We start from the raw sequence: 115343 nt of genomic DNA, 5'->3' as shown, positions 1-115343 counted from the left end.
ACACGGATAGGGCTATTACGTTTGATAACGCCTTCAGTCACCATACAACCAGCAACTGCACCTAGTTTAGGTGATTTAAATACTTCACGAACCTGAGCAAGACCAATGATCTCTTGCTTAAACTCTGGTGCTAGCATGCCGCTCATGGCCGCTTTTACTTCATCAATCAATTGATAAATGATTGAGTAGTAACGTAGGTCTAAGTTTTCAGATTCGATAGTACGACGAGCTGATGCATCAGCACGAACGTTAAAGCCAAGTACGATAGCGTTAGAAGCTGCTGCAAGTACTGCGTCAGTTTCTGTGATACCACCCACACCAGAACCCACGATGTTCACTTTCACTTCATCAGTTGAAAGGTTACGCAGTGAATCAGCAATGGCTTCAACCGAACCTTGAACGTCTGCTTTTAGTACCACGTTCAGTTCAGCCACTTCGCCCGCTGTCATGTTAGAGAACATGTTTTCAAGCTTAGATTTCTGCTGACGTGCAAGCTTCACATCACGGAATTTACCTTGACGATAATTTGCCACTTCACGTGCTTTACGCTCATCACGAACTACTGTTGCTTCATCACCGGCAGCTGGAACACCAGACAAACCTAGAATTTCAACAGGAATTGATGGGCCCGCTTCCGTAACTTCGTTACCAGTTTCGTCGCGCATCGCACGAACACGGCCATATTCTTGACCACACAGTACGATGTCGCCTTTGCGTAGTGTTCCTGATTGAACAAGAACGGTTGCTACAGGGCCACGGCCTTTATCAAGACGAGATTCAACCACCACACCAGACGCCATACCATCTTTAACAGCATGAAGCTCAAGAACTTCCGCTTGAAGTAGGATAGCTTCTAGTAGGCCATCAATATTAGTTCCCTGTTTCGCAGAGATGTGAACAAACATGTTCTCACCGCCCCACTCTTCAGGAATAATGTTGTGTTGAGCAAGCTCATTTTTCACGCCATCTGGGTTCGCGCCATCTTTATCGATTTTGTTCACTGCAACGATAAGTGGCACATTCGCCGCTTTCGCATGTTGAATCGCTTCAACCGTTTGTGGCATCACGCCATCATCTGCTGCAACAACCAATACAACGATATCTGTCGCTTGAGCACCACGAGCACGCATTGAAGTAAACGCAGCGTGTCCAGGAGTATCAAGGAAGGTGATCATACCGTTTGGTGTTTCAACGTGGTAAGCACCAATGTGCTGAGTAATACCACCGGCCTCGCCTGATGCAACGTGTGTGCGACGGATGTAATCAAGTGTTGATGTCTTACCGTGGTCAACGTGACCCATGATGGTCACAACTGGCGCACGAGGTACTGCTTCAAACTTGTTATCACGGTCAGAAAGGATCGCTTCTTCCAGTTCATTCTCTTTGCGGATGAGAACTTTATGACCCATTTCTTCAGCGACTAATTGCGCGGTTTCTTGGTCGATCACTTGGTTGATGGTTGCCATTGCGCCCATCTTCATCATCACTTTGATAACTTCAGTTGCTTTCACTGACATTTTGTTTGCCAGTTCCGAAAGAACAATCGTTTCACCGATCACAACATCTTGCTTAGCGACAACCGCTGTTTTATCAAAACCATGTTGCATCGATGCAGGTTTAGCCATACGACCTTTACGAGCTTTGCCTCGGCGCGTACCGCGCTCTTGCTTATCATCCTGAGATGAGATTTTGCTCTTATTAGCTTTCGTAGATTTACGGCTAGCACCTTCTTCACGGCGATCTGCTTCATCTTCGGCTTCACGTGCATACGTTGAAGTCGTAACATGGTAATCTGTATTTTCTTCCATACTACCCTTTTTCTCTTCTTCAGCAGACCAACGCTCTTTATTCTTCTCAGCCAATTCACGTGCTATTTCTAGCTGGCGCTGACTTTCCTCTTCAGCTTTACGTAATGCTTCGGCTTCTTGACGACGTTTAAGCTCTTCGGCTTCTTTTCGCGCTGCTTCTTGCTTCATTTTATTTTCAGCAGAAAGTTCTGGTTTCACTGCAGAACGTTTTGCTTTCTCATCCGCGTTAGCTGTTGCATTCGTTTGTGCTTCAACCTTCGCTTTCTCTTGTGCCTCACGCTTCGCTTTTTCTTCGGCTTCACGCTTTGCTTTTTCTTCGGCTTCGCGCTCTGCTTTTGCTTGTGCTTCACGCGCTGCTAATTCTTGTGCTTCACGTTGCGCGGCTTCTTCCGCTTCACGTGTTGCTTCATCGTCTACTGCACTGCGCTTAACGTAGGTACGTTTTTTACGCACTTCAACTTGAACATTCTTACTTTTGCCGCCGCCGGCATTGACGCTCAATGTGCTGCGTGTTTTTCGCTGCAACGTCAAACGAGTCGGCTCTGAGTCACCAGTGGTATCACCGTGCTCTTTTCTAAGATGTGACAGTAGCTTATGCTTTTCATCATCAGAAACGTTATCAGAACTCGTTTTGTTCATGCCTGCATCAGCAAGTTGTTCTAACAAGCGGTCAACTGGCGTACCAATTTCTTCACTCAGTGCTTTAACTGTAAGTTGTGTCATGCCGCTCTCTCCCCTTGCTGAGAATTATTCTTCTTCGCTAAACCAACAAATATTGCGCGCTGCCATGATCAATTGACCTGCACGCTCTTCTGTTAGACCTTCAATATTTTCGAGGTCATCAATACCTTGGTCAGCAAGATCTTCTAATGTGACTATGCCTTTCGCTGCGAGTTTAAAGGCCATTTCACGCTCTAAACCTTCTAGTGCGAGCAGATCTTCTGCTGGCTCTAGCCCTTCAAAAGACTCTTCTTGTGCTAGCGCAATCGTGGTCAACGCATTCTTCGCGCGAGTACGCAATGCTTCGATGATATCTTCATCTAGGCCGTCAACTTCAAGTAGCTCAGCAACTGGCACATAAGCCACTTCTTCAAGCGTTGAGAAGCCTTCTTCAACCAATAACTCAGCGAAGTCTTGCTCGATATCGAGGTACTTCATAAAGTTTTCAATAGAAGCCATCGATTCTTCTTGATGTTTTTTCTGTAGATCAGCAACCGTCATAACATTCAATTCCCAACCAGTCAGTTGAGAAGCGAGACGTACGTTTTGACCATTACGACCGATTGCTTGCGCTAGGTTATCCGCTTCAACAGCAATATCAATTGAGTGCGTATCTTCATCCATGATGATCGATGCAACATCTGCTGGTGCCATTGCATTGATAACAAATTGAGCTGGGTTATCATCCCAAAGAACGATATCAATGCGCTCACCGCCGAGCTCACTCGATACGGCTTGAACACGTGCTCCACGCATACCGACACACGCGCCCACAGGGTCAATGCGTTTGTCATTGGTTTTGACTGCAATTTTCGCACGCGAACCCGGATCACGAGCCGCGGCTTTCAATTCAATCAGCTCTTCACCGATTTCTGGCACTTCTACACGGAATAGCTCAGCGAGCATTTCTGGTTTTGAACGAGTAATGAAGAGTTGGAATCCGCGCGCTTCAGGGCGTACAGCATATAGCAGACCACGAACTCGGTCACCTGGACGAAAGTTTTCACGCGGTAGCTGGTCATCACGTAAAATAACCGCTTCAGCGTTATTACCTAAATCCAAAATAACCGAATCACGGTTTACTTTCTTAACAACGCCAGTAACCAACTCACCTTCGTTATCAATAAACTGTTCGACGATTTGCGCACGTTCAGCTTCACGCACTTTTTGTACGATAACTTGTTTTGCTGTTTGTGTTGTAATACGGTCAAAGGTCACTGATTCAATTTGATCTTCAATATATTGACCAAGTTCAGCTGTTTCGTCGTCGTATTTAGCTGCATCGTATGAAATTTCTTTTGTTGGATGTTCAACATTTTCAACGATTAACCAACGGCGAAAAGTTTCAAACTCACCCGTTTTACGGTCGATAGCAACACGTACATCGACTTCAATTTCATGTTTCTTCTTTGTTGATGTGGCAAGCGCAGTTTCAAGCGCCTCAAAAATACGCTCACGAGGTACGGCCTTCTCGTTCGAAACCGCCTCAACTACCGCTAAAATTTCTTTACTCATTTAATCTAGCCTCTTAAGCTCTTTTCTCTAGGAGAACTAAAATTTAGGGATCAGGTTAGCTTTAGAAATATTGCTTAGCGCAAATAGTTCTTCTTTCCCATCAACGCTAATTGCAACGGTTTCGCCATCAATAGAATGGATAATTCCTTTCCATTTGCGGCGGTTGCCGACACCCATTTTCAAAACGATGCTGACTTCGTGACCAATAAACTGTTCATAATGCGCTGCTTTAAAAAGTGGTCTCTCTAAACCTGGTGAAGAAACTTCTAGGTTGTAAGCCACAGAAATTGGATCTTCAACATCGAGCACAGCACTCACTTGATGGCTCACTTCTGCGCAATCATCAACGTTAATACCGTTTTCATGATCAATATAGATGCGTAATGTTGAGTGCTCTCCGGCACGAATAAATTCTAATCCAACTAACTCATAACCTGATGCCGCTACTGGAGCGTCAAGCATTTCAGTAAGTTGTCTTTCTAAACCAGTCATTTAAACCACTCCAGAAACAAAAAAAGGGCACAGAGCCCAATTTAAATTCCAAGCAACTATCTGAAAATCTCATACTTGAGAAACTCAGATAACAAAAAACCCCGATTAGTCGGGGTTTTTTGTTGCTGGACCCTGATGATTGAGAATCTAAATTCTCAATTGCAGTGAGGTTGACACTGCACAAACTTGCATCCAAAACCCAAAAAGAATTGGTTGCGGGGGCCGGATTTGAACCGACGACCTTCGGGTTATGAGCCCGACGAGCTACCAAGCTGCTCCACCCCGCGTCCGACTTGCGAGCATTATACGCTCTATCAAGTGATTTACAAGTTTGTAAATAATGGTGCCGAGAGAGGGACTCGAACCCTCACACCTAAGGCGCTAGCACCTCATGCTAGTGTGTCTACCAATTTCACCATCTCGGCAATTATTTGTACTTATCTAAGATAAGTTATTGCGGGATTTCGTCACCAGATTTTACTGGAACGTCACTCGCTGTATCCGTAGTTTGCTCAATCACTTGACCTTTAGTTGGGTCAATCCATTGTGATTCAGTTTTATGCGTAGACAAATTGCCCAATGCCAAACTAAGAATGAAGAATACGGTTGCAAAAATTGCAGTCATTCGGGTTAGGAAATTTCCTGAGCCACTAGCACCAAACACAGTGTTTGACGCGCCAGCACCGAAAGAGGCTCCCATATCTGCGCCTTTACCTTGTTGAATTAACACTAGGCCAATGATACCAAGCGCTGCCAACAGGTAAATCACAAGTAGAACTGTAAACATTACTTCCACCTATGTTCCAAATAGTTGAGCCAGCGCCGTTCTTATCAACTGACTTGAACAAGGCTAGCGACCTCCTCAACGAAGGCGGACGCAATACTAACGAATGCATCCCATGCTGACAAGGAGTATTTTATAAAAAAATGGAGTTTATGCTTCAAGCGGTTAAAAAAAGGGCAACAACACCCTATGTGTATAGCTAACCATAAGATTTCAAGCCGAATTACGGTCATGAAATCCTAGGTTAACTCATATTATTTGCCTGGTTAGCAATTATCTTTAACCGCTTGAGCTATCTTTAATGCTGAATTTTTTACTAGCTCAGCATCTTCCCCTTCCACCATCACGCGCAATAAAGGTTCAGTACCTGATTTACGCAAGAGCACTCGACCTTGGCTACCAAGTTCCGCTTCTACGGCAGCTACAGCTGCTTTTACCGCTTCGGCTTCTAATGGGTTGGAATCACCACTAAAACGTACGTTTTCTAAAACCTGCGGGTAAAGCGTCATGCCTTTAGCCAGTTCATTGAGCGACATTTCACTGCCCACAACGGAAGCAAGAACTTGCAACGCCGCAACAATCGCATCACCCGTAGTCACTTTGTCTAGCAGTATGATGTGCCCTGAATTTTCTGCGCCAATTTTCCAACCTTTTGCCAGCAATTTTTCCATCACATAACGGTCACCAACCGCCGCTCGCACAAAAGGGATACCTAACTGCTTTAAGCCGTTTTCCATACCAAGGTTTGTCATTAGTGTTCCAACAACACCACCTTTTAATTCTCCACGTCTCAGGGCATCACGGGCGATGATATAGGCAATTTGATCTCCATCTACTTTATTGCCAAGCTCATCAACCATAATTAAGCGATCGCCATCACCATCAAATGCCAGTCCTAAATCTGCTTTTTCTGCCACAACGCGCTGTTGCAACGCACGGACATCCGTTGCTCCAACTTCGTCATTAATATTCAGACCATCTGGCTCAACCCCCATTGCTATCACTTCAGCGCCAAGTTCCTTAAAGACATTAGGCGCGATGTGATAGGTGGCACCATGAGCACAGTCAACGACGATTTTCAGCTTTGATAAATTCCATTGCGATGGAAAGGTACTTTTACAAAACTCGATATACCGCCCTGCAGCGTCGACCATACGTGAAGCCTTACCAAGTTCGGCAGACTCGACACACTCAATCGGTTTATCCAATTCAGCTTCGATCTCCAATTCAATTTCATCAGGTAATTTAGTCCCTTCGGATGAGAAGAATTTGATGCCGTTATCGTAATAAGGGTTATGCGACGCTGAGATAACGATCCCCGCTTCTGCACGAAAGGTTTGAGTCAGGTAAGCAACAGCTGGTGTCGGCATAGGTCCGGTAAAAATCGCCTTTAATCCTGCAGCGGCTAAGCCCGCTTCTAGAGCCGACTCAAGCATATAACCTGAAATACGCGTATCTTTACCAATAATGACTTTTTTCGTGCCTTGTTTTGCCAATACACGTCCAGCCGCCCAGCCAAGTTTTAATACGAAATCGGGAGTGATAGGATACTGTCCAACTTTACCGCGGACACCATCTGTACCAAAGTAACGTCTTTTGTCAGACATGATTTTTCCTTAATTATTATTGTTAACTATTTTGAATAATGGTTTGTACTATTTTCATTGCTTCAATGGTTTCGTTCACATCATGGACACGAATAATCTGTGCACCTTTCATTGCAGCTACAGCCGCGCAGGTAACGCTCGCCACCATACATTCAGCTGGTTTTTTATTGAGTAGTTTAAAAATCATTGACTTACGGGACATCCCAGCCAATATCGGCAAACCTAGCTGATGAAATGCGTCTAGATGTGCAAGCAGATAATAATTATGCTCAATGGTTTTGCCAAATCCAAAACCGGGGTCGAGGATAATATTTGCACGCGCGATCCCCGCGCGCTCGCACGCTGCGACTCGATCTTCTAGAAAGAGCTTAACATCCGCTAACACATCTTGATAATGTGGGCTGGTTTGCATCGTTCGTGGCTGGCCTTGCATATGCATGATACAGACAGGCACTTGTGCTTTAGCCGCAACCTCTAATGCCCCCGGCTCTTGCAGTGCACGAACATCATTAATCAAGTCAGCACCAGCCTCAACCGCCTGACGCATCACTTCAGCTTTACTAGTGTCAATTGAAATCCAGACGTCATATTTTGCACGAATAGCTTTAATAATAGGAATAACACGAGATAATTCGTCATCGAGAGTCACTTCTGGAGCTCCCGGCCGAGTTGACTCCCCTCCAATATCAATAATGCTGACACCTGCGGCAATCATTTTATCGGCATGCTCTAGTGCCAAATCTAGCGAGTTAAATTTTCCACCATCGGAAAATGAATCCGGTGTCATGTTCAAGATACCCATGACATGAGGACGATCGAGGATAAGTGTCTTTGTTGGGGTTTGAATCTTCATTTTGCTCTAAAACACAAAAACCCCGAGAAAGCTCGGGGTTTAATTTGAATATTAACGATTACTCAGCATCTTTCTTTTCTGAGGACTCAGTGGCTACTTCGTCTTCTACTGCTGGCTCTACTTTTGGCTCTTGAGCTTTTTCCGCTTCCGCTTTTTCTGCTTGAGCTTTGGCTTGATCAGCCCAACCTGCAGGTTCGCGAATCTCGGTTTTACGCTCCATTAAGTCATCAATTTGGCCTGCATCAATCGTTTCGTATTTCATCAACGCATCTTTCATTGCATGCATAATATCCATATTTTCTTCAAGGATTTTACGCGCACGATCATAGTTGCGGTCAATAATTTTACGAACTTCGTCATCAATCAACTTAGCAGTATCTTCAGACACATGCTTAGTTTGAGTCACGCTGCGCCCTAAGAAGACTTCACCTTCATCTTCTGCATACAACAATGGGCCAAGTTTTTCCGAAAAGCCCCATTGCGTAACCATTTTACGAGCAATGGCTGTCGCGCGTTCGATATCGTTTGATGCACCAGTTGAAACGTTTTCTGGGCCGTAAATTAACTCTTCCGCTAAACGACCGCCATACAAGCTTGAAATCATAGACTCAAGATGCAGCTTCGACATGCTAACTCTGTCTTGTTCAGGCAAGTACATCGTTACACCTAAAGCTCGACCACGTGGAATAATCGATACTTTATAAACAGGGTCATGTTCAGGCACCAAACGACCAACAATGGCGTGTCCTGCTTCATGATAAGCTGTTGATGCTTTAGTTTCTTCAGACATCACCATCGAACGACGTTCAGCACCCATCATGATTTTGTCTTTTGCTAACTCAAACTCAACCATTGAAACATTGCGTTTGTTACCGCGAGCAGAGAATAACGCGGCCTCGTTCACTAAGTTCGCCAAATCGGCACCAGAGAAACCCGGTGTTCCGCGAGCAATCAATGAAGGTTCAACATCACCAGCTAAAGGTACTTTACGCATATGAACTTTCAAGATCTGTTCACGACCGCGAACATCAGGTAAACCGACCACCACTTGACGGTCAAAACGCCCCGGACGCAGCAATGCTGGGTCTAAAACGTCTGGACGGTTAGTTGCCGCAATGACGATAACGCCTTCATTGCCTTCAAAACCATCCATTTCAACCAACATTTGGTTTAAAGTCTGCTCACGCTCATCGTGACCGCCGCCGACACCAGCACCACGTTGACGACCTACCGCATCAATCTCATCAATAAAGATGATACAAGGTGAAGCCTTTTTCGCTTGCTCGAACATGTCACGTACACGAGATGCACCGACACCGACAAACATTTCAACGAAATCAGAACCAGATATAGTGAAGAACGGTACTTTCGCCTCACCAGCAATTGCTTTTGCCAGTAATGTTTTACCTGTACCAGGAGGACCAACCATCAAAACACCCGTTGGAATTTTCCCACCCAGTTTTTGGAAGCGACTCGGATCACGCAAGTAATCCACAAGCTCTTTCACATCTTCTTTCGCTTCGTCACAACCAGCCACATCACCGAACGTGGTTTTGATTTGCTCTTCACTCATCATTCGAGCTTTGCTCTTACCAAATGACATGGCACCTTTGCCACCGCCACCTTGCATTTGACGCATGAAGAATATCCAAACACCGATCAGTAGGATCATGGGGAACCAAGAGATAAAAATGGTCCCGAGCAAACTTTGCTCTTCTGGTGGTGTACCTTGTACTTTAACGTTTTGATTAATCAAATCATCAAGCAGTTTTTGATCGTACACGGGCATGTAAGTTACATAGCGAGTACCACCGCCTCTACGAGTAAAGGAAATTTCACTATTGTTAAATTGAGCTTCTTGAATCTGGCCTTGGCCAACTTCCTGTACGAACGTGGTGTAATCCACTGCTTTGCCGTTACTATCACCAGGGCCAAAGCTCTGGAATACCGACATTAAAACGACAGCTATAACTAGCCACAGAATTAAATTTTTTGCCATATCACTCAAGGTGTAAGCCTCGCGATAACTAATTGTAATTAAAGGTAGGGTACTACAGTTTGTAACCTGTAGCCATATGTTAACTTATGCCTTGTACAGCAAAAACGTTAACCTTTGTAACCAGTGGCTACAACAAAGACTTCTCTTGAGCGAGCTCGCGAAGAGTCTGGTTTTCTTATTTTCACGACTTTAAACAGGTTTCGAACTTCTTTGACATAATCATCAAAGCCTTCTCCCTGAAAAACCTTGACCACAAAACTACCATTTGGAGTAAGAACTTGTCGACACATATCTAGAGCTAGTTCAACCAAATACATTGCCCTTGGCTGATCAACCGAATTATTTCCGGCGATGTTAGGTGCCATGTCTGACATCACTACATCAACCATATCAGGCTGTATACGATCTAATAGTGCTTCCAGCACGGCCTCTTCACGAAAATCGCCTTGTAAGAAAGCAACGCCAACAATAGGATCCATCGGCAAAATATCACACGCGATCACTCGGCCTTTATCACCGACGATACCCGCTGAATATTGAGACCACCCGCCGGGAGCCGCCCCTAAATCCACAACAGTCATTCCTGGCCTAAGCAGTTTATCTTTATTTTGAATCTCTTCTATTTTGAAAATAGCACGCGAACGATAACCTCTCTTTTTGGCTTCATTCACGTATTTATCATCAAAATGTTCTTTCAACCAGCGACTAGAGCTGGCCGAATGCTTCTGTTTACTCATTCGATTCCTAACTGAAATGTTTCCATCCAAGAAAGTATGGTAGAAAATATAGTCTTCAGGGATAGATGGCGTTAAAATAGCTTTTTTCAACCCTTATATTAAATAAAATTGGCCGCATAATGAACCTAAGCACCAAACAAAAGCAGCACCTTAAAGGCCTAGCACACAGTTTGAAACCTGTTGTACTGATGGGCGCGAATGGACTCACTGAGGCTGTTCTAGCGGAAATCGAGATTGCCCTCAACCACCACGAACTGATCAAAGTGAAAGTAGCATCCGAAGATCGCGAAACTAAACAGTTGATTATCGATGCTATCGTGCGTGAGACTGGCGCAGAAAAAGTACAAACCATTGGTAAGATTCTCGTACTATTTCGTCAAACCGAGCAACGTAAAATCGAGATCCCTCGTAAGTAATCAGTCGCGTTATCGACGCTCTGACTCTGATGGATACAGACAAAAAAAGGTCGCACACTGCGACCTTTTTGATTGTTGTTGAAATGAATTAGAGGTATTCAACTTTATCGATTTCGAAATCTTTATCACCACCAGGAGTGGCGATAATCACCTCATCACCTTCCATTTTACCGATCAAACCGCGGGCAATCGGTGAGCTGACAGAAATGCGCCCAGATTTAATCTCAGCTTCATCTTCACCCACAATCTGGTAGCGTTTCACTTCATCAGTATCACTGTCAATCAATGTCACTGTTGAACCAAAAATCACTTTGCCTGTATTTTCCATTTTAGTGATATCGATCACCTGAGCAACAGATAGCTTATATTCAATATCACGAATTTGAGCCTCACAAATACCTTGCTCTTCTCGAGCAGCGTGATATTCCGCATTTTCTTTTAGGTCGCCAAGTTCACGTGCGGTTGCAATAGCTTGGGTAATTTGTGGACGTAATTTTAGCAGCCTATCTAACTCTTCGCGCAGCAATTGTTCACCACGAACTGTCATTGGAACTTTTTCCATTTTATACCTCTAATGCCAAAATTCGTATTTGGGCAAAACAAAACTACCCAACACAACAAAGGTTAGGTAGTACATGGATTAACATAGTTGCTAATCAGTGTAATCAAACTTCGTGACTAAATCATCTTAAATCACACGTGACCCCTGTCAGGTTTCTGTGAATGAGTTTGGGGGAAAGTGATAAAAAACAGACACAAAGCTCATTTTCACGAATGTTTTTGCACAAAAAACCGACCCACTTCACTAAAAAAAAATAAAAAACAAACTATTCAGACCAGTTGATAAAAACCAATAAACCAAATAAAAAACAAAGACTTGATATTTATTTACACAAAATAAAACGGTGTTCATAAACCTGTTTTATATCATTTTACTAACTAATTTCGGAACTTAAGAGTAAAAAGTAGAACACGAAATGCTAGTAACGTTTGGTTGTACGTTAGTGAAGGTTTACAAAACCCAACCTATGCAACTCAATGTTCAAAAGCACTCGAAGGACGATATAGACGTCGCAAATAAAAATATTTATGGACAGTAAATTAGGACTAATAAGATGAACAAAACTCTGATTGCTTTAGCAGTATCAGCTGCTGCAGTAGTAACTGGTGTAAATGCTGGTGAGCTATACAACCAAGACGGTACATCTCTAGAAATGGGCGGCCGCGCAGAAGCACGTCTTTCTCTTAAAGATGGCAAAGCGGAAGATAAAACTCGCGTACGTCTAAACTTCCTAGGTAAAGTAGCGATCAACGATAGCCTATACGGTGTTGGTTTCTACGAAGGTGAATTTACTACTGCTGACGACGGTAAAGCGGACCAAAAAGGTGATTTAGAAAACCGTTATACTTATGCTGGTATCGGCGGTAACTTCGGTGAAGTAACTTACGGTAAAAATGACGGCGCGCTAGGTGTTATCACTGACTTTACTGATATCATGTCTTACCACGGCAACTCAGCAGCGTATAAAATCGCTGTAGCAGACCGCGTAGACAACATGGTTGCTTATAAAGGTCAATTTTCTGATCTAGGCGTTAAAGCAAGCTACCGTTTTGCTGACCGTCAAGAAAGCACGTCTGCAATCACAGACAACAATGCAGATGGCTACTCTCTATCAGCTATCTACGCAATCGGCGACACTGGCGTTCAGCTAGGTGCGGGTTACGCAGATCAAGATACAGCAGCGAATGCGTCTTCTGATCAATATATGCTAGCAGCGTCTTACGCTATCTCTGATTTCTACTTCGCTGGTACTTTTGTTGATGGTCAAGACAAAGCAGCAAATAGCAAAACAGATAAAACTGGTTATGAGCTAGCAGCAAAATACACTATGGGTCAAGCTGTATTCACTTCTACTTACAACTACCTAGAATCTAAAAATTCTGGCAATAAAGCAGATGAAGCTGATAACTTTGCAGTTGATGCAACTTACTTCTTCAAACCTAACTTCCGTTCGTACATCTCTTACAACTTCAACCTACTTGATTCAGACAAAGTAGGTAAAGCTAAATCTGAAGACGAACTAGCACTAGGTCTACGTTACGACTTCTAATTCTTGGCTTAATGTCATAGATTTAAAACGCCTGCTTGCTAGCAGGCGTTTTTTTATCTCGCTATACTGTATGCACACTCCGCCCTGAAATGCCGTGTTATGCTCTTATTAAACCGCAGTGCTTTTTTATTCATCCTCTCGTTCTTCTTTCCTTTATCGACTTTGGCGTATACGCCTTTGCAAACACTGCCACAAGGTACTCGGGTGGGTTTATTCGTTCACTCTTTAGCCACTGAACAGGTTTTTCAAGATACTAATAACATACAAACGCTTTTCCCTCCTGCCAGCACTTTAAAAATGCTCACCGCGCTTGCCGCCACGCTAGAGCTTAGCGAACAATTTCGCTTCACGACTCAGCTAACTCAACATGGCGATGACATTGTTATTCACTTCTCTGGCGACCCTACGTTAACCAGCCAAGATATGAAGCAGCTACTCAGCGAGCTAAAAAAACAGGGCATCTCACAAATAAAAGGCAACCTTTGGTTAGATAATTCAGCCTTTTCAGGTTACGACCGCGCGGTTGGATCACCTTGGGATATTCTGGGGGTATGCTATAGCGCCCCATCAAGTGCAATCACTCTGGATGGTAATTGTGTGCAAGCCTCTATTTATACGCAACCAAACGGGAAAACTCGGGTTTATGTGCCTGAGCACTATCCCATTCACGTGACCAGCTACGCAAGAAGTGTTACTAAGACTGAACAAGAGAGCGCTCGCTGTGATTTAGAACTGCGTACTTCAGAGCAGAACCATTACCAGCTCGACGGCTGTTTGGCCGAGCGAACACAACCTCTGCCACTAAAGTTTGCCGTGCAAGACCCAAACTTATACGCCACACGTATGATTTATAAGCAACTCAAACAAGTGGGCATTGAATTACTAGGCGAGGTTAAGCTGGGTGTAAAGCAAGATGAACTGAGCATAGAAAAGGATTCATTGATAGCAACACATCAATCTATGCCACTGTACCCGTTGTTAGAAATGATGCTTAAAGAGTCTGACAATTTGATTGCTGACAGTTTAACCAAAACACTTGGCCAGCATTTTTTTATTCAACCAGGCAGTTTTAGTAATGGCACCGAGGCGATCAAGCAGATCCTTTTTTCTCGAACAGGCATCAACTTGGCACAAGCTCAGTTGGCTGATGGTTCGGGTTTATCACGTAACAACCGCCTGTCAGTACAAAATATGGTGGATGTGCTGAATTACATTTGGATTAATAATCAAACCCTTAAGCTTATTGACATCATGCCTAAAGCAGGTGAATCCGGTACCTTACAGTACCGACGTAGTATGCGTGGCCAAGCTGTACAAGGGCAGCTGATTGCCAAAAGTGGTTCGCTTTATGGAACGCATAACATGGCGGGCTTCGGTTTAGATAAACAAGGAAAACCGAGTACATTATTTGTTCAATTCATCACTGATTATTATCCGCAAGATCAAGGCGATAACACTAGTGTTACCGCCCCAATTGCTCAATTTGAGACGCTCTTCTTTGAAGATGTCGTTAAGTTCAGTCAGCTCAGTCCTAATGAATAGTTCACCACGTTAAAGTAGATCCACATACCCGAAATATCGACGATAGAAGCCAGTACAGGGCTAACTAATACCGCAGGATCTAAGTTAAAAACGCGCGCAGCAATGGGTAATAAGCCGCCAATTGTCGTTGAAATGGTGACTTGGATAAAGAGCGCAACCGCAATTGCAAACGCAATGTTTTCTAGTGGAAAGCCTCCGGTTGAGTTGGCATCACTAAACAACATAATGCGAGCCACCATCACCGCAGAGATAGCCAACGCAAGGCAAACCGCAACACGGCACTCCTTCCACAATACACGCAACCATTGACGTTTGCGTAACTCACCAACCGCTAACGCGCGCACGACTAACGTCGCAGCTTGCGAGCCAGTATTCCCACCTGCAGCGGCAATAACAGGCATATACACAGCTAAGAGCACAAGCTGGCTCAATGTATCTTCATACTGGGTAATAATCAGCCCGGATACGATACCAAGTAGTGCCAATACAATAATCCAGCCAATGCGCTGCTTCACATGTTCAATCACGCTAGTGGTTAAATAGCTTTGTGCCGTTTCAACTTCTGAGTAAATAAACCCCAATTGGTTAGCGTAATGGCGAGCGCGAATGTCATAGCCCCCTTTATCTAATTCACTGAGTAGTTGCTGAACATAACCAATAGTACAGTGACGTAAAATCGCCACTGCCTCTTCGATAGGCATCACTGCCAATAAATGTACCTGTTTTTGCTGTTCGTACTGCAAAAATGCATTACGAGCCGCACCAATCTCTTCCAAAGAAAAGTTAGGTGAATTTTCAATATAAATGTTGCTCATTACCGTCATGGCGAATCTCCCGATTGGCAAAGGTAACGACCATCGAAATGATACCCAAATGCAATATATTCATGAGCAATGACGTCATTGTTCATCAATGTAATTCATAGATAGGTTTTCATCTCAAACTAGAGAGCAGGAGAAAAATCGAGAGGTGTAAATCAGAAAAGATAAGCCCTACCACTGAAGGTAGGAGCGAAGATCGCCAATACCGAAAGCGGTTATTTTTCTCCCTTCATACTAGGGGGATGGTCGGTATTGTTCATAAAAATCTCCGAAAGTACTGCTCAATTAGCAGTGCGCAAATTGTACCAAAGCCTTTGGCGAAATACACTCTGATCTTTGCATCCAATGCGTTTCAATTTCAACCATACTCAATCACAAAAAACCACCATTCAGATTGGAGATTTAATGACTAATTAATATGCCAAGATCAGGTCCAGCAAAAAAGCGCCCTTAGGCGCTTTGATGAATAGACGGTTCACTTTACTGTGATTTTTACTTTACAGTAACTCGTGCGAACTTACGCTTGCCGACTTGGTAAACATAAGTCCCCGCGGCTGGTACATTTTTGCTGTCGTCGATTTTTTCGCCATCTTGTTTGGCACCGCCTTGCTTGATCATTCGCATCGCATCAGACGTTGAAGCCACTAAACCCGCCTCTTTGAGCAGGTTAGTGATAGCAATACCCGCTGCAAATTCAAATTCTGGCATCTCTTCTGGCATCGCACCTTTTTGGAAGCGGTTGATAAACTCTTGCTCAGCCGCATCTGCCTCTTCTTTAGAGTGAAAACGTGCAATGATCTCTTTCGCCAGCAAGATTTTGAGGTCGCGTGGGTTCGTGCCATTTTCAACATCAGCTTTGAACTGTGCGACTTCTTCCAATGGACGGAAAGAAAGCAGCTCGTAGTAGCTCCACATTAATGTGTCAGAGATCGACATGATTTTGCCAAACATTTCACTTGGCGATTCACTGACACCAATGTAGTTGTGCGCTGATTTGGACATTTTTTTCTCGCCATCCAAACCAACAAGCAGTGGCATCATCAAGACAACTTGTGGTTTTTGACCATGTGCTTTTTGCAGTTCACGGCCCATCAATAGGTTGAATTTTTGGTCAGTACCGCCAAGCTCAACATCTGTCTCCATTGCGACTGAATCATAACCCTGTAGGAGTGGATACATGAATTCATGAATGGCAATAGGCTGGCCATTAGCGTAGCGCTTTTTGAAATCATCGCGCTCTAGCATGCGTGCCACTGTTTGGTTCGATGCAAGACGGATCATGCCTTCCGCGCCCAATAGAGACAACCATTCAGAGTTAAACTGAATTTTCGTTTTAGCCGGATCGAGGATCTTAAACACTTGTGTCTTATAGGTTTCAGCATTACGCAAAACATCGTCACGAGTGAGCGGTGGACGCGTAGTATTTTTACCGCTTGGGTCACCAACCATACCCGTGAAATCACCAATCAAAAAGGTGACTTCATGGCCCAAATCTTGAAATGCACGTAATTTATTGAGGATCACCGTATGTCCAAGATGGATATCTGGAGCCGTTGGATCAGCACCTAATTTAATGCGCAGTGGACGGTTTTCTTTCAGTTTCGCGATCAATTCATCTTCTGGGATTAGCTCTTCAACGCCGCGTTTAATTTCAGCTAAAGCCGCTTCAATACTCGCCATTCTTGTTCACTCCTACAGATTTGGCAAAATTTAATAGTTGAACATCTTACTTGAATAGCGATGCTTTTTGAAACCAGTTAGACTAACGAACTGGCTAATTTCTTTATAATTTACTAAACGAACCTAAATATGCTTTCAATTTTCGCTCGTCTCCCTTGGGTGCATCGAATCCTCATCGCCTTTTTAAGCGCACTCATGGTTTTCGCGCTGCTATTTCTGCCAAACCCTGAAGATCTCGCTCAGGATCCGAATCGTCTAGAAATTGGTCGCCATTATCCATTAACCATTAACGCAGAAGCACTCTCTCCGGGAATATCTATCTCGCCTTCCACCATGCTGCGTTGGGAAACTTATCAAGTTAAATCGGGTGAAAGTGCCGCCGTATTATTTCAGCGAATTGGGCTTTCGGCTCGCTTACTCTATCAACTCACGGCAACAAATCGTGATATTGACAGCCAGCTTTCACGACTTAAGCCAGGAGATGAGCTGCAATTTGGCTTTGATGAAAATAATGAACTTGTTCAACTCAATCGCATTATTAGCGCCTTTGAAACCTTTCGTATCACTAAGTCGGGCGATGGCTTTACTTCTGAGTTTGATAAAAAAGAGCTGATGTTCCAGTACAACTATGCCGAAGCGATCATTACTTCAAATTTTTGGAATGCGGGGATAAGCGCGGGTTTAACGGCAAACCAAATCATGGAGTTAGCGGGTATATTTGGTTGGGATGTGGATTTTGCGTTAGATATTCGTGAAGGTGACCAATTTAAGCTGCTATTCCAAGAAAAGGTGGTGGAAGGTGAGGTAATTGGCCGCGGAAATATTATTGCCGCCGCCTTTACCAACCAAGGTACGACGTTCACAGCAATATTGGACGATGCAACAGGCAATTACTATGACGAAAATGGCCGGGCCATGAAAAAGGCCTTTTTACGCTCACCGATCGATTTTCGTCGCGTGACATCGAATTTCAATCCTGTGCGTCGCCACCCCGTCACAGGAAAAGTCACCGCACACAGAGGAACCGATTATGCCGCGCCAGTTGGTACCCCAATTTGGGCCGCCGGCGATGGTGTGGTTGAGAAATCAAGTTACAACCAATTTAATGGTAATTATGTGTTTATTCGTCACAGCAACACCTACATTACCAAATACCTACACTTACAACGACGTATGGTCAAAACTGGTCAACGAGTCAAGCAAGGACAAACGATTGGTACTTTAGGAGGGACTGGAAGAGTCACCGGCCCTCATCTCCACTATGAATTTTTGGTCAACGGTGTACACAAAAACCCTAGAACGGTCTCTTTACCGCAATCTAAATCCTTAACGGGCCAAGCAAAAACCACCTTTATCGCCAATGCTCAAATTAGGCTTGGGAAGCTAGAACGCTATAGCCAATTACTCTATGCCAATAAATAATAAAAAAGGCCCACCAATAATGTGGGCCTCATAGTGTAATGATTGAGCAGATTACTCTTCAAGAGTAGGTGGTGGTTCCTTACGCCCCAACATCAACAAGCAAGGCGTCAGTACTAACGTTAAGACAGTGGCAAAAGCAAGGCCTCCCGCAACGGCCGTGGCGAGTTGTGACCACCATTGCGTGCTGGGAGCGCCAAACTCAATTTTCTGGTTAATCAAGTCGATGTTCATCTCCAGTACCATTGGCAATAACCCTAAAATAGTCGTCACTGTGGTCAATAAAACGGGCCTTAAACGCTGAACACCAGTGCGTAAAATGGCCTCTTGTTTTGACAAGCCTCTGCGTATCAGTTGGTTATAAGTATCTATCAATACGATATTGTTATTCACCACGATGCCGGCCAAGGCGATGACCCCAATACCTGACATAATAATGCCGAAAGGTTTTTGGAAAATCAGCAGACCTGCAAATACTCCGACCGTTGAAAACAGTACTGCACTTAAAATGAGGAATGCTTGGTAAAAACTATTAAATTGCGTAACCAGAATTAACCCCATAACCACCAGCGCGATCAAAAAGGCATTTTTTAGAAATTCTGAGGAATGTTCCTGCTCTTCATTTTGCCCTCGTAATTTAAACTCCACCCCATTAGGTAAATTCAGTTCCGACAATGCTTGAGTAACTTTCGGCAATTCAAGGGCCAGATTATACCCTTCCTTTAGATCCGCCATAATATCGATAACCCGTCGACCATCAATCCGTTTGATCGTATCTTGTTTGTGATCCGGTTTTATCTGCGCAAAATTGGTTATCGGCACCAGACCTGCGGGTGTGTTGACCCGCAACTGATCAAATCGACCAATATCTCGTTTATCCTCTGGGTACCGCACCAGAATATCGACCTCTTCGTTTGCATCATCAGGCAAGTAGTCACCAATTTTTAGTCCATTAGTCACAAATTGCACTGTGTTACCCACCAATGTCGCATCGGCTGAAAATCGAGAAGCATCATCACGTCGAATATCAATTCGCCAGTCAATCCCTTCTTTATTTGAGGTATCACTGATATTAGTCAACGCGGGATTGTTATCAGCCCACTTTCTGACCATTTTAGCGGCCTCATTAAGATTTTCAGGAGTACGCGCCGACATTTCAATCACCAGATCATGCTCAACTGGTGGCCCTGCATCTGGAAATTTATACTCGATTTCCACCCCTGAAAACTGATCTGTAGTGCTTTTAAGCTCTTCAATAATCGCTTTGACGGTGCGGCGATATTGCCAATCAACAGGGGTAATTTGAATCTGGCCAATTTCATCCTCTCCCCCCGTTCGAGTATAGACGCTCTCAAATTCCTCATGACCAAGCATCACCTGCTCAATTTCTCGCATTAAGGTGTCTTTTTCTTGGATGGACAGATCGCCATAAGAGCGAACTTTAACGGTGAAATAAGGCGGATCCACCTCTGGGAAGAATTCGGCACCGAGCCCTGCTTTGGCATAAGCAAAGCCAATCACAATCGCGAGCACTATCGCACTAAACAATATTTTAAGTGGGTGACGAATCGCAATGGCCAACGTGTGATAATAGAGCTTAGTGATGCCCGTCGCTTGAGCAAAATCACCTTCATGTAAAGCAATCATCCGCGCTTGACTGGCAGCCGAAGCATGTTGCGGTCGGCCAATTAAGCCTCCCAGCACAGGTACGAAAAGCAGTGCCATAATCAGTGAAGCAGCCAGTGTAGCGATAAGCGTGAGAGGCAAGTATTTCATAAACTCGCCCGTGATATCCGGCCAAAAAAGCAGAGGAGCAAAAGCGGCTAAAGTGGTAGCAGTTGATGCGGTAATCGGCCATGCCATCCGTTTTGCGGCATCTCGATACGCTTCTTTACGCGGCACACCTTCTTGCATGCGCCGATCAGCAAACTCAGTTACCACTATGGCTCCATCAACCAGCATGCCAACCGCCATAATTAATGCAAATAACACGACAATATTGACGGTTAGTCCAAACACCGACAAGACTAGTAATCCGGTCAAAAATGAGCCTGGTATTGATATACCAACCAGCAGCGCCGTCCTCATTCCCAAAATAGCGATAATCACGATCACGACTAAAATAATGGCCGACAGAATATTGTTTTGTAGATCGTTGAGCATGATTTCAACGTCTTTCGACTCATCCCACGTGTATTTCACCAACAAATTACTTGGCCAATCTTCCCGTTTTTGCGCCTCTCTCATTACCGTTTTTACTAGCTCAACGGTTTCGATGATATTTTCACCAGCACGCTTTTTAACGTCCAACACCACCGCCGATTTGCCATCTAAACGAGCAAAGCTTTCGGGGTCCCGAAATGCTCGTCTGACGGTCGCGATATCGCCAAAGGTGATTACTTGCTTACCATCAACCTTCACCGGAAGCTCTAACACATCTTTCAAGGATTCAAAAACTGAAGGAACCTTTACGGAAAAACGTCCGTAGCCCGTATCGACGAAACCCGCCGCAACGACTTTATTATTCAGTGCGATTAAGTTATAGATATCGCCTTGATCGAGTCCGTAACTTTCCATCAATAGGGGATCGACAATGATCTCAACAATATCTTCGCGATCGCCAGCGATATCAACTTCTAATACTTGTCGGTAGCTTTCTAATTTGTCTCTCAACTGCCTTGCAATTTGTACGATGGCTCGCTCTGGTAAAGTGCCATAAAGCACCACTGATAATACCGGTTGCTCTGATGCCAATGTCACTTCATTCACAGTCGGCTCATCGCTGTCTGCGGGTAGCTTCGGCTCGGCCAAATTGACCGCATCTCTCACATCCGCCATCGCTTTATCAAGGTTAATGCCAACGTTAAATTCCAAAACTACAGAAGCATGCCCTTCGGAAGCATTCGACGTCATCTCTTTTACGCCTTCAATAGAGCGCATTTCTTGCTCTAGGGGCCGCACGATAAGGCGCTCAGCATCACTCGGTGATATGCCTTGATGACTTACGGAGACATAAATAATAGGAATAGTAATGTCAGGGCTCGATTCTTTAGGGATCGAAAAATAGGTCGCCACGCCAGCGATCAAGATAAAAATCAGCAGCGATAACATAGTGCGCGAGCGAGAGAGCGCCGCATCAATAATAGAAAACATGGCGCCCCCTACTGCGCTGAGTGGTTAGGTTTCTTGACCGCAATCACTTGATCACCATCTCGAACAAAACCTTGCCCAACGGTGATAATATCCACCGTATCCCCTAGCCCAGTTAGCCACACACCATCTTGCTCCGCTTTTACCAATTGAATGGGGATGAAGCGAACACGATCTTGCTGCAGTGTTTTAACACCTAAATTTCCTTGATCATCAAGCGCAAGCATGGCAGGCGTGATTTTCACCGCCAGTTGTGTTTCTAAACTCATCTCCACTTCAGCGCTCACACCCGCGGGGATCGTTTGATTGGGATTGTCTAATTCCACTTCGATAGCAAACGTGTTGGTGGTAGGTGATGAGACGCGAGAAATATAACGAACCTTGCCATCGATAATAGAACCATCGATAAAACGTACACGAGCGGTTTGGTTTTGTTTGATTTTTTGGATGTGTCGTTCGCTGACATCAGCTTCTATCACTAATTTACTGAGATCAATAAAGGTGACCATCGGGTCACCCACTCCGACAAAATCGCCTTTTTCTATCAATATGTCTTGAACAATGCCATCGAAGGGAGCCACAACTGACGTATTACGTAAAGCCAATTGGGCACGACTTTGCACAGCGCTGGCTTCCGCTAAAGCGGCTTGCGCCGAAGCAAAGGCCACTTCGCCTTGCAAACCTCGATTTTTTAACGACTCAGCGGCACTGAATTCTTTTTGTTTGAGTTTGAACAAGGCTTGCGCACTCTCTAATTGAGCCGCTAGATCAGCTTGATCGATTAAGACGATCTGTTGTCCTTTATTGACAGGCTGTCCTTTTGCTATCAATATCTGAGTAATTTTCCCTGCGATTTCAGCACCAATTTTTGCTTGACGATTAGGTGCGGTCCGACCGTAAAGATCGATATGCTTATCGGTCAATTCAGCCTCAAAAGATTGATAAATAACTTTCGCAAAAGGAATGGTGTCATTGGCAGTTTGCCGGGGCTCTTCCGCTTTCAATGCCCCAAAACCTAACCAAAAACAGAGAAGTAAAATAAAAATCGTCGAGAGTAGCCAAGGTCGTTGCGAAAAAAAGCGGCCAATAGATGAACGGCTGATTTTGGTATCAGGCATAAATAATCCTTTATTATGTTCTTGCCTTCTTAAGGTTAAGGCAAAGCCCTACATAACATCCAAATACGTAGGGCTATTAAGCTTAATTAGCTACAGTAGATTAATTGTGCATCGAACCTTTTTTAGTTAAACACTAAATGATGCACCACAACCGCATGTTGTTGTTGCATTAGGATTATTGACAAAGAAACGAGAGCCTTCTAGGCCTTCTGTGTAATCGACAATGCCACCTATCAAATATTGTAAGCTCATCGGGTCAACCACTAATGTCACGCCACTATTAACGATTGTGGTATCGCCATCGTTTACATTTTCATCAAAGGTAAACCCATATTGAAAACCGCTACAACCACCACCAGTAATATAAACGCGCAGTTTTAGCGCTGGATTCTCTTCTTCAGCAATCAACATTTTTACGCGTTGTGCTGCAGTATCAGAAAATGACAATGGTACATTTACTTCACTCACGATGGCCTCTCTCACTCGTGTTAATACCTGTCAGACTTATTATGCTTAACTTATGCCTGTAAAGGTGATTCTTTTTTAATAATGCAATGATTATCTAATACCTGACCTATTCGTTCAAGTATTCACCGTCACTTAAGCTAAAACTCCAACTATCGAGGCATTATGCACTGAAAAAACACTCACTGTCGCGTGAGTTGTACACTATACGGCGCTTATTTGGCTGTGAATGAGCTCAGAAAATGAGTGAAAAAAAGTGTCTTTGGTGAGTTTGGGTATACAATGCGACACCAACTGGTCCGAACAAGCAGAAGAGGATAAATCCATGACCAAATCAGCAGAGCTTTATCAAAAGGCACAACGTGCAATCCCCGGTGGAGTTAACTCTCCTGTACGTGCTTTTAACGGAGTTGGTGGCTCGCCGATTTTTATCGACCGCGCAGACGGCCCGTTGATTTTTGATGCTGATGGCAAAGCTTATATTGATTATGTCGGCTCTTGGGGGCCAATGATACTAGGCCACAATCACGCGGTCATTCGTGAAGCCGTGATAGGCGCAGCGCAGCGCGGTCTCAGTTTTGGTGCGCCGACCGAGATGGAAATCGATATGGCAGAATTAGTTTCTGAGCTGGTTCCATCGATGGAACAGTTGCGTATGGTCAGTTCCGGTACCGAAGCGACGATGAGCGCCATTCGTTTAGCTCGTGGATTCACTGGGCGCGATAAAATTTTAAAATTTGAAGGCTGCTATCACGGTCATGCGGACAGTTTGCTAGTAAAAGCAGGCTCTGGCGCCTTAACATTAGGCCAGCCAAGCTCTCCTGGTGTGCCTGCTGATTTTGCTAAACATACACTGACCGCCACTTTTAATGATTTAGAATCTGTACGTGAATTGTTCGCGGCCAATAAAGACCAAATAGCCTGCATTATCGTCGAACCAGTCGCGGGCAACATGAACTGCATTCCACCAGTAGAAGGGTTCCATGAAGGCTTACGTGAGATTTGTGACCAAGAAGGCGCTCTGCTGATCTTTGATGAAGTAATGACAGGTTTTCGTGTTGCACTAGGTGGTGCACAGGCTTACTACAACATCAAACCAGACTTAACAACGCTAGGGAAAGTGATTGGCGGTGGTATGCCTGTTGGCGCTTTTGGTGGACGCCGTGATGTGATGCAATACATCGCTCCAACGGGCCCGGTGTACCAAGCTGGTACGCTATCAGGTAACCCTGTGGCTATGGCTGCGGGTTATGCCTGCTTGACGCTTCTAAAAGAAGAAGGCAATGAAAAACGTCTCGCGGCCAAAACAAAGCAATTGGCTGATGGATTCAAAGAACTCGCAGACAAACACGGTATTCCTTTGCTGGTCAGCCAAGTTGGTGGCATGTTCGGCTTCTTTTTTACCGATCAAGAACGCGTCACCTGTTATGAAGAAGTCGCAAAATGTGATGTTGAACGTTTCAAGCGCTTCTTCCATTTGATGCTCGATCATGGTGTCTATTTAGCGCCTTCAGCTTTTGAAGCAAGTTTTACTTCTTTGGCGCACGGCTCCAAAGAAATTGAAGCGACATTAGAAGCGGCCGATCGCTGTTTTGCGATGATGGCAGCTCAAGCGGAATAAGCACCATTAGGCAGACTCATCATAGTATAAAGGGCTGTAGGTCAGCCCTTTATTTATTTCAGACTCAATAAGCAAGCTATCATTGCCAGTAATAAATCACTAAAACGACCAACGCCATCATGCTGATGGCAAACCACGGTAGCTTCAACTTTTTTTTATGCTGGTTTTGACACCCTTTTTCATTATCACAACATCCCATCTCATCAGTTCCTCATTGATAACACGCTGATTTGCAGTCATTATAACCCTATTACTTTACAAGGTTGGATTAACAACGTGTCAGAAAAAGTGAAAATCACCTCTAGCCACTGGGTGCTCATTGCGGCACTTGTCGCTGCGGCTATTGCTTGTTATCTGTTGATTGCACCTTATATCAACTCGATTGTCATGGCTTTCATCATCTCGTTATTGATGTTTCCCATTCATGAGTGGCTCGAACGAAAAATCCCCAAATACAAAAATACCGCCTCGTTTCTCTCGTGTATTATTTTGACGTTTATTATTGTGATTCCACTGCTGTTTGTCTTTGCTGCTATTGTGCAGCAAGGGTCGGTATTTTCTCAGAACATGTACCAATGGGTCACTCATGGTGGCATTCAAACCGCCTTTGCTCATCCTTGGATTGTCAAAGGACTCGCCATTGCGAATCAATATTTGCCCTTTGATGAAATTCAGCCACAACAAATCGCACAAAAAGTGGGGCAATTTGCCAGTTCATTTGGCACCAACTTGGTCAGTATTAGCGCAAAAGTGCTGGGTGATGCGACCAGTTTTTTGATGGATTTCTTCTTAATGCTGTTCGTGTTGTTTTTCCTACTCCGTGATCACGATAAGCTCATCAGCGCTCTTAGGCACATCTTGCCATTGTCGCGTAGTCAAGAAGACAGGTTGCTCTGCGAAATTGAGCAAGTCTCCAAATCGGCTGTCATGGGGTCATTTTTAACCGCAATAGCGCAAGGCTTTGCGGGTGGGTTTGGTATGTGGCTCGCCGGTTTCCCTGGGTTATTTTGGGGCACCATGATGGGGTTTGCTTCGTTTATTCCGGTTGTTGGTACTGCTCTGATATGGATTCCAGCCACTGTTTATCTCTTTCTAACCGGAGATAGCACATGGGGCATATTCTTGGCCCTATGGAGTATCATTATTGTAGGCTCAATTGATAATTTATTGCGGCCCTTTTTAATGCAAGGGAGCGCGGGTATGAACACCTTAATGATCTTCTTCTCTCTGCTCGGTGGTATTCAGCTGTTTGGCCTGATTGGGTTAATTTACGGCCCACTCATTTTTGCCATCACTATGGTGCTGTTTAATATTTATGAGGAAGAGTTTAAAGGTTTTCTCAATCAACAAGATAATAGCTAACTTTTGACTTACTAACGATCAAGCTAGAAGCAAGGGGCAGACTGTGCGAGAATCTGCCCCTCTTTTTTTAGCGCAGAGCCCACTATGTCCAGTTACACCGCACCAAGTCAAATTGCCCAACGTCAGCTTGCTTATTTCGAAGGAAAGCATCTTTTAGTGGCTGGGGAAGCGGAGGATTTATTTCCTGTAGAGTTAGCCAATCATTGTCGCTCTGTTTCGGTGTTCACCACTCATTATGGTTACTACCGCCAACTCGAATCCTATCCGCAAATTACATGTCATTTTGGCGCTCAATTTGAGCAAAAAACCGATGCTGACATGATTCTGCTTTACTGGCCCAAAGCGAAGCAGGAAGCTGAATATCTGCTTGCAATGCTGTTGGCCAAACTGGGCAAAGAGACTGAGATTGTGGTGGTAGGTGAAAACCGCTCGGGCATAAAAAGCATTGAAAAAATGTTTGCAGCTTATGGGCTGGTTAAAAAGTATGATTCAGCTCGACGCTGTTCGTTCTATTGGGGGCAATGCACTCAGCAGCCACCGAGCTTCCAAATTGCAGACTGGTTCAAAACTTATCAGGTGCAGTATCAGCAACACTCACTGATTGTAAAAAGTTTACCTGGCGTATTTAGTCATGGTGAGTTTGACCTCGGCAGCCAACTGTTACTTGATACACTACCTAAACTGAGGGGTAAAGTTCTCGACTTTGGTTGTGGTGCTGGTGTCCTGGGTACAGTAATGGCTACATTAAACCCAGATATCGAGATTGAACTGTGCGATATCAGCGCGCTTGCGATTGAATCAACCAAAGCAACCTTGATAGCGAATAACATATCAGGGAATGTATTTGCCTCTGATGTCTACTCAGATACCGCTAAAGATTACCAATTTATAGTCTCAAACCCCCCTTTCCACTCCGGATTAGAGACCAGCTATAGTGCGACAGAAGCCTTACTGGCGAACGCACCAAGCCATCAAACCGCGAAAGGCGAACTTTTTATTGTGGCCAACAGTTTTCTTAAATATACCCCGCTGATTGAACAGGCTTATGGTCATTGCGAGGTGTTAAATAAAACTAACAAATTCATCATTTACCACGCAAAAAAAACATTACAAAAGTCGCAACAATAAGTGTAATCCACTCTCAATTGGTCACTAAACTGAATGATTTTTACCAATTTTGTGTTAGTGACCACGCTTTCCACAGGACTTACTTGTCAAAGTAAAAAAACTCGTTAATTTCGTCACTTTAGGTTTTCTTTGTTTTTTCATTCACTTTAACGGCTACCTCATGCCGTTAAAATCTCACGGAAAGTAATGCCTTTTTCTATGTTTAGGTTCTCTCGTAAGCAAAAATTTAAGCGCCTGCAAAATACTCTTATGCTGGCCTTTCTCGTTTTGAGCATCACGCCTTTAACTGTGACTGCCATTTTTTTTCTGCAATCACACACTAAAGATCTTCAAGAACAAAGCACGTCTCACTTATTGTCAGTCAGAGACACCAAGCAACAGCAAGTTCTCGATTACCTCGCGGCCAAAGAATCAGAAGTGATGGGGTTTGTTCGTTCAGAGTTAGCTTATGCCAGTGGAGGGCGCTTTTACGGCTTAGTCAATGCGTTCCAAAGACTTGGTCTGGATATTGATCAAGCTCGTGAGCATGCCCAGCAGCGTTATATTCCTGGCTCTGGTGATCAGATAAAAACGTCAATATTGCCACAATCGAGTAGCTATGTAGGCAGTGAGCGGTATCGCCTACTGCATAAACGCTATCATTGGGCGTATTTAGAACTGCTTAAACGTTCTGATTTTGACGATATTTTACTGGTGGATCTCGGCGGTGATGTTGTTTATTCCGTTTATAAGCACGGCAACTATGGAACGAATTTACTGACTGGAAAATACAAAGATAGCAATCTGGGTAAAACATTCCGCCAGTTAGAGCAGCAAGTTAGCGAACAACGAAAAACCAATGAAGAATATACACCAGTCATTATTTCTGACTTTTCACCACAAGAAGGGCAATCAGTTGCTTGGCTTGGCGCGCCGATTATTCAGCAGGGCTACCTGCACAGCTACGCCATGTTCCGCCTACCAAACAATGGCATCACAAAACTCGTTGCTGACACCAATGCGACATCGCAAATAAGAACTTTACTCGTCGGGCAAGATCATCATTCTCGAATACTCTCTTACACGCAGCAAGAAATCGAGACTAGTCAAAAAGTGATCAATCTTGCGCTTTCTGGATTGAGTGCCGTTGGTACTTACACTAATACATTGAATGAGAAAACCATTGCCGCCTATGCACCTGTTGCAAACAAAAATATCAATTGGGCTTTGGTGGTAGAGATACCAGAAAAAGAGGCTTATGCGCGAGTTCATCAGCTTGAGAAATTATTTATTTTCGCCATGCTAACCGCGATTATTTTAGTCGTCATCGCTTCACATTATCTCTCTAACTTTATTACCTCTCCCCTACTGAAGCTCACTTGGGCGGCAGAAAAAGTCTCAGCTGGGGATTTAGATGAAAATGTTATCAATACCGATCGTAAAGATGAGATTGGTCGACTCGCAGTGAGTTTTGAGCGTATGCAGCGTTCAATCCGAGAAAAAATGCAGCTGATTAAGGCGCAAAATAAAGAGCTCGAAAGCAACATTCAATTAATCCGCAAACAGAACGATGAGTTGCATCTCGCTAACAAACTAAAAGATGAATTCCTAGCCACAACGTCACATGAATTAAGAACACCGCTGCACGGTATGGTCGGTATTGCAGAAGCACTGATCTCTGGGTCAAGTGGAACTATCACCGCCGATCATCGTTATCAATTGGGCATAATCATCAGCAGTGGACAACGGCTGACAAACTTGGTCGATGACTTACTCGATTACCATAAGATGCGCTATGGCAGCTTGGATATCAAACAGTGTGCTGTTGATCTATCCGGCGCAACACGCTTAGTGCTAGAGCTGTCTAACCATCTACTCAACAAAAAGCCCATTCGCGTAATAAACCAAATCCCTGACGAATGCATTTGGGTCTCTGCCGATCCACAACGATTAGAGCAAGTGCTTTATAACCTTGTAGGAAACGCCATTAAATATACGACTGAAGGGAAAATTGTCATTTCAGCCAATGTGGTTGATGACAAGATTCGTGTCCAAGTTGTCGATACGGGACAAGGCATTCCAGCAGAGCAACTTGAACACATCTTTGAACCACTGATTCAAGCAGGGCAAGATGCCAGTCGTTATCGACAAGGCGCTGGTTTAGGTCTTTCGATCAGCCGTCAATTGATCGAATTGATGCAAGGAACGCTTTATGTCAGTAGCCAACCTATGGTCGGTACAACATTCAGCTTTACCTTGCCATTAGCATCAAAAGCGGAAATTGAGTCGACAAGCTATATGGAAACCGGCCATTTCCAATCTCCGACCATTTCAGACATTGAGCTGCCTGAAATGCATTCACTGCCTGAAAATAAAGAAGGCCCAGTGCTACTGATAGCAGATGATGAACCCGTCAATCTGCGTGTCCTAGACAGCTTCCTACGTTTAGAAGGCTATCAAGTCCGCACCGCTAAAGATGGCAATGAAGTCATTAGCGCGGTCGAAAAAGAAAAACCGGAACTTCTACTGCTCGACATTATGATGCCAGGATTAAGCGGCTACCAAGTCTGTGAAAAGTTAAGAGAAACATACGATCATGCCGAACTACCTATCATTATGTTGACCGCATTAAATCAAACTGACGATAGAGTTCGTGGTTTTGCAGCGGGAGCGAACGATTACTTATCGAAGCCGTTTAATAAGCAAGAGCTCGCTGCACGTATTACGGCGCATTTAACGGCCAGCAAAGCTGAACAAAGACGTATTGAGAACAACCAACTGCAACAAGAGCTGAAGCATAGAGCCATGGTAGAAGCCAGTTTATTGGAAACCCAAGGCCGCCTACTAGAGCAACTTGAATCTGCTCCTGAGGCGATTATTTGCATTCGAGACGATCATAAAATCCGCTTTGCAAATGAAGCAGCTGCTCGGTTATTTAAGCGTAGCCAAGAACAACTAAAGCGCTCAAATGCGGAAGAACTCATCGCTCCCAAATACTTAGTCGTCGAGCAAGAGCATTACTGCGGCAATATCGATATCTATGTCGAAGATACACGTCAGCATATGTCTGCTGATGTGTTACGACTACCGGATGGCTCTGGGTTGCAGGCTATGTACATCTTTAACGTGGGTGGAAACATCAATGCAGCGCGCATCAATAACCTTGAAACCGCTATTGAAGCGCTATCCAGTTACGCATTTGAAGGCGATAAAGAAAAACTGCAACAGCTCAAAGAACTCGGTGGCGAGTTCACTCGTATCGCCGACAAAGTATCGGGAGAGAGTCAATCTAAGCAAGATTTAATGCGCGAAGTACTGGTTGAAGCAATGACCAGTGCTTTAGATTACTGGGAACGGGTCAGTAACCAAAGCAAGTTTACCTTTGCAGAGCAGAGTGGGCTATGGCGAGTGTATCTCGATAGAAGCACATTACAGACTCGGACACTAGACAAGTACTTACGTATCGAGACACTGCCTAAAACACCTCGCTGGCGTACCGTTCTTAATTCGTTAGATTACATTCTTGATCATTGTCAGGAGCACGGCCCTGAACGCTCTCACATCGAAGCGCAGCGCGATAAATTGCAAAAGCTACTGACCTCATCACTCTAAGTACATCAACACCATTAAGCCTGCACTCTGCAGGCTTTTTTATCACTATATTTCCATGACCATCAACGGAACAACCACCCCATTGATGCATCCAGAGTGATGACTAGTTAAATTTAATCAATGTTAACCTCAAGCATCCATTACTCTGCTGCGCCTTATTCACTGCGTATTACAAACCTTACTTCTCAATAGAAAAAAAGAGGCAAAATGATGATAAAAATTGGAAGTAAAAACTGATTTCTAGGCAATTTCACCAGCAGATTTTCAATTGTAGATGAATAAAGATCCAGATTGCGAACCGAATCACAACAATTCGGCAGAATTAATTTAAGTAAAAAAATTAACGATAAAACTATAAGTGAGCAAGATCTCATGATACAAAAAAAACAAAAAAACATTAAAAATAAAGGCACAAAAAGATAGCGAGCGCTTACAACCATAAGTTAATCGAATTGAGTATGAGAGGCAGATCACTGACCTAAATGAGAGTAAAAATCAAACCAAAGATGGTAAATTGACGTTTATAACGGTCACTTTCTACAAATTGACGTTTTTAACGGGAATTCAAATTGATAATTTTCTCTCCAAGGTGTCTTCTTACTCCTGCCAAAGGTCTACAGGCCACTCATGTTGACCAACTCCTCCGGTTTGTTAACACGCAATGAGGTAGGCCTTGGAGAGTGTTTATCAATTGATGACATTCATATCCATTAGTGAAATGAAAGCAAATAGTAAGGAACAGCTATGCTTGCCAATATTAAAAAAACAGCGCTAGCCGCTGCAGTAATCGCCGCCGCAGCGAGCCTTTCAGCTCCAGCAGCCGCACGCAGTGAGCTAACGATCGTACCTGATTTCTACCCTACAATGGTACGTAACTTTAACCCGTATCTAGCAACAAACCTACGTACGACCACTGATTTCATCTATGAACCACTGGTCATCTTCAACGAAATGCATGGTAATACACCCGTTATGCGTTTGGCTGAAGGCTTTAAAATGTCTGATGACCTAATGAGTGTTACTTTTGATATCCGTAAAGGTGTTAAATGGTCAGATGGTCAAGCATTTACAGCGGATGATGTCGTGTTCTCTTATGGCTTATTGAAAAATAAACCTGAACTCGACCAACGCGGTATCAACAAGTGGGTAACGAGCGTAGAAAAACTGAACGACTACCAAATCCGTTTCCGTTTAAGTGAAGCTAACTCAAACGTACCTTATGAAATCTCGTTAGTTCCTATCGTTGCTGAACATGTATGGAAAGATGTGAAAGATCCAGCGACTTTCACCAACGAAAACCCTGTAGGTACTGGTCCGTTTACTGAAATCGACACCTTCACTCCACAGCTATACATCCAATGTCGTAACCCGAATTACTGGGATGCTGCAAACCTTGAGGTTGACTGTTTGCGTGTACCTCAAATTGCAAACAATGACCAATTGCTAGGTAAAATTGTTAACTCTGAACTCGATTGGACCTCTTCATTCGTTCCAGATATTGACCGTACTTATGCCGCTGCAAGCCCTAGCCACCACTACTGGTATCCGCCATCAGGCACACAAGCATTTATGGTTAACTTCAAAAACCCAGATGCAGTAAAAAATGAAGCGCTAAGCAACGTTGATTTCCGTCGCGCATTCTCTATGGCTCTTGACCGTCAAACTATTATCGATATCGCTTTCTATGGCGGCGGTACCGTTAATGACTTCGCTTCAGGCTTAGGTTATGCATTCCAAGCTTGGTCTGATGAAAACATCCACAATAAGTACAAAGGCTACAACACGTACAACGTTGAAGGCGCGAAAAAACTGCTTGCTAAAGCGGGCTTCAAAGACGTGAACAAAGACGGTTTTGTTGATACTCCATCAGGTAAATCTTTTGAGCTACTTGTTCAATCACCAAATGGCTGGACTGACTTCAACAACACAGTACAACTTGCCGTTGAACAGCTTGCCGAAGTAGGCATCAAAGCACGTGCTCGTACTCCAGAGTTTGCGGTTTATAACCAAGCAATGCTTGAAGGTACTTATGACGTCGCTTACACCAACTACTTCCATGGTGCGGATCCACATCTATACTGGAACAGTGCATACAACTCTGCACTACAGAAAGGTGAAGGTATGCCTCGTTTTGCTATGCATTTCTACAAAAACGACAAGCTAGATACTTTGCTAGACAGCTTCTACAAAACAGCGGATAAAAATGAGCAGCTAGAAATCGCTCACGGAATTCAGAAAATCATTGCTGAAAACCAAGTGACCATCCCTGTAATGTCAGGTGCTTACATGTACCAATACAACACAGCACGCTTTAGCGGCTGGTGGAACGAAGAAAATCCTAAGGGTCGTCCAAACATTTGGGCTGGTATCCCTGAGCGTCTATTACACGTACTGGACCTAAAACCAGTTAAGTAAGTAGAAGTTCATTCCTTGCGGCGTACTTCGTGCGCCGCTAAATAAAATCCCCTAAATACCTAGCAAATGTATAACGCTCGTCGTTAGGGGATTTTTCGCTCTAAATTTCGCTAGGAGCGACCTGAAACCAGGTACAGGATAAAACTGGGTGAGTAAGGTGTGAGTTATGGGTTATTTTTTAAGACGTTTGTCATTTTATTTTATCGCGTTGCTGGTTGCAGCAACATTGAACTTCATTATTCCGCGAGCCATGCCTGGAGACCCAGTGACCATGATGTTCGCAAACGCAACAACGCAAGTAACGCCAGAACGAATCGAAGCGATGAAACAGCTTCTCGGTTTCGTTGATGGTCCGTTACCCGTACAGTATTTGACCTATTTAAAAAGCATTCTAAGTTGGGAATTAGGCACGTCGATTAAGTTCTATCCGTTAAGTGTCAATGAATTACTGGGTAGTGCATTTGGTTGGTCGTTATTTCTAGCGGGTACTGCGGTTGTGATCTCGTTCTCAATCGGTTCTCTACTGGGCATTTTTGCCGCATGGAAACGAGGCAGTCGTTACGATACGTTTATTACCCCAGGGATGTTGGTTATACAAGCCGTTCCGCAAGTGGTTATTGCGATGATCGCTATGTTTACTTTTGCTATCGGCTTGCAATGGTTCCCTACGGGTTATGCCTACACTGCTGGTACGATGCCAGATTGGACAAATTGGACATTCATTAAAGATGTGGCTTACCACGCTTTCTTGCCTCTTGTCTGTGCGTCTCTAGTACAAATCGGTGGGTTTCTCGTCAACATGCGTAACAACATGATTAACCTGCTCGCTGAAGACTACATCACGATGGCGAAAGGGAAAGGGCTCAGCGAAAACCGTGTGGTTTTCCAGTACGCCGCTCGTAATGCTTTATTGCCAAGTGTCACCGCTCTATCAATGTCTTTGGGTATGGCTATCGGTGGTCAGCTCATCATTGAAATTATCTTTAACTATCCTGGCCTTGGTACCGTTTTATTTAATGCGATCAACGCTCGTGATTACCAAGTTCTGCAAGGGCAGCTACTGATTATGACGCTCTTTATGCTGTTCTTTAACCTGTTGGCGGACATGCTTTATGTCGTACTAGACCCTCGCCTACGCAAGGGAGGTAAATAATCATGAAAGATCTCATTAAACTCATTCGCGGCAATACCGTTGCCATGGTCGGTGTCATTATTTTGGGCCTATTTTTATTCATCGCCCTTGCTGCGCCACTGATCACCAAACATGCGCCAGATAAACGTACCGGAAATCCACACGAATACCCATCGTTCGTCGTCAAAGCCGCTAAAGCAGATCCGAATGGCTGGATTGCTGAAAACTTGGCGACTGACCGCCGCACCTTACTACTCTCAAAAGGTGAAGACCATGTGCTAGGCACCTCTCGTATGGGACGCGATGTTTGGTCACAAGTGGTGTATGGCGCACGAGTCTCACTCGCCGTGGGTTTTGGCGCAGGAATGACCGTCTGTTTTCTTGCGACTGTGATTGGTGTTTCTGCGGGTTACTTTGGCGGTAAGGTCGATGACATTCTAACCGCCGCTATGAATATCATGCTGGTGATACCGCAATATCCTCTTTTATTCGTGGTCGCGGCATTTATTGGAGAGGCCGGCCCATTAACCATTGCACTCATCATTGGCTGCACCTCCTGGGCTTGGGGCGCTAGGGTCGTACGCTCACAAACCCTCGCACTGCGTGAGAAAGAATTTGTCAGAGCGGCGGAAGTCTTGGGTGAATCATCATGGCGCATCATTTTCGTTGAGATTCTACCTAACCTCATCTCCATCGTTGGCGCTAGCTTCATCGGTTCAGTGATGTACGCCATCATGATGGAAGCGACCATCTCCTTCCTTGGTCTTGGCGATCCAAACACCATCAGTTGGGGCATCATGTTGTACAACGTTCAAACGTCCTCTTCTATGCTGATTGGCGCTTGGTGGGAACTGCTTGCTCCTTGTATTGCTTTGACTCTGCTCGTTACTGGTTTGGCTTTACTGAACTTTGCGGTCGATGAAATTGCCAACCCACAACTGCGTTCACACAAAGGAATGAAGCGTTGGAAAAAACTCGCAGAGCAAGACAAGAAAGAGCGTCAGCCTGACCTGCCACCACAAAATGCACTTTGGAGCGGAGATAAATAATCATGACAAACCCACTTATTTCAATCCGTAACCTATGCGTTGACTACATCACCGACGCCGGTGATGTTCGAGCATGCAGCAACGTCAGTTTTGACATTGCACCTGGCGAAGTATTTGGCCTTGCTGGTGAATCTGGCTGTGGTAAATCAACTATCGCATTTTCACTGATGCGTCTGCATAAGCCGCCCGCGTTTATTACTGGCGGAGAAGTGATTTTTAATGGTGAAAATATCATTAAATACAGCGATGAACGCATGCAATCCTTTCGCTGGAGCCAAATGTCGATGGTGTTTCAAAGTGCGATGAACGCTTTGAACCCAGTATTGACGATGGAAGAACAATTTTGTGACGTGATCATGCGCCATACCAACATGACTCGTGAACAAGCTAAACGCCGTGCTGAAGGTTTGTTAGAAATTGTCGATATTCACCCAAGTCGCTTAAACGATTACCCACACCAATTCTCTGGGGGTATGCGTCAGCGCTTGGTGATTGCAATTGCTCTCGCGCTCAATCCTAAAATGATCATTATGGATGAGCCCACTACGGCACTTGATGTGGTTGTCCAGCGTGAAATATTGCAAAAAATCTATGCGCTGAAAGAAGAGTTTGGCTTCTCTATCTTGTTCATCACCCATGATTTGTCGTTGATGGTCGAGTTCTCCGATCGAATTGGCATCATGTATTCCGGTGAATTAATTGAAGTGGCTCCTTCTAAACAGATTCTGGAAAGCCCTTTCCACCCTTACACAAAAGGGCTGGGTAGTTCTTTCCCTCCACTGACAGGCCCTAAAACGAAGTTAACTGGAATACCAGGTAACCCGTTGAACTTATTGGATATACCTCAAGGTTGTCGTTTCCAAGCTCGTTGCGATCGCGTACATGAAGCTTGCACCAAAATTCCAACGAGTTTGCGCCAAATAGAGCTTGGACGCTTCTCCAGTTGCCACCTTTACGGTGACCCAATTGCTCAAGTGAAACTGTAGAGCACAAGCTGTATTACAAAAATTTCTGGAGACAATTATGAGCAAAAATTTCGGTGAATTACTGGTTGAGGGGAAAAATCTAGTTAAAGATTTTCCAATCAACAGTAACACCCTAAAACAACCTATGATGCGAGCGATCAACGACGTATCGTTCAAAATGTTCAAAAGCCGCGGCTTGGCTGTCGTGGGTGAATCAGGCTCTGGCAAATCAACAACCGCTAAAATGATTGCCAAAATGTACGCCCCAACATCCGGTGTAATTGAATACAAAGGACGCGATATTTTAGACATCACTTCACGCAGTGACCTGATGCACTATCGCGAAGGCGTCCAGATGGTATGGCAAGATCCGTTTGGCTCACTCAACCCAACTCATACCATTTTTCATCATATTGCTCGTCCACTGCTTATCCATAAAAAAGTGACGTCAGGTAATAAGAGAGAGTTAGAAGAACGCGTTCACGATTTACTGGAACAAGTCGGCCTTATTCCACCAAAAGAAACAGCCGCGAAATATCCGCACCAGTTGTCTGGTGGACAGCGCCAACGTGTCAACTTAGCGCGTAATATCGCGGTTGGTGCCGAAGTTGTACTGGCTGATGAACCAACCTCCATGTTGGATGTGTCGATTCGTGCGGGTGTTCTCAACCTGATGGAAGAGATGAAGTTTGAAAAGCAGATGTCGCTGCTTTATATCACGCACGACATCGCCACCGCACGCTACATCGCCGAAGACTTAGCCGTCATGTACGTCGGACATATGGTGGAATGGGGCGATACCGAAGAGATCATTCACGATCCTCAGCACCCATATACTCAACTATTGGTTTCCGCTGTGCCCGATCCTAGCAAATCGATACACGAGAAGCTCAAAGGGAACAAAGGCGAAATTCCACTTTGGACTCCGGTATCAACAGGCTGTCCTTTTGCTGGTCGATGCATGCAGGCGAGTGACAAATGTCGTGAACAACTTCCAGCGGTGACTCAGTTGTCTGATAACCACTTTGTTCGTTGTTACTTATTTGAATAATCACTAACGCACACCCTAAGCGATTGAAGCCGCTGACATAACCTCATCGGTTTCAATACGTTAGGTAAAAATATAAAACAAAGTCAGCACACGCCCCCCGACGGGTTGAGTGCTGGCAAGAAATCAAAGATCTGGCTTGGAGATGTTTAATGCTGCTACTGATTAACCATATTGGTTATGAGCCACAAGGGCCAAAACAGGCGATATTAATGAGTAACACACTCCGTGTTTCTTCCGATATCGCCCTGCTTGTTTGTGCAAACAGCCATCAAACGGTGTCGACTTTCGTTGTTGAACCACAAGCTAAAGTCGCACATTGGCATTTAGGTAGCTTTTACACGATCGACTTTTCTCAATACACCACTTCAGGACAGTATTACCTGCGTTTTGAAAATACCCACTCCCCTATTTTTGAAATTGGTGAAGGGATACTGATGAAAAAAACGTTTTCTGATGTATTGCACTACTTCAAATCACAACGTTGTGGTGGCATTTTCGACCAGCAAGATAAGCTCGTACCACTGCTTGGTACATCAACCACTGCCGATGTACACGGTGGCTGGTTCGACGCTTCCGGTGACGTCAGTAAGTATCTGAGTCACCTTTCTTACGCCAATTATTTAAACCCTCAACAAACCCCAATGGTGGTTTGGAATATGCTAAAGGGATTGGCACAACTAGAACACCACTCGAGTTTTGCTGCATTTTCTCGCACTCGCCTTAAGGAAGAGGCGTTATTTGGTGCTGATTTTCTGATCCGCATGCAAAACTCCGAGGGGTTCTTTTATACAACGGTCTTTGACAAATGGAGCAAGGACATTAAGCAGCGAGAGATCTGCGCCTATACCACTCAATCAGGCCACAAGTCTGACGATTATCAAGCCGGATTTCGTCAAGGGGGAGGCATTGCGATTGCCGCTCTTGCGGTGGCAGCACGTTTAGATGTTCACGGTGATTTCACCTCAGAACACTATTTAACAGCGGCAGAGCATGGTTACTGGCATTTAAAAGAAAATAACACGCGCTATCTCGACGATGGCCAAGAGAACATCATTGATGCCTATTGCGCTCTGCTTGCATCGGTTGAGCTCTACCGCTCAACTCATCAAGCAAATTATCTACTTGAGTGTCGTCTTTGGGCACAAAGGTTATGCGCTTATCAACACAGCGACACTAACATCGCTCATTATTGGGCAGCCAATAGTGATGCCACTCGTCCTTATTATCACGCCGCCGAAGCTGGGCTACCAGTGATTGCACTGTGCGAATATCTCGAGATTGAAACAGAAGAACACCGCAAACAATCGGTCGTTCAAGTGATTGAGAATGCTTGCCGCTTTGAGCTCACCATCACTCATCAAGTCAGTAACCCATTTGGCTACCCACGCCAATATGTAAAACCTGTGAATGGCGACAAACGCTGCGCATTTTTTGTCGCTCACGACAATGAATCCGGCTACTGGTGGCAAGGCGAAAATGCGCGTTTAGGATCGCTCGCGTGTATGGCTTATCGCGCCCAAGCCTTCGTCAACGCAGATCTGCATGCCCCTTTAACCCGCTTTGCACAAAATGCATTGAACTGGATTATCGGATTAAATCCATACGATATGTGCATGCTCGATGGGCACGGTCGCAACAATCCAGACTACCTACCCCATTTAGGCTTTTTTAACGCCAAAGGGGGAGTGTGTAATGGCATTACAGGCGGTTTTGAAGATGAAGAAGATATCGCTTTTAACCCAGCGAAACAGAAGGATGACATGATGCAAAACTGGCGTTGGGCTGAGCAATGGATTCCTCATGGTGCTTGGTATCTGCTGGCCATCACAACCCAGTTTTGCCACTTCTCAACACCAGACTTAGAGAGGCAATCATGACTTTTTATTATGTCGGTATTGATGGAGGCGGCACATCATGTCGCGCACGCATCCGCAACGAGCAAGGCGCGCTGTTAGGTGAAGCGAAAAGCGGTAGCGCCAATATTTTATTGGGTGTGGAACTTGCCATGCAGGCAATCATTGATGCAATTACTCAAGCGGCGCACCAAAGCGGGCTGACGAAAGAGAATTTTGCTCAGATGCACGTGGGTCTTGCTCTGGCTGGTGCAGAACAAAAATCCGCATGGCATGCGTTTATGTCTCAGACACATCCTTTTGCTTCACTAACGCTCAACACAGATGCTTACGGTGCCTGTATTGGTGCTCATAATGGCGACGATGGCGCAATTATGATCGCGGGAACGGGCTCTTGTGGCCTATTTTTACACGCAGGGCAGCAGCATGTGGTCGGTGGACGTGAGTTTCCCATATCCGATCAAGGCAGCGGTGCCATCATGGGGTTACGCCTAATCCAGCGCGTGTTGCTCATTGCAGATGGTATCGGCGAGCCTTCATTATTAAGCGCTCATGTGATGCAACATTTTAACCACGATGTTGATCAGATTGTCGAATGGTCAAAAACCGCACTCCCACGCGACTATGGCCAGTTCTCTCCCGTTATTTTTTCTCTAGCGCAACAAGGTGATGCGCTGGCGATCGAGCTTCTCAAACAAACTGCGGCAGACATCGAAATGTTTCTTGTCGCTCTTCATAACAAAGGAGCCAAGCGGATCTGCCTCATGGGTAGCATTGCAGAGCGTATCTTGTATTGGCTTTCTCCACCAGTACAACAGTGGATTGTTCAACCTCAATTCGACGCTATCGAAGGCGCGATTATGTTTGCCGGCAAAGCCGAGCATAATTTGTATTAAGGAATCACTATGAGCTATCGAATTGACTTTGCGGTACTCTCAGAACAGAAGCAATTTTGCCGTTTTGGTTTAACGTTCCATAACTTAAGCGATCAAGACCTAAAAGACTGGTCGTTACATTTTGTGATTGATCGCTTCATTCAGCCAGACAGCATCACCCATGGCAACGTAGTGCAAATAGGCAGTTTCTGCTCATTAACGCCAGATATGACCGTGCTTGCTGCAAACTCACATTTTTACTGTGAATTTAGCATCAAAACCGCCCCTTTCCATTTTTACACTGATGGCGTAAAGCACGCTTTTGTTCAATGCAATGGTGAGCAACCGATCGAACGTCATGATGTGATCGTAACTCCGATTGCTCTCGCCTCGCCTTATCGTGAGCGCAGTGAAATACCCACAACAGAAGCCGCGAGCCTCAGCCTCATTCCATTACCAAACAAGATTGAATCCGGCACAGGGCATTGCACCTTAACGACTTCGAGCCAGATTACCTTGCAATCCACATGCGCTGAGCAAGCTGCGACTTGGTTACAACAGGAACTCAACCGTATATTTGATTTTCAGCCCAAACCCATTGGCAGCGCTGATATTATCTACCGCACTAACCCGACCTTTGACGAGGGCGCGTATCAACTCAACGTCGATCGTACCGGCATTCGCTTAGAGGCGAGTGGCCATCAAGGCTTTATGTATGCTAGCGCGACCCTGTTGCAGTTGATTCAAGTTCAAGATCAATCGTGGTTAGTCCCCTGCGTCAAAATCAGTGATGCGCCACGCTTTAAGTACCGAGGCATGATGCTCGATTGTGCGCGCCATTTTCATGGAATCGAGACAGTTAAGTGGCTTATTAACCAATTAGCGCATTACAAATTCAATACGTTCCATTGGCATTTGACCGATGACGAAGGATGGCGTATCGAAATTAAAGCACTGCCACAACTCACCGACATCGGTGCATGGCGAGGGGTTGATGAAGTGCTCGAACCTCAATACAGCTTGTTAACGCAGCGCCACGGTGGTTTCTATACACAACAAGAGATCAAAGAGGTTATCGCATACGCTCAAGAGCGTGGTATCACAGTGATCCCTGAAATTGATGTTCCCGGACATTGCCGCGCCGCGATCAAATCTCTGCCTCATTTGCTGGCCGATAAAGAGGATCAATCACACTATCGCAGCATTCAATATTATAACGATAACGTCCTCTCCCCCGCCCTTGAAGGAACGTATGAGTTCTTAGATATCGTCTTGCAAGAAGTCTCTGAGCTATTTCCATCCCCCTTTATCCATATTGGTGCTGACGAAGTGCCCGATGGGGTCTGGATTAACAGCCCTAAATGTCAACAACTGATGGCTGATAATGGCTATACCGAGGCCAAAGAATTACAAGGACACTTATTGCGTTATGCCGAACAAAAACTGCGTACGCTTGGCAAACGCATGGTCGGCTGGGAAGAAGCACATCATGGCAATAAGGTCAGTAAAGATACCGTTATCTACTCTTGGCTTTCTGAAGCGGCGGCATTGAACTGTGCCAAACAGGGGTTTGATGTGATTTTACAACCCGGTCAGTACACGTATCTGGATATTGCTCAAGATTATGCGCCAGAAGAACCGGGCGTTGACTGGGCAGGTGTTACCCCATTAGAAAAAGCCTATCGCTATGAACCTTTAGCCGAAGTGCCCGAAAACGATCCACTCCGTAAGCGAATTCTCGGTATTCAGTGCGCTTTATGGTGTGAATTAATCAATAACCCACAGCGTATGGAATACATGATTTACCCACGCTTAACTGCACTCGCCGAAGCAGGATGGACTCATAAAGTGCATCGTGATTGGCAAGATTATCTGTCACGGCTCAAAGGACATCTGCCGATGTTGGACAAGCAAGGCATCCGTTACCGAGCACCATGGAAATAAACACAACACTTGGAGTCGGCATTACCTCTCCTTGGTTTTCTCTAGCATAATTTTTGGCTGCAAAAGACGCAGTTTGTTTAAAAGGAAATGACAATGAAATACGGCTATTTCGATAACGACAATCGTGAATATGTCATCACACGCCCTGACGTTCCAGCGCCTTGGACCAACTACTTAGGGACAGAAAAATTCTGCACCGTGATCTCTCATAACGCGGGCGGTTACTCTTTTTACAATTCACCAGAATATAACCGTGTTACCAAATTTCGTCCGAACGCTTCTTTTGATCGCCCGGGGCACTATGTTTACTTACGTGACGATGCAACTGGCGACTATTGGTCTATTTCTTGGCAACCCGTAGCAAAAAGCTTAGAAGAAGCGAAGTATGAAGTCCGCCACGGCCTCTCTTACTCCAAATTCAAATGTGAATACAGCGGCATTACTGCCACTAAAACTCTCTTTGTACCGAAAGGCGAAGATGCTGAAATTTGGGATGTCGTCATTAAAAACGATTCCACAGAGACTCGCACTATCAGCGCTTTTTCGTTTGTTGAATTCTCTTTTAGTCACATTCAATCCGATAACCAAAACCATCAGATGTCGCTTTACTCTGCAGGTACCGCTTATCACGCGGGTGTGATTGAGTACGATCTTTACTACAACACCAATGATTTCGAAGGCTTTTACTACTTAGCCTCGACGTTTGATCCAGATTCTTATGATGGACAACGCGATACCTTCCTCGGCTTGTATCGTGACGAAGCCAATCCAATTGCAGTAGAACGTGGTCACTGCTCGAACAGCGCGCAAACCTGCTACAACCATTGCGGTTCGCTGCACAAACAATTTGTGATCCAACCGGGTGAAGAAGTTCGCTTTGCTTATATTTTGGGAATTGGTAAAGGCAATGGCGCGCGTTTGCGTGCTAAGTACCAAGACTTGGCTAATGTCGATGCCGCTTTTGCTGGGATCAAAGCGCATTGGGATGAACGTTGTGCGAAATTCCAAGTAAAATCACCGAATGAAGGCCTTGATACCATGATCAACACTTGGACGCTTTATCAAGCGGAAACGTGTGTGGTGTGGTCTCGCTTTGCCTCTTTCATTGAAGTGGGCGGTCGTACTGGCCTTGGTTACCGTGATACGGCGCAAGATGCCATTTCAGTACCGCACGCAAACCCGAAGATGACCCGTAAACGCTTGGTTGATCTGCTTCGTGGTCAAGTCAAAGCGGGCTATGGCCTACACCTATTTGATCCTGACTGGTTTGATCCAGAAAAAGTGGATGTCAAACCATCAAAATCGCCAACCATTGTACCAACACCAAGTGATGAAGATAAGATCCACGGCATTGAAGATACGTGTTCTGACGATCATCTCTGGCTCGTTCCAACCATCTGTAAATACGTGATGGAAACGGGTGAAACATCCTTCTTTGATGAAGTGATCCCTTACGCCGATGGTGGCAATGCAACGGTTTACGAACACATGAAGGCGGCGCTTAACTTCTCGGCAGAATACGTGGGGCAAACAGGTATCTGCAAAGGCTTACGCGCTGACTGGAACGACTGCTTGAACTTAGGTGGTGGCGAATCATCTATGGTTTCTTTCCTTCACTTTTGGGCGCTGCAAGAGTTTATCGACCTTGCAAAATACCGTGACAATGCAGAGGATGTTGCGAAATATACCGAAATGGCGGCGAACGTACGTGAAGCTTGTGAAACTCACCTTTGGGATGAAGAAGGTGGCTGGTATATCCGTGGCCTGACGAAAAATGGCGACAAGATAGGAACCGCTCAGCAAACTGAAGGTCGAGTTCACCTTGAATCAAACACACTCGCCGTCTTATCGGGCGCAGTGTCGCAAGAGCGTGGTGAAAAAGCGATGGATGCCGTTGATGAGAATCTATTCTCCGAATACGGTCTACATCTGAACGCACCTTCCTTCTCAACCCCTAATGATGACATCGGTTTCGTTACTCGTGTTTATCAAGGTGTTAAAGAAAATGGCGCTATTTTCTCACATCCAAACCCTTGGGCATGGGTTGCAGAAACGAAGCTTGGCCGTGGTGATCGAGCCATGAAGTTCTACGACGCATTAAACCCTTATAACCAAAACGACATCATTGAAAAGCGCGTTGCCGAACCTTACTCATACGTGCAGTTCATTATGGGACGAGATCACCAAGATCACGGCCGTGCAAACCATCCATGGTTAACAGGTACGTCTGGTTGGGCCTACTTTGCCGTCACCAACTTCATTTTGGGTGTTCGTGTCGGTTTTGATGGCCTAGTCGTTGACCCATGCATTCCTACCAATTGGCCTGGTTTTGAAGTCACTCGCCAATGGCGCGGCGCGACTTACAACATCACAGTGCAAAACCCGAACTCCGTCAGTAAAGGGGTGAAAACAATCACAGTGAATGGCGAAGCAGTAGAAGGCGTGATTCCTGTCATGGCACAAGGCAGTGTCAACGATGTAGTGGTTATTCTCGGTTAACACGATTTGAGCCTCAGCGCGAAGGAGCTGAGGCTCAACATTCGTCCCACAAGGATTTTATTATGATCAAATTTGGTACAGGTGGCTGGCGCGCCTTTATTGGTGAAGAGTTTACCAAAGACAACGTCTGTCTAGTGGCTCAATCACTTGCCAACATCATTAACCACGAAAATGTGGCTAACAACGGGTTCGTTATCGGCTACGACCGCCGCTTTCTTTCTGACAAAGCCGCACGTTGGTTCGCGCAAGTCTTAGCAGCGAATGGCGTGGTGGTAAGTTTTATCGATAAGTTTGTTCCTACCCCTATTGTGATGTTCAAGGCCAAAGAGATGAATTGCGCCTATTCGGCGTGTATTACGGCATCCCACAACCCTGCGGACTACAACGGCATCAAAGTGTTCATTGAAGGTGGACGAGACGCTGATGAGGTGATCACGCAAAAAATTGAACAACAAATCGCGTCACTGACGCTTGCCGATGTAAAACACGTCGAATTTGAACAAGCGCTGCAAGATAAATCGATTGTCATCATCAACCCAATGAATGAATTTGTCGATTCAATCATCAACTTTATCGATATTGAAGCGATCAAAAAAGCCAACCTACGTGTGTTGATTGACCCTATGTTTGGCGTCGCGAAAAATGCATTGCAGACGGTTCTGATCAATGGCCGCTGCGATGTGGATGTGATCAATGATGGCAAAAACCCCGATTTTGGCGGTTTAATGCCTTCCCCTAATGCAGCGACTCTTTATCGTCTCAAACATTTAGTGGCCGCAGAAGGTTACGATATTGGGATAGGTACCGACGGTGATGCAGACCGACTTGGTATTATTGATGAGAAAGGCAACTTCATCCATCCTAATGAAGTACTGATCCTGCTTTACTACTACCTGCTTGAATATAAGGGCTGGAAAGGATCCGTGGTGCGTAACATCGCCACCACCCACCTACTGGATAAAATTGCCGCTGACCACGATGAGAAAAGTTTTGAAGTCCCCGTTGGCTTTAAGCACATCAGCTCACAAATGGAAGCGGATGATTCACTAATTGGTGGTGAGAGCTCCGGCGGTTTAACCATTCGTGGACACATCAAAGGTAAAGATGGGGTTTTTGCATCGAGTTTGTTGGTTGAAATGATCAGCGTGACAGGTAAAAAACTCTCCGAATTACTGGGGGAAATTTACGCGAAATACGGTTACGCCTACACCGCAGAAGGTGACTGCAAATTTAAGGCCGCACAAAAAGAGTCGTTGTATAACAAAATCTACGTTGAGAAACAGTTGCCTCAATTTGAGTATGAGATTGAGAAAGTCAGTTACGAAGACGGAGCCAAAGTCTACTTTAAAAACGGCGGCTGGGTTATTGCTCGTTTCTCTGGCACTGAACCATTGCTACGCATTTTTGCTGAAATGGCGGATAAAGACACTGCAGAACGTGTTCTTCAACAGGTGAAAGATTTTCTATCGTTATAGCTTTTACCCACTTCGACTCAAATTTGAGTCGCTATACCCGCACAGTATGAAGAGGTTGTAGGTATATCGATGAAGAACACTTGCCCGGCGTCATGCCGGGCTTTTTTTAAAAAGCCAACACACCTTGCGTATCAATGCTGACTGCAACATTTTGCCCAACGCTCAACGGCTGTGAAGAACTCGCCAGCAACTTACTGCCATACGCATCAATCACATAACGGCAGTGATCGCCCATGAATTGCTGCTCTAACACGCGGACTTTGCTCTCTTGCTGCGCACTAATTTGAATGTGTTGTGGCCGCAGTAGTAATTCGCATTTGGCTTCAAGCTCAATGGGTTGCTGAGCTTTGGCCTCAACCACACCTAAATCGGTCTCAAATTGCCATTCTGAAATTCGTTTGGCGCTTAAATAACTTCCACCACCTAAGAAATCGGCCACAAATTTACTCGACGGTTGGTAGTACAGCTCTGATGCGGTGCCATATTGCTCAATCACACCGTGGTTCATTACCGCCATTTTATCAGCAAAAGCAAAAGCTTCTTCGCGGCTATGGGTCACAAAAATAGCCGTCACACCCTGCTTTTTAAAAATGTTGCGAATTTCACCGATCAACTCATGGCGAACTTGGGTATCGATGTTGGAAAACGGCTCATCAAGCAGCAGTAGATCCGGTTTATACGCTAAGGAGCGAGCAATCGCCACTCGCTGCTGCTGCCCACCCGATAGTTGATGAGGATAACGATTTCCCAGCCCCACCAAATGCACTAATGACAACATCTCTTCGACTTTCGCTTTACACTCGGTTTGAGAGAGTTGACGCAATCCAAACGCGATATTTTCCGCAACAGTTAAGTGAGGAAATAGCGCATAATCTTGGAAAATCATCCCTATGTTTCGCGCTTCCGGTGGCAACCAATGTTGACCATCATCAATCGTTACACAATTAAGGCTCATCACCCCAGAGCTAAGCGGCAGCAAACCCGCAATAGCTTTCAATAAGGTCGTTTTCCCACAACCACTTGCTCCTAATAAACAGACGATTTCTCCCTGTTTGACTTCCAGCGACAGTGATTGTAAAACCGTTTGGTTTTCATATTTGCAAGTCAAATCATGGATAGACAGCGCACAACTCATCAGTGATTTTGCTCCAGTGAACGGTTAACAACGATAAGCGGAATTAAACCAACCGCAACCAAGAGTATCGCAGGCAAAGCAGCCACTTCTAATTGTTCATCCGATGCGTAGTTATAAACATAGGTCGCCAAGGTTTCGAAATTGAACGGACGCAATAATAAAGCGGCATTCAGCTCTTTCATTGACTCAATAAACACCAACAACCCAGCGATCAGCGTACCACGGCGGATCAATGGCAGATGAACTCGCCACAACATAGCGTTCGATCGATAACCCATAGTTCGAGCCGCCATATCCAAAGAAGGTGAGACTTTATTAAGACTACTTTCTATGCTACCAATCGCCACGGCAGAAAAACGCACCACTAAAGCAAAAATAATAGCAAACATCGAACCAGAAAAGATAAGACCCGGTCGCCCCCATTGCATCGCTTTAGCAACATCATTGACCCAATGATCCATAAACAGTACCGGAACCATCACACCAATCGCTAGCACGGTTCCGGGAACCGCATAACCCATAGAAGACAAGCGCATAAACGCTAAAGTCACCCCGTTGGCGTTCAACCGATGGCAAAAATTCACGACCAAAGCAATCAACACCGCCACCAGCGCTGTCGTCAACGAAACCGTTAAGCTATTGATCGCAAAGTCTTGGAACTCCGAAGTCCAACTTTTCGCAAAATAGTGATAAGCGAATGAGACCAACTGCAATAAAGGCAGAAGAAACGCGAGCGCAACTAGCCCCCAACACCAACACAAAGCGGCCCATTTTTTCCACCCTTGCAACTGATAGCGAAAATCTTCATGGCTGTTAAATTGGCTTTGAAATAATTTCTGTTTACGACGGCTATAGCGCTCTGCGCTCAGCAGTAATAATACAATCACCAACATGATGGCGGATATTTTCGCTGCCGCATTCAAATTAGAATAACCGAGCCAAGTGTCATACACCGCAGTCGTTAGGGTATTAACGGCAAAGTAACTCACCGTACCAAAATCACCCACCGTTTCCATCGCCACTAAGGAGAGGCCAACCGCCATCGCGGGCCGTGCAAGCGGTAGTGAAATCAGACGAAAACTCTGCCACGGAGAGCATTTTAATAGACGAGCGGATTGCAATAAGGAGACGTTTTGTTCCATGAATGCTGCACGGCACAGTAGGTAAACATATGGATAAAGCACCAGCGCAAGCACAATGCTTGCCCCGCCCAAACTGCGAATGTCGGGAAACCAGTAATCACCTGCGCCCCAGCCAGTAAGATCTCTAAGTAACACTTGCACTGGGCCTGCGTAGTCAAACCAACCGGTAAAGATGTAACCGATAATATAGCCGGGCATCGCAAGTGGTAACACCAAAGCCCATTGTAAAATGCGTTCGGTAGGCAGCTTACACATCGCCATTAACCAAGCAGTGGGAATGCCAAATAGCAAAGAAAGCCCCATCACACTGAACGTTAATACGACGGTATTAAAGGTATAGGTGGGCATCACTGTTGACATGAGATGAGAAAAAACCTCATCACTTTGTCCCGCAGCGGTAATAAAGATGGCTAAGATCGGCAAAACCAGTAGCACAGTGACACTGGCACTACTGGTTTTCCATAATGTATTTTTTTCTTTCATTGCCTAATTACAATAAGGCTTACTGACACATAAATGCGTTTGCAAATACATCTCATGCCCCTTCAATAGAATAGGGGCACTGTTATACCCCTAGAACCGATTAAAGGTCAAATTTCACTTCATCAAGCAGCTTAATTGCCGCGGCATGATTGTCGGCAATTTTTTCGAGCGGCAGTGGATCCGCTTTAAAATCACCCCATGAAGCGACTAGTGCAGAACGCTCAACACCTGCTTTTACTGGGTATTCAAAGTTGACGTCAGCGTACATGTGCTGTGCTTTATCGCTGGTCAAAAACTCCATCAGCTTAACTGCGTTTTCTTTGTTAGGCGCGTACTTCGCCATCGCCATACCACTCACGTTAACATGCGTGCCTTGCGCATTCTGACCTGGGAAGTTGATGTAGACGGCTTCAGCCCATGATTTTTGCTTCTCATCAGCTAACATTTTCCCTAAATAATAGCTATTACCCAATGAGACATCACACAAACCTTCTTTAATCGCTTTAACTTGGTCACGATCATTACCTTGAGGCTTACGTGCTAAATTTGCTTTGACACCTTCAAGCCAAACTTTAGTGCTCGCTTCGCCTTGCTCTGCAATCATGGATGCAACCAGCGCCACGTTGTAAGGGTGCTTACCACTACGAGTACAGATTTTGCCTTTAAATTCAGGCTTCGCGAGGTCAGCGTAGTTGAAGTCATCACCCAGCTTGCCTACGCGATCGCGTGATGAGTAGACGCTACGGGTACGTATTGTTAGTGCAAACCACTCATCTGCGCTATCGCGATATTGGGCAGGAATGTTAGTTTCAATGGTTTTGTTATCCACCGCTTGGACTAAACCTTTTTCAGATAACTCAAAAAGACGGCTAAATTCTGAGGTTAAAATCACGTCAGCAGGGCTGTACTCACCCTCTTGTACCAATTTCTCAGCAATCCCTTCTTTCGCAAACTTCACATTCACTTTAATGCCCGTTTGTTGAGTGAACTCTTTAAACATCGGCTCAATCAAAAATGGTTGGCGGTATGAGTAAACGTTGACCTCATCTGCCGCCATCGCGCTCGGAGCAATAACACTACATGCTATAGCAGAAAGAGTAAGCAGTTTCTTCATTTCTAGTTCCCTTTAAAATTGGTAATGATAATGTTTATCAGTTTCGTTATTATATTGATGATGGATTGAAAAACAATTCAATCAATAAAAAAACCTGCCTTAATCGGCAGGTTTTTAGGTAGGTTATCTGTAAGGAAATATTACTTTATTGTGACAAATTCTGGGTAGGCCCCCACCCCACAGTCGTGCATATCCATCCCTTCTAACTCTTCTTCTTCCGAAACTCGAATGCCTATCGTTGCCTTAAGGATGCCCCAAACCACAAGACTTGCACCAAATACCCAAGCGAAAATCACTGCGGCTCCAAGTAGTTGAGCGCCAAAAGTCGCATCAGTATTGCTGATTGGCACAACCATTAAACCGAACAAACCACATACGCCATGTACTGAAATTGCGCCGACAGGATCGTCAATTTTCACTTTATCAAGGGCAATAATGCTAAACACCACCAACACACCCGCTACGGCACCAATTGCTACCGCATACAGTGGTGATGGAGAGAGAGGATCAGCAGTAATCGCGACTAACCCGGCCAACGCACCGTTGAGTACCATGGTTAGATCCGCTTTACCCCAAGTGGTTTTACACACTAATAGAGCCGCGATAGAACCCGCTGCTGCAGCGGCATTGGTGTTGAGGAAGATCTGACCCACCGCTGTCGCGTTTTCAAAATCAGACAGCATTAATTGTGAACCACCGTTAAAACCAAACCAGCCAAACCACAGGATAAATGTACCCAAAGTCGCAAGTGGCATGTTGGAGCCCGGAATAGGGTAAATTTCACCATTTTTACCGTATTTACCTTTACGTGCTCCCAACAAGATGACCCCAGCTAGCGCCGCCGATGCACCCGCTAAGTGAACAATACCAGAGCCTGCAAAATCACTGAAACCGGCAGCAGAAAGAAAGCCACCGCCCCAAGTCCAATAGCCTTCCATTGGGTAAATGAATGCGGTCAAAACGACGGAAAAAATAAGGAACGACCACAATTTCATTCGCTCAGCGACAGCGCCAGAAACCACCGACATCGCGGTTGCCACAAACACCACTTGGAAGAAAAAGTCTGATTCAAGGGAGTGATCCGCGCCTTCTGCTTGGCTACCTATCAAGGAGCCGAATGAAGGCAGCCAGCCTGCTTCTGCGTTATCAACATACATAATGTTGTAACCAACCACTAAATACGTGGTACAGGCAATCGCGTACAAACAAAAGTTTTTGGTTAAAATTTCAGTGGTGTTTTTAGAACGGACTAAACCCGCTTCTAACATGGCAAAGCCAGCTGCCATCCACATGACCAACGCACCCGAAATTAAGAAAAAAAACGTATCGAGTGCGTAACGTAGCTCTGTTACCGTTGCTGCTAATTCCATAATGGTTATCTCCAATCCTTTGAATCTTTACAGTGCTTCACTGTCCATTTCGCCAGTGCGAATACGCACAGCTTGGCTGAGGTCATACACAAAAATTTTTCCGTCACCAATTTTTCCGGTGTGCGCCGCTTTGATAATCGCTTCTATCACGCGATCGACATTTTCAGCTTGTGTCGCTATTTCTAATTTCACTTTAGGCAGAAAATCGACTTGATATTCCGCGCCTCGGTAGAGCTCGGTGTGCCCTTTTTGGCGACCAAAGCCTTTCACTTCGGAAACCGTCATCCCTTCGATGCCGACATCGGCCAAAGCTTCACGCACATCGTCTAACTTAAATGGTTTAATTATCGCGTTGATCAGTTTCATTGCATCCTCTCACAAGCAGTAGTCCGTTTACGATCAATACAATCCAAGCTGCGTGCCAACTTTTTAAATCAATGATTTTAAAATATTTTTAACCATTTCCTATGCCAAAAAGAAAAGGGTTGCACAAATGAGGTGCAACCCTTTCCCAAAAATAAAGCGAAGTGGTTAATCTTCACCAGTTTTGTGCAGCGCTAAGTGAAGTCCGCAGGTGAGTAACGTACAAATTCGCACCACTGCTTGATCATCAAAGCAAAATCATCAATGCCGCAGCTTGCGGTGCTTTCACAATCGTAAAAATCAAACTCACTGTCACTATCAAGCGCTTCACCATGCGTCAAAACATTGGCCTGAACCGTGACCTCATCGGCAAGAATCATCACGCTGATTTCCTGCCCCTCAAGCGTCTGCTCTTGATTAAATGCACGTTTCGATGCTGCCATTAGCGCAATAACTTGATCTATTTTGGGAAGATCGTTGCTGATCTCCTCTTGTAGCCAACGGCCAATAATTTCGTGCCCCATCGAAAAAGAGCAGTAATAGCTGCCATCTAGGGTATTTTTTTTAAATTCGTAGTCCATCGGGTTCTCGATATTGGTGCTTGGGGATACGGATAACTTTGTTATTATCGGTGATTATGGCTAACGAAACCACTTGAGATTATGCAGATCACAGAAACCACCGCACGCCAGATTGTAGAAAGAGCGATGAAGATCATCACTTATTCAGTCAACGTAATGGATGAAAAGGGACGCATTATTGGCTCAGGTGATCCCACTCGTTTGCACCAGAAACACGAAGGGGCGATTTTAGCCATCAATGAAAATCGAGTGGTTGAAATTGATCATGCCACCGCCAGTTACCTAAAAGGCGTTAAACCCGGCATCAATTTCCCCATCATTTATCAACAACGAGTGATCGGCGTGGTTGGAATTTCCGGTAACCCAACGGAGGTTCACCGTTATGGCGAGCTGGTCAAAATGACGGCGGAGCTTATCGTTGAACAAGCCGCACTGATGGCACAAGTACAGTGGAATAAGCGCCACCGTGAAGAGCTGCTATTACAACTAATTCAAGGTGCCACTCTCAACGAAACACAACTCAATTCAATCGCCGAGCGATTAGGGCTCGATCTTTCCCAGCCGCGTATCGCTGCCGTGGTCAAATTGATCCCAGATAACGACACTGCCTTATCGCTAGAACACTTACAGCAGTTAGTGCATCTGCTGGAATACCCTGAACGGGATAATTTGGTGGGGATCATTTCAGTTTCTCACAACGAAGTGGTGGTTTTAAAACCCATCTCACTCACCGAAAAAGGTTGGTCACAAGAGGCCGAAACTAAACGAGTCAATCAACTGTTGAAGCGAGTGAAAAAAGAGGGCAAATTCACCATCAAAATTGCACTAGGTGATTATTTTCCAACGCTCTCTGGGTTGGCTCAATCTTATCAAACCGCCAAGTTGACGATGCAAGCCTCCCATCATAAACAGGGAGACGTCTTCTTTTATCAAGATGATAAGTTACCTGTACTGCTCAATAGCGTACAGCATGAGCCATGGAGCCGCGAGCAGTTACGCCAACCCTATACCCTGCTGGAACGGTATGATACTAAGGGAATATTAATTAAAACCCTCCGCCATTATTTTGAGCAAAACTGCGATGTTCATCAAACTTGCCAAACACTGCATATTCACCGTAATACCTTGCGCTATAGGCTTGAAAAAATTGAGCAAGTAACTGCTTTAAAATTCAATCAGTTAAATGACATTACTCACCTTTATTTGGCTTTATCTTGCTTCAAATAAAAACATAAAATTGTGCATTTGCACAATTAATCAGTCGTATCAAAGCCAGTAATCTGTGCAATAGACTGAAGACTCTTTTATTTTTGCTCCCTATATTGCAGCCAATCACTGATAAAAAATATGGATATAGAAGATGATTGAAGTTTCAACTCTCGGAGCTCTGGCCGCATTAGTCGTGGCTATCACGCTCATTCTAAAAAAAGTACCACCCGCCTATGGCATGATCATCGGCGCGTTGGTCGGTGGCGTGATCGGCGGTGTATCGCTGACCGACACCGTTGCTCTGATGATTGGTGGCGCACAAGGCATTGTGACCGCAGTGCTACGCATTCTTGCAGCAGGTATTTTGGCTGGTGTATTGATTGAATCAGGCGCTGCCACTTCCATTGCAGAAACCATAGTGAAAAAGGTTGGAGAAACTCGCGCTTTATTTGCCTTGGCCTTAGCAACCTTAATTTTGACTGCGGTCGGCGTGTTTGTCGACGTGGCAGTAATCACCGTATCTCCTATCGCGCTGGCGATCGCTCGTCGTGCCGATCTCTCCAAGGCGGCCATTCTGCTAGCGATGATTGGCGGCGGTAAAGCGGGTAACGTAATGTCACCTAACCCTAATGCGATTGCCGCAGCCGACGCGTTTAACGTGCCACTTACTTCTGTAATGGCGGCGGGTATTATTCCTGGGATCTGCGGGCTTATTGTGGCTTACTTGATTGCCAAACGTTTAGTCAATAAAGGAAGTAAAGTCTCTACCAGTGAAGTCGTTGCGGTGGATCATTCTAGGCTACCCCGCTTTAGCTCAGCGATCATCGCACCATTAGTGGCGATTGTGTTACTCGCACTACGCCCTATCGCTGGCATCAATGTGGATCCTTTAATTGCACTCCCATTAGGCGGATTAGTCGGTGCGGTCGTGATGGGACGATTTGCAGACACTAACCACTTCGCGGTTTCAGGTTTAACACGCATGGCTCCGGTTGCGGTTATGCTGCTTGGTACTGGTACTTTAGCCGGCATCATCGCCAATTCAGGTCTTAAAGGCGGTTTAATCGAAGTACTGACCGCTTCTGGCTTGCCTTCTTACCTGCTTGCACCGATCTCAGGTGCAATGATGTCACTGGCAACCGCTTCAACCACCGCAGGTACAGCCGTTGCCTCCAGCGTCTTTAGCTCCACTATACTCGAACTAGGCGTACCCGCACTGGCAGGGGCTGCCATGATCCATTCAGGTGCGACCGTACTTGATCATATGCCACACGGTAGTTTCTTCCACGCCACGGGCGGAGCGGTACATATGGACATTCGTGAGCGTCTCACCTTAATTCCTTATGAATCGGCAGTAGGTTTAGTGATTGCCTTCATTTCTGTGATGATTTTTGGCGTATTTGGTCTGTTTGTTTAACGCAGTTAAGGTGTTAAAAAATGAAAATTGTTATTGCTCCAGATTCTTATAAAGAGAGCCTAACGGCAATGGAAGTCGCCACCGCGATAGAGAATGGATTCAAACAAGTGTTGCCCGATGCGCACTACATTAAGTTACCGATGGCTGATGGCGGCGAAGGGACGGTCCAATCACTGGTTGATGCCACTAATGGATCGATTGTTACCACAACCGTAACGGCGCCGCTAGGTGAACAAGTCGAGGCTTTTTATGGCTTAATGGGTGATGGTAAAACAGCGATCATTGAGATGGCGGCCGCATCGGGCTTACACCTGGTGCCGCCAGAGCAACGCAACCCAATGAACACCACCAGCTACGGTACTGGTGAGCTGATTAAAACCGTGCTTGATCAAGGTGTTGAACACATCATCATCGGCATTGGTGGTAGCGCAACCAACGATGGTGGCCTCGGCATGGCGCAAGCCCTCGGCATCCAACTGCTTGATTCAGATGGCAATCCATTAGGCTTTGGGGGCGGTGAATTGTCAAAACTGGCCTCGATTGATCTCACACTACTGGACCCACGTTTAGCCCACATCAAACTGGAGGTCGCCTGCGATGTCGATAATCCACTGTGCGGCGTACAAGGCGCTTCGCACGTCTTTGGCCCACAAAAAGGAGCAACACCCGAGATGGTCGCGCAACTTGATGCCAACCTTGCGCATTATGCAAACATCATCAAAACGCAATTAGGTCGTGATGTTAAAGAGATGCCGGGTGCTGGCGCGGCAGGCGGTTTAGGTGCGGCGCTGGTTGGTCTACTAGGAGCGAGCCTTCGTCCGGGCATTGAAATTGTGATGGATGCCGTGAACCTTAGCGATGTAGTAAAGGATGCCGATTTAGTCATCACTGGGGAAGGACGCATTGATAGCCAAACCATTCACGGTAAAACGCCAATCGGTGTTGCGCGCACTGCCAAACTTTTTTCCGTGCCAGTGATCGGCATTGCAGGCTGCTTATCAGCAGACTGCGCCGTTGTTCACCCACATGGCATTGATGCGGTATTCAGTGTCGTTCCACGCTCGGTCGACTTGCCTACAGCCCTTGCCGAAGCGGTGCAAAATGTAGAAATGACCGCGCGTAATGTCGCGTGTGTTTTTAGCTTGTCTTACAGGCAATAACTATTTCGCTGAATACCATATGACGTTCACACTCATGTTAACTCCATTGACAGAACAACGTTATAAATTATGGGTCAAGTCATTGCTGGCGGATGCAGCCACCGATCGAACTTAATCTAATGCTATTTCAGCATTGAGTGAGAAGCTAGAATGGTAAAAAGCCACCGAATCGGTGGCTTTTTTGTTAGGAGGTTAGCTTGGATAGCTCTTACACCGCTTGCTGGACAATCACACTGTCCGCTTTTTTAGTGTATTGCGCCATACGATGGAAGTTGAGGTAGCGATAGGTGTCAGCTGCAGTTGCGTTGATCTGCTTCGCGTACTCTAGATACTCTTCCAGTGTCGGAATGCGGCCTAAAATGGCACCCACGGCCGACAGCTCTGCCGAAGCAAGGTAAACATTCGCGCCGGTCCCTAAACGGTTCGGGAAGTTACGGGTCGAAGTCGACATAACGGTCGCTTTATCGGCAACACGCGCTTGGTTACCCATACATAACGAACAGCCTGGAGTTTCAATACGTACCCCAGCGCGACCAAAGATGCCGTAATAGCCCTCTTCGATAAGCTGATCTTTGTCCATCTTAGTCGGTGGCGCAACCCACAAACGCGTATCTAACTGACCATTGAACTTCTCAAGCAATTTACCTGCCGCGCGGAAGTGACCAATGTTGGTCATACAAGAACCGATGAAGACTTCATCAATAGGCGTACCTTGTACATCAGAAAGTAAGCGCGCATCGTCTGGGTCATTTGGCGCACATAAAATCGGCTCTTTAATCTCAGCAAGATCAATCTCAATCACATGTGCGTATTCTGCATCACTATCCGCTTGCATCAACTCAGGATTGGCTAGCCACGCTTCCATCGCCGTAATACGACGCTCAATAGTACGGCGGTCACCATAACCTTCGGCGATCATCCACTTCAACATAGTGATGTTAGAGTTGAGGTACTCTTCAATTGAGGCTTGTGACAATTTAACCGTACAACCCGCCGCACTGCGTTCTGCCGAGGCATCAGAAAGTTCAAACGCTTGCTCAACCGTTAAGTGCTCAACCCCTTCGATTTCTAGCACACGGCCAGAGAATTCGTTAATTTTCCCCGCTTTCGCCACTGTAAGCAGGCCTTGCTTAATCCCGTAATAAGGAATCGCGTGCACTAGATCGCGCAGCGTGATGCCCGGCTGCATTTCACCTTTGAAACGCACCAAGACAGATTCTGGCATATCCAGTGGCATCACACCCGTTGCGGCCGCAAAAGCAACCAAGCCAGAACCGGCTGGGAATGAAATGCCAAGCGGGAAGCGTGTATGCGAGTCACCACCAGTACCGACGGTATCAGGTAACAACATACGGTTTAGCCATGAGTGAATAACGCCATCACCCGGACGCAGTGAAACACCGCCACGGTTCATAATGAAATCAGGCAAGGTATGGTGGGTATTCACATCAACCGGCTTTGGATAAGCCGAGGTATGACAGAAAGATTGCATGACTAAGTCAGCAGAAAAACCAAGACACGCCAAATCTTTCAATTCATCACGTGTCATCGGGCCAGTGGTATCTTGCGATCCAACCGTGGTCATTTTAGGTTCGCAGTAAGTCCCCGGACGAACACCCGTCACGCCGCATGCTTTACCGACCATTTTCTGAGCCAGTGTATAACCTTTGCCTGTATCAGCCACTGCAACTGGGCGACGAAATACTGTTGACGCTTCTAAGCCTAGTGCTTCGCGTGCTTTATCCGTTAAACCACGACCAACGATCAGTGGAATACGGCCGCCAGCGCGCACTTCATCAATCAATACGTCGGTTTTAAGCTTGAACGTGGCAAGCACTTCGCCAGTGTCGTGGTTACACACTTTGCCTTCAAATGGGTAAACATCAATCACATCACCCATGTTGAGTTTGGTAACGTCAACTTCAATCGGTAACGCGCCGGCATCTTCCATGGTGTTGAAGAAGATAGGTGCAATTTTACCGCCGAGCACGTAACCACCCGCGCGTTTATTGGGCACAAATGGGATGTCGTCACCCATAAACCACAAAACAGAGTTAGTCGCGGATTTACGAGACGAGCCTGTACCGACCACATCACCCACATAGACTAGCTGATGGCCTTTCTCTTTTAGAGCTTCGATTTGAGTGATAGGGCCAATGCTGCCTGCTTTATCGGGTTGAATGCCTTCACGTTCATTTTTCAACATAGCCAGTGCATGCACTGGAATATCTGGGCGTGACCATGCATCTGGCGCTGGTGACAAATCATCAGTGTTGGTTTCGCCAGTAACTTTAAATACGGTTAGCGTGATCTTCTCTTGAAGCGCCGGTTTTGAAAGGAACCATTCCGCGTCTGCCCATGATTGCAGCACTTTTTGTGCATGTGCATTACCCGCTTTTGCTTTCTCTTCTACGTCATAGAACGCATCAAACATCAGTAGAGTACGCGATAGTGCATCAGCCGCAATAGGTGCCAGCTCAGCATCATCAAGCAATGAGACTAGCGGCTCGATGTTATAACCGCCTTGCATAGTTCCGAGTAGTTGCGCAGCTTTTGCGCGGCTCACTAACGGTGAAGAGACCTCACCTTTAGTTATGGCGGTTAAAAAGCCCGCTTTAACATAAGCGGCCTCATCCACACCGGGAGGAATTCGATTTTCAAGGAGATCAAGCATGAACGCTTCTTCACCTTGAGGGGGATTTTTCAACAGTTCAACAAGTCCTGCGACTTGTTCAGCATTTAGGGGTCTAGGAACAACTCCTTCGGCAGCACGCTCTGCGACGTGTTTACGGTAGGCTTCAAGCACGACTTTTTCCTCTCATTGCGGTTTACCCCATTATTATTGACATGATGGGCAAACATCCTTGGAAACTTGGCTCTCCATTGCCAGATATTTTTATGTAATCAGCGGCAGAGAGGCCAAACTGTGGGACGAAGAATAGCAAATTTAACTTTAAATTAAAATCTTATCATTTTGACCAACATAGCAACTTAAGACTAAAGTTCTATGATTTTTGAGTCACTTACCGCCCACTTTTCAGCTCAATTCTCGCTAAAAGGTAGTGCCAATACTCAAGTATATCGAATCAAAATTATCTTCGGTTCGACCATAAGCAAACATAATCGGTCCAATCGGTGAATCAACACCGGCAAACACCGATCCCGCACCGTATAATGGGGCGGTATCAAAGCTTAGATCAGGATCAGACCATACACCGCCGTATTCTATTGATGCACCGACATAAAATGGGGAACTGAACAGGCCAAAGTCATTATCAAACCAGCGATAACGATACACCAAACTGGTGAACGCTTTATTCTGTCCAATCAAGCTGTTACGAGGAATACCAGATAAATTTAAGAAACCACCAATCGATTTAGGGTTTATCGGCTCACTAGAATTTTTACTTTGTACCACACCGTAATCAAGATTACCGACCAAAGTATGGCGACCAAAGCTGTAAGCGGCGATCAGTTCACCGGAAAATTCATACACGGTATCGTTTGATTCAAGATCGGAAGAGACGCCAGAAACTTTATCGTGCGATGCAAGATACTCAAGATCAAGATAAACGCCCTGAGTAGGCAAGCTGAAGTCATCTAAGGTATCAATGCGGTAGTTAGCAAACACACCAGCACGGGTGTAATCCATATTTCCCATGGATGGCCAATTTGACACTTCAGCCTCCCCATCGGTATAGCGGATCCCTAACTTAAACTCTCGCCATAATTTATCTTGATAACCAAGCGACAATTCTCCAATCCATTCTAAATAGCTGATCGGCAAATAGTCTTTACTGGCTTCTAGACTGGTGTCATCAAACCCTTGCATTGGCTTATTACGTTTATCATTGCTAAACGAAATCAAAGCTGAGGTAAACGCTTTTTGCCCTGAGAACAGAGGAGAAAAAAGCTCCGCTTCGATGATCTTATCGGTGCCCATTTCTAAATTGAAACGTAATTCAGAACCAAACGAATTTAAGTTAGTGAAATTGGAAGAGATACCCAGCGCATACTGACTATCCGTATGAAAATCATCTTCTAAGAAAAAGCGAAAATTGAGGTAATTTGGCCCCCAAGATTTCTCTTTTACATCGATGACCAGTTGGTTCTTTCCTTCAAATTCTCGGTATTCATAGGTCACTAACTCAAAGCGATCCAATGCATAGAGATTTTCGACCGTCGCTTCAATCTGCTCGGTTGATAGCGGTTGTCCTGTCTTTAAATGTAAACGGTTTTTTAACAATTGATCGCTGTAATGACTGCGGTTGTTGAGTACGATTTCATCAACCTGCACATCATCGCCATAAATTAAAGCCCTGCGGCGAGCTTGTTTTGCTTCCACATAGCGTTGATAACTAGCACTCGATAATGACAACGAAGTCAATACCGATTGGTTCGCCATTGCAATCTCATACCCTTTTTCATAAGCGGTAGGCATTTTATCAAATTCAGTGGTTTCCATACTGCCGACATCAGGGCGTAAAAAGACATCTTGCTCATTCAATAAACGTGCTTGTTTTTGAGTGCTTCTTTGTACGAGATAGTTGGAAAGCTGATCGGCTACCGTCAAAAAGGTGGTGAAAGCTTCTTGGTTTTTGTAATCGGTACTGATATCTATCGCGATAACAATATCAGCCCCTAAGGCACGTGCAACATCAACAGGCATGTTATTGGTCACACCGCCATCGACTAACCAACGACCATTAACTTCGTAAGGTGGCAGTGCTCCGGGTACTGACATACTCGCCATCATCGCATCCACTAAATAGCCACGATCCAACACTACTTCCTCAAGAGCAATGATATCAGTGGCTACCGCGCGATAAGGGATAGGCAGTTGATCAAAGGACTGAAATTCAGAGAGATTGCCCGACGTTTCTCGCAAAATACGCAACATATTCTGCCCTTGCACCACACCGCGTGGTGCACGGATCTCCCCCCAACGCAGTCCAAGGTCGGTGGTCAGTTGATAGCGGTCTTCGTACTCTTTATCCCGAACACGACGTTGGCTGCGGTTAACCCGGTCACGATAACCTTCATTCCAATCCACGCTGTAAATTAAACTTTCAATTTCATCGGCGCTCATGCCACTGGCATATAAACCGCCGACATAAGCGCCCATACTGGTACCAGTAATGAAATCAACGGGGATGCGCATCTCTTCCAGCGCTTTGAGAACGCCAATGTGCGCTGCACCTTTTGCTCCGCCACCAGCAAGTACCACAGCAATCTTGGGGCGCTCAGTACTGTTCAACATAGATTCTTTAGTTGGTGGCTCATCGGCCACCGCGAAAGTCGCAGGAAACATGAATACCAAGAACAATAAGTTACTTAAAAACTGTTTCACGACTCTTCCTTAAATCCCTTTGAGATCGATTTAATATAAACTCCCCCAGCTACCACTGAAAGAGATTTTTTAACCATTGTCCTGGTTGTTTATCACAGCTCTGTTTCAATGCGCCGTTTTTATCCCACATGGGCAGTTTAAATTCGTTGTGACAATCTTGGACTAATTCACCCTCGGCACTGGTTTTAAAGCCAATCGTAGTAATGCCTTGCGGCCAAGGAAGAAGTAATTTTTCCGGGATACGATGTTGTAAATATTCCGCATACACCCGTAATGCACCACTCGAACCCGTAAGTTTGATCGGCTGATTATCATCGCGGCCAAGCCAAACCGTGGTGACTTCACGGCCATCCACCCCGACAAACCAACTGTCGCGGCTATCGTTAGTGGTACCAGTTTTCCCCGCCAATGCCGCCCAAGCGAACTGATTATTGAGATAGCGCCCGGTCCCTTCAAGTACTCCTCGCTTCATCGCATAAGTTGTAAGCCACGCCGCTTGCTGCTCAACAGCTTGGGATACTTTGGGAATTGATTGATAGAGCACATTGCCCTCTAAATCCAATACCGAGCGCAGCGCCGATAAGGGCGCTTTTTTACCCGAGTTGGTTAAAGTTTGGTACATCTGCGCCACTTGATAAGGCGTCAGAGAGAACGCACCAAGAAACATCGATGGTACAGGACGGATCTCCTCTTTGTTGACACCGAGCCGCACCAAAGTGTCAGAAACTTGTTCAATCCCAAGCTGCATGCCCAATTGTACCGTAGGCACATTCAGTGATTTGGCCAACGCGAGATACAGCGGCACTTCACCACGGAACTGACGATCAAAATTGCGCGGTGACCACACTTCACCTTTGTTCCCTTTGAGTGTGATGGGTTTGTCGATCAGCGTGCTGGCTAAGTTGTATTTATCTGGCTGTGCAAGTGCGGTGAGATAGACCGCTGGTTTGACTAACGAGCCGATAGGACGGCTTGCATTTAAAGCGCGGTTAAAGCCGTCATAACCGGTCTGTTTACCGCCAACCATGGCACGTATCTCACCACTGGTTCGATCAACAGCGATCGCTGCGGCTTCTAAGTTTTTCCCCGCCGTTTTGGAAAGCACTGGAATTTGTCGATCAATCGCCAGCTCCAATTTGGCTTGCGAAACAGGATCGAGCGAGGTAAAAACGCGCAAGCCAGTATCCGCTTTGAAGGCGTCGCCCACTTTCTCTTTCAGTTCAATTTTTAACTGCTGAAAATACGCTGGCTGCCGGCTGGCAATGTGAGGATGCTTTTGCACATCTAACGGTCGACTGGCCGCTTGTTCAAACTGTTTAGCCGTCAAAATATCTTGCTGCATCATCAGCTTTAAAACCAAGTCGCGACGCTCTTTAGCACGTTCAGGGTAACGCGCAGGGTTATAATAAGAAGGCCCTTTAACCATGCCTACTAACAACGCTAATTGATCAATGCGCAATTCTTGCAATGGTTGACCGAAATAAAGCCGTGAGGCGAGGCCGAAACCGTGAATCGCCTCACCGCCACTTTGCCCCAAATAAACCTCATTTAGATAGGCTTCTAAAATGCGATCTTTACTGTAGCGATAGTCAATAATGAGCGCCATATAAGCTTCACGCACTTTACGCCATAAGGTTCGATCGCTGGATAAGAAAATATTTTTTGCCAGCTGTTGAGTTAACGTGCTGCCGCCTTGCACGGTGCGCCCAGCCTTAATGTTGGCTACTAAAGCACGGGCAATCGCAAATGGAGAGATGCCATCATGTTGATAAAAATAGCGATCCTCGGTCGCAAGCAACGCATCCACCATCACTTCAGGAAACTGATCACGACGTAAAAATAGCCGCTGCTCATCGTTGCCTTTTTCAAGCATGCCGAGCATTTTGGGCTCAATACGCAAGTAACCTAAATCCCCTTTTTGTTCAAGAGATTGGATACGAACTAAACCGCTGTCATTAAAATGGAGCATCACATGGCGGTCAGGCTCAGGGCCATCGGCAAACTCAAAAGGGCGGCGGATGATCTCAATTTTGCTTGATGATGAAGAGTACTCGCCAGCATAGCGTGGTTGGTTCACTTTGCGATAGTTGAGTACATCAAGCTCATTGCGCAGCTCTTGCAGCGGGATGTCATCACCGGGTGCTAAATTCAAAATGCGCGCATACACGACGGTCGGTAAATCAAAAAGCTGGCCTTCGAAGCGTTGTTTGACCACGCTATTTAGGTAAATACCAACAAACAACAGCACCGCGGCCAGTGCAAGGCTCAGTTTCCAGCCAATACCCCACACAATTTTCCACCATGCTTTGCGTGGCGGTGAAGGCTTCTTGGCCGGACGACGTGAAGTTTTTTTTACGCTATTTTTTTGAGTGCCCGTAGGCTTTTTCTGGGTTGTCATTGTGCTAATTGCCGCTTAGTTTTCGTCGTCGCTATGTGGTTGGCAGGATCATCAGGCCAAACGTGTTTTGGGTAACGCCCTTTCATCTCTTTTTGTACTTCTTTATAAGCACCCTGCCAGAAACCGGCGAGATCTTGAGTTACTTGCAAAGGCCGCTGCGCAGGTGAGAGCAGTTCCATCACCACTTTTTTTCGCCCTTGAGCGATGGTGGGGGAATCTTGCTCGCCAAACATCTCCTGCATACGAACCGACAACATCGGCTCCGCGCCCAGTTGATAGCGAATGGCGGCTCGATTGCCTGTGGGTAGCGGGTGGTGAGTTGGAAGCCAGCGATCAATCTCTTGGTTTAATGGCCAACCTAAATAGGCATTGAGCGCATCAAAAAGCGGTACTTTCGCTAACGCTTTGACCGATTTTACTCCGACTAAATAGGGGGCTAACCAAATTTCAAGATCATCAAGCAGCGCTTGTTCCTCGACAGCAGGCCACGCCGCTTCCGGTAGCCATTGCGCAGCGCAACGTATGCGCGTTAATAAAGCGCTCGCCGCTTCGCTCCACTGTAATACCGATAGCCCCTTGCGACGAACATAATTGAGCAAAGCTTGCGTCATTTTTTCATGAGCAGGCTCTGGCAATGCTTCACGCTCAACGACCAATTTACCGCACAGGGTTAGCCTTTCCGCGCAAAGTTTCCCTGCTTTCTCATCCCAATCGACTCGTTCTTGTGTACTAAATAGCTCTGGAAAATGGGCTTGCAGTGCATCAATGTCCAACTCTGTCGCAACAAAGATTTGACTCGCTTGTGAGCCGCTGCGCATTAAATCCACCACCACTAAATAGTGTGCGCCCGCGAGGCGTTCATCGTCACGCATTTGCGCACCGTGACCATTCGCCAGTAAAAACTGCCCCCGTTGCGACTCGCTGCGACGCTGGGCAATGCGATCGGGAAAAGCCAAACTCAGCACTAACGCCAACAATGATTCATCCACTTGTGTTAGCTGAAATTGGCCACCGAGTGCGCGCGCAAGCGTCGTGGCACGCTGATGTAGGTTTTGTGTTTTAGGGTGAGTAGCTTGCTGCCAACGCATTAAGCTATGTTGTAAATCCAGCACATTACGCTCAGGCTCTTCCAATAAAGCGGTCACAGCGAGCGCCGTATTTAGCATTGAATCACTCGTTTGATGGGCTTTGAGCAGCATACTCACCAGCCTTGGTTCCACACCGAGTGACTGCGCTTTTTTACCCAATGCGCTGAGCTGCTGTTTGCTGTCCATCAAACCAAGCGTATGCAATAGACTCCAAGCTTGCTGCATCGCTGCTGCTGGTGGAGTATCCAACCAAGGCAAATCATTGACCGACACCACACCCCACTGCGCAAGCTCCATCGCTAAAGGCGCTAAGTCACTGTGCAATATTTCCGCGCTCGGCACTTGGGGTTGCTGCTTATATTGTGCTTCGCTGTAAAGGCGCAAACAGATGCCAGATTCTAGGCGTCCGGCGCGCCCCGTGCGTTGCTGCGCCGATGACTGGGCAATTTTCACTTGCTCTAAACGAGTGATGCCCGTTTTAAGATCAAACTTCGCTATCCGCTCTAGTCCTGCATCCACCACTAAGCGTATCCCCTCAATGGTCAGCGATGTTTCGGCAATATTAGTCGCTAGCACAATTTTCCGTTTGCCTGCTACTGCAGGCGCAATCGCTTTTTGCTGCGCTTGTAGACTCAACTGCCCGTATAAAGGACAAATATCAAACTCATCGGCTAAGTGTGCGAGCTGCTGTTCAAGCTGTTTAATGGCTGAAACGCCAGGTAAAAATGCCAGCAGAGAGCCACTTTCAGCTCGCATCAAGCCTTCAATCTGTTTGCTCATCGTCGGCACAAGATAATCATTGGCTCGCAGCGGTGCATAGCGCACTTCAACCGGATAAGCGCGACCTTCAGATTGCACATAAAGTGCTTGGGGTAATAATGACTGCAATGCCAGTTGATCTAAGGTTGCCGACATTACGACGATTTTAAGATCTTCTCGCAGCGCTGATTGCACTTCCAAACTCAATGCGAGAGCCGTATCCGCGTGAATACTCCGCTCGTGATACTCATCGAAGATCAAGAGATCGATGCCGCTTAGCTCAGGATCGGTTTGGATCATACGTGTCATGATCCCTTCTGTCACAATTTCAAGCTGCATCGCTGCGCTGACTTTACTCTCACCACGCATACGATAGCCGACAGTTTGCCCAACACTCTCACCTAATTGCTGTGATAAATAGCAAGCAATACTGCGCGCCGCTAAACGACGCGGTTCAAGCATGATGATCTTACCCGTGAATAATTGCGCTTTTAATAGCTGTAACGGGAAATGGGTCGACTTACCCGCACCGGGAGCGGCTTTGACAATCATCTGTGGGTGAGCTTGTACTCCCGCCAGCAGCTCGGGCATCACAGCTTGAATGGGCAATTGTGACAATGTGCAATCCTTATGGTTAAATGGCGGCAACATTGTACATAAAAACAGTAGATAAATGCAGTTCAATCCTCCACTTCGATCCGCGACCTTACTCAAACGCTACAAGCGTTTTTTGGCCGATATTGAGTTTGCCGATGGTCAGCAAGAGACTATTCACTGCGCCAATACTGGCGCGATGACGGGCTGCGCCGAGGCGGGTAATCGTGTCTGGTTCTCCACCTCAGACAACCCTAAACGTAAATACCCACACAGTTGGGAGCTGACTGAAACCCAGCAAAGCCACTGCATTTGCGTCAACACGGCTCGGGCGAATACGCTGGCAGTAGAAGCGATTCAAAACGGCATCATCAAAGAGCTGCAAGGATATGAGCAATTACAAACTGAAGTGCGCTACGGCCAAGAAAATAGCCGAATTGATATCTTGCTCAAATCACCCTCTAAACCGACGTGCTATATAGAAGTGAAAAGCGTCACCTTATTGGATGAGCGTTACTCTCCACACGACGATGTCGCCTGCAATTCAGGACAAGGTTATTTCCCCGATGCCGTTACAACGCGTGGACAAAAGCATTTGCGTGAATTAACGGAAATGGCAAAAAGTGGAAGCAGAGCAGTACTTTTGTTTGCTGTTTTGCATTCAGGGATTGAAAAAGTCTCGCCTGCACTCCATATAGACGCAAACTATTCACTATTATTGAAACAAGCGCAAAAAGAAGGGGTGGAAGTACTGTGCTACAAGGCTGTACTTTCAAGGAATGAAATCAAGCTCGTTAACACTGTAGAATTCGCCCATTAGTGACAAAAAATTGATGGCGCCTTCACATTGACAATAAGTTTACGATTGAGTGTTTGCCTCCTATAGATCTTTTTGCTATAGATACCCGCCTAAAATTAGCTGCTCGCGCAGTTGACTAGGTGTTAGTAGGAGATGCTGCATGCCGGAATTAAAGAAAAAAGCGATAGGCATCCTAGCCATTGCAGGTGTTGAGCCGTATCAGGAAAAGCCAGGTGAAGAGTATATGTCACCTGAGCAAATAGCTCACTTTACAAAAATTTTAAGTGCTTGGCGCAACCAACTTCGTGAAGAAGTTGAGCGTACCGTTCACCATATGCAAGATGAAGCCGCAAACTTTCCCGATCCCGTTGATCGCGCTTCTCAAGAAGAAGAATTCAGCTTGGAATTGCGTAACCGTGACCGTGAACGTCGCTTGATCAAGAAAATTGAAAAAACATTAAGCAAAATTGAAGAAGATGATTTTGGTTTTTGTGAATCTTGTGGCGTGGAAATCGGCGTTCGTCGCTTAGAAGCTCGACCAACAGCGGACCTTTGCATTGACTGCAAAACGCTAGCCGAACTTAAAGAAAAACAGATGCAAGGTTAATCTTACCTTTTGTTTGTGTTAAAAAAGGGAGCTAAAGCTCCCTTTTTGTTTTCACTCGATACCCAAATAACTTGTAACTTGGATGAATCGCAATGCACTATATTGGCCGATTTGCCCCATCACCTTCAGGCCCACTTCATTTTGGTTCTTTGATCGCTGCACTTGGCAGCTACTTTCAAGCAAAATCACAGCAAGGTAAGTGGTTGGTTCGCATCGAAGATTTAGATCCGCCAAGGGAAATGCCAGGAGCCTCCACCCTGATACTTCAAGCCATCGAAGCCTATGGTTTGCATTGGGATGGTGAGGTGGTTTATCAAAGCCAGCGCCACACTTTATACCAAGATCAAATTGAGGCCTGGCTTGAATCAGGACAAGCCTATTATTGTGATTGCACGCGTAAACAAATTAAACAGATGGGTGGCTTTTATTCCGGTACATGCCGCTATAAAAAACCAACATTAACCGAAGATTGCGCAGTTAGGTTGCGTGTTGATACACCGGTAGAGTCATTTTTCGACCAAAAACATGGCGAAATTCACATTCCTAAAGCATTAGCACAGGAAGACTTCATCATTAAGCGACGTGACGGTTTATTTGCTTATAATCTTGCCGTAGTGCTCGATGATATCGATCAAGGAGTGACGGAAGTGGTGCGGGGAGCCGATTTAATTGAACCAACAGGACGACAAATCAGCTTGTATCATTGCTTACATAAAACTCCGGTAAGCTACCTTCACCTGCCGCTCGCGATGGATGGTAATGGCAATAAATTATCCAAACAGAATCATGCCACAGCCATTGATATTCAAAATCCTAAACCTACCTTGCTTAAGGCAATGCGCTTTTTAGGGTTTGAGATAAAACAAGAGATTAGCGACGCTTCCATCGATGAAATTATCTTTTGGGGCAGTCAGAATTGGCACGTTGAACAACTCCCTCGGGAGACCGAGATCACACCGTGATTCTCAAAAGGCTATCCTTACGCTATGATTAGCCGCAAAATCGTCCCGAACGGGCACTTTAAATAACAAAAGCAAGGTTGGCAAAAACCAATTATTGCCAGATGCACATGAATAAAAACGACTATACACCACGCGAAAATCGCGTTTACCAAGACTTAGCTCTAAATATTATCACTCGTGATGAACACAATATTTCGCGCAAGCAAATCAGCGATAATGCGCTCAAGGTGCTATACCGACTTCATGGCGCAGGTTTTGACGCCTATTTAGTCGGTGGTGGAGTACGCGACCTACTATTAGGTGAGACACCAAAAGATTTTGATATCGCCACTAATGCAACACCAGAGCAAATACGCCAACAGTTTCGCAATTGCCGCTTGATCGGCCGTCGCTTTCGCTTAGCGCACATCATGTTTGGCCGCGACGTGGTGGAAGTGGCGACTTTCCGTGGACACCATCAAGAGCCGAGCCAAAACGTCTCAGCACAATCTGAAGCGGGTATGCTGCTACGTGATAACGTCTACGGCACCATTGATGAAGATGCTGAACGCCGGGACTTCACGATTAACGCCATGTATTACAACATCGGTGATTACAGCATTCATGATTATGCTGGCGGCATGGAAGACTTAGAAGATAAGCTCATCCGCTTAATTGGCGATCCTGAAACGCGCTACCGTGAAGACCCAGTGCGCATGTTGCGTGCAATTCGTTTTGCGGCCAAGCTCGATTTCGATATCGAAGAAGAGACAGCCGACCCAATCGAACATCTTGCTCCTTTACTGCAAGATATTCCTGCGGCACGTTTGTATGAAGAATCGCTAAAGATGCTGCAAACCGGCCACGGTTTAGAAACCTACCACTTAATGCGTGAGTACAACCTGTTCCAGCAGTTGTTCCCTGTGATAGCTCAAGAGTTCACTCCAGACTACGACTCGCACACAGAACAGATGTTGGATCTGGTCTTAGATTCAACCGACCTGCGTATTGAAGAAGGTAAACGCATCAACCCAGCCTTCATGTTTGCTGCCATGTTCTGGTACCCGACAGTGAAACTGGCTGATGCGTTAATGCAGCAGCGTAATTTCGCCTATTACGACGCCGTCATGGAAGCGAGTAACCTCATCCTTGACCAAGTGGTGAAAACCCTTGCCATACCTCGTCGTCATACCGCGACAATTCGCGAAATTTGGCAATTGCAGTTGCGCTTACCACGTCGCAATGGGAAACGCGCCTTCCGCCTTATGGAGCTCAACAAATTCCGAGCGGGTTTTGATTTTCTACAAATGCGTGGCGAGATCGAAGGCGGAGAGACGAAGAAACTGGCTGACTGGTGGACAACGTTTGAAAGCGCCGGGCGAGATATGCGCCAAGCGATGGCAAATGATTTGGAAAGTGGCGCAAGTAACAAACCCAATGTACGCCGCCGCAGAAGCCCACGTAATAAAAAGAGCCGCCCAGAATCATGATTCTCGTTTATATTGCTGTTGGCAGTAATTTAGGCGACCCAATCGCGCAAGCTAAGCAGGCCATTGAAGCCTTGAAATGTTTACCACACTCTCGATTTTTAAGCGCCTCATCCTTGTACAGTAGTACACCGATGGGGCCACAAAACCAGCCCGATTACATCAATGCGGTGGTTGCGATAGAAACCGATTTAACGCCACTTGAACTGCTCGATTGTACCCAAAGCATCGAGTTAGAACAGGGGCGTGTTCGCAAAGAAGAACGTTGGGGGCCAAGAACACTCGATCTGGATATTCTTCTTTACGGCAATGAGGTGATCGATTCAGAGCGATTGACCATTCCTCACTACGGAATGAAAGTACGTGAATTCGTGCTCTATCCGCTCGCCGAAATTGCACCAAGTTTACAACTCCCTGATGGGACTGAGCTTAATCAACTGTTACCGCTCGTCGAACGTAACGGGCTCGGTATTTGGCACTCGCCAGCGCCTCGTAAGGACATTTAATGAAAAAAATCACCATAAACGATCTGATCCAATGGAAACAACAAGGTCGTAAATTTGCAACCGTCACCGCGTATGACGCAAGCTTTGCTCAGCTTTTTGAAAGCCAAGAGATGCCTGTATTATTAGTGGGCGATTCTCTAGGCATGGTGCTACAAGGTCACACAGATACCCTACCCGTCACCGTCGAAGAGATTGCCTACCACACACGCAGCGTGCGTGCTGGTAGCCCTAACTGTTTATTGATGGCTGATATGCCTTTTATGAGCTATGCCACACCACAACAAGCCTGTGAAAGCGCCGCTAAATTGATGCAAGCGGGTGCAAATATGGTCAAAATCGAAGGTGGTGATTGGCTGGTCGAGACGGTGAAAATGCTGACTGAACGCGCGGTTCCGGTTTGCGCACACCTTGGTTTAACACCACAATCGGTCAATATTTTTGGTGGCTATAAAGTACAAGGCCGCGACCAAGAAAAAGCAGACCGAATGGTCAAAGACGCGTTGGCGCTCCAAGAAGCGGGCGCACAAATTGTGTTATTAGAGTGCGTACCGGCCAGCCTAGCAGCGCGAATTACCGAAGTGCTTGATGTGCCAGTGATTGGCATTGGCGCAGGTAACGTGACCGATGGACAAATTCTAGTAATGCACGATATGTTCGGAATTTCGGCGAATTACATGCCAAAATTCTCGAAAAACTTTCTTGCTGAAACAGGGGATATGCGTAAAGCCGTTGCAAAATACATCGCAGATGTAGAAAGTGCCGCTTTCCCTGATGACGCTCATACCATCGCCTAAAGGAGATATTCATGCAAACTTTTGCTGACATTTCAGCTCTTCGCGAGCAGATCAAACAGTATAAGCGTGAAGGCCGCCGAGTCGCTTTTGTGCCGACCATGGGCAATTTACATGAAGGCCACTTAACCCTAGTGCGTAAAGCACGTGAAGAGGGCAATGTGGTCGTGGTCAGTATTTTTGTTAACCCGATGCAATTTGACCGCGCGGATGACTTAAATAACTACCCGAGAACACTGGATGAAGACTTAAGTAAACTCAACGCGGAAGCGGTTGATTTGGTCTTTACCCCAACCCCAGAAATAATGTACCCGCAAGGATTAGAAAAACAGACCTTTGTTGAAGTACCGGGGCTTTCTCATATGCTCGAAGGCGCATCAAGACCAGGGCATTTCCGTGGCGTTGCAACCATAGTTGCTAAGCTGTTCAACATAGTGCAGCCGAATGTTGCCTGTTTTGGTGAAAAAGATTTTCAACAGTTAGCGGTGATCCGCCAAATGGTCAGCGATCTTTGTATGGATATCGAGATTGTCGGCGTCCCTACCGTCCGTGAAATGGATGGCTTGGCGATGAGTTCACGTAACGGGCTGCTGACGTTAGATGAACGCCAACGTGCTCCTGTCCTTGCTCGCACCATGCGTTGGATAAGCAGTGCACTGCGTGGTGGCCGCGACGATTACGCGTCGATCATTGAAGATGCCAGTGACCAATTGCGCGCTGCTGGGCTACAACCTGATGAGTTGTTTATTCGCGATGCCAAAACGCTGCAACTGATCTCGAATGAGACCACACAAGCGGTGATCTTAGTGTCTGCATTTCTGGGTAAAGTACGCTTAATCGATAACCAAGTGTTGGAATTTAGCGCCGAAACGAAAGCGGACCCTGAAGAAGAGTAATTGCTATTTCAAGTGATGAAGTGATGAAGTGATGAAGTGATGAAGTGATGACTCATTTTCACTTCAAAACCCTATATTGCAAAGGTCGCCCATAAGGAGCGACCTTTTTTGTATCGTTATTTAACTGAGTCGAACGCGATTGTCGGTGAACAATATAGTTTGATCTTTTTTGAGGTTTGTTACTACTAAGGTTGATGAAATGACAATAAATAGTGATAAATTTTTAGCTCATTTTTGGACAGAAACTGTTTTAACAAACCACGTCGATCATCATTAATGGCTTACTCCCAACGATCACAAACTAATTCCCTCCCCTTCAAGGGGAGGGTTAGGGTCTGTCTCTTGATCACAAGTCTGGTGAATCAAGAGACAGGGTTAGGGTGGGGTGACACCCTCCTAGCCTCCCCCTAAAAGGGGGAGGAACTATTAAGTCCTTAACCCGATACCACGCGAAACCAGATAATGCGCAACCCCATACAGGGCCACTACAAAAATACCAAGCACACTGAACGAGGTAACAATTCCCACATCCGACACACCAAGAAAACCGTAGCGGAAGGCATTAACCATGTAGACGATTGGGTTGATTTTCGATACCGCTTGCCAAAAGTCAGGCAATAGGCTGATCGAATAAAATACCCCACCCAAGTAGGTTAATGGCGTCAATACAAAGGTAGGAATAATCGAAATGTCATCAAAGGTTTTAGCAAAAATGGCGTTAATCATGCCGCCTAAAGCGAACACAACAGAGGTGAGAAAAACCGTCGCCGCAATGATCCCCCAATGATCGACCTTGAGATCAACAAAGAACAGCGACACTAGAGTCACTATCGTGCCTACCAACAAGCCACGCACTACCCCACCCATCACAAATCCGGCGATAATGACGTAGTTAGGTACAGGCGCAACTAACAACTCTTCGATGTTTTTCTGAAACTTCGCACTAAAGAAAGAAGAGGCGACGTTCGAGTATGAGTTAGTGATCACCGACATCATAATTAAGCCCGGGACAATATATTCCATATAGCTAAAGCCGTTCATCTGGCCAATACGCGAACCAATTAGATTGCCAAAAATAATGAAATAGAGCGTCATGGTGATGGCTGGCGGTACTAAGGTTTGCACCCAAATACGCGTAAAACGGTTGATTTCTTTAGTCAGTAAACTGCAAAAAGCCGTCCAATATAAACGATACATCATGATTATCCTCGGCTCTGCTGTTGAACAATGCTAACAAACAGCTCTTCAAGGCGGTTCGCTTTATTGCGCATTGAAAGCACCGTAATTCCCTGTTCTGTTAACTGTGAAAAGACTGAATTTAGCCCTTTCGTTTTCTCCAACTCAATTTGTAACGAACCGTTGAGCATGGTTTGCGAGATCACACCACTGAGTTGTGGCGCTGGCGGAGAATTCTCTGCGATATCTAGAATAAAGGTTTCGAGCTGTAATTTGGCCAGCAAATCCTTCATCGAGGTATTTTCAATAAGCTCACCTCGGTTAATAATGCCGATATTGCGGCACAGCATCTCCGCTTCTTCTAAATAGTGCGTGGTTAAGATAATGGTGATCCCTTGCGCGTTAATCTCAGTTAAGAACTCCCACATCGAACGGCGCAGTTCAATATCCACACCAGCGGTGGGTTCATCTAAAATCAGCAACTTAGGTTCATGCATTAAAGCTCGAGCAATCATCAAACGGCGTTTCATACCACCAGAAAGATTACGTGCACGCTCTTTACGTTTTTCCCACAAATCGAGTTTTGAGAGGTACTTCTCGGCCCTCTCTTTCGCTAACGCTTTCGTCACGCCGTAATACCCAGCTTGCTGCAACACAATTTGCTCAACCGTTTCAAACTGGTTGAAGTTAAACTCCTGCGGAACTAAACCAATATGTTGCTTGGCCAGTTCAAGATCTTTATCAATATCAAAACCAAACACTTTAACGGTGCCAGAGGTTTTATTGACCAGCGAAGAGATAATGCCAATGGTGGTTGATTTCCCGGCCCCATTGGGCCCAAGCAGTGCGTAAAAATCGCCTTTTTCAACCTGTAAACTCACCCCTTTTAGGGCCTCAAACCCACCAGCGTAAGTTTTTCGTAATTGTTCTATTTCTAATGCGTACATTCGACGGATCACTCTTTGTGATATTAACCTATCCAATGTGCTGCTAAGGCTCGCGTTTTTCAACCCAATATTAGAAATTGATAAAATAAAAAAACGCAGATCCAGCGATCTGCGTAATTCATTCTTGCACAACCTTAACGCTTAACGATTTTGGGCTACCTGCTTAACCGCAGCATTGAGCGCTTCATAACGAAACGAAAAAGTCTGCTCGGTTGGCACCAGATCCAAAATATGAAACTTTTCCAGTTGCTGTTTGGTGTGCACATTTGGGCAAAGTAAGTAGACCGCGCAGTGGGCATCTAAGGCATCATTAATCGCGTTTTCTAAAGCAAGCCCAACCGTCACATCAATCATAGGTACATCAGTAAGATCTAAAATCATCGCTTCATAGTCACTGATGTGATTGTGCTGGCGAGCGATCGCTTTAGATACACTAAAAATCATCGGCCCTGAGAGATAAAAAAACAGCACCTTACCATTGGCTTGATCCAATAAAGCTCGTTCGCTATCAGTCAATGGCACATCGTTTTCATCAGCATCACTAATGGCTTTCACTTGGCGAGCTTGCTCGCGGCTCAAGCGTTCTATGATCAAAATATTTGAGATAAAAACGCCCAAGCCAACCGCAACAATCAAATCGACAAAGACAGTTAACAGCATCACGCCATACATGATGGCCATCCCCTGCACACTCACCTTATGCGCGCGTTGGATAAAGCTCCAATCAAGAATATTAAAACCAACATACACCGCAATCCCTGCCAATACCGCCATTGGAATAGGTTCGGTTAAGCCTCCCGCCACCAATACCACTAAGGCTAATACTAAGGCACGAACTACACCAGACAGAGGAGAACGCGCGCCGACCTGAATATTGGTCACCGTACCCATGGTTGCACCTGCACCCGGCAACGCACCCAATAAACCCGCGATCATATTAGCCAGCCCTTGCCCTCGCAGTTCTTTATCGGAATCATGCTCTTTACGCGTTAGAGAATCGCCAATTACCGCGGTGAGCAACGTATCAATGCAGCCGAGCGTACCGAGTACTAAAGCGTCAATCACCATGGTGGTGAACATCTCGGCATTGAAGGTTGGAATAACAAAAGAGGGTAAGCCAGCAGGGATCACACCAATACGGCGGATCTCATCGCTATCAAATAACAGTACCGAAACAAGCGTCACGCCGACTAAAGCGACCAATTGAACGGGCACTTGTTTGCGATATTGAGCCGGGAGAAAAAATAAAATGCCTAAGGTTAACAAACCAAGAAAGAGCTCACTGAACTTCATCTGACTAATGATCTCGGGCAACGCGGTTAACGTTCCCATCACTCCCCCAGCGGGGGCCGCCTGACCAAGCAGCGGTGACAACTGCAGGATAATCAAAATCACCCCAATTCCTGACATAAAGCCAGAGATCACGCTATAGGGCATTAAGGTGATGTATTTCCCGAGTTTTAAAGTGCCAAGTACAATCTGAAAAGCGCCTGCCATCATGACAACCGTGAAGCTAACTGCAAGCCCCGTTTCAGGATAACGCGCCACCATGCTGGTTAAAATGGCCGTCATAATGACCGTCATTGGCCCTGTGGGTTCAGAAATTAATGTAGATGAACCACCAAACAAGGCAGCAAACAGCCCCACCAATATTGCTCCCCAAAGCCCTGCTTCTGCACCCGCACCAGACGCCACACCAAAAGCCAAGGCAAGTGGCAGTGAAATAATCGCGGTCGTGACGCCACCAAAGACGTCTCCTTTTAGGTCGATATCGGCAAAACGGCCTCTAAACACAATGCTTTTCCTCATACTCAAAATAGGTTGTCTCACTCTAACAAATCATCATTCTAATAATTAATCATTATTTTACATGTGATTGATTCTCTGTTGACTATACAAATAGCGATGGAAGCAGTTTAATTTTTTTACTAGGAAAACTCGTCAGATGAGTGAGTGTTTTGTCATTTTATAAGAGAACAGAATTGTAACATTGTGTATAGTCAGGCCTATTCTTGCGCATTACCATTAATGCGATTGAACTATTTTTAAGGGAAGTGAGATGCCAGAATTGAAACAGCTTTTTGAAAATAACTCACGTTGGTCTGAATCGATTAAGGCTGAACGTCCTGAGTACTTTGCAAAACTCGCTCGCGGGCAAGACCCAGATTTTCTATGGATTGGTTGTTCTGATAGCCGAGTTCCGGCCGAGCGTTTGACTGGGCTTTATTCTGGTGAGCTGTTTGTACACCGCAACGTTGCAAACCAAGTGATTCACACTGACCTTAACTGCCTTTCTGTGGTGCAGTACGCGGTTGACGTACTGAAGGTCAAGCACATCATCATCTGTGGGCACTATGACTGCGGTGGCGTCAACGCAGCGATTGATAACCCACCGCTGGGCTTGATCAACAACTGGTTACTGCACGTGCGTGACTTATACCTTAAGCACCGTACCTACTTAGATGCAATGCCAGAACAAGATAAAGCCGACAAATTGTGCGAAATCAACGTTGCCGAGCAAGTGTATAATTTAGGTAACTCAACCGTACTGCAAAACGCATGGGAGCGCGGCCAAGATGTCGAGCTGCATGGCGTGGTCTACGGTATTGAAGACGGACGTTTGGAATACTTAGGCGTTCGCTGCGATTCACGTGAGCGAGTCAACGACACCTATCAAAAAGCGATGGAAAAAATTCTTAATGCGCAACATAACTTGCTGTGTCGATAACAGCGTGTTAATTGCCGTTAAAACTGATAGTTAAAAATACAGAATGCCCACTATTTTAGTGGGCATTCTATTATCGCTGGCAAAATTACGCTTGCGGCACAACTTTACCAATGTAAGGTAGGTGACGATATTTTTGCGCGTAGTCGATACCTACGCCCACGACAAATTCATCTGGGATTTCAAAACCGATCCACTTGACCTCTACAGGTACTTCACGGCGTGAAGGTTTATCCAGTAAAGTACAGATGTGAATCGATTTAGGTTCACGCAAAGACAAAATTTCTTTTACTTTATTTAGTGTATTACCCGTATCAATAATGTCTTCTACCAGCAACACATCTTTACCTTTAATGTCATCATCCAGATCTTTCAGAATGCGCACATCACGTGAGCTTTGCATCGTGTTGCCATAACTTGACGCGGTCATAAAATCGACTTGATGAACTAAGTCGATCGCGCGAGCTAAGTCTGCCATGAAGACAAATGAGCCGCGCAACAAGCCCACCAGCACCAGATCTTCACTACCTTGGTAATGCTCTGTGATTTGTTTGCCTAATTCACGAATTCGTTCCTGAACCACTTGCTCAGAAATCATCACTTCAACTGTATGTTTCATACTGTTCTCTTTTCGGGTGATGCGACACGCTACGATCATCGCAGTTTAATGATGGCGTCGCGTAACTAGCTTGGCGCGTATAGTACCACTGCCACACAGGATAGTTAAATAATTAGCAAAACTCTGGATATGATGAAATAAAGCTCCTACGCTGCCGCAGACACGCTCACCACAAATACGCCACATCAATAAAAGATACAATAAAACACGTTGAATCCGATGGGATTTAACACGATCGCACAAAAAACAAACTCGAAACGTTGACCTCAACCATATGCAGCAGTACACTCATAAAGCTTTAAAGCAACTAACAAAATAATCATTAGAGCGAAAAGCTCAATTCAACAGTCATTGGCAAGGATTAACAACTCATGGAAACATCGATAGAAAAACGCCCCAGAACTCGCTTATCACCACAAAAACGCAAACTTCAACTGATGGAAATCGCCCTTGAAGTGTTTGCAACACGGGGAATAGGCCGAGGTGGCCACGCAGATATTGCTGAAATCGCCCAAGTTTCAGTCGCTACTGTCTTTAACTACTTTCCAACCCGAGAAGATTTAGTCGACGACGTACTCACTCATGTTGTACGTCAGTTTTCAAACTTCCTCGCAGATAATATTGATCTTGATTTGCATGCGAAAGATAACTTAACCAACATCACCACTAAGATGATTTCTCTTGTGATTGAAGATTGTCACTGGTTAAAAGTATGGTTTGAATGGAGCGCTTCAACGCGCGAAGAAGTGTGGCCACTTTTTGTCTCCACCAACCGTACTAATCAACTTTTGGTACAAAATATGTTTATCAAAGCCATTGAACGTGGCGAAGTGTGCGATCGGCATGAACCAGAACATCTTGCTACGCTCTTTCTTGGTATCTTCTACTCACTGTTTGTACAAGCAAATCGTATACAAGACGAAGCCAGCATGGGTGTACTCGTGAAAAGCTACCTCAGCATGCTCTGCATCTATAAAAAAGATCACTAGGCTTAACTTCCTAGTCTCTGAATTATGAGCATAAAAAACCGCTGAATTCAGCGGTTTTTTACTATGTTACGAACCGGCAATTTAACTAACCAGCAATTTAACGCATCAGCGTTGAAGTTACTTTTTCTTTTTCGCTTTTGCGTTTGGCAGATCAGTAATCGTGCCTTCAAATACTTCCGCAGCAAGGCCTACCGATTCATGTAACGTTGGGTGAGCATGAATCGTCAAAGCGATATCTTCTGCATCACAACCCATCTCGATAGCCAAACCGATTTCACCAAGCAGTTCGCCGCCGTTAGTACCAACAATAGCGCCACCAATCACGCGGTGAGTCTCTTTATCAAAGATAAGCTTAGTCATACCGTCTGCACAATCAGAAGCGATAGCACGGCCAGAAGCTGCCCATGGGAATGTCGCGACTTCGTAGTTAATGCCTTCTGCTTTGGCTTCTTTTTCAGTTTTACCAACCCAAGCCACTTCTGGCTCAGTGTACGCAATTGAAGGGATAACTTTAGGATCGAAGTAGTGCTTCTTACCAGAAATTACTTCTGCTGCTACGTGGCCTTCATGCACACCTTTGTGCGCCAACATTGGTTGACCAACAATATCACCGATCGCGAAGATATGAGGAACGTTAGTACGCATTTGCTTATCAACATTGATAAAGCCGCGCTCATCCACTTCAATACCTGCTTTTTCAGCATCCATCAGCTTACCGTTTGGTACACGGCCGATAGCAACAAGAACGGCATCATAACGCTCAGCTTGCGCTGGTGCTTTTTTGCCTTCCATTGAAACGTAGATACCATCTTCTTTTGCTTCAACAGCGGTTACTTTGGTTTCAAGCATCAGGTTAAATTTGTCTTTGATACGTTTGGTGTAGACTTTAACCATGTCTTTATCCGCCGCTGGGATAAGTTGGTCAAACATCTCAACCACATCAATCTTAGAACCTAGCGAGTGGTAAACCGTCGCCATTTCTAGACCGATGATACCACCACCCATGATCAACAGTTTCCCAGGAACTTCTTTCAGTTCAAGTGCATCCGTTGAATCCCAAATGCGTGGGTCTTCATGAGGAATGAATGGCAGTTTAATTGGACGAGAACCAGCTGCAACGATGGCGTTATCAAAGTTAACCACGGTTTTACCGTCTTCACCTTCAACTTCAATGGCGTTAGGGCCAGTAAATTTGCCGAAACCGTTCACGACCGTCACTTTGCGCATCTTCGCCATGCCGCCAAGACCGCCCGTTAACTGGTTGATAACTTTTTCTTTCCAAAGGCGGATTTTATCGATGTCCGTTTGTGGTTCACCAAACACAATACCGTGCTGGGCCAATGCTTTCGCTTCTTCGATAACTTTTGCAACGTGCAGCAACGCTTTTGATGGGATACAACCCACGTTCAAACACACACCGCCAAGGGTGCTGTAGCGTTCAACAAGTACTGTTTCAAGACCTAAGTCTGCACAGCGGAATGCAGCGGAGTAACCAGCAGGACCGGCACCAAGTACGACGACTTGGGCTTTGATTTCTTTGCTCATTTTGACCTCTTGTAGTCATTATCCCTAACAGGCTGAGTGGATGTTCTCGTTGTTTTTAGTGTTTAATCCAATGAATTAAACCCATGACTGAGCCAATTACTTAAAACAAATGAATTAAAACGAATTATTTTCAGACCGCAACAGTTTACAGAGATGTTAATGGTGTGAAAAGTAAATCCATTTAGCCTGTGAGCTAGACGACAATTCGATTAAGAAAAAACCCTTCATAATCCAATTGTTCAATTATTCGTGTTAACAAGGGCGGCTTTAACGGCCGCCCTCTCTTTCACTAAACTTGGCTTACAGAACCAGACGACGAATGTCTGATAGCGCGCCATTTAGGAATGTGATGAAACGCGCACCTTCCGCACCATCAATCACACGGTGATCGTATGACAGTGATAGTGGCAGTTGTAGGCGTGGTTCGAACTCTTTACCGTTCCACACTGGCTTAAACTCAGACTTAGATACCCCAAGGATACCGACTTCTGGCGCGTTAACGATAGGCGTAAACGCTGTACCGCCGATACCACCTAAGCTAGAGATAGTGAAACAGCCACCTTGCATGTCTGCAGCGGTCAGTTTACCTGCACGGGCTTTCTTCGATACTTCAGCCAGCTCTCTTGATAGCTCATAAATGCCTTTTTTGTTCACATCTTTGAAGACAGGAACAACAAGACCATTTGGCGTATCAACAGCAATACCCACGTTCACGTACTTCTTCAGAATCAAGCTTTCGCCATCTTCAGAAAGTGAAGAGTTAAACGATGGGAATGCTTCTAGTGCTTTCGCTACCGCTTTCATGATGAACACCAATGGGGTGATCTTCATGCCAGTGTCGTTCTTCGCTTCAATCGCATTTTGCTCTTTACGGAAGTTCTCAAGCTCGGTGATATCCGCATTATCCCATTGGGTAACGTGTGGGATCATCACCCAGTTACGATGCAAGTTAGCACCAGAGATCTTCTTAATACGTGAAAGCGGTTTTACTTCTGTGTCACCAAACTTGCTGAAGTCCACTTTTGGCCAAGGTAGCAAGCCAAGCGCGGCGCCATCACCTTTACCAGAAGCCACTGCGGCAGAACCCGATTCAAGACGCTTAAGCGCTTCTTTCACGTAGTTTTGCACGTCTTCTTTTAGGATGCGGCTCTTACGGCCAGAACCTTTGACTTTCGCTAGGTTAACACCAAATTCACGCGCAATACGGCGCACAACCGGTGATGCGTGAGAGTACTCATTGTTCTCTTCAAACTCGGCAGGTGCTGCCACAGCTGATTTTACCGCTTCCGCTTTTGGCGCTGATGCGGCTGGAGCCGCTGCTTGCGCAGGGGCAGCTACGGCAACGGGCGCTGCACCGGCAACTTCAAACACCATGATAAGAGAGCCTGTTGACACTTTATCGCCAGCTGCAACTTTGATCTCTTTCACAACACCAGCAAACGGCGCAGGAACTTCCATTGATGCTTTATCGCCTTCAACGGTGATAAGAGACTGCTCTTCACTCACGGTATCGCCAACCGCCACCATGATTTCCGTCACTTCGACTTCATCACCACCGATATCCGGTACGTGGATCTCTTTTGCTGCCGAAGCGGCTGGTGCTGCGGCTACAGGTGCTGCCACTTGAGCAGAGGCTGCCGCCGGAGCGGAACCCGCCACTTCAAAGATCATCACCAGTGAGCCTGTCGATACTTTATCGCCCGCGGCCACTTTGATCTCTTTCAGTACACCAGCAAATGGAGCAGGTACTTCCATTGAGGCTTTGTCACCTTCAACCGTCAGTAGAGATTGCTCTTCTGCGATTGAATCGCCGACTGCGACCATAATTTCAGTAACTTCCACTTCGTCACCGCCGATATCTGGCACGTGAACTTCTTTAAGCTCAGCGACAGCCGCGGCAGCAGGAGCTGCAACCGGTGCAGCTTCCACTGCTGGCGCCGCGACCGCAGCGCCTTCTGCTTCAAAAATCATGATAAGTGAACCGGTCGATACTTTATCGCCAGTGACTACTTTGATTTCTTTTACAATACCCGCTTGAGAAGCCGGTACTTCCATAGAAGCCTTATCACCTTCTACAGTAATAAGAGATTGCTCTTCTTCAACCTTGTCGCCAACGCTGACAAGAATCTCAGTAACTTCAACCTCATCCGCACCAATATCCGGTACATTAATTTCGATTGCCATTATTCTTTCCTACCTTAATTAAGCGTATAGCGGGTTTGTTTTTTCAGTATCGATGTTGAATTTCTTAATCGCTTCAACCACAACTGATTTCTCAACATCACCACGTTTCGCTAGTTCGCTTAGCGCGGCAACCACCACGTAACCTGCGTTCACTTCGAAGTGACGACGTAGGTTTTCACGGCTATCAGAACGACCAAAACCATCAGTACCTAGTACTTTGTATGATTCAGCCGGGATAAACGCACGCGCTTGCTCAGCGTAGTTCTTCATGTAGTCAGTTGCTGCGATGGCAGGCTCGCTACCCATTACCGTTTGAATGTAAGGTACTTGCGGCTGCGCTTCAGGGTGAAGCATGTTGTAACGCTCACATGCTTGGCCATCACGAGTCACTTCATTGAATGATGTTACTGAGTAAACATCAGAAGCCACGCCGTACTCATCACTTAAGATTTGAGCCGCTTTGCGTACTTCGTTCATGATCGTACCTGAGCTCATTAACTGAACTTTACCTTTAGAGCCAGTCGTTCCTTGTGGAGCGTAGCTTTCTAATTTGTAGATACCTTTACGAATACCTTCTTCAGCGCCTTGTGGCATTTCAGGCATTGCGTAGTTCTCGTTCATCAGCGTTAGGTAGTAGAACACGTTCTCTTGATCACCATACATGCGGCGAATACCGTCTTGCATGATGACTGCAACTTCGTAAGCAAATGTTGGATCGTAAGAAAGACAGTTAGGAACCGTTGCCGCCAATATGTGCGAGTGACCGTCTTCGTGCTGTAGACCTTCACCGTTCAGCGTCGTACGACCAGCGGTAGCGCCCAATAGGAAACCACGTGCTTGTTGGTCACCTGCCATCCATGCCATGTCGCCAACGCGTTGGAAACCAAACATAGAGTAGTAGATGTAGAACGGAATCATTGGCAGATCGTTTGTCGAGTATGAAGTTGCAGCAGCAACCCATGAAGACATAGCACCCAGCTCGTTGATCCCTTCTTGCAGTACCTGACCTGAAGTCGCTTCTTTATAGTAAGAAACGATGTCGCGGTCTTGAGGAGTGTAGTTTTGACCGTGTGGGTTATAGATACCGATTTGACGGAACAGACCTTCCATACCGAAAGTACGTGCTTCATCTGCAATGATTGGCACAATATTTTTACCAATGCTCTTATCTTTGAGCAAAATGTTCAACGCACGGACAAACGCCATTGTGGTTGAGATTTCACGTTTTTGCTCTTCAAGCAGAGGCTTGAACTCTTCAACCGCTGGAATCACAAGTTCTTGAGTGAACTTAGGCAAGCGTTGAGGTGTGTAACCTTTTAGCGCTTTACGGCGAGCGTGTAAGTATTCGTGCTCTTTCGAGCCTTCTGCCAATGTTAGGTATGGCAACTCTTTCACAGCTTCATCCGTCAGAAGATCTTGTAGACCAAGGCGATCACGCAGTTGCAGCACGTGAGTCATGTCCATTTTCTTCACTTGGTGAGCGATGTTCTTACCTTCTGCCGCTTCACCCATGCCGTAACCTTTAACGGTCTTCGCCAGAATCACGGTTGGCTTGCCTTTCGTGTCTTGAGCATTAGTAAAGGCGGCGTACAGTTTAGAAGATTCGTGACCACCACGCTTGAGCGCGAAAATTTGATCGTCAGTCATGTCAGCAACAAGCGCCGCTGTTTCTGGGTATTTACCAAAGAAGTGTTTACGCACGTAAGCACCATCTTTCGCTTTAAATGTTTGGTAGTCACCATCGATGGTTTCGTTCATCAACTGAAGCAGCTTACCTGTGGTGTCTTTCGCCAGTAGAGAATCCCAGTTGTTACCCCAAATCACTTTAACAACGTTCCAACCTGCGCCTTTAAATAGGCCTTCAAGTTCTTGGATGATCTTACCGTTACCCATGACCGGGCCGTCTAGACGTTGCAAGTTACAGTTGATAAGGAAACATAGGTTATCAAGCTTCTCACGAGCGGCGAATGAAATCGCACCGCGTGATTCTGGCTCATCCATCTCGCCATCACCTAGGAACGCGTATACACGCTGTTCAGAAGTGTCTTTCATACCACGGCCATCAAGATATTTGAGGAAACGCGCTTGATAGATTGCAGAAATTGGACCCAGACCCATAGATACGGTCGGGAATTGCCAGAATTCAGGCATCAATTTCGGGTGTGGGTAGGAAGGAATACCTTTGCCATCCACTTCTTGGCGGAAGTTGTCAAGTTGCTCAGCCGTTAGGCGGCCTTCAACGAACGCACGTGCGTAGATCCCTGGTGAGATGTGACCTTGATAATAAACCAAGTCACCGCCATCTTTTTCATTCGGCGCACGGAAGAAGTGGTTAAAACATGTTTCGTAGAACGAAGCAGAAGACTGGAATGACGCCATGTGGCCGCCAAGATCGAGGTCTTTTTTCGATGCACGTAGAACGATCATAATCGCGTTCCAACGGATGATTGAGCGAATGCGACGCTCAAGCGTTGTGTCACCTGGGTATGCTGGTTCTTGCGCAGCTGGAATGGTGTTGATGTAGTTCGTGGTAATACCGGTTGGCATATCAACACCGTCTAGACGTGCTTTATCTAGAATTTGCTCAAGTAAGAACTGAGCGCGTTCTACACCTTCTTCACGTACAACTGACTCAAGGGCGGCTAGCCATTCCTGAGTTTCCAGTGCATCTACGTCATGCTTCATGTCAGACATGGCGATCTATCCTTCTATTGGTTGGATCTATAAAACAAGCAATTCGCCGTAGGTTACGACTCATTACCCTGCTGAATTCGGCGCAACGAACGCTCACGACGAGACTCTTCTTTGGTCAAATCCAACAATGTTTCTTCGATATAAGCTAAGTGAGAATGGGACATTTCGCGCGCCTTTTCCGGCTGACCAGAAACGATCGCATCCACGATATTAGCTCGGTGTCTACTTACTTTCTCCACCACTTCATGGCGGCGGTGTAATAGTTTTAAATTCTGTAGAACATTTTGCTCAAGCAAAGGAGCAAGGCTGCGAACAATATGCAAAAGCACCACGTTGTGGGCCGCTTCAGTGAGAGCGACTAAAAACGCGACCACCGCAGACGCTTCTGCTTCGACCTCTTTTTTCGCTTGCTGTTCACCAATTCTCGCCAAACAGGCTTGAATGCGAGCAAAATCTTCCTCAGTACCACGCAATGCTGCGAAATAAGCTGAAATACCTTCCATCGCGTGGCGCGATTCCAATAGATCGAGCTGGGTTTCAGAGTGGCTAGACAATAAATTTAGCAGAGGATCAGAAAAACTCTGCCAAATGTTCTCACTGACAAACGTACCTCCACCTTGACGGCGGGTTAATAAACGCTTGGCTTCGAGGCGTTGAATGGCTTCACGAATGGATGGACGAGACACCTCGAACTGTTTTGCCAGTTCTCGTTCTGGAGGCAATTGTTGCCCCGGAGAGAGTGTTCCTTCCACTATCAGCCTTTCTAACTCCTGTTCAATTACATCAGAGAGTTTTGGCTGACGAATCCTTTGATAAGCCATAATTTATTATTCTTCTACTCTTTGCAGTCAATTGGTAATACCAATTTCAAGTTGGTGCAGAAATTAACATAATTAAAACGTAGCTGTCCAGCCAAAAGTTGACCTAAATCATAGAACGACCCACGCTTAAACACTTTGATAACAATAGTCGATTAAAACAGCAATATTATTGGTCAGACCAATTACAAAATGAATACAGATGGGGAAATGATGGGCTAGAAATGGGGGAAGATTCGTTGTCATCTACCCTTTCTAGAGAAAACATTCTTTGGCTCCTCCCCCTTCTAGGGGGAGGGAATGTAAGAGCAAACATTGGTTGGGACCTCCCCTTTCTAGGGGAGGGAGATCATGTCACGCATCGAAGGAAGAGAAATATCAAGCCGTTACTTCGCTTCGAGGTGATCAATCATCAATTGCAGTGACTGATTGCCGCGAAACTCATTAATATCAAGCTTATACGCAAGACGCACCGTTTTCACCGACGCATCTGGCCAGCGTCTTAAATCGACATTAAAAGCAATGCCATCGATCATAATGTTGGTTGGGTGGCCTTTGAATAACGGCTCAAGCATCAGTTTCAAATGCTTTTCGCCCACCAGCTTTTGGTGCAATAGTTTGAATTCACCGTCAAAGAGAGGCTCAGGAAACGCCTGCCCCCATGGGCCACCGGAACGCAAGGTTTCAGCGGTGTGCATCGAGAACTCTTCAGGTGTTAACTCCCCGTCGGATAAAATCACGCCCTTGAGCGCGCTTTCATCTAACTCGCGACGTACAGCTTGATCAAACAGCTCAGCAAAACGCTCAAACTCTTTTTCGGCAATAGTTAAACCTGCCGCCATCGCGTGACCGCCAAATTTGGCGATTAAACCGGGGTTTTGTGTATCAATGCGATCCAGCACATCGCGCATGTGTAACCCAGCAACAGAGCGGCATGACCCTTTGATACTGCCATCGCCACCATCGGCAAACGCAATCACAGGGCGATGATATTTATCTTTAATACGTGAGGCTAAAATACCAATTACACCTTGGTGCCAATCGCGTTGAAACAGCACTAAACCGTGCGGCAATTCGCTATTTTCACTCAGTTGCAAGCGCTCACAAAAAGCCAGCGCTTCTTGCTTCATCCCCTCTTCAATCTCTTTACGAGTTTGGTTAAGGCCATCCAGCTCACTGGCCATTCTACGCGCAGCGTGAATGTCATTGCACATTAGCAGCTCAACGCCAAATGACATATCATCCAAGCGCCCTGCCGCATTGATGCGTGGCCCTAACGCAAAGCCAAAATCCGAGGCAACTAAACGCCTCGCGTCACGTTTAGCAACCTCAATCAAAGCTTGAATACCTGGCCTTGCATGCCCGGCGCGAATGCGTTGCAAACCTTGATGCACTAAAATACGGTTGTTTTCATCGAGCGGCACAACATCAGCGACAGTACCCAGTGCGACTAAGTCAATCAGCTCCATCAACTTGGGTTCACTCATGCCTTGTCGAGTAAACCAGCCGTTTTTTCGCATATGCACGCACAGCGCCATCATCAAATAGAAAGCCACCCCTACGCCGGCTAATGCCTTCGAGGGAAACGGGCAGTTAGCCAAATTGGGATTCACCATCGCATCAACCTCTGGCAACTCGTGTCCCGGTAAATGGTGATCCGTCACCAAGACGGTCAGCCCTTGCTGCTTGGCATAACGTACCCCGTCGATAGAGGATACGCCGTTATCGACCGTCATGATCATCTGCGCGCCAAGCTCAATCGCTTGATCGACCACTTCAGGGCTTAAACCATAACCATCTTCAAAACGGTTAGGCACGAGATAGTCCACATTGTGCGATCCCAACATTCGCAACGCCAAAACAGATAAGGCGCAACTGGTTGCGCCATCAGCATCAAAATCCCCGACGACTATGATACGCTGCTGCTGCTCGATGGCGTGAAAAAGTAGTTGTACCGCTCGTTCTATGCCACCTAACTGTTGGTAGGAATGCAGTGCTTTCGCAGCCTTGTCGAGTTGTTCAAGGTTCGTGATACCACGGTTGATATAGATACGTTTAAGCAGTGTTGGAATCGTGTCAGGAAGTTGCGAAAGATCGGGGGCTGGTCTTTGTTTTATCTCAATCATAAATCAGCGGGCTCAAGAACACTCAAGCCCGACTCCTAAAGTTATTGAATCTGCTGAAGGCGTTGCAACAATTGCTCTGGTGGTAAATAACCGCCAACCATTTCGCCATTCGGTAGGAAAATCGCAGGCGTGCCGTTGATGCCTAACTCACGCCCGAGCTGATAGTGCTTGGTAATCAACTGCTTAGCTTGTTGGATGTTCTGCCCTGCTTCTGGCAACTTATGATTGGTTTTGGCCTCATTCATCGCTGCCATTTTATCATCTGCATTCCAGATAGCGGCCATCTGATCAGCTACCTGCCCCGTAACGCCTTGACGCGGGTAAGCCATGTAGCGCACGGTGATCCCTAAATCGTTATACCCTTTCATTTGACTATGCAAACGAGTGCAATAACCACAGGTAATATCAGTAAAAACAGTCACCACGTATTTTTCATTGGCGGCTTTGTATTCGATCATACTCGATTCAAACTGCGCGATCTTCGCCGCATTAACCGGCGCTTGGCGTTTGGCTAACACATCGACATAACCACCATTCTTATCTAATTCATACAAGGTTCCGGCGATAAAATGGCTCGCGTCAGGCGCAGAAAACAGCACGCCACCGGAAGTTTGCACTTCAATCACTCCCGGAATATCAGAGGCTTGAACACTCAGCACTTCCAATCCGAGTTTAGAAAAACGTTGTTCAAAAACCGTTTTATCAAGCGCAGCCGCTTGCACAGCCGTTGACGTCACTTGCTCTGTGGTTTCGGCGTTACACGCCACAGCAAAAAGTGGCAATGTAAGAAGAGTCAGTTGGCGTAATACGCTCATTAAATTCACCTTTTCAAGCCCTTGGATGGTGCTCGCTATGTAATTGTTTAAGTCGCTCAGTCGCAACATGAGTATAAATTTGCGTGGTCGATAAGTCACTATGACCGAGCAGCATTTGCACTACACGCAAATCGGCACCGTAATTGAGTAGATGCGTGGCAAAAGCATGCCTTAATACGTGTGGAGAGAGTTTTTCCACATCGATTTGTGCGATCACTGCGTAGTGTTTAATTCGGTGCCAAAAGGTTTGACGAGTCATCTGCCTTGCTCGTCGGCTGGGGAAAACCACATCCGACGTTTGTTCGCCCAGCAGAGTAGACCGCCCTTGTTCAAGAAAAGTTTCAATCCAATCAACGGCATTTTCGCCCATCGGTACAAGACGCTCTTTGCCACCTTTACCAATCACTCTTACTACGCCTTGACGTAAACTGATATTTTCCATGGTCAGTGAAACCAATTCGGTCACCCGTAGCCCTGTTGCATACAAGAGTTCCAACATCGCTCTGTCACGTAATTCTAGAGGATTATTGGTATCGGGAGCATTCAATAGATCTTCCACTTGCTGCTCAGATAAATCTTTAGGCAGACGCTGTGGCAATTTAGGGCTAATTAAGAGCGCACTCGGATCATCGCCGCGGAGTTTCTCACGGTGCAGATATTGAAATAAACGACGAATCGCCGACAACATACGCGCCCGCGAGGTTTGCTTATAGTCTTGATCAGCGAGCCACGCTTGGTACTGCTGCAAACCAGTGACACTAATAAAATCGAGGCGATAATTATTGTGCTGCATCCATTGCAACAATTTCGTCAGATCATTGCGATACGATGAGAGCGTGTTTTCAGCTAAACCACGCTCCATCCACATCGCATCTAAAAACTGTTCCACAACCCCTTGATCAGGAGAAATATATTCAGACACATCAAACCTCTGTGGTGAAAATCGAGTTGCTCAGGTTATGTGAGCCACTGGTTTAATACCATAAAAAAACATCATCGGCAGGATAATCGCTGCAAAGCGCGTCATTTTATGGTTAGAATTCACTATTCTTGATTTAAAACGAACACAAAATTATGAAGATCGGTCTTTTTTACGGCTCAACAACTTGTTATACCGAAATGGCAGCAGAGAAGATCCGTGCGCTCATCGGTGAGGATTTGGTGGAGATTCACAATGTGAAAGAAACGCCACTCTCTTTGATGAGCAACTATGATCTTTTAATACTGGGCATCTCAACTTGGGACTTTGGCGAAATCCAAGAAGATTGGAGCGCAATATGGGATCAAATCGGTGGCGTGTCGCTAAACGGCAAGTACGTCGCATTATTCGGCTTAGGCGATCAAGAAGGTTATGGCGAATGGTACCTCGATGCGATGGGGATGCTGCATGATGAGCTAAAACAAATTGGCGCTCAATTGATTGGCTACTGGCCCAACCAAGGCTACCATTTTGAAGCGTCAAAAGCCCTAACGAAAGATGGCCGCCACTTTGTTGGTCTCGCACTCGATGAAGATTCGCAATACGAGCAAAGCGACGAACGCATTCAATGCTGGGTTGAGCAAATTTTAGTGGAATATCACGATTCGATTTAATTCGTTGTTCGCTATTTGTTGTTAGTCATTTGTTGCCAACAAGGCTCGATAGCACCGCCAATCAAATACCAAACCGGGGTCAGTTTTGCGTAATGGCGCAATGTATTGATGCCCGGTGATGCGTTGATTGGTGATGAGCGGATAACGCCGCTGCAATGCACACGTCAAAGTCGCTAAGGCTTGATATTGCGCAGGAGTATAAGCCGTCTCATCGCTCCCTTCCAATTCAATCCCAATCGAATAATCATTGCATTTTGCACGACCAGCGAAGCTTGACTGGCCCGCATGCCAAGCTCTGGCATTAAATGGCACAAATTGCACTACTTCTCCCTCTCGCCGAATGAGGCAGTGAGCCGAGACGCGCATCTGGTGGATAGTTTGAAAAAAAGGGTGTTGATTCGGGTCAAGCGTACCAGTGAAAAACTGCTCAATATATGGGCCGCCGAACTGGCCCGGAGGCAAGCTGATATTATGTACAACCAGCAATGAAATATCTTGCGCATCGCTTCGCTGATCATAAAACGGCGATGGCACTCGACGCGCGCTTTGATACCAACCCTTTTTATCGATCATCAGTTGACCCCTTACACTCACACAAAAATAAACCTTAGCCAGAGGAAATGCGAGATTAGTGGCTGAATTTGAGTAAAACTCAGCGTATCATTCTCACTCTGTTCAACACCATATTAGATTTGCGATGAAAAATACACACAACAGCCAACAACGCCTCGATTATCTGAAACAGCAACTCCCATTGGAAATTACTCGTGCCGTTAGCGATGCACTCAGAGAAGATCTCGGTGGCAGCTTGGATGCGACTGCTGATATCACCGCAAACCTTATTCCAGCGGATGCGCGTAATACTGCGACTCTCATCACCCGTGAACATGGCGTATTTTGTGGCCAAGCATGGGCAGAGGAAGTCTTCAAACAACTTGGTGGTGAAGTGAAAATTGACTGGCATGTCCAAGATGGCGATCAAGTTAAGCCAAACCAAATTTTGTGCACTCTTGAAGGTCCAGCTCGCGCGCTGCTGACTGGTGAACGCAATGCGATGAACTTCATTCAAACCTTGTCAGGTTGCGCCAGCATTACTGCTCAGTATGCCAAACAGCTAGAAGGCACCGAATGCCGACTACTTGATACACGCAAAACTATCCCTGGCCTGCGCAGCGCACTGAAATATGCTGTCGCGTGTGGCGGCGGCTTTAACCATCGTATTGGCGTGTTTGATGCTTATTTAATTAAAGAAAACCATATCATTGCTTGTGGCGGCATTACCCAAGCCATCGGCACCGCTAAACAGCTCAACCCCGGTAAACCTGTCGAAGTCGAAACCGAAAGCCTGCAAGAGTTAGAAGAGGCGATTCAAGCGGGTGCTGACATCATTATGCTGGATAATTTTAGTATTGAGATGATGCGCGAAGCGGTAGCAATTAACGCAGGCCGCGCGGCTTTAGAAAATTCTGGTAACGTCACATTAGAAACCATTGGCGATTACGCGCGAACCGGTGTCGATTACATCTCAGTCGGCGCGCTGACTAAGCACATTAAAGCACTCGATCTCTCAATGCGCTTTCAGTAATTAATTACATCAATTATTGGAATAAAGGTCAAAAATTTCAAATAGTTAAGGAAGCCGGACGAGCTTCCTTTTTTATTGCTTGCGTATCAAAATCAAGACGGCATTTTTAAGTCAGTCGTATTTCAGTGATTGATATATGCAACTAAACAGGTAAAAAATCCAAATCGCTCGCGCACTGCTCTTTATCTCATTCCCACCAACCCACAAGCTTCTTATGCTCTGCCCATCCTTATGCGTTCAAACGGAGCAAATCAAATAATGAACACAAATAAGAAAACGAAACAAAGTGGTTTTACCTTAATTGAATTGATGATTGTAGTGGCAGTAATTGGTGTATTAGCTGCAATTGCAGTGCCTAAATACCAAGAATATGTTGAGAAAGGAGCCTTAGGAGCAGCACTTGCTACAGCAACCGCACTAAAAACAAATTATGAAGACTATATTGCAGTTAGCGGAACCCCTCCAGCAAATTCGGCAGCAATTAATGCAACAAAATTTAACTTAGGCTCTATTACGGTGACATCTGGCGCAATTACCGTAAGTATTACTGAAGGTGGTGGTAAAGGCAGTTCAGTAACATTAAATAGAGCTAGTGGTGGATGGCAATGCAATGTAAGTGCATCAAGCACAAACATAAAATTGAATGGTTGCAGCTAATAGTTACTTGACATAATGCTAACCAACCTCCCTGCAATTCTGCGTCAGGCTCAGATATTGAGCCCGACGCAAGAACACGCAGTTATTGAACATATCAAAGCGTCTGGTGCAAGCGTGCCAGAAGCTTTGCTCGCATTGGATTTTTTCCATCCTCATGATCTGACTGAGCAGTTAAGTACCCTTTTTGGCCTACCGGACACCGACTTAACCCGCTACGACTACCCACTGCTCTGCCAACAGCTTGGTTTGCGTGATCTCATCACCCGTTACCAAGCACTGCCGATTGCCCATAATGGCCAAACCCTGACCATCGCGGTTTCCGACCCGACCCATTTACAAGTGGAAGATGATTTTCGCTTCGCAACAGGCTTACAAGTTGAACTGGTTTTAGCCGACTACAAAGCGCTGCAAGCAGCCATCCGGCGCTTGTATGGCCGAACAATTCAAGGATCCTCTTCTTCAGGGAAAGAGATCAGCCAAGATGAACTGGCGAACTTAGTTAAGCTGTCTGATGATGAGATTCAATCGATTGAAGACCTCAGCCAAGATGACGCCCCAGTCAGCCGTTTTATTAACCAAATCCTGCTTGATGCGGTGCGAAAAGGCGCATCCGATATCCATTTCGAACCGTACGAAGCGCTTTACCGAGTACGATTGCGCTGTGATGGTATTTTGGTGGAAACACAGCGTCCCTCAAGCAACTTAAGTCGCCGGCTTGCCGCGCGGCTTAAAATTTTATCCAAACTCGATATTGCCGAGCGGCGCTTACCACAAGATGGACGAATTAAACTGCGGTTGAATCAAGACACCGCCATCGATATGCGCGTTTCCAGCCTCCCTACTTTATGGGGTGAAAAAATCGTACTGCGCCTACTTGATAGCAGTGCTGCTAACTTAGATATCGACAAATTGGGTTATAACGACCAGCAAAAACAACTCTACTTAGCTGCGCTGAAAAAACCACAAGGGATGATTTTAATGACGGGCCCGACGGGCAGCGGAAAAACCGTCTCGCTCTATACGGGGCTACGCATTTTAAATACTGCTGAAGTGAACATTTCTACCGCTGAAGATCCGGTTGAAATTAACTTATCCGGCATCAACCAAGTTCAAGTGCAGCCAAAAATTGGCTTTGGCTTTGCGCAAGCATTACGCTCCTTCTTACGGCAAGATCCCGACATTGTGATGGTTGGCGAAATCCGCGATTTAGAAACTGCCGAAATCGCCGTGAAAGCGGCACAAACCGGGCATTTAGTTCTTTCTACCTTGCATACTAACTCCGCCGCCGAAACGGTAATTCGCTTGAGTAATATGGGAATTGAAGCGTTTAACTTAGCCTCTTCACTCAGTTTGATTATTGCCCAGCGTTTGGCTCGTCGCCTTTGTCGGCACTGCAAAATTGCCGTCGAGCCCTCAATACAGTTGCAGCAACATTTTCAACTGCTAGCGACGGAAACCATTTATGAAGCGAACCCGCATGGTTGCAACGAATGCACAGGGGGCTATTCAGGTCGAGTCGGCATTTATGAAGTGATGGCGTTTAACCCACAGCTGGCCGAAGCGATTATGCAAAAAGCAAGCATTCATAAAATAGAGCAGATCGCGAAAGCCAACGGAATGCAGACACTACAAGAATCAGGCATTGAAAAGCTCAAAAACGGCGTAACCAGCTTCAAAGAGCTGCAACGCGTGCTCTATTTCTAACGCTTTGATCCCTCTTAGCTAGCCATTGAGTGACTCTATTGTATGAACACAAAAATCAAATCAGAACTCAAAAATTATCGTTGGAAAGGCATCAATAGTTCGGGCAAAAAAGTATCTGGCCAAACTCTCGCTTTAACCGAACTGGAAGTGCGTGACAAACTTAAAGAGCAGCACATTCAGATCAAAAAAATCAAAAAAGGGGGCGTCTCTTTTATCACCCGCTTGACTCATCGCGTGAAGGCCAGAGACATCACCATTCTGACACGCCAATTGGCGACCATGCTGACCACGGGCGTGCCCATCGTGCAAGCCTTAAAACTGGTCGGAGATAACCATCGCAAAGCCGAAATGAAATCCATTTTGGCGCAAGTCACCAAAGGGGTTGAAGCCGGAACGCCAATTTCCAAAGCGATGCGTACCGCCAGCATTCATTTCGATACCTTGTATGTTGATCTCATTCACACAGGCGAACAGTCAGGTAACTTGGCTGAAGTGTTTGAGCGGCTAGCGACTTATCGAGAAAAAAGTGAACAACTGCGCGCTAAAGTCATTAAAGCGCTCATCTACCCAACCATGGTGGTGTTGGTCGCGTTAGGTGTTTCTTACTTAATGCTTACTATGGTGATCCCTGAGTTTGAAAGCATGTTCAAAGGATTCGGAGCCGAATTACCTTGGTTTACACAGCAAGTATTGAAACTCTCTCATTGGGTACAAAGTTACAGTTTGTGGGTAATCATCATCATAATCCTCACCACAATTGCCGTGAAAGCAGTACGGCAAAAATCTTTTTTAATACGCTTAAAAACCAGCCGATTAGGATTAAAGTTTCCCATTCTTGGCGGGGTAATAGGCAAAGCCTCTATTGCTAAATTCAGTCGCACACTCGCCACCAGTTTTAGTGCAGGCATTCCGATTTTAGCCAGCTTAAAAACCACCGCTAAAACCGCTGGCAATGTCCATTTTGAGACGGCGATTAATGAGGTCTATCGTGATACGGCAGCCGGTATGCCAATGTATATTGCGATGCGTAATACCGAAGCCTTTCCTGAAATGGTGCTGCAAATGGTGATGATTGGTGAAGAATCAGGCCGATTGGATGACATGCTCAATAAAGTCGCCACCATTTACGAATTTGAAGTTGATAATACCGTCGATAACTTAGGTAAAATTCTCGAACCATTGATCATTGTCTTTTTGGGTACGGTGGTCGGTGGTTTGGTGGTGGCAATGTACTTGCCCATCTTTAACTTAATGAGTGTATTAGGATAGTATTAGCACTGCTAATCTTTTAATTATCGAGTCTGTGCATGGAAGTTTTTATTTATTACCCTTGGCTCTTTCCACTTTTTGCAGCGTTGTTTGGCTTAATCGTGGGGAGTTTTCTCAATGTGGTCATTTATCGTCTACCCAAAATCATGGAGCGAGAATGGCGACAAGAGTGCGCTGACTGCTTTCCCGAATATCACATTGCGCCACCGGAAGGGCAACTCACGCTCAGTGTCCCTCGTTCTAGCTGCCCACACTGTGATACGCCAATTCGTATTATTGACAATATTCCGCTACTCAGTTGGCTCTTTTTAAAAGGGAAATGTTCCCGTTGCCAAGGCCCGATCAGTGCACGCTATCCTTTGATTGAACTGCTCACCGCCAGTATGAGCTTTGTCGTGGCTAGCCACTTCGGTTTTAGTTATTTTTCACTAGCGCTATTGTTTTTCACTTTTGTGCTCATCGCGGCGACGTTTATCGATTTCGATACCATGCTGTTACCCGACAAGCTGACACTGCCACTACTGTGGGCGGGCCTCAGCTTATCATTGATGCACATTAGCCCAGTCAGTTTGCAAGATGCGGTGATCGGCGCCATTGCTGGCTATCTGAGCTTATGGTCGGTCTATTGGCTGTTTAAACTCGTCACAGGCAAAGAAGGAATGGGTTATGGCGATTTCAAACTGCTGGCTGCTCTCGGCGCTTGGTTGGGCTGGCAATATCTGCCCATCATCATTCTCATGTCATCTGTGGTTGGCATTGTCTTTGGCCTAATTCAATTGCGCTTGCAAAAAAAAGGGATCGACAAAGCCTTTCCTTTTGGCCCCTATCTCGCCATTGCTGGCTGGCTAACCTTGTTGTGGGGTAACGATATTATGAGTTGGTATTTAGGTTCAATTATGGGGTTATCGTCATGGGGTTAGTAGTGGGTTTAACCGGCGGGATTGCCAGCGGAAAAAGCACCGTTGCTCACTTATTTCAGCAGCATTTCTCGATTGATGTCGTGGATGCTGACATCATCGCTCGAGAAGTCGTCGAACCAGGTAGTGAAGGATTAACGGCGATTTGCGCGCACTTTGGCCTCACCATATTAAAGCCCGATGGACAATTGGATCGCACCGCGTTAAGAGAAAAGATCTTTGCTGATGAGCAAGAAAAGGCTTGGCTTAATCAGCTTCTTCACCCAATGATCCGTGCAAAAATGATTGCTGATTTAGCAAAAACCACCTCGCCTTATGCTTTATTGGTTGTGCCATTATTGATAGAAAATAACCTACAAACCTTAGTCGATCGCATCTTAGTGGTTGATGTTGATCTAAAAACCCAAATCGCTCGCACTATGGCAAGAGACAAGGTATCAGAGCAACAAGTCCGTTCGATCTTAGCCGCTCAAGCGAGCCGTGAGCAAAGATTGCAATACGCTGACGATGTGATTAAAAATAGCGCAGAAAACCAAAAACTTTTGCCTCAAATCACAGAATTACACAAAAAGTATCTAGCCATATGCAGCCTAAGTCTGTAAGAATAACCCAGACCGGACCTAAGGCTAGCTAGATGACCACGCATAAGTTTGAACACCCACTGAACGAAAAAACTCGTATCTATTTAAGAGTCGAAGCGCTGCTTAACCAGTTGATGCATTCCGCTCAGTTTCGTGACGGTATTCAACACCAACTCTTCTTTCGTTCATTGTTTGATTTACTCGAAATCTTCGAACAGATCCAACTCAAAAGCGAGTTGGCTAAAGATATTGAAAAACAGCGTTTGAACTACCGTAGCTGGCTCAATGTGGATGGTGTTGATCAAGAAATGTTGCTATCGCTCCTTGAAGAGATCGACGAGGTCCATCGTAATTTAATGAGCGCTGAACGCTTTGGTCAATCACTCAAAGAAGATCGTTTCTTAAGCACGATTCGCCAACGTTTTAATTTACCGGGCGGGTCGTGCTGTTTTGACCTGCCAGCCCTGCACTACTGGCTACACATTCCGATAGAAAAGAAGACCCAAGATGCGCACCAATGGATGGAAACGCTGCGACCGTTATCAGATGCGTTGCAACTTTGGTTGAAGTTAACCCGCGAAACGGGCCATTTTAAAGCACGCCTAGCACGATTAGGTTTTTATCAAAGCGATGCAGAAGACGCCAATATCTTGCGCTTGTCGATCCCACTTGAGTATGGGGTATACCCCATGATCTCTGGACATAAAAATCGCTTCGCGATTAAGTTTATCGAATTCCAATCAGGCCAAGCAACAGGGCGCGATATCGAATTTGATCTCGCCGTCTGCTGTTAATCAATTCCGCTTCAATTCCCGACTGACTCTTACTTTCCATTGCGTTAGGTAATACACTTACGCCTATCCATCGTTACTTGAAGTCCGTTATGTCAAAGAAAATTACCATTGTAAAATGCCCGCAGTGCAAAGCCGATGTCGAATGGGGAGAACAGAGCCCTTATCGTCCTTTTTGTTCCAAACAGTGTCAGATGATCGATTTTGGCGAGTGGGCCGATGAGGAAAAAAGTATTCCCGGTGCACCGGATATGTCAGACAGTGATGGTTGGTCAGAAGATCAATATTAGCGCACATATAAAAACAGGGGTCGATTACTCGACCCCTGTTTATTACTATGAGAACGCTAGTTTATAGCATTACTTCTTAGCAAGTTTCTCTTTGATACGAGCTGACTTACCAGAACGCTCACGTAGGTAGTACAGTTTGGCACGACGTACTGCACCGCGGCGTTTAACTTCAATGCTATCAACCACTGGAGAGTGAGTTTGGAACGTACGCTCAACACCTTCACCGTTAGAGATCTTACGAACAGTGAATGCAGAGTGTAGGCCACGGTTACGGATTGCGATTACAACGCCTTCAAAAGCCTGTAGACGCTCACGATCACCTTCTTTTACCTTAACTTGAACAACAACAGTGTCACCTGGTGCGAATTTAGGTAGGCCTTGTTTCATTTGCTCTTCTTCAAGAGCCTTGATGATGTTACTCATTTTAAAAATTCCTAGAATAAACTGATACTAAATTAAATAGGTTACTGATGTATTTGAGTTTCTTTAATGAACTCAACCAGTAATAGTTCCTGTTCGTCAGTCAGAGCTAGGTTTTCCAGGAGCTCTGGCCTTCTATGCCAAGTTCGGCCCAACGACTGTTTCAGTCGCCAGCGACGAATATCCTCGTGATTACCGGATTTCAGTACCGCAGGTACTTCTTTTCCATCTAACACTTCAGGACGCGTATAGTGCGGGCAATCTAGCAAGCCATTTGCAAAAGAATCCTCTTCTGCTGATGCGAAATCTCCTAATACTCCCGGAACAAACCGAGAGACAGAATCAATCAACGTCATGGCTGGCAGTTCGCCGCCTGTCATCACAAAATCACCAATCGACCATTCTTCGTCAACTTCTGATTGGATGATACGCTCATCTACCCCTTCATAGCGTCCGCAAATAAGAACTAGGTTCTCATTCGTCGCCAGCTCTTCGACTCCTTTTTGGTCGAGTTTTCGACCTTGAGGAGAAAGGTAAATGACTTTCGTCTTTCCCGGTGCGGCTTGTTTTGCTGCATGAATGGCATCGCGCAAAGGCTGAACCATCATGAGCATTCCAGGACCACCACCGTAAGGTCTGTCATCGACGGTGCGATGTTTGTCATGAGTGAAATCTCGAGGATTCCAAGCTTCAATAGACAGCAAACCTTTTTTAACCGCTTGACCTGTTACTCCAAAATCAGTAACAGAACGGAACATTTCAGGAAATAGGCTTATAACGCCAACCCACATGTGTTCTCTCGCTCTGAAATTTTAGAGTTAGAATGCCGGATCCCAGTCAACTTCGATCCGTCGAGCTTCGCGATCAACATTCTTGATCACTTGCTCTTCAAGGTACGGTACCAACCGTTCCTTTTGGCCAAAAGCATCTTTCAAATTCGCTTTCACAACCAGAACATCGTTGGAGCCAGTTTCTAATAGGTCAGTGACCTCACCAAGGTTATACCCCTTGGTGGTAATAACTTGCATACCGAACAATTCACGCCAGTAGAATTCATCTGCTGACAATTCTGGTAATGATGCGGGATCAATAGCAATTTCAAAGTTGGTGAGTAGATGTGCGTCTTCTCGAACATCTAAACCTTCAAGTTTTACCACCATACTCTTACCATGGCGCTTCCAACTCTCTACTTTGTACTCGATCCACTGGCCTTTTTGGTTAATAAACCAAGGGCTGTAATCAAAAATACTTTCAGCTTCGTCTGTGTAGGAAAAAACTTTGAGCCAGCCACGAATGCCATAGGTAGCACCAAACTTGCCCATAACAATCTTTTCGTTTTCTTTGCTCATTGTTTCTTTACCTTTCATCGACATAAGCTAATGTTCTTCTATAAAAGTAAGAATTAAGCCGCTTTTTGAGCGTCTTTTACTAGCTTAGCTACGCGATCAGATAGAGATGCGCCTTGACCAACCCAATGGTTAACGCGATCTAGATCAACACGTAGGCCTTCTTCTTGGCCAGTAGCCGTAGGATTAAAGAAACCTACTTTCTCGATGAAACGGCCAGTTACTGCGTTACGGCTATCCGCAACTACGATTTGATAAAATGGACGCTTTTTAGCGCCGTGACGTGCCAAACGAATGGTTACCATGTCGTCCTCTTTGCTTTCTCAATAATAAAATTAACCCCAAAAACCATTTACGAAAAACAGTCTGGGGTCTCGTGCCAAAATAAAGCCTCGGAATTTTACTCTTATTCCGAGGCTTTGCAAGGGGTTTAGCTATTTTTTCACCAGCAGAAGCATTATGCTTTTGCAGTGATGAGCATCACGCTTTAGTAAATTTTAAGCATCGCAATGAGTTAGGTTAACGACCAAAGAAACCGCCGCCGCCCATGCCACCCATTCCGCCCATCATGCCTTGCATATTACGCATCATGCCTTTCATGCCACCTTTCTGCATTTTTTTCATCATTTTCTGCATTTGGGTGAACTGTTTCAGTAAGCGGTTAACATCTTGTACTTGGGTGCCAGAACCCGTCGCGATACGTTTTTTACGTGAACCTTTTATCATGTCTGGGTGCTGACGCTCGTGCATGGTCATCGAACAGATGATCGCTTCCATCTGCTTGAACATCTTATCATCGACCTTATCTTTCACGTTGGCAGGTAGGTTTGCCATGCCAGGCAGTTTATCGAGCATGCCCATCATGCCGCCCATATTCTGCATTTGCCCGAGCTGTTCGCGGAAATCTTCTAAATCAAATCCTTTCTTTTCCTTGAATTTTTTAGCTAGGCGTTCTGCTTGCTCGTGATCAACATTACGTTGTAGATCTTCAATTAATGAGAGAACATCGCCCATTCCCAATATGCGTGATGCAATACGATCAGGATGGAAAGGCTCGAGCGCGTCAGTTTTTTCACCGACCCCTAAGAATTTAATCGGTTTACCGGTGATATGACGAACGGAAAGTGCGGCACCACCTCGAGCATCACCATCAACTTTGGTTAAGATAACCCCTGTTAACGGCAGCGCATCACCAAAGGCTTTTGCGGTGTTCGCGGCATCTTGCCCCGTCATGGCATCCACAACGAACAATGTTTCAATCGGATTAATCGCCGCATGCAGATCTTGGATCTCTGCCATCATCAGTTCATCAATAGCAAGACGGCCTGCAGTGTCGACAATCAGCACATCAAAGAATTTCTTCTTCGCATGGTCAATGGCCGCATTGGCGATATCAATCGGTTTTTGGTCGGCTGAAGAAGGAAAAAATTCAACGTCCAGATCGTTAGCTAGCGTTTCAAGCTGTTTTATGGCCGCTGGGCGATAAACGTCAGCCGAAACCACCAGTACTTTCTTTTTATCGCGTTCTTTAAGCAGCTTAGCAAGCTTACCAACACTGGTGGTTTTACCCGCCCCTTGTAAACCCGCCATTAAAATCACTGCTGGCGGCTGGGCTGCAAGGTTAAGCGCTTCGTTGGATTCGCCCATTACCGCTTCAAGCTGCGCTTGAACAATCTTGATGAACTCTTGTCCCGGTGTCAGCGATTTAGACACCTCAACACCCACTGCGCCCTCTTTAACGCGCGCGACAAAATCACGCACTACAGGCAGTGCAACGTCCGCTTCAAGCAGCGCCATGCGCACTTCGCGTAGGGTTTCTTTAATATTGTCTTCGGTGAGACGGCCTTTGCCGCTGATATTTTTCAGCGTCTTGGATAGTCGATCCGTTAAATTTTCAAACATCGTTGTCTCTTCGCTAGTTCGGCGATTAATTGGGGTCAGTATACCTTAGCCAATCTAATAGTCATACCCATTGACGCTTCGCGATAAGCGACTTAAACCCGTAAACGCAACATTGGGTTCCCAAAACAGGGGATCAAAAAAGAGTTATCTCTGCGATTTATCGAATAAAAGCCTTCACCCTGTTAATTATTTGCACCATGACCTCAACTAAGGTGGGTATATGTCAAATCAATCGGTATCCAACGTAGCTCATTATCGTGATGCAAGGTATAATTCGCCAATTCAGCCACCATTTTGTAAGAAGTATGGAAAACTTAATCGCAATAGTCGCCACTATTTTGTATTTTTTATCCATAGCGACCATTATTCCAGGCTTAGTTAATCAAACTGGGATTCGTGCGCAGACAGTATTGTTCAGTTCAGCACTGGCGCTGGCTTTTCATGCGTGGTTACTGAGTGATTTAATCTTCAACGCTAATGGGCAAAACCTCAGCATGCTCAATGTGGCATCATTGATAAGCTTTATCATCTCACTGGTGATGAGCATTGCGATGTTAAAAACGCGATTGTGGTTTCTGTTGCCGGTGGTGTATAGCTTCGCCGCGATCAACGTCAGCGCCGCCTCATTTCTTCCCAGCATGTTCATGACTCACTTAGAAAACAATCCGCCACTGTTGTTGCATATTTCTCTAGCACTATTTTCGTATTCAACCCTTTCGATTGGCGCACTCTACGCTTTGCAATTGGCTTGGCTGGACTACAAGCTAAAGAAAAAGAAGATGCTAACCATCAACCCCAATTTGCCACCACTACTGATGGTAGAAAGGCAACTGTTTAAAATCATCTTGATAGGTAACGTATTACTTACTGGTACCTTGATTACTGGTTTTGATTTTGTCGGTGATATGTTTGCTCAAGGCAAAGCGCATAAAGGCATTTTGTCTTTCATTGCTTGGGTTGTCTATTCTGTATTGTTGTGGGGACATTACCGAAAAGGTTGGCGCGGTAGAAAAGTGACTTGGTTTGCTGTCGCTGGTGCAACCTTACTCACACTGGCCTACTTTGGTAGCCGTTTTGTAAAAGAAATCATTTTGAGCTAACTCAACACGTTTGATAGCGTATTGACACATTCATTTAATTAGATCATTACTTAATCACACTATTTATAAGGAAACACCACGTTTTGGACGACATTTCAACGGGTATATTGTTTGCACTACTCGCGGGTCTCATCGTAATTTCGGCTTATTTTTCAGGTTCAGAAACCGGCATGATGTCTTTGAACCGCTACCGCTTAAAGCACTTGGCCAATACTGGCCACAAAGGTGCAAAGCGTGTCGAAAAACTGCTTGATCGTCCAGATCGCCTCATTGGTTTGATCCTCATTGGCAACAACCTAGTCAATATTTTAGCTTCTGCAATTGCCACTATTATTGGTATGCGCCTTTATGGGGATCTAGGAGTGGCCATTGCCACTGGTGCGCTGACGTTGGTCGTTCTGGTTTTTGCTGAAGTGACGCCAAAAACATTAGCAGCGCTTTACCCTGAACGCGTCTCTTACGCCAGCAGCATCTTACTGACCTTCTTAATGAAGATATTGTCACCATTGGTGATGTTCATTAACTTCATCACCAATGGTTTCATCCGCTTACTAGGCCTTAAGGCCAAGCATGGGGCGGAGGATCATCTAAGCTCTGAAGAGTTGAGAACCGTCGTCAACGAAGCGGGTGGCCTTATTCCTCGTCGCCACCAAGATATGCTGCTTTCCATTCTCGATCTCGAACATGTCACGGTGAACGACATCATGATCCCACGTAACGAAATTACTGGTATCAATATTAACGATGATTGGAAATCTATCGTGCGTCAGTTAACTCACTCGCCACACGGACGCGTGGTGCTTTACCGAGATAAAATTGATGAAGCGGTGGGCATATTGCGCCTTCGTGATGCTTCTCGTTTGATGTTGGAAAAAAAAGAGTTCAATAAAGAGATGATTTTACGTGCCGCTGATGAAGTCTACTTCATCCCGGAAGGCACACCGCTCAACGTACAATTACTTAAATTCCAACGCAACAAAGAGCGGATTGGCCTGATCGTTGATGAATACGGTGATATCAATGGCTTGATCACTGTTGAAGATATTCTCGAAGAGATTGTGGGGGAATTCACCACCTCAATGGCCCCAAGCTTAGCCGATGAAATTACACCACAAAGTGATGGCAGCTTCTTGATTGATGGCAGCGCAAATATCCGTGACATTAACAAAGGGCTAAAGTGGAAACTGCCAACGACGGGCCCAAGAACCTTAAACGGTTTACTTTTGGAGCACCTTGAAGATATTCCAAGTAGCCATTTAAGTGTCAAAGTTTCTGGCCATGCGATGGAGATTGTGGATGTAGAAGAAAACCGCATTAAGCAGGTTAAAGTCTTTCCACGCAAAACCAAAAAACATTAATCGCCAGTCACTGCATAAAAGAAAGAAAAAAAGCTTGGTCACTGCCAAGCTTTTTTTCTTTAAAGGGACAGATCTGGCGATCTTTAATCCACTTTCAGCTCTTTGAGCATAGACTCAGGTAAAGCAAGCTCATCATTTTTATTCACCGCAATACCTGCCGTGATAATCGCTTGAGCAATCTCTTTAGCTTCTGTTAACGAGTGCATTGAGGCTGTACCACATTGGTATTCGTTTAGTTCAGGGATCTGATCTTGGCTCTCTACTTTTAGCACATCATGCATCGCCGCTAACCACGCTTGCACCACTTGCGCTTCTGTTGGCGCACCAATCAAACTCATGTAAAAACCTGTACGGCAGCCCATAGGTGAGATGTCGATGATTTCTACATCATGACCATTTAGGTGCGCACGCATAAAACCAGCGTATAAATGCTCTAAAGTGTGGATCCCTTTTTCTGAAAGAATATCTTTGTTTGGAGCAGTAAAACGGAGATCAAATACGGTGATTGTATCCCCTTTAGGCGTCTGCATATTTTTTGCCACACGTACCGCAGGCGCATGCATACGAGTGTGATCTACAGTAAAACTGTCGAGTAATGGCATTGCTTTCTCCTTATTTGGCAAAGAGCGATGCTCTGCCTATCAATGTTAGATTATGATCGAGAGATCATTTTAGGTACGAAAAATAGCTTTCAAGAAATTCTTCAAAACTTTGAGTATCGTGTTGTTCTATCTGTTGCTGAGCGGCTCGAGAACGCAGCACTTCCTCTTCCATCACAGACTCAGAATAAGTTTGATAGTGATGTGCCAGGTTGGCTTGTCGGTATTCGGCTCCTAATGCACAACCTACCTTACCGAGCCCGCCAAACTGTTTAGTCTGTTCAAGTAGTTGAGCGGAAAAGGTTAATTCTGGATTATCAATCCACGAGCTTAGTTTCTCGCATACGGCTTGGTATGCGTTACCACCACAAGCACTATCCATCACTTGCGCTATTTTGCGTAAGTCATCAAATACACTATGCGCCCACGCTTGCAGCGTCAGTTTCTCACCGCGACAGCCAATTTGTAACTCTAAACCCGGTTTACGACCTTCTAAAATCACTTTGTTCCAGTTATCTCGCCAACATGCCAGCTCACAATTGTCCATCGGATCTGAATCTGAAAGAGCTGTCCAAGTGAGGAACAGATCGAGAAAACGCACTTGATCTTCAGTAATACCAATCGGGCTAAACGGGTTTACGTCTAACGAACGCACTTCGATGTATTCGACTCCGCCTCTCTCTAACGCTTGTGACGGCTTTTCATCATTTTTGGCCACACGCTTAGGACGGATCGGTGCATAGAGTTCGTTTTCTATCTGCAAAACATTGCTGTTGAGCTGACGATGTTCACCATCGACATACACGCCTAGTTCTGCAAACTCTTTTGATGGAGTGCGGATCGCCTGATTCAACCCTTCTAGATATTGATCCAAGCTATTAAAACCAATTTGCAAGCCACTTTGCGCGCTATTGGTATAACCTAAATCACTGAGACGCAACGAGGTAGAATGAGGCAAATAAAGCGTTTTACCAATATTTTCAAATGGCAGATGGCTTTCACGTCCGCGCACAAACGATGAACATAACGCAGGTGATGCGCCAAAGAAATAGGGAATAAGCCAGCCAAAACGGTAGTAATTACGAATCACACCAAAATAGGCTTCCGATTTTGTCTCAGTACGCTGGGATTCAGTTTGCTCGCCATGCAAGGCATCCCAAAATGATTCTGGAAATGAAAAATTGAAATGCACGCCAGAAATGATCTGCATTAAGCTGCCGTAACGACGCTTTAAGCCTTCTCGATAAAGGGTTTTCATTTTACCCGTATTCGATGAACCATATTGCGCCAGTTCGATATCATCTTCGCTGCCAACATAACAAGGCATAGAAAGCGGCCACATCTTTTCGTCACCCAATTTGGTTTGAGCAAAATGGTGAATATCCGCCAGTTGTGAGAGTAAAGTCGGCACGTCATGAGAGACTGGTGTAATAAATTCAAGCAATGACTCCGCAAAATCAGTGGTGATCCAACGGTTGGTTAATGCGCTGCCGAGTGCTTCTGGATGAGGAGTCAGAGCTAACGAGCCTTCTGGGGTATAGCGTAACGTTTCACGCTCAACGCCTCGGCCAAACTGCTTAAACACTTCTGATTTTTTAGTGACTTGTTCAAGTCGTGCGGCAAAATTAGTCAAAATAATGATTCGCTTATAGGTGAATGATCCGAATGAAAGCGGCTCTAACTCAGCAAGAGAGTAGAATGGAGGCAAACAATCTGCCCCCTATAAATGTGTACTCTAGCGGATGATTTCAAGCTCTTCTACGGGAATATCTAATTTTTCAAGTTGTGGCTTCAACGTTTTCGCATCACCCACCACGATAATTTGATACTCTTGTGGTGCAAACCATTTAGCGGCGAGTTTATTGAGCGTTGATTTTTTTACGTTTTCTACCAGTTCATTTCGTTGCTGTAGGTAATCTTCATCCAAACTATAGGTCAAAATATTACTAAGCAACTGCGCTTTTTGTGATGGTGTTTCATACGTCAGTGCATCTTGTTGGCCGACAGCAAGGCGCATAAATTTTAGCTCTTGGTCGGTTAAGCCACTTTGACTGAATGTTGCCATCTCTTTTTCTATTTCAACGATTGAAGCTACAGTGGCATCAGCACGCACTTGAGCATTGAAAACGATAGCGCCCACTTCTCGATTGCTCGCGAAATAACTCCCAGCGCCATAGGTGTAGCCTTTATCTTCACGCAAATTCTGATTAATGCGGCTGTTAAAGTTACCCGCTAAATTGAAGTTAGCCAGTTGGCTGAGAAAAAGCTCGCCAGTGGCATCGAAAGGCAACCCTTTTCGCACAAAACGGACGATGCTCTGCGGCGCATCAGGCTTATCAACCAGATATATCTTCCGCTCTGTCAGTGGGTTCACTACTTGGGGACGTAACAAAGGAGAAGCTTCACCGCGCCACTGCCCTAAAAAGGTTAACTGTTTAGCGACCTCTTTTTTGGAAATGTCGCCAACGACAACGATTTGCGTACCATGTGGCGTGTAATGTTTCGCATAAAAGCGTTTTACATCTTCTAATGTTAAATCGTTTAGTGATTGCTCAGTGCCTTCACTTGAACGCGCAAAAATAGAGTTGCCAAACAGTACTTGACGAGTAGCTTGTGAAGCAAGCCAGCCCGGTGTTTGGTGCTGGTAAACCAACCCTTCCAGCATCTGTTGTTTCAGCCGTGTAAAATCGCTCTCTTTGAAAGCAGGATGAAATAAAACTTCTTCAACCACATCCAATGTTGCTGCAACATTCTTCTTCAAACTAGAGACGATAATACTGGTCGAATACTCATTGGCAGTAACACTGATAGTCGAACCTAACGTGTCGAGTTGAGCTTGAATCGCTTCCACTGAGCGTCGAGTTGAGCCTTCTTCAAGTAGCGCCGCGGTTAAATTAGCTAACCCTTCTTTGCCACGCGCGGCGTGTCGCTCCCCTGCCGGTAAATTGATATTAATTAGCACGGTCGGCGTTTCGCTGGTTTGTGTGGCTAATAACTCAATACCGTTATCAAAATAGAGTTCATACAATGTCGGCATTTGTGCTTTCACACCTTTTGCCACAGAAGGCATGATTGAGCGATCAAATTGATCTTCAACCTGGCGATAAGCCAATTGATCTTCGGTTATCGTTTGATGCTCGGGCAGCACTCTTTTAGGGGGTACGAAATTAGCTTTTTGAACGGCAAGCTCGGCTTTATGTTTAGGCACAACACTTAAGGTAACCTTATGTTGATGAGCAATGAAGCGCTGATAAGCCTGTTGAATTGACTCTGGGGTGACCGCATGAATCTGAGCTAATTGCTGCTCTAGGCGATCAGGCTGCCCATAAAACGTTTCGTTGGACGCAAGCTGCGTCACTTTTCCAGATACGCTTTGCAGCGCAAAGACCGCATTCGCTTCCGCCATACCGGTAATTTGATCAAGTCGACTCTGATCTACCCCTTGCTGTTCAAACTGACTGAGTGTTTGCATTAACTCTCGATACAAGGGAGCAAGCTGAGCTTTTTCACCCGAAGGGGCCATGGCATAAACATAGAAGGTACAAGCCAATTCGGCGCAATCTTGGAATGCACCCGCATTGACGGCTTTTTGAGTTTTGACCAACGCTTGGTAGAGATAACTATTGGTGCCGCTGCCTAACACTTTGGCAAGCGCATCTAACGAGGCTTGACTTTGAGCACCGCGATATTCTGTTGGCCAGCCCACCACAACCATAGGTTGCTGAATGCGATCTTCCAAGGTAATGAAACGATCTTGCGCCAACAGGGCCGGCTGTTTAGGTGCGTTATCAACGGCTGGGCCTGCCGGTATGGTGCCAAAATATTGATTAACCCATTCAAGTGTTTGCTGAACATCAATATCACCACCAATGGTCAGCACTGCATTATTCGGCCCATACCAACGTAAGAAAAACGCTTTAAGATCGTTGACGTCCACTCGGTCAAGATCTTCGACATAACCAATGGTTTGCCATGAATAAGGGTGTCCTTCGGCATACATCGCCTCCGCCATTTTTTCCCACATCAATCCATAGGGGCGGTTGTCGTAGTTTTGTGCGCGTTCGTTTTTTACTGTGTCACGTTGGATCTCAAATTTACGTTGAGAAACCGCGTTGAGCAAAAATCCCATCCGATCAGATTCGAGCCACAATACTTTTTCTAGCTGATTTGAAGGCACGGTTTGGTAATAATTAGTACGGTCACGGTTGGTACTCCCATTCATGGTTCCTCCCGCTTCGGTGATCAAACGAAAATGTTCTTGATCGCCAACGTGCTCCGTTCCTTGAAACATCATGTGTTCAAAGAAATGAGCAAACCCTGATTTTCCAACCTCTTCACGTGCCGAACCGACATGATAAGTGACATCGACATGCACTAAAGGATCTGAGTGATCCGGTGAGAGCACGACAGTAAGACCATTATCGAGCTGATATTTTGCATAAGGGATCATCACTTTTTCTGGTTGAGCATCCACTTGCTCAATCAGCGTAACCCCTTTCGGTAATGATGAAAAAAAAGCGATAGGTGCGACCGTTGATGAACAGCCATAAATGGCAATAAGAGAAAGGGCACCTAGCCAAATTTTTCTCATAACAGCTCCTTAGAAAAAACCATAGAATACAGCGGTAAGCATGATGTAACGCAGTGCTTTGCCGATCAAAATAATGACAAAAGTAGGTAAAAATTTCATGCGTAGCCAACCTGCGGCCAAACAAAGCACATCGCCCACCACAGGTAACCAACTGAATAAGAGGACCCAATAACCATATTTATTGAGCCAAGCTAACGCTTTATGACCGTGCTTTTCGCTTTCAGTTCGATTAGGCAACCAGATACCGAGCCAATAGTTGGTCAGACCGCCGAGGGTATTGCCAGCGCTTGCAACGGCGATAACCCAAAATACGGGAAATTGATTCAGGCTTAATGTGGCGAATAAACTCGCTTCTGAGCTTCCCGGTAATAAGGTAGCACTGAGAAAACCACTAAAAAAAAGCACCCACAGCGCAGAGCCAGCAAACCAATACGAGAGCGGTTCCAAATAGGTGCTAAAAATGTCTAACATTTCATATCAAGAAGAACTTTGCCTCGAGTATGGCCGGTTTCAATCTGTTGATGAGCCGCAGCCACTTCCGCCATCGGATAAACAGCTTGAATTTCCGTTTTCAATAAGCCAACGCTGACCATATAAAGCATGGTATCAAGCTGTTCAGGATTAGGATCAACTAACATGCCTGTGGCTTCAAAACCAAGTAATTTTGCTTTTTCACAAATAAGCTCAGCACTTAGAGTGGGAACAGTAACGACACGCGCATGATCTTTCAAGCATTTCAAAGCGTCGAGAGCCGCCTCACTCCCGACTAAATCAATCAGCACATCCACTTCTTCTAAACGCTGTGAAGCAGGAGCAAAATTGTAATTAATCGCATGAGCACCAAGAGTCGCTAAATAATCCAAATTTTGTTCGCTGCACGTGGTATACACTTCGGCTTTTGCTGCTAAAGCAATTTGTACCGCTAAGTGCCCGACACCACCGGCGCCCGCGAGGATCAATACGCGATCCCCCTCTTTCACTTGCGCTTTATTTAGGGCTTGCGCCGCCGTTTGCCCTGCCAGTGGCAGCACTGCTGCTGCTTCTAAGGTCACAGCATCAGGAACAAGGCTGAGTTCGCTTTCTGCCACACACAGGTATTGGCTGTAACCGCCACCACGCAACGGAAACCCAACAAAGCCCGCCACATTATCTCCAATTTGAAAGCGGCGATTATCTTCCCCCACCTCAACAACTTGTCCAGAAATATCGTAACCTGGCACCCATGGCAGCTTATCTTTGTTTTGCGCTGCAGCCCACCCCAGACCCGCCCGAGTTTTTACATCAATAGGGTTTACACCAGCAAAAGCCACTTTCACTAACACTTCGCCAGCCTTAGGTTGAGGAACGTCACTGGTTTGAATAACGAGCACCTCTGGTCCACCAAACTCAGTCATTGCGATCTGTTTATTATCCATGTCAAACTTCCCTATTGATAAAAAGAAAGGGATGCCTCAGCATCCCTTTGAATATATACCATTTTATTGCTTCTAGTTAATCTTTAGCTCGCAAAATAACCATCGGCTCGTCTAGGCTTAGCCAACAAGAGCAAGCAAAACGCCTGCTGCAACGGCAGAGCCCAGTACACCTGCTACATTTGGCCCCATGGCGTGCATCAGTAAGAAGTTCTGTGGATTAGCTTCAAGCCCCACTTTATTCACAACTCGCGCGGCCATCGGTACCGCAGACACACCAGCAGCGCCAATGAGAGGGTTAATATCCTCTTTCGAGAATTTATTAAGCACTTTCGCCATCAACACACCACCAGCCGTACCAATACTGAAAGCAATAGCACCGAGCGCCAAAATACCTAATGTTTCCAAGTTCAAAAACTTATCAGCCTGCAGTTTAGAACCAACGCCTAAGCCTAAGAAGATAGTAACGATGTTGATCAGTTCATTTTGCGCTGTCTTGGATAGACGCTCAACCACACCCGATTCACGCATTAAATTACCTAGACAGAACATACCCACTAATGGCGTTGCTGACGGTAAAAATAGAATCGTCATCAATAGCACCGCCAAAGGAAACAGTATTTTTTCTGTCTTCCCAACGTGGCGTAGCTGAGCCATTTTGATTTTTCGCTCTTCAGGTGTTGTAAGTGCCTTCATAATCGGTGGCTGAATGATAGGAACTAATGCCATATAGCTATAAGCCGCCACAGCGATTGCACCTAATAAATCCGGCGATAATTTACTGGCAAGGAAAATAGCGGTTGGGCCATCGGCTCCACCAATGATGGCGATGGACGCAGCATCGGCCATGGTAAATTCCATACCCGGTACATAGTTGAGTAATATCGCACCAAACAGGGTGGCGAAAATACCAAACTGAGCGGCCGCACCTAGCCATAACGTTTTAGGGTTTGCAATCAATGCCCCGAAATCGGTCATCGCGCCCACGCCCATAAAAATCAGCAGTGGAAAAACGCCCGTCTCAATACCAACATGATAAACGTAATAAAGCAGACCGCCGGGTTCGGTAAAACCCGCATTCGGAATATTCGCTAAAATCGCACCAAAGCCGATCGGCAATAACAGCAGTGGCTCAAAGCCTTTGCGAATAGCCAAAAACAGCAGTAAACAACCGACCAAAATCATGCAGATTTGGCCTAGCTGAAAATTAGCGATCCCTGTTTCAGACCATAAGGTCAATAATCCGTCCATGGTTCTCCCTTACGCTAAGCTCAGCAATGGTGCACCAACAGTCACAGCATCACCCTCTTTGACATGAAGATCTTGAACAATACCGCCACGTGCCGCACGGATCTCAGTTTCCATCTTCATCGCTTCCAGAATCACTAACACATCCCCTTCTAACACCTCAGAACCAGCTTGAACATTCACTTTAAAAATGTTGCCAGCGAGTGGTGAAGGAACGGCTTCTGCACTGTTACTTGCAGGCATGGCTGATGGCTGTGCTGCTTGAGACTGGCTGGCAGAAATCGAGCTAAGCTGGCCTTGTGGCCCCACTTCAACCGTGTAAATTTGCCCATCCACTTTAACACTGTAGGTTTCAATACCACCTTTTGTCACAACGGTGGCAGGTGTAGGTTTGGCTGACTCCAAGGTTGGCGCAGGCTCAAATGCATCCGGATTGTGACGATTTTTCAAGAACTTCAAACCGACTTGTGGAAACAATGCATAAGTCAGAACATCATCCACCGTATCTGTAGCTAATGAAATTCCCTCTGCTTTTGCCTTTTCAAGCAATTCAGTGGTCAACACGGCCATTTCTGCATCCAACAAATCGGCTGGACGGCAAGTGATCGGCGTAAGATTACCCAACACCTTGGCTTGCAACTCAGCATTCACTGGCGCAGGCGTTGCACCGTATTCACCTTTTAATACCCCTGCAGTTTCTTTCGTGATGCTCTTATAGCGCTCACCAGTAAGGACGTTGATCACCGCTTGTGTTCCCACGATTTGAGATGTTGGAGTCACAAGGGGAATGAAACCTAAATCTTTTCGCACACGAGGGATCTCTTCAAGAACCTCATCAAGGCGATCGGCCGCTCCTTGTTCTTTTAGTTGACCTTCCATATTCGTCAACATACCACCAGGAACCTGCGCAATAAGAATACGAGAATCGACACCTTTTAACTGCCCTTCCCATTTAGCGTATTTCTTACGCACTTCACGAAAATAAGTGGCAATCGGTTCAAGCTGTGTCAGGCTCAGGCCCGTATCACGCTCGGTTCCTTCAAGCATAGCGACCACTGTTTCGGTTGGTGTGTGCCCGTAAGTTTGGCTCATTGACGAGATAGCGGTATCCAAAATATCGATACCAGCCTCTACCGCTTTAACGGCTGTTGCCGCTGAAAGACCAGTCGTTGCATGGCTGTGCAGCGCTAAAGGTACGGCACAAGAGGATTTAATACGGGTGATCAGATCTTCAGCTTCATACGGCTTGAGCAACCCAGACATATCTTTAATACACAAAGAGTGGCAGCCGAGATCTTCCAACCGCTTAGCAAGATCAACCCAAGTATCTGAATTATGAACAGGGCTAGTGGTGTAAGACAGTGTACCCTGCGCGTGTGCGCCAACATCAATTGTCGCTTTGACCGCTTTTTCAAAATTGCGAACATCATTCATCGCATCAAAAATACGGAAAACATCCATCCCATTCGCGTGAGCTCGTTCGACAAACTTTTCAACAACATCGTCGGCATAGTGGCGATAGCCTAGTAAATTCTGGCCGCGTAGCAACATTTGCATTGGGGTATTGGGCATCGCTTGCTTAAGCGAACGTAAACGCTCCCATGGATCTTCACCGAGAAAACGGATGCAAGCATCAAACGTTGCTCCTCCCCAAGTTTCCAGTGACCAATAACCGATCTTATCGAGCTCTGCTGCAATAGGCAGCATGTCTTCGATACGCATGCGCGTGGCAAATAGTGACTGATGGGCATCACGAAGGACCACATCCGTAATAGCTAGTGGTTTAGACATGCTCATAAACTCCTTTTCATCCTTTCTATGCTATTTAGCTGATGCGCGGTGCTGATGCACTGCTGCAGAAATTGCCGCCACAATTTGCGGGCTCACAGCTGAAGGGTTTGGTTGAACTTTTCGATGTTGAATCGGCGCTGCGATCGGTTGTGGTACTTCTTCCGGTACCAAGGTTGACATTAACCGAACGAGATAAACGAGAATAGTTAGAAAAATAAAGACTACAGCCATCCCCGTAATCATAAGGGTGGCGGCGTCAACTAATAGGCTTCCAATAGTAGTCATGTTGCTTCCTTTCTGTGTCATCCTGACAACAATTGCTACGCATTTTTACAAATGCGATCTTGGCAAGTGGACTAGGATTATCTCGATTGGTTAATAATTGTCAATTTTGTTTAAGGGACTCTTGTAGATAACACACAAAATCGGCGAACAATTACTCACACAAATCACAAAACTCTGAATTTTCTCTATTAAGAAGGGCATTTAACTAGCCAATACGGCTACGTTAATCAAAAAATGATGCAGATACTGAGAGGGAGTTAAAACATTGCAGATTAACAAGATAAAACAAATAGTTGCCATTTTCAATTTAACAAAATAGCAACAAAAAACCAACATAAAAAAGCCCCGCACAATGCGAGGCTTCTTAATAAATGGCGCGCTCAGGAGGATTCGAACCTCCGACCGCCTGGTTCGTAGCCAGGTACTCTATCCAGCTGAGCTATGAGCGCGCAAAGTTTTGATATTAATCAGCGATAATCGCTAACAGTATCAGGATCAATGACCCTTTGAATAAGTGGCGCGTCCTGGAGGATTCGAACCTCCGACCGCCTGGTTCGTAGCCAGGTACTCTATCCAGCTGAGCTAAGGACGCGCAGAGTTAATGACAGTATCACTAACTTTAAATAAGTGGCGCGCTCAGGAGGATTCGAACCTCCGACCGCCTGGTTCGTAGCCAGGTACTCTATCCAGCTGAGCTATGAGCGCGCAAAGTTTTGATATTAATTAGCGATAATCGCTAACAGTATCAGGGGCAATGACCCTTTGAATAAGTGGCGCGTCCTGGAGGATTCGAACCTCCGACCGCCTGGTTCGTAGCCAGGTACTCTATCCAGCTGAGCTAAGGACGCGCAGAGTTAATGACAGTATCACTAACTTTAA

The 115343-nt window shown here is 45.7% G+C and carries 90 protein-coding genes and 6 tRNA genes (1 of these 96 running past the window's edge); 41 read left to right on the top strand and 55 right to left on the bottom strand.

Going from position 1 to position 115343, the window contains the following annotated elements; translation table 11 throughout:
• The 10 genes from infB to rlmE all read right to left on the bottom strand — a co-directional run.
• Positions 1 to 2531 carry the 5' portion of a translation initiation factor IF-2 gene (infB, locus tag EXZ60_RS08360; protein ID WP_017043248.1) on the bottom strand. 184 nt of this gene lie to the left of the window's left edge, so 2531 of the gene's 2715 nt are visible here — the first part of the coding sequence; its start codon is at positions 2529 to 2531; its stop codon lies off the left edge, out of view.
• A gap of 24 nt (positions 2532 to 2555) precedes the next feature.
• Positions 2556 to 4043, bottom strand: a complete 1488-nt coding sequence (gene nusA / locus EXZ60_RS08355; RefSeq protein ID WP_013857618.1) for a transcription termination factor NusA — start codon at positions 4041 to 4043, stop codon at positions 2556 to 2558.
• Between the two features lie 36 nt (positions 4044 to 4079).
• Positions 4080 to 4535 (bottom strand): ribosome maturation factor RimP, encoded by a 456-nt coding sequence (rimP, locus tag EXZ60_RS08350; protein WP_013857619.1) that lies wholly within the window; start codon positions 4533 to 4535, stop codon positions 4080 to 4082.
• 210 nt (positions 4536 to 4745) lie between these two features.
• Positions 4746 to 4822 (bottom strand) — tRNA-Met (locus EXZ60_RS08345).
• Positions 4823 to 4876: 54 nt separating this feature from the next.
• A tRNA-Leu gene (locus EXZ60_RS08340) sits at positions 4877 to 4960 on the bottom strand.
• Between the two features lie 26 nt (positions 4961 to 4986).
• The gene (gene secG, locus EXZ60_RS08335; RefSeq protein WP_010318534.1) at positions 4987 to 5322 is read right to left on the bottom strand and encodes a preprotein translocase subunit SecG; all 336 of its coding nucleotides are present in this window, start codon (positions 5320 to 5322) and stop codon (positions 4987 to 4989) included.
• A 263-nt stretch (positions 5323 to 5585) separates the two neighbouring features.
• The gene (gene glmM, locus EXZ60_RS08330; RefSeq protein ID WP_017045391.1) at positions 5586 to 6926 is read right to left on the bottom strand and encodes a phosphoglucosamine mutase; all 1341 of its coding nucleotides are present in this window, start codon (positions 6924 to 6926) and stop codon (positions 5586 to 5588) included.
• Positions 6927 to 6948: 22 nt separating this feature from the next.
• Complete coding sequence (folP, locus tag EXZ60_RS08325; protein WP_277435546.1) at positions 6949 to 7779, bottom strand: dihydropteroate synthase; 831 nt, start codon at positions 7777 to 7779, stop codon at positions 6949 to 6951.
• Positions 7780 to 7837: 58 nt separating this feature from the next.
• Positions 7838 to 9787 (bottom strand): ATP-dependent zinc metalloprotease FtsH, encoded by a 1950-nt coding sequence (gene ftsH / locus EXZ60_RS08320; RefSeq protein WP_194566435.1) that lies wholly within the window; start codon positions 9785 to 9787, stop codon positions 7838 to 7840.
• 98 nt (positions 9788 to 9885) lie between these two features.
• Positions 9886 to 10515, bottom strand: coding sequence for a 23S rRNA (uridine(2552)-2'-O)-methyltransferase RlmE (rlmE, locus tag EXZ60_RS08315; protein ID WP_010318530.1), 630 nt, complete (start codon positions 10513 to 10515; stop codon positions 9886 to 9888).
• A gap of 119 nt (positions 10516 to 10634) precedes the next feature.
• Between rlmE and yhbY the strand changes: the two genes are divergently transcribed.
• A complete protein-coding gene (yhbY, locus tag EXZ60_RS08310; protein ID WP_010318529.1) occupies positions 10635 to 10931 on the top strand; it encodes a ribosome assembly RNA-binding protein YhbY in 297 nt (98 codons plus the stop codon).
• A gap of 88 nt (positions 10932 to 11019) precedes the next feature.
• Here yhbY and greA read toward each other — a convergent pair whose 3' ends face one another.
• On the bottom strand, positions 11020 to 11493 hold the full coding sequence (gene greA, locus EXZ60_RS08305) for a transcription elongation factor GreA (protein ID WP_013857625.1): 474 nt from the start codon (positions 11491 to 11493) through the stop codon (positions 11020 to 11022).
• 553 nt (positions 11494 to 12046) lie between these two features.
• On the opposite strand from greA, the gene ompU reads away from it, so the two are divergent.
• The gene (ompU, locus tag EXZ60_RS08300) at positions 12047 to 13042 is read left to right on the top strand and encodes a porin OmpU (protein WP_277435545.1); all 996 of its coding nucleotides are present in this window, start codon (positions 12047 to 12049) and stop codon (positions 13040 to 13042) included.
• Between the two features lie 99 nt (positions 13043 to 13141).
• Positions 13142 to 14584: a serine-type D-Ala-D-Ala carboxypeptidase gene (dacB, locus tag EXZ60_RS08295; RefSeq protein ID WP_277435544.1), complete on the top strand. Its 1443-nt coding sequence runs from the start codon at positions 13142 to 13144 to the stop codon at positions 14582 to 14584.
• On the opposite strand, the gene EXZ60_RS08290 is transcribed toward dacB, so the two are convergent.
• Entirely contained in the window at positions 14563 to 15408 is an 846-nt protein-coding gene (locus EXZ60_RS08290; protein ID WP_026027515.1) for a magnesium transporter, read from the bottom strand. The genes dacB and EXZ60_RS08290 overlap by 22 nt on opposite strands.
• A gap of 489 nt (positions 15409 to 15897) precedes the next feature.
• The gene (tyrS, locus tag EXZ60_RS08285; protein ID WP_013857629.1) at positions 15898 to 17085 is read right to left on the bottom strand and encodes a tyrosine--tRNA ligase; all 1188 of its coding nucleotides are present in this window, start codon (positions 17083 to 17085) and stop codon (positions 15898 to 15900) included.
• Positions 17086 to 17214: 129 nt separating this feature from the next.
• Here tyrS and EXZ60_RS08280 point away from each other — a divergent pair, with 129 nt between their 5' ends.
• On the top strand, positions 17215 to 18507 hold the full coding sequence (locus EXZ60_RS08280) for a peptidoglycan DD-metalloendopeptidase family protein (protein WP_017048386.1): 1293 nt from the start codon (positions 17215 to 17217) through the stop codon (positions 18505 to 18507).
• A gap of 51 nt (positions 18508 to 18558) precedes the next feature.
• On the opposite strand, the gene EXZ60_RS08275 is transcribed toward EXZ60_RS08280, so the two are convergent.
• The 3 genes from EXZ60_RS08275 to erpA form a co-directional block, all read right to left on the bottom strand.
• Positions 18559 to 21657 carry an efflux RND transporter permease subunit gene (locus EXZ60_RS08275; protein ID WP_277435543.1) on the bottom strand — a complete coding sequence of 1033 codons (3099 nt, stop codon included), beginning with the start codon at positions 21655 to 21657 and terminating at the stop codon, positions 18559 to 18561.
• 8 nt (positions 21658 to 21665) lie between these two features.
• Positions 21666 to 22772 carry an efflux RND transporter periplasmic adaptor subunit gene (locus EXZ60_RS08270; protein ID WP_277435542.1) on the bottom strand — a complete coding sequence of 369 codons (1107 nt, stop codon included), beginning with the start codon at positions 22770 to 22772 and terminating at the stop codon, positions 21666 to 21668.
• Positions 22773 to 22898: 126 nt separating this feature from the next.
• Positions 22899 to 23240 (bottom strand): iron-sulfur cluster insertion protein ErpA, encoded by a 342-nt coding sequence (gene erpA, locus EXZ60_RS08265; protein ID WP_026027518.1) that lies wholly within the window; start codon positions 23238 to 23240, stop codon positions 22899 to 22901.
• Positions 23241 to 23562: 322 nt separating this feature from the next.
• Here erpA and hemL point away from each other — a divergent pair, with 322 nt between their 5' ends.
• The 14 genes from hemL (at position 23563) to EXZ60_RS08195 (ending at position 46197) form a co-directional block, all read left to right on the top strand.
• Positions 23563 to 24858: a glutamate-1-semialdehyde 2,1-aminomutase gene (gene hemL / locus EXZ60_RS08260; protein ID WP_026028237.1), complete on the top strand. Its 1296-nt coding sequence runs from the start codon at positions 23563 to 23565 to the stop codon at positions 24856 to 24858.
• Positions 24859 to 25134: 276 nt separating this feature from the next.
• Positions 25135 to 26220, top strand: coding sequence for an AI-2E family transporter (locus EXZ60_RS08255; RefSeq protein ID WP_094125595.1), 1086 nt, complete (start codon positions 25135 to 25137; stop codon positions 26218 to 26220).
• An 84-nt stretch (positions 26221 to 26304) separates the two neighbouring features.
• Positions 26305 to 27348: a 16S rRNA (guanine(1207)-N(2))-methyltransferase RsmC gene (rsmC, locus tag EXZ60_RS08250; RefSeq protein ID WP_017043556.1), complete on the top strand. Its 1044-nt coding sequence runs from the start codon at positions 26305 to 26307 to the stop codon at positions 27346 to 27348.
• Between the two features lie 198 nt (positions 27349 to 27546).
• A complete protein-coding gene (locus tag EXZ60_RS08245) occupies positions 27547 to 30939 on the top strand; it encodes a response regulator (RefSeq protein WP_277435553.1) in 3393 nt (1130 codons plus the stop codon).
• Positions 30940 to 31683: 744 nt separating this feature from the next.
• Positions 31684 to 33354 carry an ABC transporter substrate-binding protein gene (locus EXZ60_RS08240; RefSeq protein ID WP_013857639.1) on the top strand — a complete coding sequence of 557 codons (1671 nt, stop codon included), beginning with the start codon at positions 31684 to 31686 and terminating at the stop codon, positions 33352 to 33354.
• Positions 33355 to 33520: 166 nt separating this feature from the next.
• A complete protein-coding gene (locus EXZ60_RS08235) occupies positions 33521 to 34507 on the top strand; it encodes an ABC transporter permease (RefSeq protein ID WP_277435541.1) in 987 nt (328 codons plus the stop codon).
• A gap of 2 nt (positions 34508 to 34509) precedes the next feature.
• A complete protein-coding gene (locus EXZ60_RS08230) occupies positions 34510 to 35535 on the top strand; it encodes an ABC transporter permease (RefSeq protein WP_013857641.1) in 1026 nt (341 codons plus the stop codon).
• Positions 35536 to 35537: 2 nt separating this feature from the next.
• Positions 35538 to 36521 (top strand): ABC transporter ATP-binding protein, encoded by a 984-nt coding sequence (locus EXZ60_RS08225; protein WP_013857642.1) that lies wholly within the window; start codon positions 35538 to 35540, stop codon positions 36519 to 36521.
• Between the two features lie 37 nt (positions 36522 to 36558).
• Positions 36559 to 37551, top strand: coding sequence for an ABC transporter ATP-binding protein (locus EXZ60_RS08220; protein WP_013857643.1), 993 nt, complete (start codon positions 36559 to 36561; stop codon positions 37549 to 37551).
• Between the two features lie 149 nt (positions 37552 to 37700).
• The gene (locus EXZ60_RS08215) at positions 37701 to 39428 is read left to right on the top strand and encodes a glycoside hydrolase family 9 protein (protein WP_277435540.1); all 1728 of its coding nucleotides are present in this window, start codon (positions 37701 to 37703) and stop codon (positions 39426 to 39428) included.
• On the top strand, positions 39425 to 40300 hold the full coding sequence (locus EXZ60_RS08210; protein WP_064624438.1) for an N-acetylglucosamine kinase: 876 nt from the start codon (positions 39425 to 39427) through the stop codon (positions 40298 to 40300). Before EXZ60_RS08215 ends, EXZ60_RS08210 begins: the two co-directional genes overlap by 4 nt.
• Before the next feature lie 9 nt (positions 40301 to 40309).
• Positions 40310 to 42223 (top strand): family 20 glycosylhydrolase, encoded by a 1914-nt coding sequence (locus tag EXZ60_RS08205; RefSeq protein WP_277435539.1) that lies wholly within the window; start codon positions 40310 to 40312, stop codon positions 42221 to 42223.
• A gap of 93 nt (positions 42224 to 42316) precedes the next feature.
• Positions 42317 to 44722 (top strand): N,N'-diacetylchitobiose phosphorylase, encoded by a 2406-nt coding sequence (locus EXZ60_RS08200; protein ID WP_277435538.1) that lies wholly within the window; start codon positions 42317 to 42319, stop codon positions 44720 to 44722.
• A 62-nt stretch (positions 44723 to 44784) separates the two neighbouring features.
• A complete protein-coding gene (locus EXZ60_RS08195; RefSeq protein ID WP_013857648.1) occupies positions 44785 to 46197 on the top strand; it encodes a phosphoglucomutase/phosphomannomutase family protein in 1413 nt (470 codons plus the stop codon).
• A 106-nt stretch (positions 46198 to 46303) separates the two neighbouring features.
• Here the strand turns inward: EXZ60_RS08195 and EXZ60_RS08190 are convergent, their stop codons facing one another.
• The 6 genes from EXZ60_RS08190 to EXZ60_RS08165 form a co-directional block, all read right to left on the bottom strand.
• Entirely contained in the window at positions 46304 to 47332 is a 1029-nt protein-coding gene (locus EXZ60_RS08190; RefSeq protein ID WP_277435537.1) for an ABC transporter ATP-binding protein, read from the bottom strand.
• Positions 47332 to 48957 (bottom strand): iron ABC transporter permease, encoded by a 1626-nt coding sequence (locus EXZ60_RS08185; RefSeq protein ID WP_096036011.1) that lies wholly within the window; start codon positions 48955 to 48957, stop codon positions 47332 to 47334. Before EXZ60_RS08185 ends, EXZ60_RS08190 begins: the two co-directional genes overlap by 1 nt.
• Before the next feature lie 100 nt (positions 48958 to 49057).
• The gene (locus tag EXZ60_RS08180) at positions 49058 to 50071 is read right to left on the bottom strand and encodes a Fe(3+) ABC transporter substrate-binding protein (protein ID WP_277435536.1); all 1014 of its coding nucleotides are present in this window, start codon (positions 50069 to 50071) and stop codon (positions 49058 to 49060) included.
• Between the two features lie 140 nt (positions 50072 to 50211).
• Entirely contained in the window at positions 50212 to 51441 is a 1230-nt protein-coding gene (locus EXZ60_RS08175) for an ammonium transporter (protein WP_026027365.1), read from the bottom strand.
• A 27-nt stretch (positions 51442 to 51468) separates the two neighbouring features.
• Positions 51469 to 51807 (bottom strand): P-II family nitrogen regulator, encoded by a 339-nt coding sequence (locus EXZ60_RS08170; protein ID WP_010317537.1) that lies wholly within the window; start codon positions 51805 to 51807, stop codon positions 51469 to 51471.
• 191 nt (positions 51808 to 51998) lie between these two features.
• Positions 51999 to 52385 (bottom strand): YacL family protein, encoded by a 387-nt coding sequence (locus tag EXZ60_RS08165; RefSeq protein WP_010317535.1) that lies wholly within the window; start codon positions 52383 to 52385, stop codon positions 51999 to 52001.
• Between the two features lie 81 nt (positions 52386 to 52466).
• Between EXZ60_RS08165 and EXZ60_RS08160 the strand changes: the two genes are divergently transcribed.
• The 3 genes from EXZ60_RS08160 (at position 52467) to EXZ60_RS08150 (ending at position 56171) form a co-directional block, all read left to right on the top strand.
• The gene (locus tag EXZ60_RS08160; protein WP_013857654.1) at positions 52467 to 53612 is read left to right on the top strand and encodes a sugar diacid recognition domain-containing protein; all 1146 of its coding nucleotides are present in this window, start codon (positions 52467 to 52469) and stop codon (positions 53610 to 53612) included.
• 133 nt (positions 53613 to 53745) lie between these two features.
• Positions 53746 to 55011: an SLC13 family permease gene (locus tag EXZ60_RS08155; RefSeq protein ID WP_277435535.1), complete on the top strand. Its 1266-nt coding sequence runs from the start codon at positions 53746 to 53748 to the stop codon at positions 55009 to 55011.
• Between the two features lie 20 nt (positions 55012 to 55031).
• The gene (locus EXZ60_RS08150) at positions 55032 to 56171 is read left to right on the top strand and encodes a glycerate kinase (protein WP_277435534.1); all 1140 of its coding nucleotides are present in this window, start codon (positions 55032 to 55034) and stop codon (positions 56169 to 56171) included.
• Positions 56172 to 56379: 208 nt separating this feature from the next.
• Here EXZ60_RS08150 and acnB read toward each other — a convergent pair whose 3' ends face one another.
• The 4 genes from acnB to hrpB form a co-directional block, all read right to left on the bottom strand.
• Complete coding sequence (acnB, locus tag EXZ60_RS08145) at positions 56380 to 58977, bottom strand: bifunctional aconitate hydratase 2/2-methylisocitrate dehydratase (protein WP_013857657.1); 2598 nt, start codon at positions 58975 to 58977, stop codon at positions 56380 to 56382.
• A gap of 246 nt (positions 58978 to 59223) precedes the next feature.
• On the bottom strand, positions 59224 to 61521 hold the full coding sequence (locus EXZ60_RS08140; RefSeq protein ID WP_277435533.1) for a patatin-like phospholipase family protein: 2298 nt from the start codon (positions 61519 to 61521) through the stop codon (positions 59224 to 59226).
• Positions 61522 to 61570: 49 nt separating this feature from the next.
• Positions 61571 to 63919 (bottom strand): penicillin-binding protein 1B, encoded by a 2349-nt coding sequence (gene mrcB, locus EXZ60_RS08135; protein WP_277435532.1) that lies wholly within the window; start codon positions 63917 to 63919, stop codon positions 61571 to 61573.
• On the bottom strand, positions 63916 to 66384 hold the full coding sequence (gene hrpB / locus EXZ60_RS08130) for an ATP-dependent helicase HrpB (protein WP_277435531.1): 2469 nt from the start codon (positions 66382 to 66384) through the stop codon (positions 63916 to 63918). The genes mrcB and hrpB overlap by 4 nt, the downstream gene beginning before the upstream one ends.
• A gap of 55 nt (positions 66385 to 66439) precedes the next feature.
• Here hrpB and sfsA point away from each other — a divergent pair, with 55 nt between their 5' ends.
• The 7 genes from sfsA to panC all read left to right on the top strand — a co-directional run bounded on the left by sfsA (position 66440) and on the right by panC (position 72387).
• Complete coding sequence (gene sfsA / locus EXZ60_RS08125) at positions 66440 to 67180, top strand: DNA/RNA nuclease SfsA (protein ID WP_277435530.1); 741 nt, start codon at positions 66440 to 66442, stop codon at positions 67178 to 67180.
• Between the two features lie 139 nt (positions 67181 to 67319).
• Positions 67320 to 67766: an RNA polymerase-binding protein DksA gene (gene dksA / locus EXZ60_RS08120; RefSeq protein ID WP_013857662.1), complete on the top strand. Its 447-nt coding sequence runs from the start codon at positions 67320 to 67322 to the stop codon at positions 67764 to 67766.
• A gap of 92 nt (positions 67767 to 67858) precedes the next feature.
• The gene (gene gluQRS / locus EXZ60_RS08115; RefSeq protein ID WP_088731732.1) at positions 67859 to 68728 is read left to right on the top strand and encodes a tRNA glutamyl-Q(34) synthetase GluQRS; all 870 of its coding nucleotides are present in this window, start codon (positions 67859 to 67861) and stop codon (positions 68726 to 68728) included.
• A gap of 107 nt (positions 68729 to 68835) precedes the next feature.
• Positions 68836 to 70197, top strand: coding sequence for a polynucleotide adenylyltransferase PcnB (gene pcnB / locus EXZ60_RS08110; protein ID WP_176429456.1), 1362 nt, complete (start codon positions 68836 to 68838; stop codon positions 70195 to 70197).
• Complete coding sequence (gene folK, locus EXZ60_RS08105) at positions 70194 to 70700, top strand: 2-amino-4-hydroxy-6-hydroxymethyldihydropteridine diphosphokinase (RefSeq protein WP_017045879.1); 507 nt, start codon at positions 70194 to 70196, stop codon at positions 70698 to 70700. Before pcnB ends, folK begins: the two co-directional genes overlap by 4 nt.
• Positions 70700 to 71494, top strand: a complete 795-nt coding sequence (gene panB, locus EXZ60_RS08100) for a 3-methyl-2-oxobutanoate hydroxymethyltransferase (protein ID WP_010319550.1) — start codon at positions 70700 to 70702, stop codon at positions 71492 to 71494. The genes folK and panB overlap by 1 nt, the downstream gene beginning before the upstream one ends.
• A gap of 11 nt (positions 71495 to 71505) precedes the next feature.
• The gene (panC, locus tag EXZ60_RS08095) at positions 71506 to 72387 is read left to right on the top strand and encodes a pantoate--beta-alanine ligase (RefSeq protein WP_010319549.1); all 882 of its coding nucleotides are present in this window, start codon (positions 71506 to 71508) and stop codon (positions 72385 to 72387) included.
• Between the two features lie 426 nt (positions 72388 to 72813).
• Here the strand turns inward: panC and EXZ60_RS08090 are convergent, their stop codons facing one another.
• The 3 genes from EXZ60_RS08090 to EXZ60_RS08080 all read right to left on the bottom strand — a co-directional run bounded on the left by EXZ60_RS08090 (position 72814) and on the right by EXZ60_RS08080 (position 76319).
• Entirely contained in the window at positions 72814 to 73584 is a 771-nt protein-coding gene (locus EXZ60_RS08090; protein ID WP_010319547.1) for an ABC transporter permease, read from the bottom strand.
• Positions 73585 to 73589: 5 nt separating this feature from the next.
• On the bottom strand, positions 73590 to 74510 hold the full coding sequence (locus EXZ60_RS08085) for an ABC transporter ATP-binding protein (RefSeq protein ID WP_026027559.1): 921 nt from the start codon (positions 74508 to 74510) through the stop codon (positions 73590 to 73592).
• Between the two features lie 141 nt (positions 74511 to 74651).
• The gene (locus EXZ60_RS08080; protein ID WP_047690045.1) at positions 74652 to 76319 is read right to left on the bottom strand and encodes a SulP family inorganic anion transporter; all 1668 of its coding nucleotides are present in this window, start codon (positions 76317 to 76319) and stop codon (positions 74652 to 74654) included.
• Positions 76320 to 76569: 250 nt separating this feature from the next.
• On the opposite strand from EXZ60_RS08080, the gene can reads away from it, so the two are divergent.
• Complete coding sequence (gene can, locus EXZ60_RS08075; protein ID WP_013857670.1) at positions 76570 to 77238, top strand: carbonate dehydratase; 669 nt, start codon at positions 76570 to 76572, stop codon at positions 77236 to 77238.
• 85 nt (positions 77239 to 77323) lie between these two features.
• Here the strand turns inward: can and hpt are convergent, their stop codons facing one another.
• Positions 77324 to 77854, bottom strand: coding sequence for a hypoxanthine phosphoribosyltransferase (hpt, locus tag EXZ60_RS08070; protein ID WP_010319544.1), 531 nt, complete (start codon positions 77852 to 77854; stop codon positions 77324 to 77326).
• A 371-nt stretch (positions 77855 to 78225) separates the two neighbouring features.
• Between hpt and EXZ60_RS08065 the strand changes: the two genes are divergently transcribed.
• A complete protein-coding gene (locus tag EXZ60_RS08065; protein ID WP_013857672.1) occupies positions 78226 to 78843 on the top strand; it encodes a LuxR/HapR/OpaR family quorum-sensing transcriptional regulator in 618 nt (205 codons plus the stop codon).
• Positions 78844 to 78960: 117 nt separating this feature from the next.
• Here the strand turns inward: EXZ60_RS08065 and lpdA are convergent, their stop codons facing one another.
• The 7 genes from lpdA to xerD form a co-directional block, all read right to left on the bottom strand.
• Positions 78961 to 80388, bottom strand: a complete 1428-nt coding sequence (lpdA, locus tag EXZ60_RS08060; protein WP_013857673.1) for a dihydrolipoyl dehydrogenase — start codon at positions 80386 to 80388, stop codon at positions 78961 to 78963.
• 300 nt (positions 80389 to 80688) lie between these two features.
• The gene (aceF, locus tag EXZ60_RS08055) at positions 80689 to 82572 is read right to left on the bottom strand and encodes a pyruvate dehydrogenase complex dihydrolipoyllysine-residue acetyltransferase (protein ID WP_277435529.1); all 1884 of its coding nucleotides are present in this window, start codon (positions 82570 to 82572) and stop codon (positions 80689 to 80691) included.
• A gap of 18 nt (positions 82573 to 82590) precedes the next feature.
• The gene (gene aceE, locus EXZ60_RS08050; protein WP_013857675.1) at positions 82591 to 85266 is read right to left on the bottom strand and encodes a pyruvate dehydrogenase (acetyl-transferring), homodimeric type; all 2676 of its coding nucleotides are present in this window, start codon (positions 85264 to 85266) and stop codon (positions 82591 to 82593) included.
• A 53-nt stretch (positions 85267 to 85319) separates the two neighbouring features.
• Entirely contained in the window at positions 85320 to 86087 is a 768-nt protein-coding gene (gene pdhR, locus EXZ60_RS08045; RefSeq protein ID WP_013857676.1) for a pyruvate dehydrogenase complex transcriptional repressor PdhR, read from the bottom strand.
• A gap of 383 nt (positions 86088 to 86470) precedes the next feature.
• Complete coding sequence (gene recJ, locus EXZ60_RS08040; protein ID WP_094499656.1) at positions 86471 to 88210, bottom strand: single-stranded-DNA-specific exonuclease RecJ; 1740 nt, start codon at positions 88208 to 88210, stop codon at positions 86471 to 86473.
• 41 nt (positions 88211 to 88251) lie between these two features.
• Positions 88252 to 89025: a thioredoxin fold domain-containing protein gene (locus tag EXZ60_RS08035; protein WP_013857678.1), complete on the bottom strand. Its 774-nt coding sequence runs from the start codon at positions 89023 to 89025 to the stop codon at positions 88252 to 88254.
• A 13-nt stretch (positions 89026 to 89038) separates the two neighbouring features.
• The gene (xerD, locus tag EXZ60_RS08030; protein ID WP_013857679.1) at positions 89039 to 89947 is read right to left on the bottom strand and encodes a site-specific tyrosine recombinase XerD; all 909 of its coding nucleotides are present in this window, start codon (positions 89945 to 89947) and stop codon (positions 89039 to 89041) included.
• A 152-nt stretch (positions 89948 to 90099) separates the two neighbouring features.
• Between xerD and fldB the strand changes: the two genes are divergently transcribed.
• Complete coding sequence (gene fldB, locus EXZ60_RS08025) at positions 90100 to 90618, top strand: flavodoxin FldB (protein WP_013857680.1); 519 nt, start codon at positions 90100 to 90102, stop codon at positions 90616 to 90618.
• A 21-nt stretch (positions 90619 to 90639) separates the two neighbouring features.
• Here the strand turns inward: fldB and ampD are convergent, their stop codons facing one another.
• On the bottom strand, positions 90640 to 91191 hold the full coding sequence (gene ampD / locus EXZ60_RS08020) for a 1,6-anhydro-N-acetylmuramyl-L-alanine amidase AmpD (protein WP_202599069.1): 552 nt from the start codon (positions 91189 to 91191) through the stop codon (positions 90640 to 90642).
• Positions 91192 to 91315: 124 nt separating this feature from the next.
• Here ampD and nadC point away from each other — a divergent pair, with 124 nt between their 5' ends.
• The 8 genes from nadC (at position 91316) to yacG (ending at position 98412) form a co-directional block, all read left to right on the top strand.
• Complete coding sequence (nadC, locus tag EXZ60_RS08015) at positions 91316 to 92203, top strand: carboxylating nicotinate-nucleotide diphosphorylase (protein WP_277435528.1); 888 nt, start codon at positions 91316 to 91318, stop codon at positions 92201 to 92203.
• 258 nt (positions 92204 to 92461) lie between these two features.
• Positions 92462 to 92860 carry a prepilin-type N-terminal cleavage/methylation domain-containing protein gene (locus EXZ60_RS08010; protein WP_198926991.1) on the top strand — a complete coding sequence of 133 codons (399 nt, stop codon included), beginning with the start codon at positions 92462 to 92464 and terminating at the stop codon, positions 92858 to 92860.
• A 15-nt stretch (positions 92861 to 92875) separates the two neighbouring features.
• Positions 92876 to 94564 carry a type IV-A pilus assembly ATPase PilB gene (pilB, locus tag EXZ60_RS08005; protein ID WP_277435527.1) on the top strand — a complete coding sequence of 563 codons (1689 nt, stop codon included), beginning with the start codon at positions 92876 to 92878 and terminating at the stop codon, positions 94562 to 94564.
• Positions 94565 to 94606: 42 nt separating this feature from the next.
• Positions 94607 to 95833, top strand: a complete 1227-nt coding sequence (locus EXZ60_RS08000) for a type II secretion system F family protein (RefSeq protein WP_277435526.1) — start codon at positions 94607 to 94609, stop codon at positions 95831 to 95833.
• A gap of 38 nt (positions 95834 to 95871) precedes the next feature.
• Positions 95872 to 96753, top strand: a complete 882-nt coding sequence (locus tag EXZ60_RS07995) for an A24 family peptidase (protein WP_013857687.1) — start codon at positions 95872 to 95874, stop codon at positions 96751 to 96753.
• Entirely contained in the window at positions 96744 to 97352 is a 609-nt protein-coding gene (coaE, locus tag EXZ60_RS07990) for a dephospho-CoA kinase (protein WP_013857688.1), read from the top strand. Before EXZ60_RS07995 ends, coaE begins: the two co-directional genes overlap by 10 nt.
• A gap of 32 nt (positions 97353 to 97384) precedes the next feature.
• Complete coding sequence (gene zapD, locus EXZ60_RS07985; protein ID WP_013857689.1) at positions 97385 to 98125, top strand: cell division protein ZapD; 741 nt, start codon at positions 97385 to 97387, stop codon at positions 98123 to 98125.
• A gap of 89 nt (positions 98126 to 98214) precedes the next feature.
• Positions 98215 to 98412, top strand: coding sequence for a DNA gyrase inhibitor YacG (gene yacG / locus EXZ60_RS07980; protein WP_010319526.1), 198 nt, complete (start codon positions 98215 to 98217; stop codon positions 98410 to 98412).
• A gap of 69 nt (positions 98413 to 98481) precedes the next feature.
• Here the strand turns inward: yacG and rplS are convergent, their stop codons facing one another.
• From rplS to ffh, 5 genes are all read right to left on the bottom strand, one after another.
• Complete coding sequence (gene rplS / locus EXZ60_RS07975) at positions 98482 to 98835, bottom strand: 50S ribosomal protein L19 (RefSeq protein ID WP_010319525.1); 354 nt, start codon at positions 98833 to 98835, stop codon at positions 98482 to 98484.
• Positions 98836 to 98876: 41 nt separating this feature from the next.
• Positions 98877 to 99623 (bottom strand): tRNA (guanosine(37)-N1)-methyltransferase TrmD, encoded by a 747-nt coding sequence (trmD, locus tag EXZ60_RS07970; protein ID WP_010319524.1) that lies wholly within the window; start codon positions 99621 to 99623, stop codon positions 98877 to 98879.
• A gap of 27 nt (positions 99624 to 99650) precedes the next feature.
• The gene (gene rimM, locus EXZ60_RS07965; RefSeq protein WP_013857691.1) at positions 99651 to 100205 is read right to left on the bottom strand and encodes a ribosome maturation factor RimM; all 555 of its coding nucleotides are present in this window, start codon (positions 100203 to 100205) and stop codon (positions 99651 to 99653) included.
• A 29-nt stretch (positions 100206 to 100234) separates the two neighbouring features.
• Positions 100235 to 100483, bottom strand: coding sequence for a 30S ribosomal protein S16 (rpsP, locus tag EXZ60_RS07960; protein ID WP_010319522.1), 249 nt, complete (start codon positions 100481 to 100483; stop codon positions 100235 to 100237).
• Positions 100484 to 100697: 214 nt separating this feature from the next.
• Positions 100698 to 102080 (bottom strand): signal recognition particle protein, encoded by a 1383-nt coding sequence (gene ffh, locus EXZ60_RS07955; protein ID WP_019281904.1) that lies wholly within the window; start codon positions 102078 to 102080, stop codon positions 100698 to 100700.
• 305 nt (positions 102081 to 102385) lie between these two features.
• Between ffh and EXZ60_RS07950 the strand changes: the two genes are divergently transcribed.
• Together EXZ60_RS07950 and EXZ60_RS07945 are read left to right on the top strand one after the other, a co-directional pair.
• A complete protein-coding gene (locus EXZ60_RS07950; RefSeq protein ID WP_026027563.1) occupies positions 102386 to 103180 on the top strand; it encodes an inner membrane protein YpjD in 795 nt (264 codons plus the stop codon).
• Positions 103181 to 103263: 83 nt separating this feature from the next.
• Positions 103264 to 104538: a CNNM domain-containing protein gene (locus tag EXZ60_RS07945; RefSeq protein WP_017046996.1), complete on the top strand. Its 1275-nt coding sequence runs from the start codon at positions 103264 to 103266 to the stop codon at positions 104536 to 104538.
• A gap of 83 nt (positions 104539 to 104621) precedes the next feature.
• Here the strand turns inward: EXZ60_RS07945 and luxS are convergent, their stop codons facing one another.
• From luxS to EXZ60_RS07885, 12 genes are all read right to left on the bottom strand, one after another.
• A complete protein-coding gene (gene luxS / locus EXZ60_RS07940; protein WP_277435525.1) occupies positions 104622 to 105140 on the bottom strand; it encodes an S-ribosylhomocysteine lyase in 519 nt (172 codons plus the stop codon).
• Positions 105141 to 105204: 64 nt separating this feature from the next.
• Complete coding sequence (gene gshA / locus EXZ60_RS07935; RefSeq protein WP_277435552.1) at positions 105205 to 106770, bottom strand: glutamate--cysteine ligase; 1566 nt, start codon at positions 106768 to 106770, stop codon at positions 105205 to 105207.
• Positions 106771 to 106872: 102 nt separating this feature from the next.
• Positions 106873 to 109728, bottom strand: coding sequence for a pitrilysin family protein (locus EXZ60_RS07930; protein ID WP_208891663.1), 2856 nt, complete (start codon positions 109726 to 109728; stop codon positions 106873 to 106875).
• A gap of 9 nt (positions 109729 to 109737) precedes the next feature.
• A complete protein-coding gene (locus EXZ60_RS07925; protein ID WP_208891664.1) occupies positions 109738 to 110199 on the bottom strand; it encodes a YqaA family protein in 462 nt (153 codons plus the stop codon).
• Positions 110193 to 111143 carry an NADP-dependent oxidoreductase gene (locus tag EXZ60_RS07920; protein ID WP_208891665.1) on the bottom strand — a complete coding sequence of 317 codons (951 nt, stop codon included), beginning with the start codon at positions 111141 to 111143 and terminating at the stop codon, positions 110193 to 110195. Before EXZ60_RS07920 ends, EXZ60_RS07925 begins: the two co-directional genes overlap by 7 nt.
• Positions 111144 to 111260: 117 nt before the next feature.
• Complete coding sequence (locus tag EXZ60_RS07915; protein WP_013857700.1) at positions 111261 to 112391, bottom strand: sodium ion-translocating decarboxylase subunit beta; 1131 nt, start codon at positions 112389 to 112391, stop codon at positions 111261 to 111263.
• Positions 112392 to 112400: 9 nt separating this feature from the next.
• Positions 112401 to 114179 (bottom strand): sodium-extruding oxaloacetate decarboxylase subunit alpha, encoded by a 1779-nt coding sequence (gene oadA, locus EXZ60_RS07910; RefSeq protein WP_208891666.1) that lies wholly within the window; start codon positions 114177 to 114179, stop codon positions 112401 to 112403.
• A gap of 30 nt (positions 114180 to 114209) precedes the next feature.
• Entirely contained in the window at positions 114210 to 114464 is a 255-nt protein-coding gene (locus EXZ60_RS07905; RefSeq protein ID WP_088720876.1) for an oxaloacetate decarboxylase subunit gamma, read from the bottom strand.
• A gap of 372 nt (positions 114465 to 114836) precedes the next feature.
• A tRNA-Arg gene (locus EXZ60_RS07900) sits at positions 114837 to 114913 on the bottom strand.
• 66 nt (positions 114914 to 114979) lie between these two features.
• Positions 114980 to 115056: transfer RNA gene (locus EXZ60_RS07895), tRNA-Arg, on the bottom strand.
• 36 nt (positions 115057 to 115092) lie between these two features.
• Positions 115093 to 115169, bottom strand: a tRNA-Arg gene (locus EXZ60_RS07890).
• A gap of 66 nt (positions 115170 to 115235) precedes the next feature.
• Positions 115236 to 115312: transfer RNA gene (locus EXZ60_RS07885), tRNA-Arg, on the bottom strand.
• Positions 115313 to 115343: the final 31 nt, after the last annotated feature.

This window comes from Vibrio sp. 1151_11 (genome assembly GCF_029478525.1).
GTDB lineage: Bacteria > Pseudomonadota > Gammaproteobacteria > Enterobacterales > Vibrionaceae > Vibrio > Vibrio anguillarum.
Note: the sequence above shows the minus strand (reverse complement) of the source record. Positions and strands in the feature narration are given on the sequence as shown.

Bases quoted from the DNA above. Each gene is read 5' to 3' on its own strand.
- ampD (WP_202599069.1), bottom strand. From the start codon at position 91,191: ATGATCGATAAAAAGGGTTGGTATCAAAGCGCGCGTCGAGTGCCATCG.
- EXZ60_RS08185 (WP_096036011.1), bottom strand. From the start codon at position 48,957: ATGAAAGAAAAAAATACATTATGGAAAACCAGTAGTGCCAGTGTCACT.
- EXZ60_RS08180 (WP_277435536.1), bottom strand. From the start codon at position 50,071: ATGAAGAAACTGCTTACTCTTTCTGCTATAGCATGTAGTGTTATTGCT.
- fldB (WP_013857680.1), top strand. From the start codon at position 90,100: ATGAAGATCGGTCTTTTTTACGGCTCAACAACTTGTTATACCGAAATG.
- EXZ60_RS07920 (WP_208891665.1), bottom strand. From the start codon at position 111,143: ATGGATAATAAACAGATCGCAATGACTGAGTTTGGTGGACCAGAGGTG.
- can (WP_013857670.1), top strand. From the start codon at position 76,570: ATGCCAGAATTGAAACAGCTTTTTGAAAATAACTCACGTTGGTCTGAA.
- rpsP (WP_010319522.1), bottom strand. From the start codon at position 100,483: ATGGTAACCATTCGTTTGGCACGTCACGGCGCTAAAAAGCGTCCATTT.
- pcnB (WP_176429456.1), top strand. From the start codon at position 68,836: ATGAATAAAAACGACTATACACCACGCGAAAATCGCGTTTACCAAGAC.
- EXZ60_RS08275 (WP_277435543.1), bottom strand. From the start codon at position 21,657: ATGTTTTCTATTATTGATGCGGCGCTCTCTCGCTCGCGCACTATGTTA.
- mrcB (WP_277435532.1), bottom strand. From the start codon at position 63,919: ATGACAACCCAGAAAAAGCCTACGGGCACTCAAAAAAATAGCGTAAAA.
- tyrS (WP_013857629.1), bottom strand. From the start codon at position 17,085: ATGGCGAGTATTGAAGCGGCTTTAGCTGAAATTAAACGCGGCGTTGAA.
- EXZ60_RS08035 (WP_013857678.1), bottom strand. From the start codon at position 89,025: ATGAGCGTATTACGCCAACTGACTCTTCTTACATTGCCACTTTTTGCT.
- EXZ60_RS08240 (WP_013857639.1), top strand. From the start codon at position 31,684: ATGCTTGCCAATATTAAAAAAACAGCGCTAGCCGCTGCAGTAATCGCC.
- EXZ60_RS08150 (WP_277435534.1), top strand. From the start codon at position 55,032: ATGAAAATTGTTATTGCTCCAGATTCTTATAAAGAGAGCCTAACGGCA.
- EXZ60_RS08090 (WP_010319547.1), bottom strand. From the start codon at position 73,584: ATGTATCGTTTATATTGGACGGCTTTTTGCAGTTTACTGACTAAAGAA.
- EXZ60_RS08225 (WP_013857642.1), top strand. From the start codon at position 35,538: ATGACAAACCCACTTATTTCAATCCGTAACCTATGCGTTGACTACATC.
- dksA (WP_013857662.1), top strand. From the start codon at position 67,320: ATGCCGGAATTAAAGAAAAAAGCGATAGGCATCCTAGCCATTGCAGGT.
- EXZ60_RS08085 (WP_026027559.1), bottom strand. From the start codon at position 74,510: ATGTACGCATTAGAAATAGAACAATTACGAAAAACTTACGCTGGTGGG.
- EXZ60_RS07905 (WP_088720876.1), bottom strand. From the start codon at position 114,464: ATGACTACTATTGGAAGCCTATTAGTTGACGCCGCCACCCTTATGATT.
- rsmC (WP_017043556.1), top strand. From the start codon at position 26,305: ATGTCCAGTTACACCGCACCAAGTCAAATTGCCCAACGTCAGCTTGCT.
- pilB (WP_277435527.1), top strand. From the start codon at position 92,876: ATGCTAACCAACCTCCCTGCAATTCTGCGTCAGGCTCAGATATTGAGC.
- hpt (WP_010319544.1), bottom strand. From the start codon at position 77,854: ATGAAACATACAGTTGAAGTGATGATTTCTGAGCAAGTGGTTCAGGAA.
- dacB (WP_277435544.1), top strand. From the start codon at position 13,142: ATGCTCTTATTAAACCGCAGTGCTTTTTTATTCATCCTCTCGTTCTTC.
- EXZ60_RS07925 (WP_208891664.1), bottom strand. From the start codon at position 110,199: ATGTTAGACATTTTTAGCACCTATTTGGAACCGCTCTCGTATTGGTTT.
- EXZ60_RS08000 (WP_277435526.1), top strand. From the start codon at position 94,607: ATGAACACAAAAATCAAATCAGAACTCAAAAATTATCGTTGGAAAGGC.
- rimM (WP_013857691.1), bottom strand. From the start codon at position 100,205: ATGTCGATGAAAGGTAAAGAAACAATGAGCAAAGAAAACGAAAAGATT.
- EXZ60_RS08200 (WP_277435538.1), top strand. From the start codon at position 42,317: ATGAAATACGGCTATTTCGATAACGACAATCGTGAATATGTCATCACA.
- EXZ60_RS08270 (WP_277435542.1), bottom strand. From the start codon at position 22,772: ATGCCTGATACCAAAATCAGCCGTTCATCTATTGGCCGCTTTTTTTCG.
- EXZ60_RS08080 (WP_047690045.1), bottom strand. From the start codon at position 76,319: ATGAGGAAAAGCATTGTGTTTAGAGGCCGTTTTGCCGATATCGACCTA.
- EXZ60_RS08160 (WP_013857654.1), top strand. From the start codon at position 52,467: ATGCAGATCACAGAAACCACCGCACGCCAGATTGTAGAAAGAGCGATG.
- trmD (WP_010319524.1), bottom strand. From the start codon at position 99,623: ATGTGGGTTGGCGTTATAAGCCTATTTCCTGAAATGTTCCGTTCTGTT.
- EXZ60_RS08235 (WP_277435541.1), top strand. From the start codon at position 33,521: ATGGGTTATTTTTTAAGACGTTTGTCATTTTATTTTATCGCGTTGCTG.
- EXZ60_RS08205 (WP_277435539.1), top strand. From the start codon at position 40,310: ATGAGCTATCGAATTGACTTTGCGGTACTCTCAGAACAGAAGCAATTT.
- EXZ60_RS08065 (WP_013857672.1), top strand. From the start codon at position 78,226: ATGGAAACATCGATAGAAAAACGCCCCAGAACTCGCTTATCACCACAA.
- EXZ60_RS07915 (WP_013857700.1), bottom strand. From the start codon at position 112,391: ATGGACGGATTATTGACCTTATGGTCTGAAACAGGGATCGCTAATTTT.
- pdhR (WP_013857676.1), bottom strand. From the start codon at position 86,087: ATGGCTTATCAAAGGATTCGTCAGCCAAAACTCTCTGATGTAATTGAA.
- EXZ60_RS08220 (WP_013857643.1), top strand. From the start codon at position 36,559: ATGAGCAAAAATTTCGGTGAATTACTGGTTGAGGGGAAAAATCTAGTT.
- gluQRS (WP_088731732.1), top strand. From the start codon at position 67,859: ATGCACTATATTGGCCGATTTGCCCCATCACCTTCAGGCCCACTTCAT.
- EXZ60_RS08215 (WP_277435540.1), top strand. From the start codon at position 37,701: ATGCTGCTACTGATTAACCATATTGGTTATGAGCCACAAGGGCCAAAA.
- EXZ60_RS08280 (WP_017048386.1), top strand. From the start codon at position 17,215: ATGCTTTCAATTTTCGCTCGTCTCCCTTGGGTGCATCGAATCCTCATC.
- EXZ60_RS08165 (WP_010317535.1), bottom strand. From the start codon at position 52,385: ATGGACTACGAATTTAAAAAAAATACCCTAGATGGCAGCTATTACTGC.
- luxS (WP_277435525.1), bottom strand. From the start codon at position 105,140: ATGCCATTACTCGACAGTTTTACTGTAGATCACACTCGTATGCATGCG.
- aceE (WP_013857675.1), bottom strand. From the start codon at position 85,266: ATGTCTGACATGAAGCATGACGTAGATGCACTGGAAACTCAGGAATGG.
- EXZ60_RS08010 (WP_198926991.1), top strand. From the start codon at position 92,462: ATGAACACAAATAAGAAAACGAAACAAAGTGGTTTTACCTTAATTGAA.
- glmM (WP_017045391.1), bottom strand. From the start codon at position 6,926: ATGTCTGACAAAAGACGTTACTTTGGTACAGATGGTGTCCGCGGTAAA.
- lpdA (WP_013857673.1), bottom strand. From the start codon at position 80,388: ATGAGCAAAGAAATCAAAGCCCAAGTCGTCGTACTTGGTGCCGGTCCT.
- rimP (WP_013857619.1), bottom strand. From the start codon at position 4,535: ATGACTGGTTTAGAAAGACAACTTACTGAAATGCTTGACGCTCCAGTA.
- nadC (WP_277435528.1), top strand. From the start codon at position 91,316: ATGAAAAATACACACAACAGCCAACAACGCCTCGATTATCTGAAACAG.
- zapD (WP_013857689.1), top strand. From the start codon at position 97,385: ATGACCACGCATAAGTTTGAACACCCACTGAACGAAAAAACTCGTATC.
- secG (WP_010318534.1), bottom strand. From the start codon at position 5,322: ATGTTTACAGTTCTACTTGTGATTTACCTGTTGGCAGCGCTTGGTATC.
- ompU (WP_277435545.1), top strand. From the start codon at position 12,047: ATGAACAAAACTCTGATTGCTTTAGCAGTATCAGCTGCTGCAGTAGTA.
- oadA (WP_208891666.1), bottom strand. From the start codon at position 114,179: ATGTCTAAACCACTAGCTATTACGGATGTGGTCCTTCGTGATGCCCAT.
- EXZ60_RS08155 (WP_277435535.1), top strand. From the start codon at position 53,746: ATGATTGAAGTTTCAACTCTCGGAGCTCTGGCCGCATTAGTCGTGGCT.
- EXZ60_RS08195 (WP_013857648.1), top strand. From the start codon at position 44,785: ATGATCAAATTTGGTACAGGTGGCTGGCGCGCCTTTATTGGTGAAGAG.
- EXZ60_RS08190 (WP_277435537.1), bottom strand. From the start codon at position 47,332: ATGAGTTGTGCGCTGTCTATCCATGATTTGACTTGCAAATATGAAAAC.
- rlmE (WP_010318530.1), bottom strand. From the start codon at position 10,515: ATGAGTAAACAGAAGCATTCGGCCAGCTCTAGTCGCTGGTTGAAAGAA.
- greA (WP_013857625.1), bottom strand. From the start codon at position 11,493: ATGGAAAAAGTTCCAATGACAGTTCGTGGTGAACAATTGCTGCGCGAA.
- folK (WP_017045879.1), top strand. From the start codon at position 70,194: ATGATTCTCGTTTATATTGCTGTTGGCAGTAATTTAGGCGACCCAATC.
- nusA (WP_013857618.1), bottom strand. From the start codon at position 4,043: ATGAGTAAAGAAATTTTAGCGGTAGTTGAGGCGGTTTCGAACGAGAAG.
- EXZ60_RS07950 (WP_026027563.1), top strand. From the start codon at position 102,386: ATGGAAAACTTAATCGCAATAGTCGCCACTATTTTGTATTTTTTATCC.
- EXZ60_RS08175 (WP_026027365.1), bottom strand. From the start codon at position 51,441: ATGGAATTAGCAGCAACGGTAACAGAGCTACGTTACGCACTCGATACG.
- EXZ60_RS08230 (WP_013857641.1), top strand. From the start codon at position 34,510: ATGAAAGATCTCATTAAACTCATTCGCGGCAATACCGTTGCCATGGTC.
- panC (WP_010319549.1), top strand. From the start codon at position 71,506: ATGCAAACTTTTGCTGACATTTCAGCTCTTCGCGAGCAGATCAAACAG.
- EXZ60_RS07930 (WP_208891663.1), bottom strand. From the start codon at position 109,728: ATGAGAAAAATTTGGCTAGGTGCCCTTTCTCTTATTGCCATTTATGGC.
- yacG (WP_010319526.1), top strand. From the start codon at position 98,215: ATGTCAAAGAAAATTACCATTGTAAAATGCCCGCAGTGCAAAGCCGAT.
- folP (WP_277435546.1), bottom strand. From the start codon at position 7,779: ATGAAGATTCAAACCCCAACAAAGACACTTATCCTCGATCGTCCTCAT.
- yhbY (WP_010318529.1), top strand. From the start codon at position 10,635: ATGAACCTAAGCACCAAACAAAAGCAGCACCTTAAAGGCCTAGCACAC.
- rplS (WP_010319525.1), bottom strand. From the start codon at position 98,835: ATGAGTAACATCATCAAGGCTCTTGAAGAAGAGCAAATGAAACAAGGC.
- EXZ60_RS08210 (WP_064624438.1), top strand. From the start codon at position 39,425: ATGACTTTTTATTATGTCGGTATTGATGGAGGCGGCACATCATGTCGC.
- aceF (WP_277435529.1), bottom strand. From the start codon at position 82,572: ATGGCAATCGAAATTAATGTACCGGATATTGGTGCGGATGAGGTTGAA.
- hemL (WP_026028237.1), top strand. From the start codon at position 23,563: ATGACCAAATCAGCAGAGCTTTATCAAAAGGCACAACGTGCAATCCCC.
- ffh (WP_019281904.1), bottom strand. From the start codon at position 102,080: ATGTTTGAAAATTTAACGGATCGACTATCCAAGACGCTGAAAAATATC.
- EXZ60_RS08290 (WP_026027515.1), bottom strand. From the start codon at position 15,408: ATGACGGTAATGAGCAACATTTATATTGAAAATTCACCTAACTTTTCT.
- EXZ60_RS07995 (WP_013857687.1), top strand. From the start codon at position 95,872: ATGGAAGTTTTTATTTATTACCCTTGGCTCTTTCCACTTTTTGCAGCG.
- recJ (WP_094499656.1), bottom strand. From the start codon at position 88,210: ATGATTGAGATAAAACAAAGACCAGCCCCCGATCTTTCGCAACTTCCT.
- EXZ60_RS08245 (WP_277435553.1), top strand. From the start codon at position 27,547: ATGTTTAGGTTCTCTCGTAAGCAAAAATTTAAGCGCCTGCAAAATACT.
- EXZ60_RS08170 (WP_010317537.1), bottom strand. From the start codon at position 51,807: ATGAAACTGATCAACGCGATAATTAAACCATTTAAGTTAGACGATGTG.
- panB (WP_010319550.1), top strand. From the start codon at position 70,700: ATGAAAAAAATCACCATAAACGATCTGATCCAATGGAAACAACAAGGT.
- sfsA (WP_277435530.1), top strand. From the start codon at position 66,440: ATGCAGTTCAATCCTCCACTTCGATCCGCGACCTTACTCAAACGCTAC.
- coaE (WP_013857688.1), top strand. From the start codon at position 96,744: ATGGGGTTAGTAGTGGGTTTAACCGGCGGGATTGCCAGCGGAAAAAGC.